This is a genomic window from Vibrio sp. MarTm2 (genome assembly GCF_027587055.1).
Taxonomy (GTDB): domain Bacteria; phylum Pseudomonadota; class Gammaproteobacteria; order Enterobacterales; family Vibrionaceae; genus Vibrio; species Vibrio sinaloensis_D.
Map to the genome: position 1 here is coordinate 57,672 of NZ_JAPPTK010000007.1, position 115,343 is coordinate 173,014.

Below are 115,343 nucleotides of genomic sequence, written 5' to 3' on the forward strand. Positions count from 1 at the left end.
CAAAGACTATCGTATCTCTGTTAAGCGTGAAGTGGGCGAGCACAAGGGCTTGGTGTCGAATCACATGCATGATGCTGTCAAAGTGGGTGATGTGGTTCGCTTATACGCACCAGCAGGCGACTTTTACTATCAAGAAAAGAACGTGCCTGTAGTGTTAATTTCGGCGGGTGTTGGGGCGACACCAATGCAGTCTATGCTTCATAGTCTCGCGGATGCCGGTAAGCAAGATGTGAGCTACTTGTACGCGTGTAATGGGGCCGAGCAGCATACGTTCAAGCAAGAAACGGCACAATTAATTGAGCAGCAAGGGTGGAAGCAGTTTGCGTGGTATCTAAACGCAGAAGCGGATTTCTCTGGCCAAATGGATCTTTGCCTTGTGAGTGAAGTACTGCCTATGACTGAGGCGGATTTTTATATTTGTGGTCCGGTGCTGTTTATGGAGAGCATTGTTAAGCAGCTTGCATCACTAGGCGTGTCACGCGATCGCATCCATTATGAGGTGTTTGGCCCACACACTTACCTGTAAATGGGGTGCGCATTTTATTGCAAAAGGCCTTCAATCGAAGGCCTTAATTTATGGTTTTGGACTAAACAGCTTAGTAATCAACGACCAGAACCAGTGTCGTTTTTGAACAAGTGGCGAGTGTTGATCGCCCAAATAAAAGCTTTCGAGAAACTCTGTGCGCAGGTCGTGGCTATCTCTCGGCGTAACCGCTGTGATAGTGAGCGCTGTTTGCTCGGCATGATCATTTGCCAGACTAAAGTCCATCTTTAAGTAACCCTGCAGGTATAACCACATATGGGTGACAAACTCGAGTTGCAGCAAGCTTTGGTTGTTAAACTTTTTGGCTTCCTCATCCCCTAAATGGCTAGACATGGTTTGCTGCATCGCTTGAATCGCCTGCTTGTGATTTTCGATGGTTGCTTGAGCCTCGATATGCGCTTTGGTCAAAATACCCAACAGGTGATGAGTAAAATCAACATCGGGTTTTTTCTTACTCACTTGCACAAATAAGCGCTCATGCTGTTCACAAAACAGTTGCCACTGCTGCTCTTGCTGCGGTGATTTTAACAGGACGTCAGCGTTAATCTCTCGCAGTGACTTATCAAGCTCACTCATTGCTGTATAGGGTCTCTAACTGTACTTCAAAAGAGCCTTGTGGGACGTCGACAAACAGACTATCGCCGGTAATCATCACCGAGATATCCATGCCTCGCTCGACAACTTCTGATAACGCTTCGATTGCATCCCAGTTAAAGCGGTAAAAGCTCGCGTTGTATTGATGCGCTTTGTTTTTGGTTTGTGCCCACCAGACATCAGATTTGCTGTTGAAGCTAAACACATCCACACGAGGTGACAATCGAGTCGCTTTTTTGATTCGATCTAATGAAGGCTCGCCAATTTCAACCCAGTACTGAATCTGATCATCAAGTGATTTTACCCATAGGTCTGGCTCTTCAATGGTGGACAAGCCTTTGGTAAACATCAAGTCCGGTTGGTACTTGGCACAAAAGGCAAGGACACGAGCCATCATTCTAGGGATGGTTTCAGATGGGTGTTGCGCGATCGTCAGTTGCGCTGAATCGTACACATCTCTATTCGTGTCAGAGAGCGAAAGACGGAATTTATAGATAGTGGGTTTGAGTGCCATAGTAATACTTAAAAAAATAGCCAGCGATAGTGCTGGCTATTGTATGCTGTAAGTGGTTGTGATTAAACCGCTTTGATGTTTTCTGCTTGAGGGCCTTTTTGACCTTGAGTAATTACGAACTCAACTTTTTGACCTTCAGCAAGAGTGCGGAAACCGTCACCTGTGATTGCTGAGAAGTGAGCGAAAACGTCTGGACCATTTTCTTGCTTAATAAAACCAAAACCCTTTGTTTCGTTAAACCATTTAACTGTACCAGTTACAGTGTTAGACATAGTGTATATCCTTGATAAATCTTGCAAAAGCCATGACGGCACCGATAGCGTGGAAAAGGAGATTGCTATTGAGCACGACGTTACGGCGGACAGTCATAAATCCAACGAAACGGCGGGGTAAACAAGAACCGTTTTCTAGCTGAAATCCAGTGTAGGCTGAAGTGCAACTAAGTCAATAAGATTTCGGGGCAAATCTCAGTTGTCACAGGCTTTTTCATTCAAAATTTGCGCTAGGTAAAAGATTTAAATTTATACAGTTTTGATTATTCTTGGTGTAACATTCGTCTGCTTTGGTTGCTGAGTAAATTCTCTTTAGTGACCAATGAAAACCCAAAATCAAAGGAGCTAGATATGGCCAAAAATAAACCTCAGAAGATGAGGAAAGAGCGCTCGTTGCAACACGAATTAGAAGTGGGACGCGGCGAGATCAAGAATAACGCTTTGAAAGCGGTTGTTACCAGTGAATTGTTTAAAGTGAGAGTGGAAAAAGCGAAAAAAGGCAAAGGCAGTTTCAGCCGCAAAATGAAACACAGAGGGAAAGAGCCCTATTCAAAAGCTGCTTAACAGCGTCTTTCGAATAGGGCTTTTGTTTACTTAACGCTCTATTTTCGGAGAGTAGATGGAGTACGCGGTGATTTGTCCTGCGACGATGGCTGAAAACATGAACAGAGCGGAAAGACCAATACTCGGGATCGGAAGAATGGATTGCTCAAACACTGATTGGCTCGCGCTAACCAATACACGGCTTCCCGGGACTAAAATGATGATACCTTGAACGATGTATATCGATCCGGTGAGGTCGAGTTTTTTAGCTACCCAAGTACCATAAAGCGTAATCAATACCGTTGTTACCCAAGTGCCAACCACCCAACCACTTTCAAAGCCTAGGTAAAATGGCCCCCACATCCCAAGCATCGCAACCGGCAGGCCGAGTAGAATATCCTTTGGTCTGGCGTTAAAGATAATGCCCAATGAAACTGAGATAAGGAATAGACCAAAAATGTGCAGGGCGATAGGGACTTCATTAATGTAGTTTAGTGGCTCCGCTTGCCCCCAAATAGACTCGCCAATGTTCAATCCCATAACAATGCCAACAAACAGTTTTATTAAGGCCAATGCACTTTGACCGAGCAAACTGGTCCCTGACACTAAGTCATTGAATGCAAGGCACTCCAAAGAGTTGGCGATGGAAAGTCCCGGAACAAACAGGACGATCGCAGCGATGCAGAGTGCCCAAACAGGGATCTCTGCGCCGGTACTGGCGAAGAATGCAACCAATATGCCCGTCAATAAGGCAGCAATGAACTCAACGGCGATCGAGCGCCTAGCTTTGCACACTTGTTGTGCTGACCACACCATAAACCCCAAGAACACAGAAAGATATATCGCGTCCATGGTTGAGCCCACCAACATTAGATAGGCCGGTGGGATCCCCATATTGGCGAGTGCAATAACCCATTTAGGATAACCAACCGGCTCTGGAACCGGCTCTTGGCTCGGTTGGTTAATGCGAATGATGGTGTTCGCCAACAAACTTAAGTTGATGGATGCAGGCTGGTGTCGCTTCATGATGACGGCATTATTGTCATCAGGGAACTGATAGTTGACGGTAGTCGGGGTCGCTTGAATCATCACATCGACACCATGTTTTCGTGCGTAAAACTGTGTGTATTTTTCCAGTTTGTAGGGCGCGCATCCACAACGGTGGAGAGTATCGCCTATCTCGACGATTTTACGGATTCTGTACTCTGAAGGCATGGTATGTAGTACGTAAAAATATGTGACGCAAAGGTACCAGAGCTCTGTTTGCTAAACGAGTCAAAGGCACGCGAACAGTGGCTAAGCTCACACTAAATAAATAGAACAATCAGTAAAGGAAGGGGGGAATTTGAAATCTTAGGTTTCATTGTGTCTTCTGGCGGATTTACCCTCCAACCATAGAAGGTTGTTTGTCACAAAAAACAAAAGTTTTAAAATGTTTCAAATGTTATCTAAATGTAACATTTGAAAGTTGAGCTCTGGGAAAAAATCGTAAAGTTAGAATTGGCAAAGGTTCTTATAAAACCGGACGTTAACAAAGGATTTACATTTGTTGTTTGGTTTAGTTTTGTACAAAAAAGATACAATTTGGCCCCTTGATCTTTTTCTGAGATGGGCGAAAATATACGCAAAATGAGTTTGCAAAAATGAAAGGAAGCTTTTTCTAGTTTAAAAGCGAGGTGTCGTATGAAGTTGTTTATCCTGTTTATCATTTCCGTGACTGCTGGTGTCGCATCTGCTGAACACCTTCATTCGTTTCTATTAGGCCTATACATTGCAACTCTTGCTGTTGGAGCATGTTACTGGTTCGCATTCAGAAGCAGCCGTTTTCCTCAGTTAGCACTTGTATTACTGATCTGTGGCTTTCTAGCCAAAATATCAATCACGGTTGGTGGTGTGGTTTGGGGCTTTAGCCAAGGTCTAGTAACGTCTCCGTTTGTGTTCTCGCTGTCGTACTTGTTCTTCTCAATTGTAGCGACTTACCTGTGGTTTAAAGTGAAAGACCGCGCAGTGAACAAGAGCTTGAAAGCAAAAACCGCTTAAACAGTTTGTTGTCAGTAGAATTGAAAGCCAGCGCTTAGGTCGCTGGCTTTTTTGTGCCCAAAATTGGGTTCGATTTCGCAATAATTTCGATAAATCGCGATTAAAGGTAACGATTGATTACAAAGCTGCTGCGTGCATGACCACGTTGTTTATACTCAAACCGTTCCCTAATTTCATTTGGACTATAGAGCGTCACTATGAGAAAAACGTTTTTCACTTCCACACTCGTCTCTTTGTTTTCTTTTAGCGTTGTAGCTGCTCCTACCATCATCCCCGATCCTCCAGTGATCGGCGCGAAGGGTTATATCTTATTGGACTATCACACCGGCGCCGTACTGGTTGAAAAAAATGCCGATGCTCAGCTTAACCCTGCGAGTCTCACTAAGTTGATGACGGCTTATGTTGCAGGGCAAGAAATTCGAAATGGCAATATTTCATTAGAAGACCAAGTCACGATCAGCCAACGCGCTTGGGCGAAAAACTTTCCTGATTCGTCAAAGATGTTTATTGAAGTCGGTACTGAAGTCTCGTTGCACGATTTGTATCGTGGTTTGATTGTTCAATCAGGGAACGATGCAAGTGTTGCCATCGCAGAGCATGTCGCTGGCAGCGAAGGGGCTTTTGTCAGCCTGATGAATAGCTGGGCGACTAAGCTAGGGCTTGCAAATACCTCGTTTTCAAACCCGCATGGCCTCGACAGTGATGAACTGTATTCCACGCCGCATGACATCGCTAAGCTAAGCCAAGCAATCATCCGAGATTTGCCATCGATTTACCCCCTCTACAGTGAGCGTGCCTTTACTTATAACAGCATTACCCAATACAACCGAAACGGCTTGCTCCGGGACCGCAGTTTGAACGTTGACGGAATGAAAACCGGATACACCAGTGGCGCAGGTTATAGCTTAGCGACTTCTGCGACGAGCGGTAATATGAGATTAATCAGTGTTGTTATGGGGTCAAACAGTACGAAAAGCCGAGAGTCGGAAAGTAAGCAGCTACTTAGCTATGGGTTCCGATTCTTTGATACCGTTTCTCCTGCAAAGGCGGGGGAATCATTAAGTGAAGTGAAAGTGTGGATGGGAGACAAAGACTCACTTAACGTGGGAGTGAGTCAGGACAGCTACTTGACGCTTAACAAAGCCGATGCGGCAAAGCTATCAGCAGAAATCGAAACTAACGGTGAGCTTACTGCTCCTATCTCACAAGGAGACAAAGTAGGTTATGTGATTTATAACGTCGAAGGGCAAGAAGTTGCGCGAGCGGACTTAGTGGCCTTAGAAGATGTTGAGCAAGGAAGCTTGTTTAAACGCTTCGTTGATTGGATTAAGCGAACGATTTCAAGCTGGTTTTAGGAACCCAATATAAAAAAGCGAGTGGAAACACTCGCTTTTCTGTTTGGCTTCGAAAATGTGAAACTATGGATTCAGTTTGTCCCAAGCCGACTCCCAATGTGAACCAACTCCCGGTTCATAGTGGTTGGCTGACGGCGACCACTGCACGCAGTATCCTGAGTACGGGAATGCTTTGCATTGATAGATGTTGCCATCATTCGCGAGTACTTTGGTTCCCGCCGTGTAGCTTTCTATGCCGTTAGGGAAAACATAGTTATATTCTCCTGATGGCGGTGGTGTTTGCTCTTCTACCAAATGGAAGTCTAAAGTCTCTTGCTCTACCAGTGTGCCTTTGTCATCTTTGGTCACAACAACAAGCATGTGATGGCCAGGCTCTGATTTCGATAACGCTAGTTCTGTTGACTGAGCCGCCCCGTCTTCTAACTTGCCCGAGTACGAAGCCAATGACTCTTTGTGATGGTTGTACACCGTCAGTTCAGCGTTGAGATCACCTGTCGCCAAGAGTTCAAGGTTAAGCACGGTGGCATCTTCGGTCACAGTGTACTCAGCTTGCAAGCCTTCAACACTCAAATCGAGCTCTGGTTCAGGCGTTACAATGTCATAGCCTATTTCAACACGCTCAAGTGAAGAGCCCGCTTTTAGGTAAATCGGGTTCGAACCATACACAGGGGCAAAAGCGCCATCTTCTTTGCGTTCACCGGAGCGGATGAGGTTTTGCTCTTGGTTGATTTTGTCTGCGAGGGCAAAAGACCACTGATTCGCTTTGCCTTGCTCTTCACTATCAATGACGATCTGCGTTCGGTAACTGATGTTTTCGCCACTTTGGTCAAATACGCGTGTAAAAACGGTATCTCCGACGTTCAGATCCATGGTTGGATTGATCTGTCCACCTTGGCGCCAATCAGGATCAACAGGCAAATCCCCATCAAATTTCACATCAATAACGTTGTAAAAAGAGGCCGCCGTATCACCAACATCCCACACCGCAAGAATTACGTGGTAACCCTCACGTGTTGGTACATCACATAGATGGCTGACACGTTTTGGTGGTTGCACCATATTGCCATCGACAACACAGAAAGGCTGTAAATCAAATGATTGACGAGCAAGCGGCTGATTTGGATTCCAATCTGCCTTGGTGATGTAGTATTTCCAGTCTTTTGTTACATGGTTGGCGGTAAACGTCCACTCAAAGAATTGTTGACCGGATTGAATAGGGCGCTTCACCCAGCGGCTGGCGGTTTGTTCATCTAATGCGGCGGCGAGAGAGGTTTCTGCGCTCGCAATTTTGCCATCACGGGGGCCAGCTTCTGGGAAGCCGTCAGGCCCTTCGACACTTTGTGGTTCATATTGAATGGCACCGCATTGCGCATTCTTTTCGTTGGTGTCGCTGGTTGGGAACTTACATAGTGCAGCGCGGCTTGCAGCTACGCCGTTTTCATATGCTGAAACATAGCCGTGGCCAATGGCCGTTCCACTGACAGTGACTAGACTCAAAGCAATGAGCGTTTTTTGAGGGAGTTGATTCATCATCTATCCTTATACATTCGCTGAATAAAAAGATGACACCTTGGCATGATGGCACCCGACTTGGGTGGCGGTCCCGCTATCATAGACTTGAGTGAGTCGACAGACCGGAGACTTTGCGTCCTAACTTTTCAGATAGTTTGCCAGAAGTGCAGTTGAGCACGCGAAATGTAGTGATAGTTTTGTTTAAAAGCGACGATCCGATTACGTTTGTGGAAGGGCAATCTCGATTTGAAATTTCTGACATGAATTAACTTGATTATTTTTCAATGATAAGCTGAATAAAATATTGATAATTAATGTTTTATTTCTCATTCATATTTGATTTGTGAATGGTTTTTTCGCTTTTATTCGCCGTGAACCCAAGCCTATTATCGTCAATATCAACCAAACCTTTAAGCTCCGTTAACGCTGACCTGACAACCCTTGTGATAAAAGTGCCGACAATTTATTGATGCTACCAATACAGGGAACAACAATGGAATTCACCGAACAAGACCGAGAAGCGCTTTACCAAACGTGGATGTCACAGAAATCGAAAATGCGCTTAACCCAAATGGAATTTGCCAAAAAACTGGGTATGAATCAGTTGACGTTCTCACAAGTTCTTCGTGGTGAGCGTCCGATGACGATGTCTTTTGTCAGCCATTTTTGTCGTCATCTGCATTTAGAGCCCAAACACACCTTTCCATCGCTAAAAGAGCACCGTGAAGCAGGCCCGAGAGTGGTTTACTTGAAAAGCAGAATGACCGTGGATGGCGAAATACAAAATGCCTACATCGAAGGTAATCAGGTTGTCGTGGAATACGCGCACACAGTGCATGATGCCTAGCCTGTGAAATAGGCTTTATCACGTCACACATTAGAGAGTGGCAGATGAACATGCTATGCTTGGCCAACTTAAATGAACCAGACTGTTTGTCATGCTCGAAAAAGAAAATTTGCTCAAATTAGCCAGAGTGCAAATGCCATTTGGTAAATACGCAGGGCGTGTCTTGATTGATTTGCCGGAAGAGTATTTGCTTTGGTTTGATAAGAAAGGCTTCCCTCAAGGGGAGCTTGGTGACCTCCTTAAGCTATGTCTAGCGCTAAAAATAGAAGGCTTAGATACCGTTGTTAAGCCTTTAAAGCGCATGTAACCTGCCAAAGAAACTCTCCACTTAGAACGACAATATTGACTATGAATTTTGACATCGATGCATTGAGGCATCACCAACTGGTTGAGGATGGCCAACTTGAGGGTTGTTATATACACCAGCCAGCACAAGGTAGCCAACAAGATGATAAAGCTGTGTTAGCAGAGCGCCACGTGTTGGAAAAAATGGGGTATAGGGTTGTGCAAGTTAAAGCGAAAGGCAAAACAACAACGTTCGCTGAAGCAATGCAAAAACTCGCTAAAAACAGTGGGCATCACTTAAAATAATCAACGCATGTAATTTGACTTAGCATCGTTACACACCCCAAGAACACTCCTATTAAAAAGAGTCAGACCGTTAAGGCTGACTCTTTTTTTCGCCAAATTAGCGGTTGAAATATCACATCAAACCTGCGAAAAATACCTAGCGTGAGGTGTCATATGGCCAACATTCACAAGAGGTTGGTTGTGAGCCCGTTGATTAATCAAGGAGAGGTGGATGTCAGAGTGTGAGCAGGTGATTCAGGCACTGAAAAAGCAATTAAAATCGCAGGGTGTGAATTACCAAGATGTCGCCAAAGCGCTGGATTTGAGTGAAGGTTCGGTGAAGCGCCTATTCTCTAACGGTGGCAGCATGAGCCTTGAGCGTTTGTCTGCGGTGTGCAGTTTGATTGATCTGGAAATGACGGCGCTGTTTAAACTTGCCGTAGAAGAGAGTCAAAACCTTTCTTCATTGACTTGGGAGCAGGAAAAACAGTTAGTGGCGGATAAGGCGCTACTGCTGGTTGCCGTTTGTATCACCAATGGTTATCGCTTTGAACAAATCCTAACTCAATACAATCTCAGTGAGCCTCAGTTGATTCAAAAACTGGCGCACCTTGATCGCCTCAAAGTGATTGAGTTGATGCCGGGTAATCGCGTTAAACTCAAGATCTCCTCCTCGTTTTCGTGGATCGCAGGGGGACCTATTCAGCAGTTCTTCCAGCATCAGGTCGTAAACACCTTCTTCCATACGCACTTTTCCAAAAATGACGAAAAACTGGTGATGGCGACAGGGTTGATGTCGTTACCTACCAATCACAAGCTCCAACAGCGGATTCAACGATTAGTGAAAGAGTTTTATGAATCGTGCAATAGCGACAACGAGTTGGCTATGGAGCAGCGACATGGCACCTCTATGGTGATTGCTATGCGTCGCTGGAGCTTCCCTTTGTTTGATGAGTTCGAAATAAAAGACGACATCGAGAAAAGTCGTATCGGATAACACCTGCGGTATTACTATTTGCTACTTTGCTCGCTGAGCTTTGTTGCTGCCTCGCCTTCGTGCAACCTACTGAACAGCCAGAGAAAGACTCTCTGATGACAGAAGATAACGGAGGCAACAATGTTGAACCGACTGAAAATGATTTCACAAACCGCCATCTGGAGCGTTTTGTTTATCGCTGTACTTATCGCTACGTTTTCATCAAAAGCGCTAGCTGCTGGATTACTCAAGCCCGTTGGCAGCCAATATAAAGATCTTCAGATCGAATCCCATCATGTTGATGTCGCAATTCAGGACGGATACGCAACCACGTCTATAGAACAAACCTTCTTCAATCCCAATGACTCTGAACTGGAAGCCTTGTACTCATTCCCTGTTCCGCAAAACGCCGTTGTGGGCGAGTTTATTTATTGGATCAATGGCTCACCAGTCATTGCCGAGGCGGTCCCTAAAGAAAAAGCCCGTAAGATTTACGATGACCAAAAAGCGCAAGGCAACGCCACAGCACTGACTGAAAAAGATGAATACAAAACCTTTGATATTCGAGTGTATCCAGTTCAGCCGCAGCAGAGCGTGAAGGTAAAACTCGTCTATATGCAAGATGCCTTGTTGGACCATGGCATCGGACGTTATGTCTACCCACTAGAAGAGGGCGGAGTGGATGTCGCTAAAAACAGCTTTTGGACCCGAAACGACAAAGTTGAGCAAGATTTTTCATTCAACGTGACATTACGTTCCGCTTATCCGGTGGATGATGTCAGGCTGCCAGCGCACCCTGCGGAAGTGATTTCTCAGCAAGCGGACGGCGAGCACACCACGTGGAAGGCAAACATCAGTAACCACATTGCCGATGTAGTGCAAGAGGGTGAGTCTATGCAAACCGCTCAGGCTTCAATGAGACTCGATCAGGACGTCGTTTTCTACTGGCGATTACAAGATGGCTTGCCGGGGCGAGTTGATATGGTGGCGTACCGTGACCCAGAGTCATCTAATCGCGGTACGGTCAAACTGACTTTTACTCCCGGTGATGATCTGACTCGCGTAACACAAGGACGCGACTGGGTGTTCGTGCTGGATAAGTCAGGTTCCATGTCTGGCAAGTACTCGACGCTTGTGGAAGGCGTGCGCCAAGGCTTGGGTAAGTTGCCTTCAGAAGACAGATTCCGCGTTGTGATGTTCGACAGTAATACTTATGACTTAACGGGTGGATTTGTTGCGGTCAATCAGTCCAATATCAGCAAAGCGCTGCAAGCTGTCGAGCAGGTAGAGCCGAGTAATGGTACCAACCTTTACGAAGGAATGGCTGCTGCGATTCGTAAACTCGATGATGATCGCCCTACTGGAATTGTCTTAGTGACCGATGGTGTCGCAAACGTGGGGGTAACCGAAAAACGCCGTTTCTTTGAATTGATGGAAAAACATGATGTGCGACTGTTTACTTTCATCATGGGTAACAGTGCCAACACGCCGCTCCTCGTGCCAATGACTAAGTTGTCGAACGGTGTTGCTACCTCCGTATCTAACGCGGACGACATTATCGGTCACCTGATGAGCATGACCAGCAAACTGACACATCAAGCATACCGAAACATCCAGCTTGATATCGATGGCGTGAAAATTAAAGACCTGACGCCAGAGCAGATCAGCAGTCTATACCGTGGTGAACAATTGACGGTGTTTGGCCACTACTTCCAAGGCGGAGAAGCGGACATTAAGTTGACTATGGATATTGGTGGGGAATCCCGTGAGTACCGTACTAAAGTGATGCTGCCGAATACCGCAACTGAACATCCTGAACTTGAAAGAATGTGGGCGCTTTCAGCGATTCGTGACCTGCAGGAGCAGATGGACTATTTGGAGCGAAAAGATCGCGACAAAGAGCAGGCAATTGAAGATATTGCCTTGGAATATGGACTGCTAACAGATTACACATCGCTGCTAGTGGTAGAAGAAGAGATGTTCCAGCAACTGGGTATGGAGCGCAAAAACCAAGCGAGAGTACTGAAAGAACAAAGTGCTCGTGAGGTTAAAAAGAACAATCCAGTGAAACCAACCCGCGCTGACGAGAATCAGCCGACATTTAATCAACCGACACCAAGCTACTCTGGCGGTGGTAGTGGCGGCGGTGGTGGCAGTATAAACCTTGTTGTATTGCTGAGCATGATATTGTTGGTGGCCGGCCGAGGGGTAATAGCTAAAAAGCCGCGCTAATAAATACAGTTCAAACCGGAAAGAGGCTGCGTAATTGCAGCCTCTTGCTTACAGCTTTTTGTTGTGAGACTACGCAATAAATTCGCGACTCTTAGGGTTGTGAGTAGTTTGAGCCTCTTGTCCCTGATGCATCTACTGAAGCCAATCTTTCACTAATTATTGACGTAACTTGTTACATATCGCTGTAGAAATGGGCTTATTTACGTATGGATTTAATGCGATTTATTGCGTAACTCACTGAATGAGAACAAATGTCATTCACCTAATGAGTGGTTACAATTGCGTGCTAGAAAAAAGCTACTTCCATTGGCTAATATTTAATCAACAAGGAGGTGTGTATGAGACGATTCGAGAACATACTTTTTGCCACACAGGGATTGCCGGGGCACAGCGAAGCATTGGGACAAGCGATCAGTATAGCCGCCAGTAATCGCGTTCCGGTTTCAGGACTGATCGCCTGTCCCGATTTTCCAAATACGCTTTCTCAGTATCAACTAAGCTATGAACACTCTCTGCACGAATCACTTCAGCAGAGCGTGAAAAATCTGCGAGAGCAGTACAATGTTTCACCAGAACAGGTGCCATTTCCATTGCGAGTGAAGGGCAGTGAACAACCAGCGGTTTGTATTATCCAAGAGGCGATTGCTCACCACCATGACCTGATCATCAAAGAGGCGGAACCACTCAGTGAAGGGGCTGAAGGTTTTAAAGCGATCGACATGACGCTACTGCGCAAGTGCCCTTGTCCGGTTTGGCTTCATCGCCCGGCATCTAAACCGAGAGATAAAAGGCGCATTGCCGTTGCGGTGGACCCGATGGCGATTGGTGATGAGCAACAAGCACTTTCGCATCGATTGCTGGAACTGTCTCGTTCGATTGCGGACACCTGTGATAGCCGATTACACATTATTTCTTGTTGGGAATATTATTTGGAGAATTACCTCGACAACCATGTTTGGATCCAAGTGGAAGATTCACAGTTGTCGGAAGAGATTTCAAAAGCAAAAACAAAGCACGAACAAGCATTAAAAAGGCTAATTGAGGATTCAGGTATTTCTGGTGAGTTGGTGATTCACCACTTGCATGGCAAACCAGATGATAAAATTCCAGAGTGTGTTAATGACACTGAAATCGATGTTTTGGTTATGGGGACCTTAGCCCGAACTGGTATTTCTGGCTTTGTGATCGGTAATACTGCCGAGAACATTCTTCAATCGATCAATTGCTCCCTAGTCGCCATGAAGCCAGAGGGCTTTGTCTCTCCCATTACGTAACCGAGAGTTCACTTTAGCTGAAAGAGCAACACCAAGGTAGACAGTAGCCCACGGGCTAATAATTATTTACTGGAGGATTGTATGAAGAAACTATGCCCTATTTGTAAAACTGAGATGCTTGAACGATCTAATATTCATGTGTGTCCGAGAAATGACATAGGTGACTGCTCCTATGACGCTCTTAATGCGCTGAATGAAGAGTCGACTTTCTTCTTTGATCAGACTAACACCCATGGCGACCTGCGTTCTTACGTCTCTCCTGACAGTAAGTAGGTCTATCCATTGCGAAATTTATATTGAAATGGATGATGGTGACTTGAGTTTTCAGCGGTCTGCTTCAAAGCCTTCGCATTTTAGGTAATCCGTTCACCTGTCTTGCTCGGATTGTCTTTCTAACACCCAAATCGACAATTGTGGTTGAAGCCTGAAGTATCAGGAGAGGGCGGTCTTTCCGTTGATTCTATGAGTCACCATCCAAGTGTGAACCTAACGAAATGGATGGCGATATTGAATAGCGTAATAGGGAATAAAAACACACAAGGCTCAAAAGATCGCTCGTTGGTTCTTATGATCTTTCCTTTGCTGCCAATGGTCATTTTCGTCTCGCTCATTAGTTGGTATGAGCCGGGAGGTGTAAGTTGGCAAGCGGCTTGGGTTCCGGGTTTAGATGTAAACCTGAGCTTCAAGTTGGATGGCTTGTCTTTCCTATTTGCGTGTTTGATCAGCGGTATCGGAGCGCTCATCCAGATTTATGCACTGGCTTACCTCAAGGGGCATTCGTCTCGATTCTCTTTCCACCTGTACTTAACGCTGTTCATGTTAGCCATGCTAGGTGTTGCCACGAGCGACAATATCCTACTTCTTTTTGTGTTCTGGGAACTCACTACCATCACATCGTATCTTTTGATTGGCTTTAATCATGAGAAAGACAAATCTCGTAAGAATGCATTGCAATCTCTCGTTATCACTGGCGCTGGTGGCTTAGCGTTATTAGCAGGTTTGATACTGCTGGGTGAAATGGCTGGTAGCTATGAGATAAGTACTATCATCGCGCAAAGTGCGCTGATTGCACAACATGAATGGTTTATACCTTCGCTGATTCTGATCTTACTCGGTGCGTTCACCAAATCGGCACAGTTTCCATTCCACTTCTGGTTACCTAATGCCATGGCAGCGCCAACGCCAGTAAGTGCCTATCTTCATTCTGCCACTATGGTGAAGGCTGGGGTGTACTTGCTTGCCCGTGTGTCACCTATCTATTCACACAGCGAGATTTGGTTTTACACGCTCGGTATTTTTGGCGGTTTTACCGCGATATGGTGCGCGCTGCTAGCACTTAAACAAATCGATCTGAAGCTAATGCTGGCATACAGCACCAACGTCGCCTTAGGTAAATTGGTGCTATTGATTGGCATGGGTACTGAGTTAGCAATGATGGCCGCGCTGCTGTTTATCTTGGCGCATTCGTTCTACAAAGCTGCGCTGTTTATGGTGGTGGGTAACATCGATAAAGCGACAGGAACGCGTGATATTCGAATGCTGCATGGTTTGAAAGCAGTCCTTGTACTCAGTGTTATAGCCGCAATGCTTGCCGCCTTGTCGAAATCAGGTGTACCACCGCTACTCGGCTTCTTAAGTAAGGAGTACATGTACAAATCCGGTCTGGAAGTGAGTGTCATCCTAACTACGATATTCCTTCTGGTTAACGTCACCATGGTGGCATTAGCGTTGGCGCTGATCGTTAAACCTTTCTTCGCGACGTATGAAGGTAATCCAACGCCAGCCAAGAAAGTGGAAGCCAGTAAAGGGTTATGGATGCCAGCAATGCTGCTTGCCATAGCCAGTGTGCTTGCGCCGTTATTTGGCTTAGGGTGGATCAACAACAATGTGGTTGTTCCGGGTGTTTTGTCGACCTTGTCTGACTCCGCACCACAAGCAGCCAAGCTTTGGCAGGGCGTGAATCTGCCATTGGCATTGAGCGCATTAACCTTATTACTCGGCTTTGTTTTGTATCGAGTCTACCCAAGGCTGCTAGTTGGCTGGCAGCGTAATGTACCCGTGTTGCCAACGGCAGAATCCGTTTTCGACAACATCATGGCAGGCATGATGCGTTTGGCGAAATGGCAAACGCAGTTATTGCAGCAAAAGCGCTTAAGCCATTATGTGTTGTTGTTCTTTATCGTGCTGGCTGGATTGCTGTTAAGCAGCCCGTTAGTGATCCCACAAGCTCGCTTTGCTGCATTAGCAGACATTAGCTTCTACGAAATCAGCATTGCACTGCTGCTCATTGGTGCTGCCTTAGTCTGCACTTTTACCACGTCTCGTTTGCTGGCGGTCTCTGCCCTTGGTGTGGTGGGTTTTATGACCACCTTAGTCTTTATGCTTTACAGCGCACCAGATGTCGCGAAAACCTTATTGTTGGTAGAAACCTTGATGGTTGTATTTGTGGTGCTCTTGATACGCCACATCCCAGGTCTATTGACGGTGCCGCAACATTCTGTACGTCGAAGATTACTTCACGGGGCGATAGCAGGTGTGATTGGTATGTCGGTGACTGCGTTGTTGATAAACATCACCGCACAACCTTTAGATTCCACTCTGGCTGATTTCTTCGCAGAGAACAGCGTTCCCGGCGGGCATGGGCGCAACATCGTCAATGTGATTTTGGTCGATTTCCGAGCCTTCGATACGTTAGGCGAGGTGATTGTGGTCGTGATGGCGGGTATCGCTGCGGTGAGTTTGTTGAAAACGCACTATCACAAACGCAACCGTATCCGTTCCCTTATCTTTGCGACTACCGCACACATTGTTGCAGCGCTGATGTTGGTGTTCTCACTTTACCTTTTATTACGAGGTCACAACGAACCGGGTGGTGGCTTTATTGGTGCGCTGATCGCTGTAATTGGTTTTGCGCTACTGATGTTTGCAGAATCGCCAAAGTATGTTCGTGACCGCTTGTATTACGCGCCATTTAGCATTGCTCTGTTTGGCATTTTCTTAAGCTTTGTGGCTGGCCTCATGAGCTTTGCCTTCAATTTGCCTTTCTTAACGGGTTTGTGGTGGAAAGACATTCTGCCACTTGGCACACCGCTGATATTCGATGTCGGCATCTATCTAGCCATTATTGGCGGTGTCATGGGGATGTTGTTGCGCGTGAATGAGGAGTTGGACTGATGGAAATACTATGGAGTCTCGTGGTCGGTGGGTTTGTCGCAGCTGGTGTCTATCTCATGCTTGAACGACACATCTTACGCTTACTATTTGGTCTGATCTTGTTGAGCAGTGCGGTGAACATCGCGATTTTCACTGCCGGACGTTTAACCCCCGGACTACCGCCATTGATTGAGGCGAATTCTGTGTTGCCACCGGAAGGTGCGGCAAACCCGCTTCCTCAAGCCTTAATTCTGACAGCGATTGTGATTGGCTTTGGCTTGTTGGTGTTCGCATTAATGCTGTTTTACCGTGCATATTCTGAAGCGGGCTCGGCAGATGTGGATGCGATGCGACGTTCTGAGGAGGATGAATGACAACGATTTGGTTGACGTTACCCGTAGTTGTTTCACTTCTTACCGCTGTCGCCATCTTTTGCGCGAAGCGCAACAAAGCGTTGGGGGATGCGATAAGTGGCACAAGTGCATTGGCAACCTTGGTGATTGCAACATTGTTGACGCACGATGTGATCAACGGCGGTCCACAAGCAGTAGCCTTTGGTCAATGGGCGGCACCATTTGGCATTGTTTTTGTGGCGGATTATCTCGCCGTCGCTATGGTGATGGTGACGGCCATTATTGGTGTCGTGAGCGTGTTCTACGCCATGGGCGATCTGCAAGAAAAGGCGTCTTACGGCACGTTTCATGCGCTAATGCATGTCTTACTGGCTGGCGTGTATGGTGCGTTTCTTACTGGCGACATTTTCAACCTCTACGTGTGGTTCGAGGTGATGTTGATAGCATCGTTTGGCTTGATGATCTTGGACGGGTCAAAGCAACAAGTGGATGGAGCAGTAAAGTATGTGATGCTCAATCTGATTTCGACCTTGGTCTTCTTGCTCGCGATTGGCTTGCTCTATGGTGCAACAGGGACTTTGAACCTCGCGGATTTACACGCCAAAGCCCCACTGATTCCGTCAGACACCAAAACCTTGCTCGCGGTACTGTTCCTATTCGCGTTTGCCATTAAAGCGGCGTTGTTCCCTGTTTTTGCTTGGCTTCCTGCTTCTTACCATACGTTGCCGAGCACGGTTGTCGCACTGTTTGCTGCGTTGCTCACCAAGGTTGGGGTGTACGCATTAATCCGTGTGTTCACCTTGATTTTCCCACTATCAGAAAGCGGTTGGCAGCCAACTTTGATGTGGGTGGCAGGGCTTACGATGTTAACTGGTGTATTGGGGGCAGCGAGTCAGTACGACATTAAAAAGATTCTCTCTTTCCATATCATCAGCCAGATTGGTTACATGATCATGGGATTGGCGATCTACACGCCGCTTGCCATTGCGGGTGCGATTTTCTACATCGTTCACCACATCATAGTGAAAGCAAATTTATTCCTGATTGGCGGCTTTATCGAGCGTAAGTATGGCTCGGGTAATCTGGGGCAATTAGGCGGCGTATACAAAGCCATGCCTTGGCTCGCTTTCTTGTTTCTCATTCCTGCATTCTCTTTAGCGGGGTTTCCACCTCTGTCGGGCTTCTGGGGCAAGTTCCTTGTCATCAAATCTAGCTTGCAAACCGAGTTGTATTGGCTTGCTGGGGCCGCGCTGTTAGTGGGTTTGTTAACGGTGTTCTCGATGACCAAGATCTGGAACGAGGTGTTTTGGAAAAAGCCTCCGCAAACACTCAAAGCGCAGCCAATGAACAAGTACACAAAAGGATTGTATTGCGTGCCAATAGCCACATTGACCACCTTAAGTCTGATTATTGGTTTGGCCGCTGAGCCGTTTTATCAATTTGCGGAACTCGCCGCAGAGCAGTTAATTGAGCCCCAAGCTTACGTAAAAGCGGTTCTAGGAGAGAGTGCGTTGGCTGACAGAGCAATAGTTGACAGCGAAATAGCTGAACGCGTGGCCTTAAATACCTCGGGAGTGAGCCAATGATTTATCTATTTTTGAACTTGTTTCTCGCTCTGGCTTGGATGCTGCTAAACGGCAACTACACCAGTATCGATTTCATTATCGGTTTTATCGTCGGCTTTTTCGCTCTACGTCTTAGCCAGCCGTTTGGGTTGAAGACTAGTTACTTCAGACGTTTTACTGCTTTGGTCGGCCTGTTCCTTTTCTTCTGTTACGAGATGATGATATCGGTAGCCAGAGTTGTTTGGGATGTGGTCACGCCAACCCATTTGAGTGACCCAGATATTGTTTATGTGCCGTTAGATGTCGAGTCAGATTTAGAGATCTCGTTGCTCGCCAACATGGTTTCACTTACGCCGGGAAGCTTGAGCTTAGATGTCACGGCAGATAAGAAGCACATGGTTGTACACGCGATGTTTGCACCCGAGCACGAAAAGGTAATTCGAGAAATCAAAGACGGTTTAGAAAAACGGATTTTGGAGGTGACGCGTGGCTGACGGGTTACAGGTAGGTAGTTGGTTACAGATGAGCATCACGTTCGCTTATATTGGTTTGTTGCTCAGTGTTGTGATGGCATTCATCCGTTTGCTTCTTGGTCCAACCTTAGCCGATAGAGTGATAGCACTTGATCTGATTTCATTCGTAACAGTGGGATTTATTGCCGTTTATACCTTAGATAGTGGGCAGCAATCCTTATTGGATATTGCTATCACGCTCGGCCTAGTGGCATTCCTCGGGACGATTGCGTTTGCAAGGTTGATCTTCAAAAGAAAAGGAGAGGTGTAATGGACATTATCGTAGGAGTTTTACTCTGTCTCGGAACTTTGTTTACGCTCATCGCTAGCCTTGGGATCTTGCGAATGCCTGATCTTTACACGCGAATGCACGCCGCAACCAAAGCAGGCACGGTGGGCTTAGCATCATTGTTATTAGCGGTGGCGATTGCGATACCGGATATCACGGTAATTTCTCGAGTGATTGGCACTATGTTATTTATCTTTATAACCGCCCCGGTAGCGGCACACTTGCTGGGTAAGGCGACGCAGGAAAGTGGTTATCAAATCTGGAGAAACAACAAGTAGCTAAGTAAGTTGGAGATGAGGCGCTCTTCTACGACTTATTAGACACTAGTGTGCTAGAACACGCATTGTCTCGATTCGTGACATTTAGAGTCATGTTAAGAGAGGCTGATTATTATCGCTAACATCCTTGGGCTAAATAGCATAATATACACGCCCTTTACCTAGCACTGAGCCACTTATCGCAATGACAGATAAAACACAGCAAGCGACCTTTGCCGACCTCGGCCTGATTCCAACCTTAGTCGAACGACTTGAGGAGTTGGAGTATCGTCAGCCAACCCCAATTCAATCTTACGCCATTCCTCACGTACTTGAGGGCAAGGATTTTGTTGGTGGCGCCAATACCGGTTCTGGTAAAACTGCTGCGTTTTCGTTGCCTATCCTACAAAAGATTCTCGAGCAAGGTGATTCAAACCGCTCTCGCGGTAACTTCGTTTCACACCTTATTCTTGTCCCAACTCGTGAGCTAGCGTCACAGGTTGCGTACAACGTGAAATCCTACTCGTACCACCTTAGAGATAAGGTAAAAACGGTGGCTGTATTTGGCGGTGTATCGGTGAATCCTCAAATGTTGGCCCTTCGTGGTGGGAGTGACATCATCGTCGCCACGCCAGGTCGATTGCTTGATTTGGTTTCGAGTAATGCCATCAAGTTGGACCAAGTGAAAACGCTTGTTCTCGATGAAGCCGATCGTATGTTGAGCCTTGGGTTTACCGATGAGCTTAACAAGATTCTAGCGCTGCTTCCTGAGAAGAAACAAACACTGTTATTTTCCGCGACCTTTCCTGAAAAGGTGACCACCTTGGCTCAACACTTGTTGAGTGATCCCGTTGAAGTTCAGCTGCAAAGTGCCGAAGCAAGTACCTTGGTACAGCGCGTATTCAGTGTGAACAAAGGTGAGAAAACGGCGGTATTGGCGCATCTAATCAAAAAGCATCAATGGCGACAGACTTTGATTTTCGTGAATGCGAAAAACGCCTGTAATCACTTGGCTCAAAAACTGTCAAAACGTGGGATCACCGCGGAAGTGTTCCACGGCGACAAAGGGCAAGGTGCTCGTACTCGTGTTCTTGATGGCTTTAAGTCGGGTGAGATTCAAGTACTGATTGCGACAGATATTGCAGCGCGCGGTCTCGACATCGAGAAGTTACCCGTGGTGATTAACTTTGATCTTCCGCGCAGTCCTGCTGACTATATGCATCGCATTGGACGAAGCGGTCGTGCAGGCGAAGTCGGTCTTGGTTTGTCTTTGATTGATTATGATGATTATCATCATTTCAAAGTGATCGAAAAGAAGAATAAGTTTCAGCTTGAGCGCGAGCAGGTTGAAGGGTTTGAGGTCGAAGACGATCAAAGTGAAGCTTACTTTCTGCCTATGAAGCCGCGTGCCAAGCCTGAAGGCACAGGCAAAAAGAAGAAGAAAAAGCGCACTGAATAGTTGTAATGTTAGGGAGGTGAGCCGAATTGGTGATTGCTCCCTAAACAGCAAAAGCGCCTTGCTTGATGTACAAGTAAGGCGCTTTTTTGTATCGCGTTATCGACGTGGAGGGCGTCCACGAGGTGAGCGTTTTTTAAATGCTGACGCCGCTTTGGCTTGCGACTTCAAAATGGAGTCTACCGTAAGGTGCATTGGCTCCTTAGGTTCGAGGCCATGAGGAAACGTACGCGCTCTCGGCGGTAAGTTATATTCCTCTGCACTTGCGCGTGGCATGCGTTTAAAACGGTAGAGGTAGAAGTTTTCTAACTTTTCTCGCGCCCAATCGGTTTTCTTCAAATACTTTACGCTGCTTGCAATGGAAGGCTTTGTGTTAAAGCAGTTGAAGCGCATTGCTGTATCTAGAATGTCCCAGCCATAAAAATCCACCAACTCTTGCAACATTGTTTCAAGTTTTAACCCATGCAGCGGGTTGTTTCGTTGCAGTTCGATTCGCTCTTCGTCAGTCATCATTTTTGGCGCCTTACTCATTAAAGGGCGGAGTTTAGCAGAGTCTACCGTTCAGAGGTATTGATAGTTGCTACTCAGTCCCCTGAAGCGAGTGGCATTTGCGTTTTTGGAGGCTCTCAAAAACTTATAGTATTGCCCTATTATGTCGTGCTTCGCTCAATGAGCTTCGCAGGCACCATCATTTTTACCAAGCTGCTGTTTTTGTTGTTGATTTGATCAACGATGATTTTTACGCATTCACGGGCTAAACGGCGGAAGTCTTGTCGGAAAGTCGTCAATTGATAGCTCAGCCATTCCGTTTGAGGGATATTATCGAAGCCAATGACTTTGAGATCTTGTGGAATGGTTAACCCGAATTCAACCCTTGCGATATCCATAACCGCCATTGCAAGGTTATCGGTTGCGCAAAAAACAGCTTGAGGGCGATTCTTGTCAGCCAGCATAGTTCGCACTTTATCAAGTGAACTTGCGTAGTCGTAGCTTGCTTCGATGATGTGCGGTGTTTTACCTGTTAAATCTTCAAACTCTGTGCAGAAGCCACTTTGACGTTCGTCGTTGGTAAAGGTTGGCACTTCACCAGTTAGGTAAACTGCGTTTTTTACCCCACTTTCGTGCAGCAATTGTGCGGCTTGTTGTCCTGCTTCGTAGTTGTCACTAATAACATAACTGCTCTTGGTACCCTCTACGACTCGCGCGTACTGAACAATAGGGATATTGAACTCTCCACACTCTTCGTACAAAGATTTATTAAACGTCGCAGAGGCGGCAATGACGCCATCAACACGATACTGGAAGATATTGGGAATCGAATGATTGTCTTCGTCATCCACTTGCCACGGAATCAATACCGCAGAGTAGCCCTGCTTTTGTAACTCGGTAGAAATGAGCTGGAGGGTTTTCATATGAATAGGGTAGTCGGCGTCGGGAAAGACCAAGCCGATAAGTTTCGATTCATTGGTTGTTAAGCTACGTGCAAATGCATTTGGGCGGTAATTGAGAGCTTTTGCCGCTTCAAATACCTTGGTCTTTGTCTTTTCAGAGACGCTGCTTCCCGGAACAAATACGCGTGACACAGTAGATTGAGAGACACCAGCCAACTTGGCGACGTCTTTGGAGGTGACAGTTTGTTTTTCAGCAGACATGTGTGCAGATTCATACGACGTTAAACTGCGCATAGATTACCATAAATAGGTACGTATTCATCTACATAAATAGTAATCTTTCAGTTAAATAAAGGCTGGAAAAGGTTTTGGTTTTGTCATTTGGGTTAACCCAAAAAGAGAGTAGTGGCCAAAAAACGTGTTTCAACCAAAAAGCCTTACCATAAAGTGAGGCTTGAATGGATGGCGTCTGCGATAAACGCATCAAACGGCGTTCCCGGAACTAGTAACGAATACCCGCGGCGAATTGATCGTCGCTGTTTACAAACTCACTGCCTTCAAACCAATTGGGAGCAAATCGCTTAAACCGAAAGGGCGATCTAAGCGATATTGAGGCGGGTTAACGGCCCGCCTTTCGGACTTACTATAGCGATGGGTTTAGAATGCTTGATGTGCGCTCGAACACATCTAGACCTTGCTGTTTTAGCCAGTATGGTAGGTCGATCAATACCCAGTTCTCAGAAAGCTTGTCACCGTCACGGTAGTAAACGTCAACGACTTGCATGTCTGCACGAACTTCACCGCCAGTCATACCTAGGAAACCACCGATTGGCGTGTTAGATAGGTTTGGCCAGCCGAAGAAACAAGAGAAGTTACCTTCCGCGAAGCGACATACGTGGCCGTTAAACTTCTTGTCTTTTAGGTTGTTGCGGAACGGCAATTGGTGCTGCTGTTGGTAGCGAGGAATAGTGTAAGACGCGCCGATACCACACGGGCCGTACCAGATCATGTCTTTAGACCAGCTCTTCTCTAGTACTTCTGGTGGGCAGCCCATTGCGCCGCTGTCGTTGAGTGCAGATAGGTCATCAACCATCTTGTTCACAAGTGCCAGTGTTGCTACGCCTTCTTCTGGTGCTGCGTCTTCAAACAGTAGGCCATCATGGTTACGAGGCCCAGGGTAGACGAAGTGCTTACCTGTTGACGGCGGTAATGGGTAACAACCCGCTTGATCCATCACACCTAGTAAATCCAGGAATAGGCCAGTCTTAGTGATCTTGCCGTTTTCAACACAGTTAAATTCTGCGTAGCGGATGTTCATGATCTTGCCTGTTGGGCGCATACCTAGGTATTCAGCGTCGAACAGACCCATGAAGTGACCCATGCTCATTACCCAGATTTCACCAGAAGTGACTTCGTTTTCGCCACCGATGAAGATGTCTTGGCGACGCTGCATACGTGTCATTGATTTCATCAGAGGAGACCAGAACACGTCAGCTGCTGCTTGAGCGCCTTCTTGCTCACGGAATGGATAAACACCGCGCCATAGGTAATCTTCAGACGTATGCGCTTTAAGAACTTCAGCTACGTTCTCGTGAGTCGCGTTTTCCATAGCGTCGAAGTAGTTGCGAACAATACGCTTAGCTTCTTGATATTTAGACATAATAAACTCTCTTTAAGTTGCCGAGTCAGCAAGTTTGGAACAGGACTCGAAGTTGTTTTGTATCGCCGACTGACCGTTCAGTCGGCTAAATTGGACTAATTAAGCAGTCGCTGATTGCACTTTCTTGTTCTTGTCGAACACGCCGCCTTTTAGCGTTTCTGGTAGAGATAGCCATAGTAGACCTGCAACGATCCAAACGATCGGAGAGCCCCACATTGCGGTTTGCAGGTCGGTACGTTCTTGAATGAAGATAAGTACCATTGGCGCGAACATGCCGATAATACGACCACCGTGGAATAGCGCGGCACCGAAGCTGCGTAGGTGTGGAGGGAATAGCTCTGAGAAGTAACCACCCCATACCGCAGAAGCCGATAGGCCAAAGTTGTAGATAAGACCAAGTAGAGCCAGCATGTTCAGGCTGCCGATCATCACGTCACTTGGTGCAACAAAGAAGATTGAAACCATGATGCCCGCAAGGATAAAGCCGAATGCGTTGACTTTACGGCCGAATTTATCTGCGATTGCGCCCCATACCCAAGCACCAAATAGCGAACCAAATGCCGAGATAGAGAAGATCAAACCGATAGTTGCGCCATCAAATTGGCGAACTTCTTTTAAGTAAGTGGTCACAAATCCGGAGAAGAATTGGTAACCGTAGAAGTTTAGACCAGCAAGCAATAGACACGTAATCGTGATCATACGGTAAGGCTTGCTAAGCATCTCGCCCCATGAACCCGTTTTCACTTCTTCAGATGAGGATTTCTCTTGCTCTTGCCCTTCTTCACCATAAGCGATCACTTTTTTGTCACTTGGAAGAATGAAAACCATAATGGCTGCAGCAGCAAGAGGCGGCACGCCACCTACCCACATTAGACTTTGCCATGGTGCATCAACACTTGAAATAAAGGCAGCGTAAGCCCCCATAGCCATAAGTGCAACAGAGAACATTGAAGAGGCGAAAGCGGTTAGTTTGCCGCGAACAGTTGGCTTAAATAGGCCGATCATCATACTTACTGCAACTGTGAAGTAACCACCTAATGAGGTACCCACGATGAATCGCATCGCAGCCCATGTTGCATAGTCAGTGAACATCATGTTGATGATGGTCGCGCCACCATTTAATGCTGTGATGACGATAAGTGTGTTCTTTTTACCAAACTTAGTGGCAAACCAAGCACAGGAAAGGGCACCGATAAGAGCACCTAGCGATTGCCAGGTGTAAAACTGGGCAGTGTCCGACAAGCTAATACCATCATATGCTTCAACTATGTATGGGCGTACGTAGTCAATAATTACAAAGTTATAACAATAGAAAAAGTATCCGACTAGTATCGCAAGATACGCAGCTACTCTTTGAATCATAGGAACTTCGCTCATGTGTCTTTTTGCAGTCATGACCGATAAACCTCTATTTATATTGGATTTTAAATGTATAAAGACTAAATAATACGGATCTTTTTTTGATCTAATTTCGTGTCTCTTCGGTGGTAATGATAATTTTATTCCTCGCTAATGATCCGTGATCAAAGTCAATTTTAAAATGAATGCGTACCCATTGTGGTGTTTTTGGTGATCAAGATCCCGATATCGTGGTGTTTGAGCTGATTTGAGCATAAATTTATCTATATTGGTGATAATAATCACAGTTACTGCGTTGTTTTGGAAATGAAAAGCCAGTTTTCAGTAGTATAAAGCCTGATTTAACGCGTCAAGAATAGATCGGAAATCCAAAAATGGTTACGTACTCAAGTTTGGTTGTCATTGCTGCGTATATAGCAATCACCATATTAATTAGCTACTTAGTGAATAAGCGATACCGCGTGGGTGGAGACTTTTCTACGGGTGGCAAGCAGTTTGGGTGGTTTACCGCAGGGGTTTCAATATTAGCAACTTACATTAGTGCGATGACATTTGTGGGCATGCCAGGTTGGGTATATAGCTCTGGTATGGAAGCGATGAGTGTTCATCTCAACTATCCGATTGTGATCTTTTTTACCGTTATCTTCTTTGTTCCGGTTTTCTATAAGTTAGGGTTAACGTCAATTTATGAATATCTTGAACATCGATTTGGCGTTTATGCCCGAACCATCAACTCTATTGTCTTTATCGTGGTGCAGTGTATTTCGGCGGGGGTGATCCTCTATGCGGTTGCGCTTATTTTGGTTCATGTACTGCCCATTAGCATTTCCGAAGCCATCATCTATATCACTATTTTTACAGCCTTCTATACCTATGCGGGTGGTATTTCCACGGTAATTTGGACCGACATGCTGCAGTCTGCGGTTTTAGTTGCTGGTAGCATCGCAATCTTTTTCATCCTATTACTCAATATTAATGCCGCTGAGCATTTGTCGCGTGATCACCTTGATATCATCAACCTAAATTTTGATTTAGGCGTGGATACTACACTCTGGGCTGGGGTGGTTGCGGTGAGTTTTTTACATTTAAGTGTGTATGGAACCAATCAGTTGATCATTCAACGCACGCTAGCAACCAAGTGCGAAAAAACCGCGCAAAAGTCGATGTTGCTGTGTGGTTATGGGGCTTTTTTCATCTACTTGTTTTTTGCCATGATAGGTGTGTTGTTAAGTGTTTTCTATCAAGATCAATCATTTGAAAACAGCAATGAAGTCATCATTGATTTTGTATTCAATCATACCAACCCTATCGTTGTTGGTTTGATCATCTCAGCGTTGGCCGCCGCCGCGATGTCGACACTTGATTCAACCTATAACTCGATGGCGACGGTTGCGACATTCGACTTATACAAACGTTTTGTTCGCAAGAAAGCCGATGCCCAACACTACGAAAATGTGGCGCGTAAAATGAGTTTGCTTGCTGCAGCGTTAGTGGTCGTCCCCGCATTGCTCGCGGTTTCCAATGAATCGGTACTCAAAACCATCGCCAGCTTAACCTCTATTTTTGTTGGTATTCGATTAGGCTCATTCGTGTTAGGTCTGTTTTGGCCGAAAGCAAATGAGAAAGGAGTGATTGCGGGCAGTATTGCAAGCGTCATAGTGGTCTTTATCGCAAGGTATTTGGATATTGCTTGGCCCTGGTTTGCACCCATTGGAACGATCGCATTTCTAGTGTTTGGCGTGCTTGTCAGTCGTCGATGGGGCTCGGTGAGCGCTGAACAACAAATCTTTATCAATAATCAAAAACACCTCTTTGCAAAGCCAACGGCGAGCCACTATGGGTTGTTGGCGTTCGCAGCCGCGACCATCGCAGCTTGTGCGGTTCTTCCTGATTGGCTTTATGCTGCACTGTCTTAATGGGTAAGTTTATGCTGTCTATCTTTAATATTTATAAGATCGGTGTGGGGCCTTCGAGTTCTCACACTAACGGACCAATGATTGCGGGATACCATTTCACGCGCTTAATTGAATCTAGCTTGGAAAAAGTGGCTCGTATTCAAGTGGATCTCTATGGCTCGCTTTCACTCACTGGAATTGGCCACCATACGGATCGTGCGACAATTCTGGGGTTGCTAGGTAATCAGCCAGATACGATCAAAATCGCGTCGGCTAACCGAGCGATGCGTAAAGCAGTTGATGAAAAGATATTGTCGGTCGATGGCCGCCATGACATCGAGTTCAACTACAAAACGGATATGCTCTTTCACCAAGACAACTTACCTCTGCATGAAAATGGTATGACGATTACCGCGTTCGATGCACAAGGTGAACAAATTGGATTTGAAACCTATTACTCGATTGGTGGTGGCTTCATCGCAACGGTGGATGAAATGCAAAATGGCAGTTCGACTGCTCCAGTAGAGGTTCAGTTCCCATTCTCTAGTGCAGACGCAATGCTGGCGCAAGCAGAGAAGAACGGCATGAGCTTAGGCGGCATGATCCTGCAAAACGAACTAGCGTTTCAGGATATGGATGCCATTAATCAACGTGCAGAACAGATCTGGTGTGTCATGACTCGCTGTATGGAGCGTGGTTTCGAGACAGAAGGGATTTTGGAAGGTGGCTTGAACGTGACCCGCCGCGCGCCAAACTTGCTGAAGAAGCTTGAAGCAAATGCAGCAATCGAAAACGATCCAATGGAAATCATGGATTGGATTAACCTGTTTGCTTTTGCGGTAAGTGAAGAAAATGCAGCGGGCGGACAAGTGGTTACGTCGCCAACCAATGGTGCGGCAGGTGTGATTCCTGCGGTATTGATGTACTACCATCGCTTCATCAAACCGCTTGATACTAAACAGCTCAAAGACTTCCTTGCTGTATCCGGTGCTATTGGCATTTTGTACAAAACTAATGCGTCTATCTCGGGGGCCGAAGTGGGTTGTCAGGGTGAAGTTGGTGTATCTTCCTCTATGGCAGCCGCTGGCTTGACCGCGCTACGTGGTGGTAGCAACGAGCAAATTTGTATTGCGGCTGAGATTGCCATGGAGCACTCACTGGGGATGACGTGCGATCCTATTGGTGGTTTGGTTCAAGTGCCGTGTATTGAGCGCAATGCCATGGGGGCAATGAAAGCGATCAATGCTTCTCGCATGGCATTAAAGCGTAATAGTAAATGTTTGATCTCGTTGGATAAGGTGATTGAAACCATGTACCAAACGGGCAAAGACATGAACAAGAAGTATCGGGAGACCTCATTGGGAGGGTTAGCGCTCATTCACCTTTCTCCGCCGTGTGAGTAGTCTTTCACTACTTTACGGGATTGGCTCGGTGCGCTTGAATTGTTTTAAACTAATTGGCTTCACATTTAACTTTAAGCTTATTTGGCGAAATATGATCCTTCTACCTACACTAAAGTACTAACAGTAAAGAAAAAGCAAATTACTCTATCGTTTCGTGCTAGTAGGAGAAAGTGTTGTGACAATGGAATCCAGCACCGCACTCGTCATTGATGATCAACCGGTAGTAAGACATACACTATCACTGTGCTTAAACAACTTGGGTATCGGCCAAGTCGTGCAAGCGCAAGATGGCCAAGAAGCGAAAAGCAAGTATGTAGACTATGAGTTTGACGTTATTTTTTGCGATCTAGACATGCCGGTCGAAGATGGTTTTGAAGTGCTCCGTTTTTTAGGTGAGCAAGAATATCAAGGTTCAGTGATTATCATCAGTAGTCAAGAGCAAGAGGTGTTAGCATCAACGTCGAATCTTGCCAGATTGTATGATCTTAACATTATAGGCTGCGTTGAAAAACCGATCACTTTTCCTACCGTCCAGTGCCTTTTCAATACTATTCAGAAACGCGCCTCAAAAAAAAGTACTACTAAGAATTTGCCTGTGTTGAGCGAAAGTGATCTCCAGGCTGCTCTTCAACATGGGCGTCTTGAAGCCTATTATCAGCCCCAACTTTCTCTTAGTAGTAAAAAAGTGAAAGGTCTAGAGATATTAGCTAGGCTGTTTGACCATGATGGAACCTTAATTTTCCCCGACCGATTTATTCCCACGGCAGAACAATCACACACGTTGATACTGACAATGACAAAGCAGATCATTGAGTCGGCGTTGCAAGAAATATCAAACCTGTTTGAACACCTTTCTACACTCACATTTGCGTTCAATATCTCCGGTAAAGTATTAGAAGATCGCGATTTTCCCAAGTGGTTGAATCGTATCGCAAGCCAATACCAAATTCCTCATGAACAGATTGTTTGTGAGTTAACAGAGACCGCAATCAGTACCGACCAGACCACCATAGACGCGCAAATGTTGAGATTGCGAATTATGCGATTCAAGCTCTCAATCGATGATTTTGGTACGGGTTACTCTTCGATCGCTAAGTTGCATACCATTCCTTTCAACGAGTTGAAAATAGATAAAAGCTTTGTCGTCGATTGTTTGTCTAACACCAAATCTGCTGCCATTGTCCAGCAGAGCATCAAAATGGCAAAGGCGATGGATATTGAAGTTGTCGCGGAAGGGGTAGAAACCGAAGACGTTGAAGCGTTTCTAATTGGTTCAGGCTGTGGGATTGGACAGGGTTACTTGTACGCCAAGCCGATGCCACTCGATTCTGTCATAGAGCTGATTAAGCAAGGCAGAAACCATAAAGAGAAAAGCGAATGAAGTTTTCCATCAAATTGCCACTGCTGTTTTTGAGTTTAAGTCTCGTTATGCTTGGCGTAGTGACGGTCGTTTCCCTAAAAGCGAGAGATCTTCAGCAAGATAAAATGTTGCTCAATATAGAGCGAGAGGCCACCTTGTTGATCAGACTAATAGAACGCAATTTGTTTGAGCGATACCACGACGTTCAAGCCTTTCGCTTGTCATTGGGAAGAGTTGACGAGGGAAAGCTCAAATTCATCACCTCAAGCCCTAAGTTTGCTTCTAGCCTCAACGACTTTGTCAGCAATTACAAAGTGTATCGACGCATTATGGTTTTCGATCTTGATGGAGAACTATTGGCATTTAGCACCAAGAATTCGTTTGGTAAAACGCTTTCTAGCTCTCAAGCTTCGGCCGAAAAAGTAGCCAATAGTGATTGGTTTCAAGAAGCCATTTCCGGCGTAACCTTAGCACCTGAACAACCTGATAGTAGCTACGTTATTGGTCCTAAGCGTTTCCTCATTGACGATAAACCAAACTCTTTTGATATGGTTTTTGCATCGCTGATTTTTGACCATCAAGGCCGTAAAGCTGGCTTGTGGGTCAACGTCGTTGATTTTTCAGCGGTCGAATCGATTGTCGCAGAAACGTATGAGCTGCTATCCAATCGAGGCTTTGTGAGCTCAGAGCTAACGATCTTAGACAAAGAAGGTCGCATCATTGTTGATTATGACCCAGTGGGGCAAAGTAAAGCGCGGTACTCGCGTGATTTTAATGTGCTCAGTCAGTTGAACTTGGCGACAAACGGTGTGGAAGGGGCGCGACTTGCGGTAGCGGGTCGAAGCGGGTCGAACATATCTATGCATTTTCGAAAGCAGATTGAGCAAGTGACAGGATATGCACATACCAGAGGTGCTTACGATTACCCAGGACTTGGTTGGTCTGCATTGATTCGAGTCTCGGTCGATGAAGCATTCGCTGAGTCCAATTTGTTATTCAAAACCACGCTATTTCTGTCAGTGATACTGCTGGCGTTGATTTTGTTAGTGTCATTCTATTTAGGGAGAAAGATTGCGCGTCCGCTCAGTGAGCTGTCATTGGCAATAAAGAGCCTGGCGAATGGAGAGAAAGACGTCGTTTTGCCGGCGGTAAAAGGTCAAGACGAAATCGCCGTTATGGTCTCGGAGCTTGATAACCTAAAAGATATCGTAATAGAGCGAGCGCAACTGAGCGTAGAGACTGACGAGCAGCGCTCTATGCTTGATATTCAAAATAAAGCCATCGACTCGACCACATCGGGTATTGTGGTGAGTGACGCAACTCAGCCGGACCTTCCCATCATTTTTGCCAACAAAGCGTTTGAAATGCAAACCGGGTACAGCCGACAAGAGGTGTTAGGGAAAAACTGTCGATTTTTGCAAAATGACGACCGAGACCAAAAAGGGATAGATCAACTGCGTGAAGCGATTGCAAATCAAACCTCCTGCTCGGTAGTTATTAGAAACTATCGTAAAGATGGCACCTTGTTCTATAACAACTTGAAGATTGACCCTGTTTTCAATGAACAAGGGGAGATGACCCACTTTATTGGTATCCAAACCGATGTTACTGAAATGAAGCGTCGTGAGGCAGAAAATACGACCAAGTTGGAGCAAGAGATAGCTCGCCGAACCGAAGAAGTGAGAGAGTCTGAGACTCGTCTCCGTACCGTGTTTGATACGGCATTGGACGGTACGGTTGTGATCGATGACAAAGGAATCATCATTGATGTAAACCGTTCGACAGAACTGATTTTTGGTCGTGATAGGGATGAGTTAATTGGTGAGAATGTTGCTATTTTGATGCCGGCGAAGTTTGCCAATAAGCATGACGAGTACATTCAAAGCTTCATGAGAACGGGTGACAAAAAGCTCATTGGTCAGCCAAGACAAGTTGAAGGGCTGCATAAGTCTGGCCGTGTATTCCCTATTGAAGTCTCCGTTGGCGAAGCGAAAGTAGGCGATACTCAAGTATTCGTCGGCGTCGTGAAAGATATTACGGTACAGGAAGAAACGAAAGCGAGGGAAACCCTACTTCAGAACGAGTTATTTGAGAGAGAACTGGTGTACCGAGCGGCGTTTAGCCAAGCAGCAGTCGGGATATGTCGGGTTGCGTTGGATGGTCGCTTTATCGAAGTGAATGACAAAATGTGTCAGATCTTTGGCTACAGCGAGGAAGCGCTGTTATCAATGCACTTTGGTGATGTCACTCATCCCGATGATATGACTCAGAGCCAACGAATGGTTGATGAATTAATTGAGGGAAGAAAACGCTCATTTACGATAGATAAGCGATACCTCAATAAATCGGGTGATACTTTTTGGGCAACGCTATCGGTATCTGCTGTGGTCAGCGAGGACGAGCAACCCAAGTATTTTGTCGCGGTCGTGGAGGACATTACTAAGCGTAAGAATATAGAAAAAGAGTTACGTTCAGCCAAGACTGCTAGAGATGGGTTACTCCGCGGAATGCGATTGGCTTCAGATGCTGGAGGAATCTGCAATTGGGCATTGAATGTGGATACTGGTGACCTGAAGTGGGACGACAGCATGTATACCTTATACGGCATTGAGCGCGATAAGCCCCTTCACTATGAAGACTGGGAACGATCACTGCACCCGGGTGACTTTTACTACGCGACAAATACCTTTAAGGAGTCGCTGGAAAGCAAAGAGGTGTTCAATGCAGAGTTTAGAATTATCAATCAAAAGACGAATCAAACTCGATGGGTTAAGGCGGCGGGTGATGTTGTCTTCGACAAGGAGACAGGCGATAAAATGGTGTTCGGTATTAACTTGGACATCACTGATGAAAAAGACTCACAAGCGGCGCTAGAACGCGAGACACTTTCAGCAAAACAAGCCAACGAAGCAAAATCTCGGTTCCTTGCCACTATGAGTCATGAAATTCGAACGCCAATGAATGGCGTCATTGGGATGGTTGACTTGCTCAGAGAAACCAACTTGAGTCGAGATCAAGTTAATATGGTGAGCACCATCCGAGACTCATCGTTCTCTTTACTCGAGATAATCAATGACATTCTCGACTTTTCGAAGATTGAATCGGGGCAAATGGAATTAGATTTAACGGATGTCAACATACTTAACTTAGTCGAAAAGACGCTGGAAGCACTTTGGGTGAATGCCCATCAAAAAGATGTCGGGCTTTACCTAGAGGTGGAGGATAATTTACCCGAATCGCTCATTCTAGATCCTGTCCGCACCCGCCAAGTGCTGCTTAATTTGCTCGGCAATGCCATTAAATTTACGGCCAGTCACGAGCAGCAAGGGTACGTGAAAGTGTTGGTCGGCTATGCAGAGGGAGAACTGCACATAGCGGTGGCAGACAATGGTGTCGGCATGACTCAAGATCAACTTGAGCGCCTGTTTAAGCCGTTTACTCAGGCTGATACCTCTACCACTCGTAAGTTTGGAGGTACCGGTTTAGGGCTGAGTATCAGCAAATCCTTTGTCGAGCTTATGGGCGGTGAAATTAGCGTCACGAGTGAGCATCATCGCGGTAGTCAGTTTGCCTTTACCATCCCAGCTGAAGTGTCGAACTCTGATTGTCAATTTGACCGTTTTGATTTGTCGGATTTTGCTATTGTACTCAATATCAGTGATAGGTACTTACGCGACTCAACCGAAAAGGTGCTTGCGCAGCTGAGTCCGAAGCAGATCATCGATTCGGTTGTAAACGATTCGATATTAACGTCTTCTAAAACCATTGTTGTCGGTGACGACCTTGTTCATGCCGAGATGAATGATAGATACCGATGCTTGGTTCTAGATGACAATCCAGCTTCCACAAAAGGGTATGCAGAGCCGAATAAGGTGGTTGTCGGCGCCCACCCTTTAAAACCAACCGAACTTATGTACGGCTTAGCGGTACTTTCTGGCAACGAAAGCCCCGACTTTGATTGGTCCGACAGTTTGTATGGTGATGTTGGTTCTCATCAATTTGAAGTCAACGAACCCGCAGAGGACATCGTGATATTGTGCGCGGAAGATCAACCAACAAACCGCTTGGTGCTGAGTCAGCAGTTGACCAAATTAGGTTATCAATTTGAGATGACGGAAAACGGTCAGCAGGCTTTAGAACGTTGGATTGACGGCGATTTCGCCATGTTGCTGACAGACTGCCATATGCCCGAAATGGATGGCTTCGAACTGACATCGGAAATACGTCGCATTGAGTCTGAAATGGGTTTAGATCGTACAACGATTGTAGCGATAACGGCAAATGCACTTGTTGGCGAAGCGGAGCACTGCTTGGAAGCTGGAATGGATGACTACATATCGAAGCCAGTAGAGATAGCTAAACTTAACAAGGTACTCTCACTTCGGCTTAGAGGGCGAGCACTGCGAGATAAGCAACAAAGCGGCGATGACACCCTGAGTAGTAGTTTCGCAGAGTCAAATGCCGATACAGCACTGATTGATTATGACCATCTCGCTAATGTGATTGGCAGTGAGGATATGGAGATGAAACGTGCTGTGTTGTCGATGTTTTGGAACAGTGTGAGTCAGGATGTCATAAAGCTAGAAGAGGCTATTGAAGCCAATGAGCTCGATGAGGTGAGAAGCCTTGCACACGGGGCGAAAGGCGCGTCCACATCGAGTGGAGCTAAAAAGCTTGGAGGCTTGTTCAGAGAAATTGAAAAAGGCTACAACAAGCGAGAAGACGCCCGTGAGCTTCTTGTCGAAGTGAAGACGATGATGGAAGAGATCGAAGCTCAGCTCAAAGCAGACAATATTATTTAATCCACGAATCTGGGCTTATTGAAAAAGAGTATCTAAAAGGATTGGTTGGCGGTAACTTGGAGAGGGAACAGGCATGAGCTTTAAACATACTAGCATCTATGTCTTTTATGAAGACATCGCCGTTTTGGATATCATTCAATCACTGATCACAAGTATGTTTGATGATGTCACACCGATTAACGTCAAATCTGACCAAAGCAAGTTTGTTCAGACGTTGTCAGGAGAGCATACGTGTATCATTTTTATATACGCGTTTGACTCAGCAACAGATGCAGAGCAGCTTTCTGATCTTCTTCACGGACATGATGCACTCAAAAACCAGTCACACATTCCTAGGTTCGAGATATTGTTGTGTGATAAATCGAGTCGTTTAGACGCGTATGACTTGTGTGAGAAAAATCAGTTTTACACCTACGAAATCATCAAGCCGATTTACGACACCAACCGTGTTAAGTTGACTTTAAAGCGCTTAGCGGAGCACCTGCAATCGGATGTTGAGCTGTTGAAGGTCGCAGAGGACAATGCGGAACTCTTCCAGACACTAAGCCAGAGTATTGATTCTATTGCCCAACTGCGAACCAAGGTGGATGTGCAAGCCGATCAACAAGTGGAAGAACTCAACGAAATTACCAAGCCCCTAGATGAGTTACTTGATAACGTTCCCGCAGTAGAATGGCAAAAAGCATTTTCTAGCATCATCAGCTCTCTACCTGAATCATTACAGAAAGCGTCAGAAAACAATTTTTCGATGCCGGAGTTTCGTGAAGATCTTGAGGCTTACAAAAACAAAAGTGTTGGCTCGCTGCAAGCATTCTCAACAATGTTAGAAACAGTTAAACCACATATGAAGTCAGAAAGACCGATAGTGATTGTTGCTGATGACCAACCCGTGATGCAAAAAATTATTGCCACTATTCTCGAACCCAGAGGCTTTAAAGTGGAACTGGCGAGTAACGGCGTTGAAGCGATCATGAAAGCAAAAGTCATGATTCCTAAGTTGATTTTGTTGGATATTGATATGCCCATCATGGATGGCTTGGCGACACTTCAGGCGATGAAACAGGTCGAAATGACAAAGAATATCCCAATTATTATGCTCACTAGCCACGCCGATAAAAGCATGATTCAAGCCAGCATAGACAATGGTGCTTCTGATTATGTGGTTAAGCCAACGCGCGCGGACCTATTGCTCAAGAAAATTGCCAAAGTGATCAATCAATAATAATGCGGTGATATACCAATATGGTCAGCGTTTTAAGTTGGCTGTTAGCCAACCTTTACCACATGTTGAACGCTAGTAGAGATTTTATGCACTTATACGGGGTTAATCAGCACGCCTTGCTGTCGATTCTTAGATTCCGCAGCAAGGATTTGTGAAGGCGCTAACAGAGTTGATAGAAATCCGCGAACTTGGCCTTTTTCTAAATTGGGAAATTACTCATTAATTCGCAATAAATCCCTTATTTATATCTTGGTGTGATAAGAAATAGTGGTTGTTTACGGATAATTAGTCTCGAATGATTAAATATCCAACCCTTGTATTACATGCTAGTGGAAATGGTTTTTGATTCTAGTCACATTTAGAATTTTATATTTAACTTAGTATTTTCTCACTTTCTGATTATAACCAATAACACCTACATAAGTGATTTTAATTGCTTAAAATAATATAAGGATAAACCTTAAATGAGTGACGTGATCATCAAATTATCGAGAAATACAGATAATGCACCTATTAGCGAATATTCAACGCAATCTGTCGCTTTTTCACACTACAATAATATTTCTGCGCAGCTTCCGATTGATGCAGCGACGGGGGAAATCGTCGTTGGTGGCGTGAAAGAGCAGGCTCACCAATGTTTAGTTAATATTAAAGCGATTGTTGAGAGCATTAGTCACGTCATGGAAGATGTGGTCAAAATTAACGTCTTTGTGAAAAACATCGCAGACGTTGAGGCAGTCGATGAAGCGTACCGTAGTTTCTTCCAAGATTACTTCCCTACAAGAACGGTGGTAGCTGTTGCTGCGCTACCTGATGCGGATGCACTGGTTCAGATGGATGCACTCATTTCGAATGGCGAAGGGACTTACCCGCAAGACCCATGTGAATTGATCAAATTGGCAAGAAACACCGAACGTGCGCCAACTCATGAGCTTTCTACACACACTGTTGCTTTCTCGCACTACAACAACATTTCTGCGCAGTTGCCTGTTGACCCTGCGACTGGCGCTCTTGTTGAAGGTGGTGTTAAAGAGCAGGCAGCACAATGCTTGAAGAACGTGAAAGCGATTCTAGAGAGCATCGATGTTCCGTTTGACGATATTGTCAAAGCGACCATCTATCTAACTGACCTAAATGATCTTGATGCTGTGAATGAAGTGTACTCTACGTTCTTCCCAGACTCGGCGATCGCTCGCGCTGTGGCGTATGTACCAGCACGCTCAGTAGTCTCTGTAGAAGCGCTACCATTAGATGCTCGCGTCCAAATTGATGTGGTGATTTCTCATGGTGACGGCACGCCTCCTCAAGAAGTTGAAGATCGTCATGGCATTGTGATTCGCGCACGTAACACAGATGCGGCACCTCTTAACGAGTTGTACACTCAAACTGTTGCGTTTTCTCACTACAACCATATCGCTGCCCAGTTGCCAATTGATTTGAACACTCAGTCTTTGGTATCGGGTGATGCAAAAGAGCAAGCGAAGCAGTGTCTAACACACATCCAATCTATTGTGGAAAGCATTGGTCATGTGATGGATGACGTCGTCAAAGTAAATATTCAACTTCGTGATATGGCTGATATTGATTTAATTAATGAAGTTTATCCTTCATTCTTTGAAAAAGAGCTACCAGCACGAACCGTTATTGGCGTGAAAGAAATAGCAATGGACGCAAAAGTTCAAATTGATGCTATTATTTCCAACGCGGAAGGTACACTGCCTTCTAAATAAAAATTAGGTTTTATTAAAGTGCATTCTATTTATATAGAGTGCACTTTTTGTTTTGTATTTGTAATTCAATAGTTGCAATTGGTTTCCTATCTGTTTATTTTGTAACGTTAATAAATTAGACGGAATTAAGTGCAGTGAAACCTAGCGAAGTTGGATTGGCGTACGATCAAATTACACATCGATGGCAGAGTGATTCCTTTGACCTCTCCAATGGTATCGACGCTCATAAAAAAGCACTCACTTTTCTTTCTCACTCTAGCACTGGGCTGGATGTTGGCTGCGGATGCACAGGCCGCATCATCGAGCTTATGCAAGCCTCAGGGCTTACCCCAGAAGGCCTCGATATTTCCAGCGAAATGATCCGACTTTCTCGGAGCAAATATCCTGCTGTTCAATTTCACCACGCCGATATCTGTCAATTCGATTTTACAAAGACGTATGATTTTATCTCTGCATGGGACAGTCTTTGGCACATTCCGTTGTCATCGCAACGCTACGTAATGACAAAACTCGTTAAGGCCTTAAGCCCAGGCGGTGTCCTTCTGTTTTCTTTTGGCGGCACGCAAGAGGCGGGCGAGCATGACAATAACGTCATGGGGCCAAAGATGTACTACTCAACCCTAGGCACGGATGGCTTTCTGCGTCTATTTATGGAGTTAGGGTGTATCATCCGCCATCTGGAGTTTGACCAGTATCCAGAGCAACATACTTTCCTTATCATTCAAAAAGCCGACAAGCCTGCTCCTTGACAGTCAGCATTTACGAATCCAGCCGTTTTTGACGCTAAGATTTATGAAAATGATTCAATTTCTGTATAATTTCTATCGCACACACTTAGCCTCTTGGAGCCCCGTTTAAACCCATGTTCAAAAAAGCAACCACTGCGTTACTTTTGATGTCACTGTCGTTACTCACTGTAGTGACACTTGAGACGTTTCTGTTTCGCCCTCAGAAACTCTCTACGACTGAAGCAACGGCACCGGTATTGGCTCCAGAAAAGCAACTGCTAGCGATTGATGCCGAGCACCCATTGCTCGCCATTCATCAGATGGCGGCTCGCTCCCCAGAAGAAGCGCTTGTTCGCCTAGAGCAGTGGCGAGCGGGGTTAACGCGCCCACCAGAGGTCATCGAACAAATCTTTTCACTGTGGGTCCGCCGGCTAGCGGCGAAAAACGAGTCGAGTGTTCTCGATTCGATAGATAGTGAACTGAACAAGATTGCCAAAGTACATCGATTAAGTTGGCTGCTGGCAAAGCTCGATATTGAAAGTGCTTACAAGGATTTTCGTCGAGGCTCCTACCCTGAAGGCATCACAAAAATCATGGATGCCATCAAGTTTGCAGAACATATCCGAGCGGATTTTTTATTACTGCAAGCGTATAACACCGCTGGTGCATTGTATAACTCCGACAATCAACTCAAGTTGTCGCAAAAGTACTTCATTAAAGGGGTAGAAGTCGGTAGAAAATACCCCGAGAGTGAGTACAACGTTCGATTTAATAACAACCTTGGGCTGTTGTACGTTCACTCAGAGCAATGGGAGCGAGCAATCGAATACCTAGCTCGAGCAGAGGTATTGGGCGAAACACTTGAGTCTATTGAACCTGAAACAAAGTTTATCGTTCTGATGAACCAATCTTTTGTCTACAACAAATTGGGCAAGGTAAACGAGTCACGCGAAGCGTTTGCAAAAGGAATTCGTTATATTGATGAGAACACTCCCGCTCTATACCGAATTATTCGCTTAAAGTCTGAAACGAGATTGTTACTGTTGGAAGGGCAGTCAGACAAAGCCCTGGGAGTGGCGATTGCGTGTATGAATGCTGAAGCGATTGATAAGTACCCAAGGCAGCTTGGTATTTGTCAAATGGAGCACGCAATGGCGTTGAAAGACCTTGGCAGATTTAACGAAGCTCGCGAGTTCATTGAGGCAAGTATCGCTTCATTTACAGAGATTGACCACAAGCGCTGGTTGATTCGCAGTCACTTGCTGAAGGCAAATATCCTTGAAAAGCAAGGCGAGCATGTGCAAGCGCTGCAAGTCTATCAAACCTATCACGAAAAAGAGCGCAGCCAGATCTTAAATGAGATTCATAATTTGGGGACAGCCTTTGAGATCCAAGAGTTAGAGCGCGAACGTGATTTACTTGATTTGCAAAATGAGCTCAAGGAGTTTGAACAGGGCCTGACGGAGCAACGGGTTCGACTTCTTTATATTTGGCTGGGTTTTGCTTTGTTGGTCGCGGTTTGGCTTGTGGCTCGTTGGGTCGCTGAACGCAAACGCAACCAGTATTTGCACGATCTCTCATTCAACGATCCTCTGACCGCAGTCGGAAACCGTCGTTTTTATCAACGTGAGTTAGAGACTCCTGTCGTGCTTGATCCTAAAGCCGTCTACCGAGTGACATTGGTTGATATCGATAGATTCAAACAGATCAATGATAACTTTGGCCATGAAGTGGGTGACGGTGTGCTGAAAGAAGTGACGGCTCGGATAAAAAGTGAGTTGCAAGATCATGAGGTTATCGTCCGCTGGGGCGGTGAAGAGTTTTTACTTGCGGTCAGTGATGGAGCCGATTACTGCGAACGTGCACAAAGCCTGATTGCCGCGGTAAACAAAAAACCTATTGTGGTTGGTGATTATCAACTCGAGGTCACAATTTCTATTGGTGCTAGCGAACCCTATACGCTAGAGGGTTTGAGAGTGTCGAAACGCGCATTTTCAATTGCAGATGAATGTTTGTATCAAGCGAAGGAACGTGGACGAAATCAGCTCGTCATGCCAGAAGAGTTATGATTTGTACGTAACTGAAACTTGTTTTTCGCTATTAGTATCAGTACCTTATGGTGGTTATTAGTCACGCTTTAAAGGAATAACCACCATGAACAAGGACCAACCCCCGTTATTCGCACCGCGCCTCAAGCTAGGAGATACGATCGGCTTTTTCTCTCCATCATCTCCTGCCACCGTGTTTGCCCCAAAACGATTCGAACGCGCAAAGGCATTTCTTACCAGTAAAGGGTTTCAGCTTAAAGCGGGCTCTCTAACAGGCGCTAGCGACCACTATCGCTCAGGAAGCATCAAAGAGCGTGCAGACGAACTGAACCAACTTATTCGAGACCCAAATGTTCGCTGCATTATGTCTGTGATTGGTGGCTATAACAGCAATGCACTGTTGCCCTATATCGATTACCAAGCACTTAAGCGAGACCCTAAAATCATCATTGGCTATTCCGATGTTACGGCGCTGCTAATGGGCATCTACGCACAAACAGGTTTAATTACCTACTATGGTCCGGCTTTGGTGGCCTCCTTTGGTGAATATCCACCGTTGGTTGAAGAAACGTTTCAATCTTTCGCTGATATCTTAGTTTGCCAGCCTCAAGCCGAAGCTTATCCGCCATATCTCTATCGTATGCCTTCGCATTGGACGGATACAATGATTGATTGGGAGAGCCAAACTGACGCAAAACCAGTGCAAAGTAATGAGTGGCAGTTCTTGGGTGAGGGGAGAGTTTCTGGCCGGATTATTGGAGGCAACCTAAATACAATGAGTGGTATCTGGGGAAGCCCATACATGCCAGAGATAAAACAAGGCGACATCTTGTTGCTGGAAGATTGTTTGAAAGGCGCACCTGATGTCGAGCGCTCGTTTAGCCATCTAAAAGCGTGCGGCGTTTTTGATAAAGTTTCCGCGATTATTCTCGGTAAGCATGAGTTGTTTGATGACAAAGGGACAGGTAGGCAGCCACTGGATATTTTACTGGAAGTATTGAATGGTCAAACGATGCCAATCGTAGCGGGTTTTGATAGCTGCCATACGCACCCTATGCTAGTGACGCCGCTAGGGGCTCAGGCCACTATTGATTTCGAGCAGTCACTCGTCAGCTTGGACGGTGACTGGATTGCAAACCCAACGCTCTAATTTAAATAAAATATAAACAAAAGGCTCGCACTGCGAGCCTTTTGTTATGCGCCAATTAGTGAGACTTTCGCGGCCCGTGGCGAACCATATCTTGGCCCGTTTTAAAAATCTCTTCTGTAACCCAATGACCTAACAGCAGCTGATGGTTGTCATCGAGGACGGCGACAAAGTGGCGGCCAGTTGAATTTTGTGTTGCCAGCGCTACACCCGCTACGTTTTGCAGCCCTAAAACGCCACTTTCAACGCTTAGCAAAAAGGTTTCTAGATCTTTAAGGTTATCAATTACTTTGTTGTCATCAATCATGGTCTGTGCTCTGAATCTGGCTTTGCGAAGCTTGTAATAATGGCCGCTACTTTAACGACCCTTTGTGATTAATTCTACCTGTTTTCCGCTTATCCGCTTAGACAATAACCGTTCACGCCGCATTATTGCCATTCACGCCCTCAATATACCGTTTGTCGCAATAGCAAAAATTACATATCACTTACCACTATTCTAAGATGGTCAAATCAAGGAATAGGGAATAACTCGATGAAAAAATTCACAATGGCTTTGCTCGCAACCGCTCTTATCAGTGTAAATGCTTTTGCAGCACCTAACGAAGAGGTGATCGCGCAGTACAACCAAGCGGCAGACGGCGATGAAAATGCAGTCGAGGTCGTCTTCGAGACTTTGCAACGTGCGATTGAAAACCAAGGCGCGGATCCGTTGAGCTTGGTCTACCTAGGCAGTACCGAGACGCTAAAAGGAAGAGATGCGTTTATGCCGTGGAATAAGATGAAGTACACCGAGCAAGGGTTAGCGACTATCTCAAAAGGGCTCGACTTACTGCAAAGCGAAACGGTTCCTCTTCAGGAGCAAGCGATCCGTCAAGGGTTACCAGAATCTTTACTTGCCCAAGCTATCGCGGCAGCAACATTTACCTCTCTGCCAGATATGTTTAACCACTTTGAGCGTGGGTACGACATTTACCTCGATTTGCTTGCCGATGAGCAGTTCCAACAACAGCATTACGATGCAACGTCTTGGATCTATTTATACGCGATTCGTGCTGCACTTCGTGCCGAGCAGCCAGAGCAGGCGCAGCTGTGGCTAAAAGTGATGGAACAAAAAAACAGCCAACATCCTCTTACCCTACAAGCGCAAGCCATTATCGAAAAAGCGGCTTAAGGAGGCGTTATGCTTGAATTTACGGACATTTTTAAGCAGTACCAACTGGGTCAACAGCGTGTTGACGCCCTAAAAGGGGTGAGCGGGCGCATCAATCAAGGTGAAATGGTGGCTCTTTGCGGCCCGTCAGGTTCTGGGAAAAGTACCTTGCTCAATGTGCTCGGACTACTCGAAATGGATTATCAGGGCAAGATTGAACTGGCAGGAAAAGCCTACCCCAGAGACCCAATGGCTGCCGCCCAATATCGGCGTACTCGCTTAGGGTTTGTGTTCCAGCGCTTCAACTTGATTCCCGTTATGTCGGCGTGGGAAAACGTCGCTTACCCACTGATGCTAAACGGGTTGTCTCTCGCGGAGCAGAAGCGAAAATCCCTCGATATTCTCGACAGAGTTGGGTTAGCGGAGTTTGTCGATCATAGACCGGATAATTTATCTGGTGGCCAGCAGCAGCGTGTGGCTATCGCCAGAGCTCTCGTCCATCAACCAGAAATGGTGATTGCCGATGAGCCAACCGCGAGCCTAGATAGCCAAACCGCAGCCTTGGTGGTGGAAATGATGAAGTCACTTGGTCACGAAATGGGCACCACCTTTGTCGTCGCGACGCATGATGCGCGAATGGCGATGCACTGCGACCGAACCATTGACCTAGTGGATGGTGCAATCAGTACGGAGGCAATGCAATGGGCAAGTTGATTCCTTTATCTATCCGTGTGGCGTTTTTGAATCTACAGCGCAATCGTCGCAGAAGTGTGCTTTCCATATTAATTATCGCCATCGCTGTATTTGCCTTAACTGCAGCGGGTGGCTTTGGCTTGTACACCTATGAGTCTTTGAAAGAATCGACCGCGAGAGAGACTGGCCACATCACCATCAGCCAGCCCAACTATTTTGAAATGGACGAGGAAATGCCGCTCGAAAATGGTTTGGCTGACAGCGCAACGATTTCAAAAGCGTTAATTGCCAATAAAGCGATTCGAGGGATTCAGCCACGAATCGAGTTTAATGGTTTGATCTCCAATGGCAGTAAGTCGACCATTTTTGTTGGCTCAGGTGTGAATGACCGTGAATTTGATATGAAGGGACCATTTCTGGATATTCGCCAAGGGAAGACATTATCTAATGTGAATTCGCCGCGCTACGATGAAAGCGAACCTGAAGTGATGCTTGGTGTGGATTTGGCTAAGAACCTGAAAGTGTCGGTTGGCGATTGGGTGACACTGCTGGCCACCACCAGTGACGGTGCGCTCAATGCGTTTGATTTTAAAGTTCGAGGCATTTTCTCAACAGGTGTTCCAGAGTTGGATAAGCGCCAGCTTTACTTACATATCCTCTCTGCGCAAGATCTCTTGGCTTCAGACAGAGTGAGCACGTTATCGGTGTTTTTGTTTGATACCCAGAAAACCCAAATCGTGCAGAACTGGGTCGATACCACGCTGAGTAACATCGATTTGGCGCAAGAAGTTGAGCTGACCCCTTGGCAAGATAGAGCCTTTTTCTACAGCAAAGTAAAAGATTTGTACGATCGCATTTTTGGCATCATGGGCGCGGTTATGGCGCTGGTGGTTTTTGTTGCCTTGTTTAACACCATGACCATGTCGGTCACTGAGCGTACTCGTGAGATTGGGACTCTGTCAGCGCTGGGCACCTACCCGAGTGAAATCGTCTCAGGTTTTGTTAAAGAAGCAGGTCTTTTGGCGTTAATCGGCTCGGTGGTCGGTGGCTTATTGAGCGCTCTTGCGGCGCTGCTGCTGATGGTGGTTGATGTCCAAATGCCGCCACCGCCAGGCAGAACGGACGGTTACCCACTGACTATTTATTTCTCTCTTGAGCTTGTCCTCGCATGTACCTTGGGTGTGGCTCTAATTTGTACGGTAGCCGCTTGGTTATCGGCGCGTAAAGGCGTGAACAAACCTATCACGGAGGCTCTTACTTATGTTTAAGCTCATCAATCGATTCAGTGCAGTCAGTTTACTGCTGGTTAGCCAGGCGTTAAGTGCTCAATCTGCGCCTATGGATGTCGATACCATGGTGCGCAATGCAGATAGCTTCCGCCAAGGCTATGAGTCAGCCAAAGTGGTTTCAGAGGTGGCGCTATACGAAAACGACACGCTTGATAAAACACGTGAGTACCATGTCTACACTCGTGAAAACCGAGAGTCATTGGTGGTGTTTAAATCTCAGGTTGAGCAAGGGCAAAAGATGCTCATGCTAGGTGATAACTACTGGTTAGTGATGCCAAAGAGCCGTCGACCTATTCGAATCACGCCCATGCAAAAGCTACTGGGTGAAGCGTCGGTTGGTGACATCTCTACTCTGACTTGGAGCGAGGATTACAACGCGACGTTTGTCTCGCAAGATCAACTCGATGTGGCTGGCAAGACAGTCTCGACCCATCAGCTACGTTTACGCTCAACCACCAAGGGCGCCAGTTATCATCGTATTGATCTATGGCTAGATGCAGGCAACGACTTCCCGGTCAAAGCCGATTTATATTTACGTTCAGGCAAACTCGCCAAACAAGCGTACTTTGAAGGTGGGGATCTCGATGGCGAAAACCGAGTGGTCTCTATGACGCTACTCGACAAGATACAGCCAGCGAAGAAAACCGTCATTACGTACCAGCAAATTACGCCCTTATCACTTGAAGATAAATACTATAACCCGGCGTACTTAACTCGCAACGCGGTGACGGAGCTCTAGATGAAAACAGTTGTGATAGGGCTTGTCGCAAGCTTGTTAGTCGCGCCGAGCTATGCTGACGAGGTGAATTTAGAGTGGGATTGGACCTTGAGTGGCAGCTCTACCACTCATCAAGACTCCCTACTACTTGGTGACCGTGAACAAACATCGACTCGGGCACTGGATGCATTGATTGACGTAGAGCTGCGCGCCTATCAATGGACAGGCTTGTTTGCAGCCAAAGGCAGTGATGTGCTTTCCAATTCGGACAGCAGTCAATACAAGGGTGAGCTCATCATTCAAGAGCTGTTCTGGCAAGGTGGGCTATCACTGATGGAGACGTCTATCGATGTAACTTTGGGAAAAATGCGCCTCGATTGGGGAGTGGGGTATGGTTATCGCCCGTTGGATGTGTTTAAACCCTATCGACGAAACCCAGTGGGCATTCAAGTAGAAGAGGGAACGCTCACGGCGATGGCCTCCTATTTTGACGACCAAGGTGATTGGAGCCTTGTCTATTCAAACTCTAAGCACACCCAGCAAGCGGGCAGTGAGCTGGAAGAAGAATCTCAGCAGCATGGCATTGGTTTACGTCGTTACGCGTTTGTGGGTGATAGCGAATATCAATGGTTAGCCTACTACGATGATGTTCGCCACGGTCTTGTGGGAGGCTCGTTTGTTACCGTTCTTGATGCCTCATGGGCGATGCACGCGTCTGCCGTTTATCAGCGTAACTACTTAGCCTATCAGCAAGGTCAGCTTTTGGACGCGGTGAGCTTAGATAAACAGTCGAACGGGTATCAGGCTTTAGTTGGAGCGAACTGGGCGAACGAGGTAGGCAACAATATCATCGTCGAATATTGGCATGATAGCCGCAGTTGGGACAAATCTGATTGGCAGCAAGCATTAGATCGTGTTGACCGTTTAAGCGGTTCCGACCTGACCGCGCCATTAGCATTGTCTTATGCTCAGGGGCTCTACCACGCCAACTTAATGGCTCATAACGTGATGGTCCACTGGAGCTTGGACTCGAGTGCGTGGAGTCAATGGCAATGGTCGCAGGATTACTTGTGGCTGAATAACCTCACCCCAACGGCAGACTTTCTGTACTCGCCGCAAGATGGCGGTTTGATCGCAACGCAATGGCTAGATTATCAAGCGTACGATTCTGGTGATATGTCACTAAATATTGAGACCGCGCTCCGCTTTATGACCGGAGACCGTGACTCGGTATATGCAAACTTGTCCGATAAGCGTATGGTTTTTATCAATATTAAGGGAAGGTTCTAATGAACGAAACATTAAAGCATCATGGCAAAGACAGCATTCGCAGCCTGATCTTAACCTCGCTCTTTTGTATGGTCATTGCTTTTGTCACCCAATCGATTTGGCCGAGCAGTTACATGGAGCACTTGTTGATTAGCATTGGCTACGGGTACAGCGCTGTGGGTACATCTCACCTTGTTGCTCAGTTCATTCCTTCATTGTCATCGCGTCAAGTTACCTCGATTGGCTTGGCTGGAGCGATGACCATAGGCACTGCTAATGCTTACTTTGTACTTCAAAAATATGACGAGTTCGCTCAGATTAGCGATTTAAAGCCCGTCGTTATTTTAGGGCTCGTGTTTACTTGCACCTGCTTTGTGTTTTTCTATGCGCACGAACAGCGTTTGATCGCGCAAAAAGAAGCCGAGATTGCCAAGCGCAAACAAAGTGAGCTCGAAAAAGCGATGTTGCTTAGCCAGTTAAAACAGCTTCAAAGCCAGATAGAGCCGCACTTCTTGTTTAACACCTTGGCTAACGTGAGCGTATTGATCGGACAAGACCCGAAGCAAGCGCAGTTGATGCTGGAACGTCTGACTGATTTGTTACGCGGCACGCTCAAATCGAGCCGCCAAGAATACTCATCTTTACAGACCGAATTGGAGATGGTGGACGCGTACTTGGCGATACAACAGATCCGCTTGGGTAATCGCTTAAGTTACTCGATTGATAACCCGATTCAGCAAGAAGTGAACCTCCCCCCTTTGGTTATTCAGCCTTTGGTAGAAAATGCGATTCAACACGGCATTGAGCCAAAAGTCGATGGCGGAAGCGTGCACATTTCGGTACAACAGAGTGATTGTGACTTAATCATTGAAGTTGCCGATTCTGGCGTGGGAATGAACAGTGGACTGGGGCAGGCGGGTCATGGCGTTGGTCTGCAAAACACCAGACAGCGTTTAAAAACCTTGTTTGGTGAGCATGCCAACTTATCGCTTTTGGAATCTCAATCTGGAGGCGTCAAAGCCAAAGTGTCGATTCCGCTAAACGCACTGCCAAGTTAATTAATAAATGGAGTATCTGCTATGAGCCAAACACCGCTCACTGCCATTATTGCTGACGATGAACCTTTGCTTCGTTTTCATTTGGATAAAGCCTTAGCCGATGTTTGGCCTGAACTAGAAATAAAAGGCTTAGCGGAAAATGGCGAGCAGGCACTTGAGTTAATTGAGGCTCACCAACCGACCATCGCATTTTTGGATATCCGCATGCCGAAATGCGATGGGATGCAGACGGCGAAGCGTTTGATGGAAAATAACAGTGCGACAACGGTTGTGTTTGTGACTGCTTACGATGAGTACGCGGTGCAAGCCTTTGAAAACAATGCTGCGGATTATTTGCTCAAGCCGTTGTCAGAAACGAGACTGGAGCAGTGTGTCACTCGGCTTAAACAAAAATTGAGTGTTGATGCAACGGCTCAAGCGCCCGATATGCAGGCGCTGTTTCAACAGATGCAGCAACTTGCTGAGCAAAAGACACCCAACTACCTGAGTTGGATTCGAGCCAGCAAAGGGGAGGACATTCACCTTATTTCGGTTTCAGAAGTGCTCTATTTTAAAGCCGAAGATAAGTATGTGTCTTTGTTCCAGCAGGAGCAAAACAAAACCGTCGAGTACGTTTTGCGAACCTCCCTCAAAGAGTTACTGACTCAGTTAGACCCAGACCAGTTCTGGCAGATTCATCGTTCAACTATTGTCAATGTGTCGGCCATTGAGCGAGTTAAAAAGGAATTTACCGGCAAGATGGTAGTGATAGTGGGCGGTGAAAAGCTACCTGTCAGTCGGGCGATGCAAGCCAAGTTTAACACTTGTTGGTAGCACAAAAGGGGGGGAAAGGCAGGATATAAGCACGCGGCTTATATCCTGTTTTTTTATTTCTATAGTTTGACAGCGATTGACTCGTAAGGGGTCAACGAATAGCGTGCTGGCAATCTGTTTAAGTGTTGATGGTTGCTGATTAGCGTTTCACACTCTTGCTCAACCAAATGGGCAGGCAAATTGAGTTCAACCGTTTGGTTGCTGAAATTGTTAATCACCACGATGTGTTGATGGCTGTCTTTTCGCTCATACGCAAACACCTGAGGATCGTTTTCAAGCAGAGGAATGAAGTCACCGTACACAATCACCGGGTGCGATTTACGCAGCGCAATGAGCTGTTTGTAATGGTAGAAAATGGACTCTTTATCTTCAAGCGCATCAGCGACATTGATCTCTGGATAGTTCGGGTTGAGTTCTATCCAAGGCGTACCCGTGGTGAAGCCAGCGTGGTTGTCGCTATTCCAATGCATCGGCGTGCGGGCGTTATCACGGCCATTCTCATGGATTGCCTGCATCATATGCTCGTGACTCACACCTGACTCAGTTTTAACTTTGTAGAAGTTGAGCGTCTCAATGTCTTTGTATTGCTCGAGTGAGTCAAAGGCGACATTGGTCATACCGATCTCTTCACCTTGATAGATGTAAGGCGTTCCTTTCATAAAGTGCAACGTAGTCGCGAGCATTTTCGCCGACTTCACGCGGTACTCCTTCTCGCACCCGTATTTAGACACGACACGCGGCAGATCGTGGTTGTTCCAAAACAGCGAGTTCCAGCCTTCGTTTTTCAACTCAACTTGCCACTTGGTGAGCACCTGCTTGAACTCGACCAAATCCAGCGGCTTAGGTTGCCATTTATCCCCATCTTGCCAAGTAAGCGTAATGTGTTCGAATTGGAACACCATCGAGAGTTCATTGCGCTCAGGGTTGCTGTACAGCTTGGCGATTTCGGGTGTGGCTCCCCATGTTTCGCCGACGGTTAAAAGATCTTTATCGCCGAATGTGGCTTGGTTCATCTGCTTCAATAGCGGGTGCAATCTGTCCCCGTTGCCAGTGATGCCTTTGTCGACTTCTTTGCCAATCAGGTCAATTACATCCAAACGGAACCCACCAATACCTTGGTCAATCCACCAGTTCATCATGTCAAAGACTTTGTTATGTACGGCAGGGTTTTCCCAGTTAAGGTCTGGCTGGCGCTTAGAAAAAAGATGGAAATAGTACTGCTGATTCTCTTCGTCCCATTGCCATGCGCTACCACCAAAAATGGAGCCAATGTCGCTCGGGGCGCTGCCATCAGGGTTTGCATCACGCCAGATGTAGAAATCACGATAGTCGCTGTCTGGGTTCGCTTTGGCTTCCACAAACCAAGGGTGCTCGTCTGAGGTGTGGTTAACCACCAAATCCATCACGATACGAATCCCGCGCTGCTTAGCTTGATCAAGCAGTGCTCGCATGTCGTCCATGGTACCAAATTCGGGTGCGATGGCTTGGTAATCGGAAATGTCGTAACCATTGTCATCCATGGGGGATTGATACACTGGTGAGAGCCAGACAACGTCGACACCCAACTGCTCTAAATAGTCGAGTTTGCTGATGATGCCTTGTAGGTCGCCAATGCCATCTCCGTTGGAGTCACAAAAGCTACGTGGATAAATTTGATAGACGACACTGTTATGCCACCAACGTTGTTCCATTGCTCTATACCTTTTCAATCAAATAGAAACGGATGATGACTATAGCCGACATTTTGCGACAAAAATAATTGAATCTTTGAATCTGGTTATAGAAAAAATCAATACCAAACGTTAACCTTAGCCCGATAATATGTGTGGTGATATAGAATATGGATAAGCAATACCGCTATTTTTATGAAGTTGCTCGCCAAGGCAGTATTAAAGCTGCTGCGGACAAGCTGTTTATTAGCCAACCTTCGCTAACCACGGCGATTAAAAAGTTAGAGCAGCAGCTTGGTGCCGACTTATTTATTCGGCGCTCCAAGGGGGTAGAGTTGACCGAATACGGCTGGGTTTACTTTCGTTATGTGCAAGAGGTGCAAGAAAAGCATAATCAGATGATTCACCAACTGGCAGACATGCGAATGCGCAGTGGCGGAAAAGTGAAACTGGGCGTTGGTGAGGCTTGGTGGAACTGTTTTGCGGCAGACGCGATGCAGGCATTCTGTCAGCAATATCCAGCGAGCTCGATGCACATTGAGTTTGGCAATGGATTGTCGATGCTGCACCACCTAGTTAACGATGATATCGATCTTTTTGTTGGTCATGAGATCAACGGCATCAATAGCCGCTATAGAGTCAGATTTATCCCGTTGTTTCAAGAGCATGAAGCATGGTATGTGCGACCTGACCATCCGTTGCTCGAAGTCAAAGAGGTTGAAGAGCACGCGCACCACTACCCGTTACTTAAAGTGACACCTGATCACGCTCGTCATGGCGATGTGTTAACGGAAGAAGGGGCAGAGCTCTTTACCGTGGCGGCTCAAGAGACGCGGGTGATTTATGAGATGGACTCACTTTCAGCCAGCATCGATATGGTGAAAATGAGCGATGCGATCATGCCATACACCTCCAAGATTGCCGAAGAGTTAGCCGAACAAGGACTGGTGCAGCTTTGGCTCAACAAAGACCTGTTGGGGCAAGTCGGCATCTACACCAAAGTGGGAACATTAACAGAGCCAACCACCGCTTTGATTGAATTGATTACAAAAAAAGCCGGAGCATAAACTCCGGCAAGGTATTGAACAAAAGGACATTCCGCCCTCAGCGCTGTAATGCGCTGAGTTTGGTTTCAATGAAAAACAGTATTGGTGTACGAATTAGTTAACGATCTGCTTAGCGGCGGTATCGAGTGCTTCTTTTACCGTCTGTTTACCTTGCATTGCGTTGTCGATGGCCGCTCCTTCTGCGAACCAGTAAGCCGTCATTTGCGGAATGTTAGGCATGATCTCGCCATTTTCGGCGTTGGTCATGGTCGCTTTAATTCGGTCATCTTTCTCTAAAATGGCTTGGAAAGACTTCAGTGTCACCGCGCCCAGTGGTTTGTCATCATTCATGGTTTTCAATGCGTCATCGACAAACAGGTAGTTCTCCAAAAACTCTACCGCTAGGTCGCCATTCGGGCTTGCCGCGTTGATGCCTGCGCTCAATACACCGACAAATGGGTTCCCTTTACCACCGTTTAATGTCGGTAGAACGGCAACGCCGTAGTTCACGCCCATCTTGTCTAAATTACCCCAAGACCAAGGGCCGTTAATGGTCATCGCAGCTTCGCCTTTGCTAAATGCCGCTTCAGAAACCGAGTAATCCATGTCTGGGTTGACGACGCCTTGGTTGACCATATCAACAAGGAACTGCAAGCCTTTGACACCCGCGTCGTTGTTTACGCCTGTTTTCGCACCGTTGTAGCCGCCATCGACTTTTTCAAATGCGTATGCGCCGCCCGATGAGATCATTGGCCAAGTGAAGTAGGCGTTTTTCACATCCCACATAATGGCGGTTTTGTTTTGTGCTTGCATCTTGTTGTGGATGTCTGCCAATTCTTCCCATGTTTTCGGTGGCTCTGGAAGTAGGTCTTTGTTGTAGATAAGCGATGGTGCTTCAATCGCCATCGGGTAGCCCATCAACTTACCATTCACAGTGACGGCATCCCAGCTAAAGTCGACCAGCTTATCTTTGAACTCTTTACTCGGATTGATTTCTTTCAAAAGGCCAGCTTCTGCATAGCCCCCGAAGCGATCGTGCGCCCAAAAGATGATGTCTGGGCCCATGCCTTTTGCCGCCACTTTTTCGAAACGAGCTTCCAGTGATTCTGGGTGCTGAACGATCACTTTTACGCCAGTATCTTCTTCGAACTGTTTACCGATTTTGGCTAGGCCTTCGTAGCTTTTGTCACCATTGATCCAGATAGTGATTTCACCTTCGGTCATGGCAGCAACAGGGCTCGCCGCCATAACAGCAAGAGCGACGAGAGAAAGAGGTTTCACGAACTTTTTCATTATTATCAATCCTTGTTTAGGTTTGCAGATAATCTAAACCCAATGCATATAAAACAAAAATAGATAATCGATAGTCAGTTATAGGAAAAATCTATATCAAGGAGGGCTTGAGATCATATATACAACAAAAACGGCGCACTGATTAGGTTGCGCCGTTTATATCAATACCGATTTATGTGAACTCTAACTACCTCGTTGCAAAGTCAACAGATCGCCAGACATGGGTGAAAGGGTAAGGGGGAGTTGACCGTTGCAAGCCGATGTTTTTTGCCCTGAGAGCGGAGAGATAAACTCACCGTCGGTTACAGCGGTTTTCCATACGCCTATCGAGAGTGTCTTTGGTGTGTCAGAAAGGTTAAAGCCGTTGATTACCATGTTGTCGCCAAGCTGGCGGGCAAAAACAAAACTCTCGTTGTCTTGATAGAGCGGAATATAGTCACCTTTTTGCAATGCCGGATTTGATAGACGCAGCGCAATCAGTTGCTTGAAAAAAGCAAGGTAAGAGTTATTTTCAACGGTGTCCCAAGGCATGCAGCGTCGGTTGTCCGGATCATGGCTGCCCATCATACCAAGCTCTGTCCCGTAGTAGAGGCAAGGCGTGCCCACGTAACCAAACAGTAGGGTAGCCGCCAATTTGAAGCGGCGTGGATCGTCTTTCACGAGCTCAAGGAATCGAGCGGTGTCGTGGCTATCAAGTTGATTGAGCTGCGACAGTTGGTTGTGCCACGGGATCTTGGCACGAGCTTCGGCTTGCCAATCAAGGAAATCGCCGACCGAGAGTTGAATCGGATCAAACGAGATATCAAGCTGAGCCAACAGCGCTCGAACGGGGTGGGCGAATCCATAGTAGTTCATGGCGCCGTCTTCTTGATCGCCTTGCAGCCATTGGGTCGCTTCAAAAAAGTGCTCGCCCAAGACATAACAATCGGGGTTTACGTCTTTCGCGGATTGTCGGAAGGCTTTGACATAATGCGCGTTGTTTTTTGCGCCTTCACCTTCGCCTAGCATGTGTATTACGTCAAATCGCCAACCGTCAATGCAGTAAGGTGGTTTGAGCCAATGCTTGATGACAGCCTCTTCCCCTTGGTAGATATAATCGCGCACTTCGGGATGTTCAAAGTTCAACACGGGTAGAGAGCGTATGCCTTTCCAGCCAATGTAGTTTTGGCTCTCTCCATCAAAGAAGTAGTAGTGACGGTAAGGAGAGTCAACGCTTTGGTATGCGCCTGTCGTCGGGCTAAGTCCTTGCAAGTTAAACCAAGGATGCTCAGTCGATGTGTGATTGAACACCGCATCCAGCATGATTTTCATATCTCGTTGGTGGAGTTTTTCACACAAGCTGGCGAAATGTTCGTTGGTGCCAAGATGAGGGTCGACTTGCGTGTAATCTGACGTGTCGTACTTGTGATTGCTTGGCGCCGTAAAGATAGGATTAAGGTACAAGGCGCTGACGCCAAGCGCTTGTAGGTAATCGAGTTTTTGCTCAACACCATACAAGTCACCGCCGTAAAACTCGCATCCACCGTAGCCATTTTCTGTGTCGACAGGCGAGCCCCACGCTTTTGAGGTGACCGACTTATGACCGCCAGAGACAAGGTACTCGCCATCTTTCACGCTGATATCAGGATTGCCATTGCAAAAGCGATCGGGAAATATCTGATAGAAAACCTGCTCACTTACCCATTCTGGTGGTTGATGTTCGGCGTTGAATTTAAAGTGAGTTTCCTTACTCGGGACACGTTGGCTCACTCCTTTGCCATCCAACCAGTATTGATGGTTGTCTGCGACCAGCTTAAACACATAGTGAGTTATGGCTCGGTCACTATTGAGCTCAAATGTTGCTGTCCAGTAGTTGAGATGTTCTGTTTCGCCGCTAAGCGTCATCTCGACGAGGTATTCTTCGTTGTCTGGTTCATGGCGGACAACAATTTTGTTGAATGCCGCGGTTTTTTCGACCGCAAGTCTGACGGTCAGCTTCTGGTCATGTCGTCTTACCCAGTCTGAAGATTGACCATGAAAAATAAAAGGTTGCGTCATGCTGGGCACTCCTCGCTAGGTGAAACGTTAATTTCTAGAAACAGGCTCGCCAAAGGGGGCAACTCAGCCTCGATCGCACCCTTACCACCGGTGACTTTTAAGGTGTATTGAGTGTCACTGAGGCGGTCAATGCAGTTGTAGTCTCCATCGCAAAGCTGCCAAGAGCTGATAACCTCCGGTGGCAGTATCAGAGAAAGTGAACGCCCATTTTGGTCACAGAAGTTGGCGGCTAGCACCAGTTTTTGTTCAGCAGAGGAGCGCGCAAAGGTGTACAGCTTGTCTTGCATCGGGGCGAAATTGTCATAGTTGGCCGCGTACAAGTCATGGTAATCGCCACACAGTGCAGGGCTTTGATGAGCAAGATTGAGCAGTGTTTGATAGAAGTGTCGCAGCTCTCGTTCACTTGCGTTCAACTGGCCACCATCAAAGGCGCCATTATTCACCCAACGCTGGTGGTGTGGTACGCCGATGTAATCAAAGATTGAAGTACGTGAGGGCTGGCCAAATCCAGCCAGTTCAGCCCCAGGTTCGCCCACTTCTTGGCCAAAATAGATCATGGTCGGTGAACTCGACAGACAAGCGGAAACGAGCATCGCAGGTTTGCCTTTGTCTGCATTTCCGGCAAATTCTGGAGAGGCGACTCTCTGCTCATCATGGTTGTCGAGAAAATGCAGCATATGGTGTTCAATATCGCGCAGCTCATGCTGGATACGGCCAATCTCTCCCGTGGAGCCATGACCTTGCATGACGGCTTTCAACGAGTCATACAGGTCAACTTTGTCGTAAAGGTAATCCATTTTACCGAGTTGAATGTAATCTCGATATAGATCGGGCTGATATACTTCTGCCATCAGAAACGCTTCTGGATTACGATGTTTAATCCAGGCGTTCATGTAACTCCAAAACTCCACAGGCACCATCTCTGCCATGTCGTAACGAAATCCATCGACGCCTTTCTCGGTCCAAAACAGCGCGATATCGCGGAATTTTTTCCATGAATCAGGCACGTCCTTATCTTGCCAGAGTGCAAAATGGGCAGCGTGGTCTTTGTGGCGGTAGTCGTCCGGCAGCGTGTCGAACTCTTTTGTGCCATCTGGTCGAACGCCATAGTTTACTTTGACTGTTTCATACCAGTCATCGAAATTTGGCTGAGCAAGACGAGAGCCGTTGCCTGTCCACTTGGCCGGGTACTCGGTATAGGGCGTTTCATTACTCGGGTGTGACTCGCCGCCAAGGGGAGGCTCTGCCGCGAGTTGTTTTGGCACCTTAAAAGCTTGCTCTGGCAGATAGTAGAAGTTGTTGTCGCGGCGGTAGGAGACAGAGGTATCATCACTCGCGCCAAAATCTTCTACTCCTTCAGGGTTGTTCAGGCCTTGATACGCGCGCGCGACATGATTTGGCACGATATCGACAATCACTTTCATGCCTGCACGGTGGGTGCGCTCAATCAGGTCATAAAACTCTTGATTGCGACGGCTTGGATCATCCGCCAAGTCTGGGTTGACGGAGTAATAGTCTTTAACAGCATAGGGTGAGCCTGCACGACCTTTGACTATCGAAGGGTGATCATCGGTGATGCCAAACTTGCGATAGTCGTTGATAAGCGCATGGTGCATGACACCTGTGTACCATATATGCGTGATCCCCAGTTTGTGAATTTCACTTAATGCGCGGTCTGAGAAATGGCTAAACTTGCCGACACCATTCTCTTCGATGGTTCCCCACGGCTTATTGTTGGTATTGGTGTTGCCAAAGAGGCGGGTAAAGACTTGGTAGATGTTGGCTTTTTTCATTTGAGATGCATCTTCCTCGTTTTAACGTTATTCGCAGGCTAAAACAAGGCTGCTTTTCTCTACTCATCCCTTTGCATCTATTTGGGGGCGTAGAAAACGAAAGTGTGACTTGAGTAGTAATTATAAGCACTGTGGTTGTGTCTATGTTATCCAGACAAAAAGCGTGCAGTGCAAAGGTAAGTAATTGAGGAAATGAATAGTGGATTCAAGCTCACAATTTGGATAATTGGATAGATGGGACTTAGCTTGATTTCAGAAGAATTAAACCAATAAATTCATGTAATTAAATCGTTCAGGTTTCTCTGAATACTACTTTCGTTGGTTTTGACATCAAAGCGTTCTTTTCTAACCTTAATTGGGAACAACGTCAGAAGAAAAGGAGAACATGAATGGCGACATTAAAACAGGACATTCCAAATCGCGTCACGGTCTACCACGATGATCTTGAACAAGAAAATACGCTAAAAAATGCGATGCTTCCTGAAAAACCGAGATACTTTAACGGCGCTCCAACCTACCAAGCGAGCAGTATTGATGAGTTCAAATCTAAGCTCAGTCAAATTGGTTTGTCGATAGACGCTTAACCAAACATTGTTAAAAAACTCGCCACACACGTGGCGAGTTTTTTATTCTACGACGATCTGATTTCTGCCACTCTGTTTGGCTTTGTAGAGCAGTCTATCTGCATGGGCGAGGATCTGCGTGAATGGTTTTTCTTTGGACCAACTGACCAACCCCATACTGACGGTTACAGGGAGGGTGTGGCTAGAACAGAGCTTCTCCGCGAGATCGCGTTCAACCCGGACGCGTATTCTCTCAGCGATTTGTGCCGCCTCGCGCAGTGTGGTGTTTGGCAACAGCAGGGCGAACTCTTCTCCGCCAAGTCGGCCAAACATATCCGATTCTCGAGTTTCCTGGGCGACCGCGTCACAAAATGCGACCAGTACATCGTCACCCACAGAGTGGCCACACTGGTCATTAATTTGTTTGAAGTGGTCTAAATCCATCATACAGATGTAACAAGAGCTGGCGAGGCGGCGTATCTCTTCGGCTCCGTCAACCAGCGCTCGTCGATTGAGTATGCCTGTGAGTGGGTCTTCACGAGCTAACCGAGTAAGCTGCATTTCTTTTTGTTTTATCTTGGACGCCATATCCGAGAATGCTTGAAACAAATCACCGATCTCATCGTCGCGATTGCTGAACTTTGTGTCGGCTTTCCCCATACGCGATAGCGTTGAAATTCGTCTTCGAAGATCAGTAATTGGTGAGGCGATATAGTGAGACAGATAGCTGATGAGCCCAACAAATAACAGTGCGGCTAATGCTAAATAGAGTGAGATTTCACGAATCAGCGTTTGGTTTTGTTTATCAATTTCTTGCTTGGAGACAAAGACGACGAGAGTGACGGAGTATTTGCCGTTTTTGTGGTTGATATTGTCATGAAAGACAAGGTGTTGCTTGATATTGATTCCAATCGGCTGGTTGATCATGATGCCCCCCAGATCTTCTCGAAATACGGGCTGTATAACCTCATTCAGTCCGTTTCGTTTGAGTTGATCTAAGCGCATGTAGTTAGAGCGTGACAGAGAGGCCAGGCTATCATTTCGCACCATAAAGACATCAACATATTCTAGTCCACTCTCGGTGAGTGAGCGTTTAATGTCGAAAAGTTGGTCTTCGATAAGCGTTCGATCCAGAACAGCCGTGTAATAACCGACAAGTTCATTGTTGCAGTCGATTAAAGGTCTTGAGAAAAAGTAGGTTTCATTGTCGAAGATCAGACCAAGGCGAGACACCACTTCTGTTGAGGCGAGGTTGACGACTTGTTTGGGAAGATTTCGTTTCTCTCGCAATCTGCTCAGTTGATTGCTTAGGTCTCGATTCGCTTGAGAGTTAGCTTCACCATGTTCTTGCAGTTCGTTGAGTTTCTTCAATGTACTTTGTTCTAGTGCGATATTCCTTGGGTAATTAACTTGCCACTCTTCATAGGCGCCATTGAGCAATTCAATGGTTTCCGCAGGTAATACTCGAGCATTTCTGAGGTCCTGCCTCAATATATAGCGATTACTCTTATTGGAAGAGAGATGAAGGTTTTGCACCCTTCCTGATAGGTCTGAAATCATCAGTGCCGAAAAACCGCGACTAAAGCTAAGCGCATTGGAAGAGACTTCTGCCCAAGATATTGATGGGTCTTGGCAAAGTGATATGGCTGAACTTAGGCGATCAAACTCGGTGAATCTGCCCTCGATGTAGTGGCTGATCTCATTGGCACCCAACAGCGCGGAAAGCTGACTAGAGCGGAATATATGATCGATGGTTAACGCTTCTCGCGATTGATAATACGCGTAACCAAAACCGAGTATGCTCGCTGCCAGTGGGAGAAGAATGAAAAAGACTTTGGTCCGCAGTTTATTCATTAGCACTCTTACTTCGCTGATCGCCGGGTCGGATGATGCCAAGGTTTTTAATCACTGATAGAGATCCATCACGAAACTGCGCCAGATACATAGGGAGATCGACGTGGTGGTCTTCTCTCACTCTAAGCTCTGAATCACCAAGGTACAGGGTAGTATTGGGCAAGGTATCGATCAGCTTTTCTTTGTCGACTTCTCCTACCTCTTCGAGTGAAGCAGCCATCAGATAGATCAGATCGTAATGCGCTTTACTGGAATAGGTAACCACCGACTCTTGGCCAAAGTGTTTTTGATAGTTGGTGACAAAAGATTGAGCGGCGGTTGTCTCTAAGCTACTGAAAAAGTGCAATGCAGTGAGCACGCCGTCGAGCGCAGAGGAGGAAAGGTTAGTTAAATAGGTTTCGTCTGCAGCAAAGGCCACGACTTGTATCTCGCGTTCAAAATCGAATGATGCCATTTGATTTAGGAAGTTGAAGCCGTCTTGACCGGGCAAAATCAGCATGAGATTGTTTGCTTGTGATTGCTTAATTCGCTCAAAAACTGGTGTGTAGTCTCCGACACCAAAGGCCGTGAACTCGGTATTCGATACCTTGCCGTTGTGCTTTTCTACCGACTCAATAATGCGTTCTGACATACGGTGTGGCCATATGTAGTCGTAGCCGAAAATGTAAAAGTTGTCGCCGACATTGTTAGCTAGGTAAGGAACAATTGGCTCAATGTAGTGTTCAGGAATGGTACTGTAGCAAATGAGGTAACGGCTAAAATGGCGTCCTTCATAATCAATACCATAAAAAAGAGGGGTTTGGAACTCCTCTGCGACTTCCGTCATGGCGTAGCGTGAAGCACTACTAACTGGGCCGAGGAGCGAGAATACCTGGTACTGTTGAATCAGCTCTCGGCTAAATTTAACACTTTTTGCTGGGTTAGTTTGATTGTCGCGGACAATCAGCTCAAGTGGACGTCCTAAAACGCCCCCGTTAGCATTGATTTCATCAACCGCAAGTTGCGCACCCTTTAAGGCTTGTTCACCATAGATTGCAAAGGTGCCAGTTAGCGGCAATACAGCCCCGAGTTTGATGCTGCTTTTCTCAGGAGAGCAGCTGGTGTTGAGCAGTGCAAGCAGAGATAAAAGAAAGCTTTGAATCTTCATAATATTGGTTATTTCTTATAGTTTTTAACGCCATAGTTATAGTCTAGGCTAAGACATCGAGAAGGTAATAGATGGAGAGAAAACGGGTGTAACCCCTTTAAATTCGTTTGAGCCAACACTCTGTCTTCTCTCGCCTCTAACATTGCTGAGACATAGCCGCGTACATACAAAGTGATCGATCTAGTGGCAAAAGAGCGTTGGCTTATTGTTGGTTACCTGCCTGATGCCAGTCGACTAATTGGCGGGGTCATAAGTGTCGATAAAATCGAGTATTTCAATTTTGGTGAGTGTATGTAAGCTCGACACTTGAATTACGATCTCTGCCATTAAGTCATCTTCACAATAGAAATAGGCAACAGGTGCATTAAGCACTTCAGAAATACGCTTTATGGTGGCGTAATCTGGAGCATGTTTTCCTGTTTCGTATTGACTGATTCGTGCACTTGCGCCTGCCGGCTCCATCCCTAGTTTATTTCCCAGCTCTTCCTGGGTTATTCCTTGTTGTTTTCTAATAGATCTTAGCCGTCTAGGTAATGGGCTAGTCATTCAGTTGGCACCTCCATATTAGTAGCATGGTTATATTAACCTTATAGCATTAGATAAATTACTAAGGAATTTTTAGATCTGATGTCTTTGGTGGATTATTTTGATTGTAAAGGAGCGGGGTAACTATATGTAATAGATCTAGCTTAGATTTAATTATATAGCCAAACTTTTTACTGTTAGTTTTATCATGTTGAGATCAAAGTATTTGAAAATTAATGCTTTAGTACTAGGTTAATTCTACGAATAACGTCGACAATAGACATTGTCAATATTGGAATGGTTATTTCGTTTAGATATATAAAACTGATCTTCGCGTTTTTTTAAATATAAATTGTTTTTGTTGGCTATTACGAGTTGGATCGAAATGGTTGATGGTTAAATATCGATCAAATAGTTTGACTTATTTTATTCCACAAACTTTCTATTTGATCCTCACAAAGCGTGATAATACTTCCAGTAAAATTCCGGCGTTCTGGAATTCGTTGGCTGATCGATATATGGCGAATTAAGCTGAGGACTCGGTAGATCTCTATTTCTCTCTCTGCGTCACTGTGTCCGCAAAGGAGAAGATAACGTGTTACAAACTGGTTGATATTGTGTTGAGCAAAGAGAGGATCGTCATACACGCGCAGGCATTGTTCTTGTGTATGGGCGATGAAGTTTCCTAGATCTAGGTATGGAGAGCCCAGACACATTAGGTCGAAATCAAGCAAGTGCAGTTTGTGTCCATCCCACAGCACTTGGTCGTGGTAGAAATCTCGATGAATGGGTTTCAACTCAGATGCTGAAAGCTGTTCACTCAGGGTGATGCTTTGCTGGATAAGTGCACGCAGTCGACTTTCTAAGCTCGGCAACTGCTCCGCTACTTTGTGCAAACCGTCATGTAAGATCGTCAACTCTTTAGCTGTCGTGTGTTCTTTTGTAAGAGTTAACTCGGTATTGTGAAGTTTGTATAGCGCAAGCGCCAATTGATGAGTAAGTGCTGGTTCGACGTTTTCGCAAAATGGTTTAAACACGTTGTCCCCCGCGACTTTCTTTTGAAACCACATGTTCAGTTCTCGCATCGCAAATAGTGGCTCGGGGACATGAATATTATCTGAGGCTTTGTTTCCGAACTCCCCTTGGAACAGAGTGGATTGAGTTTTCCAGCTGTGTTTATCTAATCCTTTGGCTCGAATTTTCCCGATAATCACCTCCGGGCTGTCAGCGGCGGTCGAGTATTCGACGATGGCTCGTTTATCGTCTTTGAATCTCACCAAGGTTGCGTGTTCAATTGATAAGGGCGTTGTCGTTTGAGCATTGATTTGCTGCTCTACGATGCGTGTGTCCAGACAGCGTGCCACCAAATGGCGGAACGAGTCTTGGGTATCTAGAGATTGCGTTAAGTAAGCAAAGGTCGCTGTGAGTAATCGTTGGCAAGCGAACTGCCAATCAGCGAGCCCAAATCTTAGCGGATGATAGATAAGTTGGAATACGCCAATTGCAACAAACAGATCGATTTGGCGTCGATCTGCGTTTCGTTTTTGCAAATACCCATCAAGAAAGATATGCGCGATTTTGGCGTAATTGTTTTTTGAGATTAAACCTATCTCCGACTTATAACGTAAATGAGAGAGAAAGTTACCCAAGTCGAATGCACTAAACCAAGTCGTGAGGTTATCAAAGTCGATAAACTCGATACGTTCTGATGTGACGAGTACCTGATCGGCGTAAAAATCGCCGTGAATAAAACACTTCTCGTCTTCAATTGATGTGACTTGTTGAGCGAGTTGATCGGCAAGCCATAAGGTGAGTGAACTCTGTTGCGGAAGTATTTGGGTGATAGACTGGGCATGGTTTTGAATCAGGTTGGCAAAGTGGTGGGTATCCACAGCCCGTATTTTTTTCGATACCGTCCGATGATGGAATTCCGCTAGGCGCTCTCCACACAGATAATAATGTTTAAGCTGGTCCGTGGTCATGGGATCTTCTTGATTGAGCGGCGAGCCTTCAACCCATTCATAAATGAGCATGCAGTGTTTGTCGCTTTTACCTACGATGTTGCCAAACGGACTGTTTTGACGCTTTAAATAACTCACACTTAGCGTTTTGTATCGCTCAGGAGTATAGAGTTTGACCACCAAAGGCGTTCCATCCTGCAAGGTCAATTTGGCGACAAAACGTCTTTCTGGCTTGTACTGTAATGGCGTGAGCAGAGTATTGTCTGCATCGGTAGCGTTGAAAAAAGCGCGTTGCAGTAAATCACGGCGCCTTGTGATATCGACAAGTCGCTCTAGCGCGGGCAAGCGCGTGTCATAGGGATATCGATTGAAGACAAGGTTACCCGTTTCGATGACATGGCTATGCGTTTCGGCAAAAAGGCTGCCAGATTGGGCTTTTTGCTGCGCTTTATTGACCTTAACTTTGTCCGAATACGCTTTTAGATAAAATAGAAAGTGTCTTTCGTTGTGTTTTATCTGGTAGAGGCATAGGCAACTGCTGCTTGGTTTGTATCTGAGGTATTCGCGTCTGAGCTCGGTCACGTTCGACCAACCGAGCACCTTTTTGACTAGGGCGATCACTTGTTCTTCAGCAAAAAGAGTATCGATGCCAGGAATTTGGTTGTCTTTTGGAACTAACTGCAAAGGCACCGTTAACTGTCTTCCAATAAGTAGGGTATGGGAAATCGGTGTGTTGGCTTAACCATCTCATATGGCAAATACATACATTTCTCCTTAATCTTGGTCTTTTACCCAATCCCTCCGTGTTTGAACTCATCGGCGTAGGCTTTGTCTTCTCGCATGATATGTTGAACCAACCAGTTTTTGAGAAACTGCATTAACTCATCGCCGACTTCTTCCCCTTTCTCAACGCGACGTTGGAACTCAAGCACTTCTTTGACCAGCTTTTTGTGCTTCTCTTTATGCTGCTGGTTTTGGCTGTATTCAACTTGATCGAATAGGGTTTCTTCATAGGTGAAATGATTGGCGGTGTAGTCAATAAGCCCTTGAACAACGCGTTTGATCGAAGCCAAACCATAGTTGTTATGGAGGAGGTGATGGAGTTCATTGACCAAATGTAGCAGTGTTTGATGCTGACGATTTATCTCTTCAATGCCGACATCCAGATTGTCGCTCCAGTCCATCAATCGATCCCGACGCCCATCTTCTTGCTCAACCTGATGAGGATTAATGGCAAAGCGGTGCAACAATGAATCAATTTCGCCTGACAGGTTTCGCACTGTGATACTGGCGATCAAGGTTTCTTGTGTTGATTTGACGTTGTTTTCCGATTCAGACGCAATCAGATCCAGACACTGGCTGAGCTCATTGGTTTGCGCTGTTTGCTGCTCGGAAGAGGCGGCAATTTGTTTACCAAGGGACTGGATTTCCTCAATCTGCTCATTCAGAGCTTTGAAGGTATTTTCTGCGTTTGAGGCAATCTCGAGAGAATGAAGCATGCTTGACTTATTCTCTTGCATGGTTTGCATGACATCATCGGTTTTGTTTTGCAGATTGGTTATCTTAGTACGTATCTCTTCTGTCGCTTCTTGAGTGCGCATGGCGAGATTACGAACTTCGTCGGCCACGACAGCAAATCCTCGTCCTTGTTCTCCCGCACGCGCACTCTCTATTGCGGCATTGAGTGCAAGAAGGTTGGTTTGTTCGGCGATACCGCTGATGGTTTCCATGACTTGACTGATTTGCGCCGTTTCTGCCATCAAGGATTCAAAATGTGTGTTCGAGTTGTCGATGTGTTGATTGGCACTGTCTAAGGCGTTTTCGAGATCTATCATGTCGCGCGTGCCTTGATCCGCTTGTCGTTTTGCTTGGTTGGCGACCGTTGCGGTCGTTTCGCAGTGATCGGACACTTGATGGGTGATGTCGGACAGTTCATGAATGATGACTTCCGCTTTATCGACGTCTTGTTTTTGTCCAATCGCGCCTGATTTGGACTCCTGAGAGTCCTGTTGCACAGTGTCCGCCACGTCTAATAGGTGTTTAGTCGATTTGCCTAGGGCATGAATTGTCCGCGAAATATCAGAACCGATTCGATTGATGGTGTGGTAAATCGGTGGAGTCACGCCCGGCTGGTGGGCAATTCTTTGGGTTAAGTCCCCTTCAGAAAGGTGCGTCGCGGCGGCTTTCACCTGAAGCAGAATCTGAGTAATTGAGCTTAAGATAATGGCCAAGCAGAGACAGTAAATAAGAACAAGAAGGAGCGCCAACCACGCGTTTGTAACCGCGAGATAAAGCGTCACAGGTAATGCCAGCACGAGACAAAAAACAACGATTTGCAGCGCCGATAAATGGGTGAGTTTGTCGATCAAGCGGTGGTACATGTTTACCTCTCTATCGATTAGATGGCGTTCATAGACAAGTCCGTAGACAGTTGATAGCACTGCTCCAGATGAGCCTCTAAGCAATGATAGACATCTTTATCTAGCTCATTGCGCTTTACCATCGGGTACATGATTTCGACGATCTCTTCTTTTGATAGTCGGCTACGGTAGGGGCGGTCTTGCGACAATGCTTGAAACACATCCACGATTGCGATAATGCGTGAGGGGAGGTCAAGCTCGTATCCTTGTTTATTGTTGGGGTAACCGCTGCCATCAATGCGCTCATGGTGGTTGGTTGCCCACTCACCAATTTTCGAACCGGGGAACACCATTTTTAGTGCGATTTCTGTGTCTATGGTGTGCCTGCGTATGCGAGTGTACTCTTCCTTGGTTAAGCTCCCTTGCTTATGAAGGATTTCGTCTGGCGTTCGCAGTTTTCCAATGTCGTGGACAAGGCCGGCAACGTACAACTGTTCTGTCGTTTTGGCCGGCAGCTTCAATCTTGTGGCGAGAAACTTACACAGTTCGGCCACTTTGATTGAATGTTGGTAGGTGAAGGGGCTTTTCGCGTCCACAATACCAGCGATAAAGGTGCCGAGCTCGACAAGGTTATCAATGGTTAAATCTTGTTGGAGCCAATCAAGATGAGTGAAACTCAAAGGAATGGCTTCGATGTTTTCTGGCTCCATTGAGAACCAAAAACCGTCTCTGTTGGTCAGTTCAGACATGGCTTCAATGTAATCCGGACGAAAAAGCGTCCCTTTATATTGGCGCAGTTGTTCGGCGATACTGCGTTTTTTGAGAGTTATGAGATCGCTATGCTCGTTGTCTAGATGTCGGGCGCGTAGTACGTCGAGTCGATCGGCAATAAAGATAAGTGCCGCAATATCTTTTTCGAAAGGCGATAAGTGAATGCCTTCCAAGATATCCCAAGCCGTATGGTGGTGGCGGACAATATTCGCAAACTGCGCAAGGATGTTGCATTTTCTCAGTGCATGGTAGCCGTGAATGCAGTGGATGCTGGGATCGTCGGGTTTGAATTTACTCACCAGCTTGGTGTGCTCTTCCGTTTGAGAGACGCCACAGTCGTGAATGAGACCCGCTAAAAAGCAAAACTCTTGCTTCTTAACGTCCCAGTTAAGAAGTTTGGCGCATTCATAGCTGATATATCCAACTCGATGATTGTGGTGAATGTCATCAACGCCCACACAATCTAGCGCCCTCGCCACCCAGATGAGAGCGTGTTTTAAGTCTACTGAAAAGCTCTCATTGTTGATGTTTCCAATGGCATCCATATTCGCCTTCCTGACTATTCTTTTATTCTTACTTTAGTTTAGGAAATTCTCAATGATTCACGGTAATTTTTGGCCTAAGGCTAAAGCGCACTGTCGGTTTTTCAACAGCTTGGCGAAAATGTAGGGTACGTAGAAAGTGCGATCCCTGATCTAGGCGTAGTGGTATACCTAAAGTAAACTTGAGGAATAAATGGATTTGTTAAGGAGTTCGGATATGGATATGAGTGTTGGCGAGGTAGCGAAACGGGCGGGAGTTAAGGTCTCGACATTGCACTTTTACGAGCAGAAAGGGCTAATCAGTAGTTGGCGGAATCAAGGTAACCAACGAAGATATCACCGTAGTGTCCTTCGCCGTGTCGCGGTGATCAAAGCGGCTCAAGAGGTTGGGCTGACTTTAGAGGAAATTGCTCAATCACTTGCCTATTTACCAAAGCATCAAGCACCGAGCAAAGAGCAATGGGAAGAGATGGCGTCTGAGTGGAAGGCGATGTTAGAACACCGAATTCTCCAGTTGAAAGCCTTGCAAGATGATCTCGGTAGTTGTATTGGTTGCGGCTGCTTATCGATGAAATCTTGTGCGATATACAATCCACAAGACATTCGCGCAGAAGCGTATCAAGGAAAAACCATGCTGACTAACCCAGAAGAGTGGTCATAGCGAGAGTGCAAACGTCAGCAGTATCGGCAAGGTTAAAATACTGAAAAAGTTGCTGAATAAGACCATAGAGGCCACATTGACGGGCTCGATACTAAAACGCTCAGCAAACAGATAGTTCATCACCGCGGGTGGGAGCATGGAGAACAGCACCATCATCTGCAACTCCAACTTCGGCAGCGGGACAAACGTATAGATGGTGGCAAACGCGATGCCACCAGTTATCAGCGATTGTAAGGTACAGAGCAAGCCGACCTTTAAGCCACTTAATCTCATGTTGCACATTTGCGCGCCGAGTGAAAGCAACATGACAGGAACCGCTGCTTGACCGAGCAGAGCCGTTGCCTCATAGAGGGGAGCCCACACACCCATCCCCAGCAAGTTGATCGTGAGCGCCAATGCCGCGGCGAGAAAAATAGGCATTCTTATGATTTGCTTAAATGGGTTGCCTTCGCTGAGTAAGGCTAGCCCAAGGCTAATATGGATACATGCTGATACAACAAACAGCAAAACCGCAGGGGCAAGTGCGGTATCACCAAACGTATAAGTAAAGAGTGGGATCGCCAGATTGCCGCTGTTTCTGAACATATGCGGCGGAGCCCATGCTTTAAAGTTCAGTCCTGACACTCGGCACCAAAACAGCATAATAACGCCGGGTAACAGTACCGCGATGAGTGATGCCGAAAGTAGAGGAAGCTGCTGGGTATCTAGTGGCATCGACACGAGGGATGAAAACACTAACGCCGGCGTGAAGGTATCCATGTTGATTCGATTAATGGGGCGAAAGTCAGGTTTAAGCCAACGGCCGACGGAAAAGCCCACCGCAATCAAAGCAAACACGGGGAATAGGATACCAATAACTTGTTGCAGCATAGGGGTTAAGCTCCGCTTTTACGCGACATCGGCGTGTCTCTTTTTATAATTGGGTGACTAGTTTTCTCGGTATTTGTGCAGCAAATCGATCGGGATATGGCAGTAGTCATTCGGGAAACGAGACAGCCTATCTTGGTGTTCATCGTTACTTTTGACGTAGTTTGTCAGTGGTTTTATCTCTACCACAATACGATCGCTGTCTTCTCGCTGCTCAATATGGCGCTTCGCCGCTGACAAATGTGCGGGATCGTCACTGTAAATGCCAGTTCGATATTTTTCTCCGACGTCGTTGCCTTGTTGATTGAGACTGTATGGATCGATGATCTCAAATAAATAGTCAACCAGCTCGACAACACTCACTTGGATGGGATCGAATTCAACCCGAACACATTCAGCGTATCCGTCATAGGGGTCATTAGTTGTTGAGCTTGTCCCGTTCGCTCTTCCTGCTTGGGTCGATATTACGCCCGGTAGATGCCTTAAAAATTCTTGAACACCCCAAAGGCAGCCACCTGCGAGATAGATTGTTTGCATTGTGTTTTTATCGTTATTAAACAGTGAATCAATTAGAGCAAAATCTTGATAATAGGCAAGTCTGTAACGGTTATTTGTTTGTTGATGTCGATAAATTCTTCGGGTGATGTGTGATCGTTTTAACACTTTTTAAAGATGCAGAAAATAAATGAGTGATACACGCATATCAAAAAACAAAAACAGAGGGCTTAGCGTGCGTATTTGGTGCCTTAAATTGGCGATTTGAGCGATTTTTATTGCTATGTTTTTCATGCACTTATGAAGCTGGCTTAAAAGGTGAGGGAGATGCTAGGTTGTCGACTCTTAAACGGAGGGAATATGATCCAACACAAACAGACATACATAAACCAAGACTTTTCAAAACAAGAGCTTCACTCAGCCGTATTTGAAGCGTGTAAGTTTTACAACTGCAGTTTCGAGTATGCCGACTTAAGAGAGGCTCAATTTGTTGACTGCCGCTTTATTGAGTCAGGTGCGATTGAAGGGTGCAGCTTTAACCATGCCAATCTAAGGGACGCCAGTTTTAAAGGGTGTCAGTTGGCGATGAGCCAATTTGTCTCAGCGGAATGTTTTGGTATCGAAATGCGAGACTGCGATTTGAAAGGTGCCAACTTTGTTCGGGCGAATTTCACCAACCGAATCAGCCACAAAGCCTATTTTTGCTCGGCTTACATAACACGATGCAATCTTTCGTACACAAACTTTGAGCGTGCAGTGTTAGAAAAGTGCGAACTATTTGAGAATCGCTGGAATGGCGCGCACCTATTTGGTGTTAACTTCAAAGGCGCCGATCTATCTAGTGGTGAGTTCAGCTCTGAGCAGTGGGAGAGCGCCAACTTTGAGGAGTGCAACCTAGCCCACGTCGACCTTGAAGGCGTTGATGTCCGGAGAGTGTCGTTGTTCGGCGCCAAGATCTGCGATTGGCAGCAAGAGCAACTTCTGTCCCAACTTGGGATTATTCTTCTTTGATGAGTCAAAATTACCTGTATCAAATTCTATAACCATGTCGTTAATTTCCAACCTTTTGTGACGGAATACACGTTTAAAGCAATTGTGTAGCAAGAATTCTTCATTACGATGTGATTTTTGATGTGCAACTCAAATCATAGGCTAATGTAATAAAAGTTTCGGTTGCATAAAAATAAATATGGAGAACATGCTGCTTTTACAACGCAAGAGCTTTTGGCTAGGTTCAGTGTGTCTATTTTTAATAGGAGCGACAGGGTACTTTCTTCTTTCAAAGCAGAAAGGGGAAATGTCGACGGTTCGGGTTGGAGTCTCCTTGACTCCGACCGCGTCTCCTTTTCTTATTGCTGAAAGGCTCAAACTGTTCGAGAAATACTCTCTCGACGTTAGCCTCTTTCCTTGCGTTTCTGGCAGTGCGTGCACACAACTGATGCTTGACCACAACGTAGATTATGCCACCGCCTCAGAATCGGTAGTGATGTTTCAAAGTCACGAACACAATGAACTTGCTTTGTTGGTTTCGTTTGTTGAGTCAGACAATGATCTCAAGTTACTCACCCTGGGGCCAAACAATATCCGTAATGTTGCTCAACTTAAAGGTAAGCGAGTCGGCCTTATAAAAGGAACCGCGAGCGAGTTTTACTTTGATTCCATTCTGCTGGCTAACGATTTAAAAGGGTTGGATGTGGAGAAAGTCTACTTAGACGCCAATGATCTCGTTCCTGCTTTGCTTTCTTACCGTGTTGAAGCGATTTCTGCTTGGGAGCCGATGGGGTATCAAGCCAACCTTCACTCTGCTGCTGAAGTGATTAATTTAGGTACTCGCGGGGTGTATCAACTCTCGTTTAATCTTCTTTCTACTACGCCTTACCTTGAGTTTGTTGGAGACGAGCCAACTCGGTTACTTAGCGCGCTAAATGAGGCGATTCAATGGATCAATATCAATCCAGAGCAAGCACGCATTTTAGTCGCGGAGCGGCTTAACATTCCGGTTAATCAAGTGGAATGGTCTTGGCAAGATTACGTGTTTCGACTCTCGTTAGGCAATTCATTGTTGTCCAATTTACAGTTTCAAGCCCGCTGGGCAAATGAAGCGGGACTTGTCATGGGACCCAACCCTGATTTTCGTGACGTTTTCTATTCTCGTCCTTACCAACAGGCCACTTTGCAGAGATATTAGCGATGATCAGTTCACTGTTTAAAAAACTGTTTCTGCTGTCGACAACCACCATGTTGTTGACGCTACTGATTGTGGCGTCGTTTGCCAAGATTAACAGCGAACAAAATCAGACCAAATCTGAGCTTGATACCATCATTGACCTTCAACTAAGAGTCGACCTACTTCGCAGCCAGCTATGGGTATTTCTGCAATTTGGCGACCAATCCAGTCTTAAGCAGGTAGAGTATGCCCAAGCTGAGCTTGCCACGCAGCTCACAGCGTATGGCGAACAGGGCGCTCGATTCGACAATTTGCAAAGGATGAACCAAAGCTTACAAGCCTTATTGACCCAAGAAAAGCAGCTCTATGACCGAGACGTGGCAAGCGAGGAGGGGATCAACGCGTTTGGCTTACTTCACTCGCGTTACAACATGATTGTACAGAATATGACCGAAGAGTTGGCGCATGTTCACCAAGTGGTGGTCGACCGAAGCGCGAGCAACCTTTCTAATGTCATGAAATCCGCCGCGGCATGGTTGATCGTCTGTTCACTGCTGGTCAGTTTTATTGCGTGGCTCATTTTGCTTCGTTTCAAGTCCGATACCGAGTCAGTCAAAGAAGCCATTGTTGCGTTGGCCAAAGGCAATCTCGAAGCAAAAGTGGACACCGTTTCTATGGACTCTGAATTTAAAGGCATCGCGTTTTTCTTCAACCAAATGACTATCTCGCTGCGTGAATCAACCGTGACCAAACATGAGTTAGAAGAAGAGGTGAAACGCCAAACCATGCAGTTGGAGAAAAAGCACGAGCAACTGATTTTCCTTTCAGAGCATGATCCGCTAACGGGTTTATACAATCGCCGAGCATTCGATAAATCGCTCGAAAATGCGATCGTGAAAGCCAATCGAACCAAGTGCAAATTGGCGATTCTATTTATTGATCTTGATGACTTTAAGGTGGTCAACGACACATACGGGCATGATGCGGGAGACGCCATTTTAGTCAATGTGGCAAACAGATTGAGCAACGCGATTCGTCAGTCAGATTTTGTGGGGCGACTAGGGGGCGATGAGTTTGTGATTTGTCTCGATTTGCTGAACAATTTTGACATTCTACCGCAAAAGCTCGAGCAAATTATGCAAGCCATATGTGAGCCGATTGGTTTCAATGGACGAGAGCTGTCGATCAGCGCCAGTATTGGCGTGAGCCACTTCCCCGACAGCACGAGAAACAAAGAAGTGTTGCTTAGCATGGCAGACGAAGCCATGTATCGTTCCAAGCATGTAAAAGGACCTTGCTGTTACGATGGCGAAACCATGCAGTGTCAATCCTCCACAAGTGATGTTGTGGAGCTCGCTCAGGTTAGAAAACACCCCAGCTGAATCAACCGCTAAGTATCCTGACAACCTAGGTGTAAATAAATTTTAACATCTTTTATAAATGCTTTATGGCCTTAGTCACTCGACTTTAGTTCCAATAATAGACATCTTATCCCTGTTTTGGCTTATGTCTGCTTTTTAAGCCAGTTATACAGGGATAGTACATTATGGATAATGAACACAGCTTACGAGAAAATTTACTTGCACTCACTTTAGGTAGTGCATTGGTGTCACTTGGAGTCATCTTTTTTAGTCAAGTAGGGCTACTTACTGGTGGAACCGCAGGTTTAGCAATATTTTTGACGAAAGTGACCGACTTTAGCTTCGGGCAAGTCTTCTTTGCCTTGAACCTACCTTTCTATTTATTGTCCGTGATGCGGATGGGATGGCGCTTTACGATTAACACCTTTATTGCGGTTTCCATCGTTTCTGTAGCCGTGGACCATTTGCACAACGTGATTGAAATTGCGCGAATCGACCCCTTGTACGCAGCCTTGATTGGTGGCGGTCTAATCGGCATTGGTATGTTAGTCATCTTCCGCCACAAAATGAGCTTAGGTGGATTTAACATCCTTGCGCTTTTCCTCCAAGAGCGTTTCGGCATTCGCGCTGGCAAGGTTCAAATGGCGCTAGACTGTTCGATTGTAGTGATGTCGTTGTTCATTGTTGATGTGTCGCTGATAGCGCTGTCTATACTAGGTGCTGTTGCGACCAACCTCATCTTAGCGATGAATCACAAGCCTGGCCGATATCAGCCTCAACCGAGCAACGCCTAAAGTATAATAAACGGCTTAGCATGATGCTAAGCCGTTTTGTTAATGAGCGCGTCTAAAGAGTGAATCTGTGGAATTGCGTCTGACACCTTCCTGTTTTCTCGGTTTAGATAGATTGCTTGGCACCCCGCGGCTAATGCGGGAACAATATCTTTCTCGAGCGTATCACCGACCATGACAAGCTGATTGCAGCGCACATTAAGTTTTTCAGCAATGCGTGAGTAATAAGCAGAATCATTTTTATCAATCCCTAGATTGGCTTTGCAGAAATAACCACTGATGTACTGATCCAGCTCTACGCGTTGAAATGCCTGCTGTATTTCTGATTCGTTTGAGTCTTGAGCGTTGGTGGCAACATAGATGGCGTGGGAAGCGCAAAGGTGCTTTAGCGTTTCTTTTGCTCCCGGCATTGCCAAGATGGTTGGCCAATGTAACATTTTGCCATGTTGGGTTGGGTCATCGAACATCAAGGTGTTGCCCCAATCAAATAAGTAGATTACATCCAAGTTTTTCATCGTGATTCCTTTGCTGTACTTAACCGTTAAGTCTATGAATACAAAATCTTATCCTAACGACAAAATACCCGATTAGTACATGAGGCGCAGTTCATATTAAATACGCACCTAGATTTTCATCGTCTTTCTTTAAGGTGTTTAATATGTTTTCTATTGATGATGTAGTAGTAGCTACACAAGGTATCGATCTAGGCCAAATGGTCGTTGTTGGTATTAGCAGTGGCGGCGCGTACATTCGCGTTAGCGTTGACGGCATGACTCTGACTTACCCAGTGAAAAGCCTAAAAAAAGCTTAATCGATTCCTAAATTCTTTGGAAATCCAAGCATTCTAGAAGGAGCCTCTTACAGGCTCCTTTTTCATTTCAGCTGTTTGTACTCTGCATCCTTTTTCATTTCAGCTGTTTGTACTCTGCATCCTTCTTTCCTGCTGAGCTCTCACCAATATGCCGAACTCGATACTGGTGAAAAATACCCAAACTGCTTTATATTCGCCATACCTATAGTTTAAGTGAGATATTTCATACTATAAGTGATTGATTATTATAAATTCATCTAGTGGCATGTACTTTGCTGTATAGCTGGAAGTTCTGAGCGGCTAAATCAATATTAATGAGTTCTATAAATACTCTCATTCTTATGGATAGTTTTGATTCTATTGATGTCGAAGCATGAGTCTGAACGTATAAAAATTATAATTCTCATTCTTAGCGCTCGCTCAGCGTCAGAGAATGCTAAGCACCATCCCTAGATAAGGAATAGTCATGATATCTAAGTCGTTACGTTGGTTACTGCCATGTGTCATTTTAGCCGGGGCATACGGAGGCTACAGTGCGATTGCGTCAACCGAACCAGAGCCTGATTCGGCTAAACCAAACAAGAGCTTGCCAGTTGTTACCGTTTCACCGATTCGTTCAAGCAACTATAACGTTGTTATCTCAAGCCACGGAGAGCTACAACCTGTTGAGGTAACCCAACTTTCTGCACAGGTTTCCGGTGAAGTGATCAGTTGGCACCGTAATTTTGTTGTCGGTGGCGTTGTCAAACGTGGAGAAGTGTTGTTTGAGATCGAAAGCGACAACTACCAAGCGGCGGTTCTTCAAGCTCAAGCGCAATTGGCGAGTGCTCAGGCAATGCTGATCGAAGAGAAAGCAAAGGCCGAAGTCGCTAAGCGCCAAGCCAAAAATCTTCCTCAAAAGCAGGTCACAGATCTCTATCTACGCAAACCTCAGGTGTTGAGTGCGACCGCACAAGTTAAATCAGCACAAGCGGCATTGAAACGCGCCAAGCGAGACCTAGACAACTGTAAAGTGGTCGCTCCTTATGATGCCTTGGTCGTCGCTCGAGATATTGGTGTTGGTCAGTTCATTACCGCAGGGGCGCATGTCGCGACACTTAATAACGTTGAAGCGGGGGAAATCCACATTCCGATTGCAGGGTTTGATAGCGCGTTCTTACCTGAAAGCTATGCCGGTCTCCCAGCGAAAGTGTTGTTACGAGGATTAAACACGATTGAACGTGAAGGCGCGATTGAGCGCGATCTTGGTGTGGTAGATACCAGTACCCGAATGATCAATGTTGTCGTAAGAGTGGAAGATCCTTATGGGATCGCCTCTGACAAGACGCCAGTTAAATTTGGTTCTTATGTCGAGGTTCAGTTTGTTGGCAAAGAGCTAGAGCAAATCTATCGCTTGCCACAAGAGTTGGTCAACAATCAGCAGGTTTGGGTGGTTAACGAGAACAACGAACTAGAGCCAAGAACGGTCAACGTAGTGAGAGCAGAAAAAGAGTTTATGTTGATTGCGGGAGGTCTCTCAGATGATGACCAAATCGTGCTGACTGTTCCGGAGTATCCGCAAAAAGGTCTGCTTGTTGATGTTAACGTGTCAGACGAAGCGAATATTTTCTAGGAGCGTCACATGGAAGAGACTAAGCAAAAGGGCTTAATTGCTTATTTCGCCAACAATTCGGTGGCGGCGAACTTATTGATGGTGTTCATTCTGATTGTAGGAACCGCGAGCTTTTTCTTCATTCAGAGGCAGATGTTCCCCAATATTGAAGTGAACTACATCAACGTTAGTGCGCAGTACCCAGGTGCGTCGCCGCAAGAAATCGAAGAGAGTATCTTAATCAAGGTCGAAGAGTCGCTTAAAGATGTTACGGGCATCAAGAAAGCGATCTCAACCGCGAGTCGTGGTCAAGGTTCCATTGAGCTTGAGATCGATGTGGATGAGGAGATCGAAGACGTTCTCGACAAAGTGAAGCAAAAAGTCGATTCTATCGCCAACTTCCCCGCAGGAATGGAGCCGGTACAGGTCTACCAATTCGAATTTCGACAAGACGTGATTGAAATGGCGATTGTTGGTAATCGCTCGCTGCTTGAACTAAAACCGATTGCCAAGCAAATTGAAGATGAACTGCTGCAACTCAACAATGTCGCATTGGTGGAGTTGGGCGCGCCTGAATATGAGATCGCAATCGAGATCGAACCACGCATCCTGCAAAAATACAGCTTAACACTGAATGATGTTAGTAAGGCGATTCAACGTTATTCGGCTAACTATTCTGCGGGTGAAGTGCGCACGAACGCTGGGATGATCTCCGTGCGTATTGAAAACCAATACTACAGCGGCGAAGAGTTTCGCCAAATCCCAGTCAAAATAGGCGCCAATGGGGGCAAGGTTTTACTTCAAGATATTGCTACCATCAAGGATGGATTTACCGAAGACGATCGATACTTTAAGTATTCCGGTGAAAATGCCATTTATCTCTCAGTGAAAGCGACCAAAGATCAAAATATGGTGGCAGTTGCGGAGTCGGTGAAGAGTTACATCGAAGAGAAAAACAAAACGTTGCCATCGGATCTGACCATCAAAACCTTGGTCGACATGACTTACTACCTTAATGCGCGTCTCGACATGATGCTGAAGAATTTACTTCAAGGCGCGGTGTTGGTCGCATTGATGTTGAGTATATTCTTACGCTTCAAACTGGCGATGTGGGTGATGGTTGGCTTACCGGTTTGTTTCTTGGGTGCGGTTATGTTGATGCCAGCGATTGGCGTTAGTATCAACATTGTGTCCTTGTTTGCCTTCATCATGGTGCTCGGTATCGTGGTTGATGACGCCATTGTCATTGGTGAGAGTGCATACACCGAAATTGAGAAAAACGGCGGCGGAGTCGACAATGTCGTTCGTGGTGTAAGACGTGTTGCAACCCCTGCGACATTCGGCGTGCTTACCACGATTGCGGTGTTTGCCCCGTTCTTGATGTCCAAAGGGATTGAGCGTGCCTTCTTCTTCGGCATCGCCTCAATTGTGATCTTGTGTCTGTTATTCAGCCTGATCGAATCAAAACTGATTTTGCCGTCTCACTTGGCGCACTCGAAGTTCAAGCCGATTAAGAAGGGGAGTTGGCGCGATCGATTCAATACTCGCTTCTTTAGCGTTGTTAATGGTCCGTACAAACGATTTGTCACGCTATGTACGCACTGGCGTTGGAGCGTGTTTAGTGGCTTTGTCGCTTTGCTGGTCATCAGTATTGCAATGGTGATGGCGAACTATGTACGTATCGTGCCTTCGCCTAAAGTGCCTCATGATTTTCCCAGCATTAAGCTGGTAATGAATGACAATGTGTCGAGTGAGCAAACTATCTCAGCGTTAAAACAGATTGAGAGCACGGTGCTTTCAATTGATGACGTGATCGCCGAAGAAACAGGTCAGAAGATGATCAAGGATATCTTGACCTTCAACGAAGGGCGTAAACAAGGGCGCTTGGTGATTCCGTTAGTGGATGAAGAGCTAAGACCGTTTAACACCTTTGAGCTCGCCAGACGTTGGCGTGAGCAAATGCCAGCAATTGCCGGTCTCAAGACTTTGACTATCTCTGACAATGTCAACGATGACGGCAAAGGGGATGAGTTTGGATTCTTGCTATTTGGCTCTGACATCGACACATTGAATGAAGCAGGGCGAGAGCTGATCGTAACGCTTAAGCAACAAGAAGGCTTGTTTGATATTTCCTCTTCTATTGATGCCGGAAGCCAAGAGGTATTGCTGTCTCTTGCGCCAGTGGCGTACGACTTAGGCTTGGATTTGTTTGATATCGCCAGTCAGGTTGGCGGAAGCTTCTACGGAGGTGAAGCGCAACGAGTTCTTCGTGATGGTGAAGAGATTAAAGTGATGGTTCGTTATCCTAAGCTGACTCGCGAAGCGTTCTCGTCATTGCGTTACGCCATCATTACAACTCCGGAAGGCAAAAAAGTCATGCTTGGGGATGTCGTCGAAATCACTCAGAAACCCGGCGTAAGTACCATTCGCCGTGAAGGAGGCTTCCGAAGCGTTTATGTGTACGGTTCAATTGATGAGGAACTGGTCGAACCCGGTGCGGTGGTGGAGCAAGTGAATGGCGAGATCATTCCTCAGATCCTTGCTAAATACCCGGGCGTGAAGAGTGAGCTTGGCGGCACCATTGAAGAGCAGCAAGCCCAACAAGATGAGCAGAAAATCTTCTTTGTCGCAGGCATGATTATTGTTTATATGCTGTTGGCCATTCCACTCAAGAGCTACACCCAGCCACTGATTATTATGTCGGTGATTCCATTTAGCCTTACTGGTGCAATATGGGGACACTACTGGTTTGGTCTTGACCTGAGCATGATGTCCACCTTTGGCTTGATTGCCGCGGCGGGGGTAGTGGTTAACGACTCGTTGGTGATGACCGATTATGTCAACAAGGTGAGAAGCGAAGGCGTGGCGATTAAGCAAGCCGCGATTGAAGCTGGATGTGCTCGCTTTAGGGCGATTACACTCACGTCCATTACCACTTTTGTTGGGGTATTGCCTATCATGTTTGAATCCAGCTTGCAAGCCAAGTTCGTGATTCCTATGGCGGTGGCACTGGGCTTTGCCGTTCTGTTTGCTACCTTGCTTACCCTGATACTGGTGCCTTGTCTCTATTTGATGCTGGAAGACATTAAAAATGTTTTTCGTCGCATCAAACGGTTGTTCAGCCGTAAGCAACCGGCACTAACCAACTAGGGTCTGTTGACCTTTCGCGGTTAAATTTTGTTCGAGATAAAATCGTTTTAGGCGCGGCAAGGGGTGTGTAGCCTAGTCATTCTAAGTAAATACCCCTTAACAAAGCATAAAACGATTTTAGCCGAACCCTTCGGGCAGCGTTTGTGGTTCATTTCTACTGCGTTATCGGCTTTTCATGTAGGCTAGCTACACTTCAAAGCCTCTGTCTTGTATAAATTCCCCAAAAACTGCTGCAAAAATCAGCTCGAAAGAGCAACAGACCCTAATATCAAAGGCGGAGTTGTTCTCCGCCTTTTTTCTCAATTCGACTATTTCCCCGCCTCGACCATTTCGATGATTTTATGTGCTTTTTCAAAATGATCGAGTTTGTGGGTTTGAATCCACCAAGTAGCGGCTTCCATTAGCAACTCTGGGTCATCATTCTTGTTAGCAAAAAATGCATAGAATGAGACGCCGACATTATCGCCTTTCTGCGCGATTTTCTTGTTGCAGACTGTAATGACCTTTTCCCTAAGTGATGTTCGCATGAGGTTTCCTAGCTGGTGAGTGTGGTTAGAGATTAATGAGCTGTGGCTAGAGGTCAACAGATTAACTGTCTAATTTTTTGAAAAACAAGAAAAAAGCGGCTTGATAGCCGCTTTCATCATTTAGGTAGAGAAGCTATATCTCCTCATGTTTATGAACGAGCCCGAAGTCAGCCAAAATCGCATAGGCTGCTGGGATCATAAATAGGACGAGGAGTGTCGAGGCGAAGATACCAAAGACAATGGAGATCACCAGAGGCTGAATCACCTGAGCCTGTAAACTTGTCTCTGTTAGCAAAGGTAATAGCCCGGCCGCTGTGGTCATCGAGGTTAAAAATACCGCTCTAAACCGTTCTCTACTGGCTTTAACCACAGAGTCATGAACGCTGTCCCCTTCATCAACGTGATGCCTTATATATTGCACCAATAATATGGAGTCGTTGACCACGATACCAGCCAGAGACACAAATCCCATCATGCTTGGCATACTCAGTGAGTGGCCAAGAAGGATGTGCCCCCAGACCACGCCAATAAAGGCGAGAGGAATGGCCAGCATCACAACAAAAGGTTCAAGATAGCTGCGGAATTGGTAGCTAAGAATGGCAAATACGCCGAACAGTCCCAATGCAAAACCTTTACCCATGGATGCGCCCGTTTCCGCGGTGTCTTTAGCCTCACCTTCAAAGTCGAAACGTAAGCCGGGATACTTCTTCAGTAGCTTAGGGGCTTCTTCTTGCTGGAATTGGCGAATGATAGCGGTCGAGTTGGCTTTTGTATTGTCGGTATCGCCAAACACGCTGATAGTACGTAGGCCATCGATACGTTGAATACGCACATAGTTACGCTGAAAATCGAGCGTTGCAATCGACGCCAGAGGAATTTGGCTACCATCTGGCATTATGATTGGGAAGTTTGCCAACTGTTGTAAGTCACCAGCTTGTACTTTATCCAAACGAACTTCGATGGAAATGTTCTCAACGCCAACTTGGATTTCATCCGCGGTTTGGCCAAAGAAGGCGGCTCTGAGCTGGCTCGCGATGAGCTGACCATTGACACCATAGGTTTCTGCGCCCGGTCTCAATTTGACCAAGACTTCTTCTTTGCCCATGCGCATGTCATCGAGCACGCCATGAACACCATCAAACTCGTTCAAATACTGCTGAATATCAATCGAGGCTGCTTTCAATGCTTCAAGATCGTCATGCTTGGCTCGAATCTCAATGGCGCGACCACCGGGGCCCATCGTGGGCTGCTTAAACACCAAAGAAATCGGCTGCGCTAGCTCTCCGACATCTGCTCGCCATGCGGAGATAAACTCGTCGATAAGGGTGTTTCTACTTTCCGCACCCAGCAGGTCTAGCCTAACTGTTGCGATGTGAGGCCCAGATTCATTAGCATCGGCATTGGCGTTGAACTGGCTAGTGATGTGCTCGACCAAAGGCGTGCCGTTTTCTTTTTCTATACTCCATTGTTTGCCGAGCTTCTCCGCCGATGCAACGATCTTTTCTACCACGTATTCGGTTTGTGAGAGCGAAGAGCCTGGAGGCAAAATGATGCGCGCCTCTGCAATGTCGCCGTCGAGTTCTGGGAACGGCTGAAACTTGAGTATCCCGCCGACTATCGTTGCCACCGAAATCAGTAACAGGGTAATCACGCCACCAATAAAGGCGTAGCGATACTCGACCACTTTATCCACCGCTGACACCAGTTTGGTATTACGAAAATTCTCAAAGCCATCGAGCAGCTTCTTTTTGAATTTAGCGGGTGATTTTTCTCGCTTCTCTTTGTGAAGTGAATGAGAAAGGTGGTTTGGCAGAATCAAAAAGGCTTCGACAAGGCTGAGAGTGAGCACCAAAATGAGAACTTGAGGCACCGCCTTGAGTACTGCGCCCATCTCACCTTGTAAAAAGAGTAAGCTGCCGAAGATGCACACCGTCGTTAAGAAAGATGAAATAACGCCCGGGAGTACTTTTTTAACACCTTTGATAACCGCATTATCTATTTCTTCTCCTCTGTCTAGGTGGGCAGCTATCGATTCGGCAATCACGATGGCGTCATCCATCATGATACCAATCGCCATGAGCAACCCGACTAAAGACATGATGTTAATCGACAGTCCTAGTTGCGCCATTAGGAACAAGCCACCTAAAAAGGCAACTGGCAATCCTGCTGCCACCCAAAAAGAGTAGCGTAGGCTAAAGAAGAGCCACATGGTCGCAAACACCAAGACAATACCTTGCCAGCCGTTGCTGACCATCATGGTGAGACGATCCCAAAGGACAGAGGATAGGTCATTGGTCAGTTCTAACGTGACACCATCGGGAGCGATGGCCTGTTGGTCGAGAACAAACTGGGAGACTCGCTCTTTGATTCGCAGCGCGTCATCTTCTTTATTTTTACTGATTTTCAGCAGGGCGGACGGATGACCATCAAACAGCACCTTTTGTTCATCAAGCTCAAAGCGGTCTGTAATGGTGGCAATGTCTTTGAGGCGAATGAGAGAGCCATTTGGGCCCGAACCAACAACAATGGTTTCTAGCGCTTCAGGTGTTATACGACGTTCATCAAATCGAATCAGAAAGTGCTTATCGGGCGTTTCAATATTACCGCTGGGTAATTTGACATTTTGACGGCCAATTTGCTCAGCAATATCACCGACGCTTAACCCGAGCTGACGAATTGCCTGAGTGTCGAGTTCGACTCGATATTGATGGTCAGAAAAGCCTGCTACATCGACCAAGGAGACATCGTAATCGAGCTTTAACGTTCGCTTAAGCTGCTCTGCGTACGCTTTGAGTTCCGGCCAAGTGGTGTCTGCGGTAATCGCGACGTCAACAACCGGTTCGTTCCAATCTAACTCTTGTACAACGGGCGACTCAATTTCTTGAGGGAAGTCGTTGATGGCGTTAATCTGCGTTTGGACATCGACGAGCATCCGGCTGATATCGGCTTTTTCATTGAGCTTCAGTATTAATCGAGCTGAGCCCTCGACCGCTTCACATTGGGTCTCTTCAATATTGGCTAGCCCATCAACGGCGTCTTCCATACGCACACAGATGCTCTCTTCAACCTCTAGTGGGGAGGCTCCCGGGTAGACGACTCCCGCCATGATGTACGGAGGATCAAACTCGGGGAAGGTTTCGCGTTTGATATTGGGCAATGAGGTAATACCAAGAAGCAGCAAAGTCAGCATCAGCAAGTTGGCTGCCGTTGGGTGTTTGGCAAAGAAGCGAATCATACATTTGGCTCCTCTGCGGTGGCTTCTTTCAGTTGCATCCCTTCAATTGCGGGAAGCAAATCATTCAGAATCAATTTTTCGCCTTGTTCGAAATCGCCATCAATGATCACTTGGTTATCGCGGCGATACAGCACTTCCACCGGGCGGATATCCAGCTGATTAAGATTATTCAATAGATAGACTTTGTTGCCATGCAGTGCGCGCTCAGGTATCACCCAGTTCGGGTTGGCTTGTCCTTCGATATAGGCACGCACAAACATGCCGTTAACCAGTGGTGGAGCAGAGGCTGGGTTGAGATCGCGGTAGTCTTGAGTGATCTCTAAAATCACGCCCGCAGTCGCCTGATTTGGATCGACGGTTTCACTGATACGCGAGACTTTCGCAGGCCAAGTGGCGGTAACGTTGCCGCTATTTAGCTCAATACGCGCATTGATGAAGGAGGTATCAGGTTTGGGAACGCCTGACGTGTCACGTTCGAACTCGCCTAGGCTGGACGCGAGCGTATGCATGTCGTGAATGGACAATTGCGCCTCCACCTCCATGGTGTTGATGCCGTGGGCGACAATCATAGTTTGCTGTTGATTGACCACTTGGTCTTGCTCGATGTCTACTTCTGCAATACGCAGGTCGTAGGGCAAAGTGATGATGGTTTTTTCTAGTGAGCGCTGCGCCTCTTCGACTTTAGAACCGTTCACTTTCACCAAAGCTTGAGCCACTCTTTTCTCATCGGGCATGAGACCAATTTGATTTTCAATATCCAGCACGATCTTACGTTGCGACAACGCACTTTGGGTTTGCTGGTCAACATCAGATTGAGAAGTCAGCCCTTTTTTGCGCAGGTTTTGCTTGCGCTCCAACTCTTTATTGGCAATCGCGAGGCGGTTTTTTTCAATTTTTAGCGTTTGCTTTAGGTTGGCTTCTTCTTGGCTTAGCTTAGCTAAAGAGGTTTGGGCAGATTTGAGATCAGCTTGAGCTTGAACCAGTTTGAGCTCGTAGTCGAGCGGGTCGATACGAATGACTTCAGTACCGGCTTGGAGTACTTGACCTTTTTGTAGCATCGGATTTCTGTATACGACTCTTCCCGACACTTCGGCGATCGCTTTCCATTCCACTTTAGGCTCAACTTTTCCAAAGCCAATCGCGAGTGGGGCGCTAGCACGCAGCTCAAGTGGTATGGTCTCAACGATTCGTGCGCGATCGCCAGCGGGTTTGACTGGCAATTGAGGTTTCATTTTTATCGCTGTGACCAGTGCGATAACTCCCACAGCAAGGGCGGGAAAGAACAGAAGTTTCTTATTGATTTTCATCGGCGATACCTTGCGTATTGAGAAATCCAAATTTCATCATTTCAATATTGTGTTCGAGTAATTTGTCGAGGAATTCTTGATTGAGTTCGATCCCGTGGATGGCAAGCATCGCGGGGGGAGCGATAAACGGAAAGACCATCAAGCTAATGTAAGAAACTTTGCATAGCTTTGGATCCGCGCCGGGTTTGAGAATTCCGCCCCCAGTCATTTTCTCAAACATCAGATGCTGCATGGGCTGGGTGACATCCATGAACACTTTTTCAAGCAGTTTCCTTTGTGTCTCAGATGGTGACATGTTCATGACTTGCATCACCAAGCGAGGAAACTGTGGCACTTTGATCATTTCACGGTAATAGGTACGCATAATATCCAAGAAATTGGCTTGAGAACCGTTGGCGAGTAACTTGGCCATTTGTTCTTGCATCGGCGCCATCGTCTCGCGAAGCATTGCCTCGAACAATCCTTCTTTACTGCCAAAGTAGTAGCGAATCATGGCGACATTGACGCCAGCACGCTGGGCGATCAAGCGCGTTGACACTTTTTCGTAAGGCATCACGGTAAACAGCTCTCGAGATTGCGTGATCAAGCTTTCTCGTGCTTGCGTCTTTTCGCTTGGCCTGCCGACTTTTCGATGAACGGGGGTCATGTGATTCGCTCTCATAATTAAACAGATGATTAATTATAGGGCGTTGCACGTGAGTTAACAGGTGATTAATTCAACACTATTTAATCAATTGATTAATTTATGCCAATTGGTTGAAGAGGAAGTCGCGCTCATAAGAAAAAAGCCCGCGTAGCAAAGACTAGGCGGGCAAAAGGGAACAATTAGTCAATTGTTTAGTTGGAAATGTTTGGTTTTACATCCATATACTCGCCGTTAAAAAAGATTAAGCGCTTGAGCGTGATTTTAAAACGGTGTAACCAATGAGAGATAAAGTAACACTTTTGTTATTATGCGTTAAACGCCAAATGTGCAAAGATAATTTCCAAAAATGAAAATCAAAAAAGGCGTATGGGGAGTGATATCGATCGCGACATGTTGCGTGGTATAGTGGCCGGATAACCATAATCGAGGAGTATAAATGCCGATATTTCGATCTTTTTTTAAACGCAGAATCTTACGTAAGATGATTGCAAAGATGTCACCTGAATTGATCAAAGGCTATGGTTCAAGAGAATTTTACTCTTGCGGACAGGTTATTCAGACTTCGAAACGAGTGAATGCCTCTAAACGTTACCTACACTACAATGTTGCGCTTTTCTGCAATGAGCTTGACGAGCAAGCAAGTGAGAAACTCGACTTGAGTCAGGCTGAGTTTGATAAGCTACGAGTTGAACTGGCGAACAAGATTTTCTCAGGAGAAGAGTACACGGCAATGGACATACTCAAACTTGTTGCCCCATCCCAATGGAAAGGTGGGGCAATGGAAGACGACTTCTCCAATCGTTATGGAATGAACAGTCGATACTGACTTTGGCTAAGTAAGGGCTACTATCGCAGTAGCCCTTGTGATTTAGCCATTTTATTTGCGAGTGTTGGAGCAGCCCAAAGACTCGGTAAAAGAATAAATGATACGGGAACTGCGGTAATCACGATAAACGATTGCAAAGCAGAGATTCCGCCAGAACCGACCGAAATCAACGCGATCGCGACGATCCCCATCATGACTCCCCAAAAGCTGCGCATTAGGCCGTTTGGTTCCGTTGAGCCAGAAATCACAACAGAGATGGTGTAAGTCATCGAATCACCTGTTGTCACAATAAAGGTGGTGGTGAGTACCAAAAATAGCAGGGAAACCCCTGTAGCAAATGGCAGTTGCTCGGTAATTGCCAACAAGGCTGCGGGCAAGTTAAACCCTTCAAACGCTTGTGAGATTAGCCCAGGCGATTCGAGCTCGAACGCTAAGCCACTTCCCCCAACAACACTGAACCAAAAGCATGTGATCAGTGGGGCGGCGATGCTAATGGACAAAATCATTTGACGCAGAGTGCGGCCTCGTGAAATCCGAGCGATGAAAATGGCCATCATTGGGCCGTAACCAATGAACCATCCCCAGAAGAAGACCGTCCACCAACTCAGCCATTCGCTGTCATTTCGATACAGTGCCATTGGGAAAAAGTTGTCCACCATGCGTCCAATTCCCTGCACATAGCCGTCAATGATGAAACGAGTAGGGCCAAAGACCAAGAGGTATCCAACCAGAAGCACTGCCAAAATGACGTTGTAACGGCTGACTATTTGAATACCTTTGCTAAGTCCACTCAGTGCCGATAGCGTATACGCTAGAATGGCAAAGAGTATCACGATGCTTTGAGTGGCAAAGGTATCGGGAACGGCGAAAAGCGAATTGAGCGCGTAGCTAATTTGCAGACCAAGAAACCCGATAGGTCCAATGGTTCCCGCTGCGACAGCGACAATACAACAGGCATCCGCAATGTGGCCAAGGATGCCGTGGATGCGATCACCAAAAACGGGATAGAGTAAGGTTCTTGGCTTTAGTGGCAAACCTTTCTCGTAATGTAGGTGCATTAGTACAATGGACGACAAGCCGCCAAGTATTGCCCAAGCCAAAAAGCCCCAGTGCATAAACGACTGAGCCAGGGCGTTGATAGCCATATTCTGTGGCGAGGCGCCGTGTGAAAACAGAGGTGGCTGAGAAACGTAATGGGCGATAGGCTCTGCAGCCGCCCAAAATACGCCGCCCCCTGCGAGCAGTGTGCACAGCACAATCGCAAGCCACTTGCTGTTGGCGATTTCAGGGGCAGATAGAGCGCCTAGTCGGACGTCCCCTAAACGGCTCAATGCCATAAATAAGCCAATCAGAAAGTTAGCAAGCAGCAGTACTTGCCAGAACGCACCAAAGTATCGAGTTGACAGAGAGAAACCTTGGTTTACGAGCCCTGTCAGACTTTCTGCATCAAACAGTGCTAACAAGACAAAGGCGGTGAGGAACGTACCACTTAACCAAAATACTGGGTTATGCAGTTCGAGTTTGTAGAAGAACGCGTTGTGTTGAGTGTGCGAGCGGTTAGCAGCGGCACTGGTGGCGTTGATACTGTCACCATCCATTGGCTGCGTTAAATTAGACATTAATAAGTTCGCTATTTGTTGGTCAGTCGTTATGAATGACCTATGCATGTATCCTCACATGAAATAAACAATAACTGTGAGGTGCGTCAAAAAGCGTGTGATACTAACATGTTTATTAATAGATTCGCAGCGAATTACCAACAAGTGGTGAATGATTCATCTATTTAGCTCCGCTTGCGTAATTCTTCGCCAGTAAATCGGCAGATAGCGGTCTCTCGATAAAGTAGCCTTGTAACAAATCACAGCCATATTCTATTAGCCTGTCTTTTTGTGCTTGCGTTTCGACGCCCTCGGCAACGACTCGCATCTCCGAAGACTGAGCAATTGCCAAAATTGCTTTGACTAGCGAGTTACTTTGTTCGGAGTTGAGCATCTTGTCTATAAACACTCGGTCGATCTTCAATTCATCGAGTGGCAAGTTACTCAAATAGCTGAGGGAAGAATAACCAGTACCAAAATCATCGAGCGAAATGGTAAAGCCCAGCTCTTTAAGTTGATTGATGATCGGTGTCACCTTGGGTAAGTCATTGATGAGTACGTTTTCGGTAATCTCTAAAGTGATGCGATTAGGTGGCATCGCGTGTTTTGCACTCGCCGAGAGCAGTTGAGTTACGAAGGACTCATTGACTAGCTGCATGGGGGAAATGTTGACAGAGAGTGCCAAGTCACTGTCGGGGAATATTTTATTGATCTCTTCGCATGAACGTTCAAGGACAAATTCGCCAAGCTCGCTGATCAGGCCGATCTCCTCTGCCAGAGTGATAAACTCCAGAGGGGAAACATGGCCAAGCTGAGGGTTGTGCCAACGCAAAAGGCTCTCGACACCGTAAATCTTGCCCGTCTTGGCGTTGATTTGCGGTTGGTAAACAACAGAAAGCTCACCACGTTCAATGGCGCCGCGAAGTTCTCGCTCTAACAGGAAGTCATACTGAACTTGTTGGTTGATGGTACTGTCGAAAAACAACACATCGCCTTTTTGTCTCGCTTTAGATTTGTACAAAACAATGTCTGCTTTTGAGATCAAATCCTCTGGTTCGTCACCATCGGTTGGGAACATAGAGACACCGATCGAACAACTTGCGTATAAGACTTTGTTATCAATAACAAACTGTTGCTTGAACACGTCTTTGATTAACTCGACTTTCTTCTCTGTTTCAGCCAAGTTATCGAGCTCAGGAAAACAGAAAATAAACTCATCTCCGCCGAATCGAGCGACAAACTCAGCGGGTTGTAAAAAGGCTTCAAACTTCTTACCAATTTCGCTTAATAAGCGATCGCCTGCCGTGTGGCCATATAGGTCGTTTACTTTTTTGAAATCGTCTAAGTCGACGAACATTACCGCAAGCTGTTGGCATTGGCCTCTCGAGCGCTCTATGCCTGCACTGATGTGTTCGTGCAGCAGAGAGCGATTAGGCAAACCGGTCAACTCGTCGTGCAGTGCCATGTGTTCCAGTTTGTCTTTGGTTTGCTGAAGTTGGCTAAAGTCACTGTTGATCTTGCTTTGAAATCGTTCGAACCGAGAAGCGATCAGTTTACTCATCATAAGCGAGAACAGGGCCACAATAAGCGTCGTAATCACGCCGATAGTGATCATCTGAGCGACGGCTTTTTGCTGTTCTTCTTCCGTTTGTTGCTGTCTTTCTAGGATGAAACGTTGACTATTTTCATCGTAAATCCCAGAGCCGATGCGCCACTCCCATTTAGGCTCTTTCAGGATGTAACTGCTTTTGGCGAAGTCAGACACACCGGGTGGGGCGTAAATGGCTTGGTGATGGACAAACAGCTGGTCTGATTGAAGAATGTCTCGCACCCCTTCGATGTTAACTTCATTGCCAAGCGTGAGCGCGTTCTTGCCAATCAATTCGGGATCAATGTGCGATAAAATGGTGCCGTCCGCGTCTAACACGAAAACATAGCCAAACTCACCAAATCTTAGGTTTTTAATCCATGCTAAGACGGTTTGTTTAATGTCGTCTTCTACGTCAACAACATAGTCTCCAGTACCAATGAACCAATCGTAGGGCTCGAAATACTTACCGAAGCCGATTTTCTCAAACTCTTTGTTTTTGTTGTCAGGTTTGACGAACCACCAACGATAGAAGGCTTCGCCATTTGCTTTCACTTGTTCGCCCATTTCTCGAACAATATAACTGCCGCGAACGTCCTTAAAGTCCCAAAGAGAGGTGCCTTCCACGCGAGGAAGCAACGGGTGCATCACGTTGAGCCCTTCGGTTTTGTAGATAAAAAAGTAGCCGCGTCCATTGTTGAAGCGGATTTCGCGAAGGGCATCGGTAATGATTTTGGTTACTTCGGCTTCTGGCAGGTGCTTGTTGCTTTCGTAGAGTCGCGTTGCGATGTTGTGCGCTTCATAGATACGCGACTGAATGGTGTCTTCAAGTTGTTGCTCTGTTTGCTCACGGGCAAACTTTACTTGTTGAGCAACGTATTCGACTTGTTTGGTTAAAAGTTGGTTTTCGCGTTGCTGGTACTCCTCTTTGAGTGCAAGAAGTTTTTCTTGGGAGCCCATCAGCACGTCAGTGACAGCAAGCACAACCCAAAGCAACGTGAACGCACCGACGATGCTGGCAGGAGCATAAGTGATTAACTTAATTAGTTTTTTATCGGTAATCTCAGCCATGAAGTAGGGGCGGTCCTTGCTACGTAATTGTTATAAAGGATAACAAATATATTTCAAATTATTTCAATCATATCGGGCTCGCCAAAATCTGCAATGTTAAAAATCACAATTAAGTGGTTATACAGAGTGCATAACCCGAAAGTTTGTTCATACTTGAGTGAGTTACTAAGGTCAACAGACCCTAACAACTTAGGAGTGATTCAACTGAGGTGGATGATATGGATCGGCGTGTTTGCTCCCTCTTTAGTTTGGGTCACGCTGACGTTTTATGAGGTGACTTGGTGGGCGGAAAATGTTGTCACGTTTCCTAGCCTGTTTTTTATCACCTATCTTTTTGTTGCCTGTGTGCTTTTATTTTGCCAACGATGGGTGTGGTCGCTCATTAGTTGCTGTTTCGCTACCATTTTTTGGCTGCTTAGCCCGGTGAGTGTGCAGAAAGTATCCCATGAATGCGCTAATTCGATTGCAGTGGCGCAGTACAACTTGCTTTATGACAACGAAAATCTGAATGAAGTGCTCAGTTATCTTCACAATCACGCATTTGATTTGGTTGTTTTGCAAGAAGTCTCGCCGCCTGTTGGGGAAAAAATCCAATTGCTGGACGATATTTATCCTTATATGTATGGGGGACAAGAGGGCGTTGGTTATCCTTCTGGGCAGATGATACTCAGCCAAACGGAACTCAGTGGTTTGTCGGTATATTGGACGTCCGATCGACAGGCTATTATTCAAGGAACATGGCGACCAAACAAACAGCAAGCCTTTCAGTTGATGACGGCTCATCCTCCTTCACCGAGGTCATTAGAGCTCTGGCAACGGCGTAATGCGTTAATGAGTGAAGTGGGTTCTTTGTTGTCCAATCATTCGAATGATGAGGTTTTGATCGTCGGTGATTTTAATCTGTCGGCGATTAGTTTGCGATTCGCGCGTCTTTTCCCCAGTTTCCAGACCGCGCCAGTGGCAAGTTGGCCTAATCGAGTAAAGCAGTGGTATGTGCCAGCAAGCTTTATGATAGCGATTGATCACTTATGGCTAAAATCCACGAATGAAGGACGGAGAATTTGCCAGCGAGACAGCAAGCAAAGCCCAAGTGGATCGGATCACCGTTTGATTGTGACTGAAATCGGGTATTAGAGACGCAAACCGCCACTCGGGGAGTGGCGGTTTGGTTAATCAGCGCAGATTAGCTGTGGTTGCTTTCTCTGTGTTTGTACTGGTAGTCGACATCGACAACGGCTTTATACTCAATCTTGCCGTCAATCGTTCCAAACTCTTTCACCGCGACGTTCATATCGTTGACGATAATACTCTGGTAAATCGCGTCATTTGGCCCAGTCACGAGTTTATTTTCTAGTTCATTTTGTGACATCTGTTTGAACTCCTCCACGAGGCCAAAACCCGCTTGATACGCTTGCTCTTTTGATGCGTAACTATCTGTTGTAAACGTGCGCTCTGACTGTACCGTTGACGTTGCTGCAAATACCGATGTGCTCAAAACCAGTGATGCTAATAGAATGATTTTTTTCATACGGGTTTCTCCTCTTGGCTAACCGTTGAGAACCATACTATCTTCAGTTACGTAAGAGGTCAGTCAAGGTATGTAAAGATAATCCTAGGTTTCGTAAAGGATTTATTGATTATGATTACGTGCCGATTGCTCGATCCTGACATTGGTGTTTTTCTTTCGTTTCTTGTCAGAGAGACGACATAGTGACATCAGAGTATGGGATATTTGATACTGATATTGGGCGTTAACGATGCTCTGCAACCATAAAAAGCAAGGATGAATGATGAGAGCTGGGTTGGTAACACTGATGTGTTGTTTGCTGTTGGTAGGGTGTGGAACCAAGTTTGTCTACAACAACATGGACTGGTTGTTGATCGAGTACTTGGAAGACTATGTCGACCTAAACAGTGACCAAGAGTCGCTGATTGAGCAGAGGGTGGCGCTACTGAGTGAGTGGCACCGGAGTGAAGAAATACCTAACTATGTTGAGCATCTGGACGAGCTGATGACGCTTGACCTTAAAAATCTGACCGCCGCTCAGTTAAACGTGCAGGAGGAGAAGCTGCGTGCGCATACCGATCGCATCGTCAAACGGGTTGCGCCTGATCTTGCCCAGTTGATACATAAACTGTCTGACGAGCAAGTAGATGAGTTAATGGATAACATTCGAGTCAGGCACAGCAAATACAAAGCGAAATACAGCCAACTTAACGAGGAAGAAGTTCGCCAAGTGTACGCTGAGAGAATCGCAGAAAGTATGGAAAACTGGCTAGGCAGATTAACAGAGGATCAAGAACGCTTGGTTGAACAGTGGTCAAACGATTTGCAGATTACGACCTCGGATTGGAGCGACCACCAAACCAACTTACGTATCAGAATCAGCCAACTGCTGAACCAGCGGTCAGATTTGAACGGGACAGAGCGAGAAATGAACACCTTACTTGTTGAGTCTGAGAGTCTGTATTCGCCTAAGCTACGAAGCAAAATTGAACACAATCGTGATGTTGCGACTCGCTATATTGTCGAAATCGCCACTCAAGCCTCGGATAAACAAATCGAACACTACCGAAAAGAATTGAGCGACTGGAAGGAGATAGCTTTGGCGATACAGTGAGTTTGAGCTCAGTGTTGTCGATAGGTTGTTTACCGCCAAGGGTGGGTGCAGTACATTAAATCATCAACAACCAGTTTCGCAACAATACTATGGAATGGATTCTGTTATTTGTCGCGGGCGTGTTGGGGGGCGTTTTAAATAGCGTGGCAGGCGGAGGCAGTTTTATCACCTTTCCGACGCTGCTTTTCGTTGGCGTCCCTCCCATTTCCGCGAACGCTACCAATACCTTTGCTGTGTGTGCCGGCTACATCAGCGGCGCTTATGGCTTTAAACAAGAAATCTCACAGACTAAGCAGATTGGTTCGATCATACTCTGGAGTCTGGTCGGCGGGGGGCTAGGCGCTTATTTTCTGCTGACGATTGATGAGAGCGCATTCCTCGAGTCGATTCCTTGGCTATTGCTGTTCGCCACGTCTCTATTTCTTTGTGGGCAACATATCAATCAATTTTTCGTCCGTCTCGCCAGTCGTTCGACGATTTCGCCGATTTGGGCCAAATTGTCGCTGGCGATTTGTCTTGTGCTTGTTTGCGCTTACGGTGGCTTTTTCAATGCGGGGCTGGGTGTTGTTATTCTCAGCTACCTAGTACTCGCCGGATACAGCAACATCAATCAAATGAATGGCATCAAGTTGCTTGTTTCATCGTGCGTCTCGATTATCGCAATTGTGCTTTTTGTTGCGAATGGAGCGGTCGACTGGCAGCGAGGTTTTATCGTAATGCTTGGCACACTAGCAGGGGGCTATGCGGCGGCTCGGGTATCAAGAAACATCGCGCAGCACCACATCAAAAATTTTGTCGCACTGTCTAGCATTGGCATGACGTGTTATTTTTTCTGGGCGACGTACGCATAGGCGATCATGTGTTAGTCATCACATTGCGATAGTTTTTGAGGTTCTTTTAGAGTTATTTTTGTTCAATTGTCAGATACTTAATGCGAGAAAAAGCGGTTTAATCATCTCGCAAGATGGGAGGATGTATGAACAGAAAGCTCGGTCGTGTTATGTCCAACAGCCGAATGGTTAGCTTCGTTGCATTTTTGGCTGCTGTGTTCGCGTGGGTGCTCAAAATGCCTGCGCTGTTGACGGTCTCTATTGTTGCTTTGTTCTTTAGCGCTGCGCTCTATCTCTACGATAAGTACAAAAGCAACGACTCTTCTTCAGGTTCTTCCAAGCAAAAAAAGAGCGCTTAACGCGCTCTTATCACTCGTTTCGCTCAACGTTAGAAGAACCCTAAAGGATTGACATCGTAACTGATCAGCAAGTTTTTGGTGTTTTGGTAGTGATCCAGCATCATCTTGTGGGTTTCACGTCCGATACCTGATTTTTTGTATCCACCGAACGCCGCGTGTGCTGGATAGGCGTGGTAACAGTTTATCCAGATTCGGCCAGCTTCAATGTTGCGCCCCATTCGGTAGGCGAGGTTTTGGTCACGTGTCCACACACCAGCGCCCAAGCCATATTCAGTGTCGTTAGCTATCGCCAGTGCTTCTGCTTCGTCTTTAAACGTAGTCACAGCAATGACCGGACCAAAGATCTCTTCTTGGAACACGCGCATTTTGTTGTGACCTTGAAGCAGCGTTGGTTGAATGTAGTAGCCTGACGCCAAATCATCCTGTTGCTTGGCAATATCGCCACCAAACACCACTTTCGCCCCTTCTTGTCGTCCAATCTCCAAGTAGCTCAGTATCTTGTCAAACTGCTCTTGGGAGGCCTGCGCCCCCACTTGTGTATCGGTATCTAATGGATTGCCTTGTTGAATCGATTTCGCTCGTTCGGCAACTTTAGCGACAAATTTGTCGTAGATAGATTCATGGACCAGAACGCGCGACGGACAGGTACACACCTCGCCTTGGTTAAAGAAGGCGAGCAGAGTTCCCTCAATACACTTGTCTAGGTACTCGTCTTCGTGATCAAACACATCAGGGAAGTAGATATTTGGTGATTTACCCCCTAGCTCCACAGTCGATGGAATCAAGTTTTCAGCGGCGCATTTTAGGATATGGTTACCGACCTCCGTTGAGCCAGTAAATGCGAGCTTGGCAATGCGGTTGCTAGTGGCCAATGCTTGTCCCGCTTCGCTACCAAAACCGTTGACGACGTTGACAACGCCCGCAGGGATGAGGTCGCCGATTTTTTCCATTAACAACAAGATTGATGTCGGGGTTTGCTCTGCTGGTTTAAGGACGACACAACAGCCAGCAGCTAATGCAGGCGCTAGTTTCCAAGCCGCCATGAGCATTGGGAAGTTCCATGGAATGATCTGGCCAACCACGCCGATCGGCTCTGGGAAGTGGTAACTTGCGGTGTTTACGTCCAATTCCGCTGCGCTACCTTCTTGGGCGCGAATACAGCCTGCAAAATAACGGAAATGGTCAACAACGAGTGGCAGATCTGCCGCGAGCGTTTCGCGAACAGGCTTTCCGTTTTCCCAAGTTTCAGCCACTGCGAGCTCCTCGAGATTTGCTTCAATTCGGTCAGCTATTTTGAGGAGGATATTGGCTCTTTCAGTGACACTGGTTTGCGCCCAGGTCGCGCGGACATTGTGAGCGGCATCCAGTGCCAATTCGATGTCCTCTTCAGTTGAGCGTGCTACTTTACAGTAAGGCTGACCGTTGATAGGAGAGGTGTTGTCAAAGTATTCACCACGGGTTGGCTTAACCCATTCTCCACCGATGAAGTTGTCATAGTGAGTTTTGAAGGTAACAACAGAGTCCGGACTGCCAGGTTGTGCGTAAATCATAAAATATCCTTATACATTTCTCGTTTGGTTTGATGAGCACTCGTTGTTGCTCATTTATTGTTTCTCATCAGATAACGCAAATCACAGACCAGATGTTAAAAACTTGTTGTAAAAAGTTTGTCGCGCTAGAGTTGTCAGGGCGTAGAGAGTGTTGTTTAAAACGCAGATGTGGCGAACAGGTGTTAACAAAATGTTCACCTGTTCCAAAATGGAACACTTTAATTGTTCACAAATGGAACAGCTATGGATATACAAACGCGTCAGTTAGAGTCTTGGCTTGCTTCTTCTTGGGAGCGAAGCTCAAATGCAGGATTGAAACAGGTTAAAAAGCCGGACGATATCAATGTAACGGGTGCACTCCTAAAAGAGCGTATGCACAATTCAAGCTCGGTAATAGAAGCGGTGGAGCAGTGCGCTTTGCCACTTTTTAATCAGGTCCTGGCGAGAACAGACAGTCGTTTGATTTTGACCGACGCAGAAGGGGTGATCCTAGCGAGTTGGGGACAAGAGCGGTTTCGAGAGCGTTTGATGTCGATTGCGTTGGAGTCAGGCACCTGCTGGCAAGAGAGACTTAAAGGCACGAATGCGATAGGGACGGCGCTTTACGAGAAAAAAGCCGTCTCCATTATTGGCGAGCAACACTTTATTAAACAGCATCGCTTTATTAGCTGCTCGGCCAGTCCGTTGTTTGATTATCAAGGAGAGTTGGTCGGGATACTCGATATCACAAGTGAGCAAAGCAAGCACGATGTGACGACCCAACTGTTGGTACAAAACATGGTCCAACTGGTCGAGAACCAATTACTCACAAGTGCGCCCGGCGGGGTAACGCAGATCAATTTGGCGCAAAATGAATCGGTTCTGAACAGTGGTTGGCAAGGCATCGTGATTGCCGATGAATATGGCCAGATCGTGGCGCACAATCAAGTTGCTAGCCAGCTTATGCCTGATTTCCCTTTGCTTGGTGAGTCGTTTGAAACTGTTGTAAAACAGCCCGACCACAACGCCGATCTCGTGTTTGAAAAGCGATCATTGAACAAACAGCGCAGCCGAAAATCTCCCTTGTCTGCTTCTTGTGAGCTTCATTATGGGGATCACTACGTGGAGCAAGCGTGGCAGCAGGCACTTAAAGTGATAGGAAAAGACATTAGCCTTTTGATTCTTGGAGAAACCGGGGTCGGTAAAGGGGAGTTCGTTAAAGCACTGCATAAACAGAGCACGAGACGCAGCCAGCCTTTGGTTACCGTCAATTGTGGTGCGCTGCCCAAGGAGTTAATAGAGTCTGAGTTGTTTGGTCATGCTGCGGGAGCTTTTACGGGAGCGAGTAAGCAAGGTTACCTAGGTCGTATTAGACAAGCGGATAAAGGCATTCTTTTTCTCGATGAGATTGGAGAAATGCCGCTAGATGCACAATGTCGATTGTTGTCGGTACTCCAAGATAAGGTTGTTATGCCTGTTGGTTCAACGCAGTCTCATCAAGTTGATATTCAGGTGATTGCTGCAACGCATCAAGATCTTCCCAAACTGGTTTCAGAAGGGCGATTTCGTGAGGATTTGTACTATCGACTTAATGGTTTGATGGTGAAGTTGCCAACTCTAAATGATCGCCAAGACAAAGCGGCGGTGATTGAGGCGATCCATGCGAAACATCGCGAAAATCGGCAAACCATCTCAAGCAGCCTTATACAGTTGTTGACCAACTACCATTGGCCCGGCAATTTTAGAGAGTTAGATAACTTAATCAAAGTCTCGTCGGTGATCGCTAGCGATGAGCCAGAGTTGCGTTTGGAGCATATTCCATCCCACTTGTCGCAGTTGTTACAGCGCCAACCAATCAAAGAAGCGAGCAGAGAGGGCGGTGATTTGCAGTCTACGCTCAATACAACGCTAATCGAAACCTATCAAGCGCATAACGGCAATGTCAGTAAAGTATCGCGGATACTTGGTGTGAGCCGAAACACGGTGTATCGCAAGTTAAAGGCGCTGGGTTTAATTTCCGGTTGAGGCTACTATGTTGAACAAATAAAAAGAGGAGCATTTATGCTCCTCTTTGTTTTGAAACCTAGCCGATTACAAGCCGCCTTGCTGCTGCGCTTGTTTTACTAAAGCCTGACGTTGAGCTTCCTTATCTGTTACCACTTTGTTGTCCTTTGAAGTGTTGTGTTCCTCAGCCTGTGGAACGAATACAAAGTACTTATTAATAGTCATCTTAAGAACCTCAATTAAATGTTTTTTAACCATCCAGGTTAGAGTAGCCACCGATAGCCGGCACAAACGTGCGCGGTTCCTTGTATAGGTTTCAAAAAATAGAGGATGCTAACTCAGTTAACATCCTCCATGAATCGATAATTATAGTATGAGTCTTAGGGTTGAATAAACACTAAACTCATCCTTTTGTTTAAACGTCGTAAGTTGTCGACGCTGTATCGCCGCCTGTACCAGTCCAGTTAGTGTGGAAGAACTCACCACGTGGACGGTCAGTACGCTCGTAAGTGTGAGCACCGAAGTAGTCACGTTGAGCTTGAAGCAGGTTCGCAGGTAGACGAGCCGTTGTGTAACCGTCTAGGAAAGATAGCGCAGAAATCGTACATGGCATTGGGATACCAGACTCTAGAGATTTCGCTGCTACTTTACGCCATGCTGCTAGGCTGCCTTGTAGGATGTTTTTGAAGTACTCATCAGAACCAAGGAATGCGATGTCTGGGTTCGCTTCGTACGCATCACGGATGTTGCCTAGGAACGCAGAACGGATGATACAACCACCACGCCACATTAGGGCTACGTTACCGTAGTTTAGGTCCCAACCGTTCTCGTTAGACGCTTCACGCATTAGCATAAAGCCTTGAGCGTAAGAGATGATCTTCGAAGCTAGTAGCGCTTGACGCAGTGCATCAACCCACTCTTGCTTGTCGCCTTCAACTGGTGTGATTGTCTTGCCGAATAGAGACTCAGCTTCAACGCGTTGGTCTTTTAGTGCAGATAGGCAGCGAGAGAATACAGACTCAGAGATAAGCGTTAGTGGAATACCTAGGTCTAGTGCGTTGATACCTGTCCATTTACCAGTACCTTTTTGGCCTGCAGTGTCTAGGATCTTTTCTACTAGCGGCTCGCCGTCTTCATCTTTATAGCCAAGGATGTCAGCCGTGATTTCAACAAGGTAGCTGTCTAGCTCAGTCTTGTTCCAATCCGCGAATACTGCTTGCATCTCGTCTGCAGACATACCAAGACCGTCTTTCATGAACTGGTATGCTTCAGTGATTAGCTGCATGTCGCCGTATTCAATGCCGTTGTGTACCATCTTAACGAAGTGACCCGCACCGTCGTTACCAACCCAATCACAGCAAGGCTCACCAGCGTCAGTTTTTGCCGAGATACCTTGGAAAATAGGCTTAACCGCTTCCCAAGCTTCCGCTGCGCCGCCAGGCATGATTGAAGGACCGAAACGTGCGCCTTCTTCACCACCAGAGACACCAGTACCGATGAAGTGAATGCCTTTCTCACGGCAGTGCGCTACGCGGCGGTTTGTGTCTGGGTAGTTAGTATTACCACCGTCGATGATGATGTCGCCTTCGTCTAGAAGTGGGATTAGGTTGTCGATGAACGCGTCGACAACGTCACCTGCGCGAACCATGAGCATCACTTTACGAGGCGTTTCTAGCTTCTCAACGAGTTCTTCTAGTGAGTATGCGCCAACGATGTTGGTGCCTTTTGCTGGACCTTCTAGGAACTCATCTACTTTCGCAGCAGTACGGTTGTGAGCCACGACTTTAAAGCCATGGTCGTTCATGTTTAGGATAAGGTTTTGACCCATAACTGCTAGGCCAATTACACCGATATCACCTTTCATTGTTTCTCTCCAATTTTCCTATTTGGACGCTCGCATTACGCGATTTTTGCTGCTGCGTCAGAATCTAAGTACCACTCCGTTTCTCCAGTCTTAGACTGAATCTTCGCTGCTGGGTAAGGCAGTTCGTTTGCTGGAGTAGTATGAATTTCGTTTACGATGTCAACTTTGCCTGAACCAAGTACTAGGTAGCTGATTCGTTTAGCGGCTTCCAAAACTTTTGCTGTTTTAGACACACGGATTTGGCCAGACTCAGGGTGAGAAGCCAGTACCGACAAGTTCGCATCTTGGTAGTCTGTTTGACCTGGGAATAGCGACGCGGTATGTCCGTCTGCACCAACGCCAAGCAAGATCCAATCGAAAACAGGCGTGCCATTTTCAGTTGGAATTACTTCCGCCATTTCTTTTGCGAAACGCTCTGCCTCCGCTTTTGGCTCATCTTCACCGCGGATACGGTGGATGTTCTCAGCAGGTAGATTTACTTGAGAGAAGAGCAGCGCATTTGCTTCACCGTAGTTACTTTCCGCGTCATCAGGCGCTACGCATCGCTCATCACCCCACCAGAAATGTAGGTTTTGCCACTGAATAGAAGTTGCGTACGCCTCGGTTGCCAATAGCTTGAACAGCATTTTTGGTGTGCTACCGCCAGAGAGCGAGATATGAACTGGGCGACCAAGCTCGCTGTACGCTTTCATATCGTTCGCTAGGCTTTCAACAACCTGTTCGGCTGTTTGGAGGATCTTATGGTTGATCATAATTCACAGTAATCCGTATCGGTTAGGTTTTTACACGGGAAGCGCCAAGCGCGGCCATCTCGTTGAAGCAGATCATCCGCTTCTTTTGGTCCCCATGTACCACAAGCGTAGCCAAAGAGCGCTTGAGGATCTTGTTTGAAATCTAGAATAGGTTGCACGTATTTCCAACATGCTTCAACCGCATCACTACGTGCAAATAAGGTAGCATCGCCGTTTAACGCATCAAGAAGTAGGCGCTCATAAGCTGTCAGCATTTGGGTTTCTTGCAGGTCAGCATAGTGGAAGTTCATTTTCACCTCCTTCGCTTTAAAGCCTGCGCCCGGCTCTTTCAGGCCAAAGCTCATTTGGATGCCTTCATCTGGCTGAATACGAATAATCAGCTTGTTCTCAGGGGCATTTTGACCAAACACTGGATGTGGCGTTTGTTTGAAGTGAATAACGACTTCAGTCACACGAGTTGGGAGACGTTTGCCTGTACGCACGTAAAATGGCACGCCGTTCCAACGCCAGTTGTTGATGTGCGCTTTCAAACCAATGTAGGTCTCTGTTCGAGAGTCGTCAGCTACACCGTTTTCTTCACGGTAACCAAGTAAATGCTGGCCACGCACATCAGAGGCGGTGTATTGACCTAAAACTAAATCGTTGCGTAGGTCTTCTTCTTCAAGCGGTTTTAGGCATTGAAGGACTTTGACCACTTCGTCGCGCATAGAGTCTGCGTTGATCTGCGCTGGGGGTTCCATACCAACCATAGCCAAAACCTGTAGTAGGTGGTTTTGGAACATGTCGCGCACCGCACCAGAGCCATCGTAGTAGCCGCCTCGCTCTTCTACGCCTAAGAATTCTGCGCCTGTGATTTCCACGTAATCAATGAAGTTTCGGTTCCAAAGCGGCTCAAACATCGCATTTGAGAAGCGGAAAACCAACAGGTTTTGCACCGTTTCTTTACCTAGATAATGGTCGATACGGTAGATTTGATGCTCTTGGAAATGCTCGTGAATTTCCTTATCGAGCTTTTGCGCCGATTCTAAATCGTAGCCGAATGGCTTTTCAATGATCAAACGCTTCCAACCATCTTGCTCGCCGTTTAAGCCATGCGCTGCGAGGCTTGCAGGAATAACACTGTAAAGGCTAGGAGGTGTGGCAAGGTAGAAAAGGGTATTGCGCTGCTCAAAACCATATTGGTCAGACAGTTGATCAAGACGGGTAACCAGTTTGCTGTAGTCTGCGGTATCGGAGGTATTGATCGCTTGGTAGTGCAAATGATTGATGAATGCGTCAAGCGTAGCAGGCTCTGTTTTTTCCATTTCCTGAAGTGATTTCTTCAGCTTGTCGCGGTAAGAGTCATCACTGTACTCTGTGCGGCTGACACCAAGAATAGCGAAGTTTTCTGGAAGCTGCTTACTCGCGTAAAGGTGGTATAACGCGGGGATCAACTTTCGATACGTCAAATCACCCGAAGCACCAAAAATAACGATGCTGCTGTTTTCTGGTATTACCATCATCTTTCCCTTAAAAACGAGGTAGTTATTCTGTGACCATTGAGGGCCGCTTACATGCAGCCAAACCTAACAGTGGTAATAAGTTTTTGATAATTGGTCTTACCTATTGCTCTGATAGGTAAAACCGACAGTGCATCTTGGCACGACCTGTTGAGCAAGGTAATGCCTATGCAAAGCGAGTTCACTCTCGATTCGGCAGCGTATTGTCTACGACTATTTGATATACATCAACCTTTGAGAAGGCAATCGATTAAATTATGACTGGTTTTTTTGTAATGGATTGATTTTAAGGGTGAAGTTATTTGTTGGTTACTTATTCCTATTTAGAGTTAAAACTCTATCTAAGGGCAAGTAGCACGATGTCAAAATCTGTCTTTTAGATGCGCTTTGACTTTGTAGATATGCGCGCTCCTGTCAAAGTCCGTGATTTGATCCTCGTGAAGGAAGAGTGATGCGTACTCTTGGTCGAGCGATTGCTCCAAGACCAGCAAGTAGAGTTTTGGGTCGATATGCCCAGACGTTGCCATATCGGTCATGATGTTGATTGACTCAGTGAGTGTTTTTGCCTTTTTGTAAGGTCTGTCACTTGAGGTCAAGGCTTCAAAAACATCGGCGATCGCCATGACTCGAGCGGGAATAGAAAGCTGATGCTCCGCTAGTCCTTTCGGGTAGCCTTTACCGTCGATCCTTTCATGGTGGCCACAAGCGATTTCGGGTACTTGTTTCAGATGTTCAGGATAGGGCAAGCGATTGAGCATCGTGATGGTTTGAATAATATGGTCATTGATAATGAATCGCTCTTCGTCATTCAATGTGCCACGTTTGATGGATAGATTGTACAGCTCGCCCCGGTTGTATTTGAGCTCTCCAGGTTGTAAAACAAAAGCTTCTTGCCAAACATCTTTAGGGTTCACGTTATCTGGCCACGGGACATGATGAACGGGTTTATCGAACAGCAACGGCTCCATTACCGGTAAAGTTTGCGGTTGTCCTGCGCGTTGTTTTTCAATCCAAGAGACGCCGAGCTGATCATCCAATGTGCGCTTCCATTGATACTGGCTGATCTGTTCTAGTCTTTGAATCGAGTCATCGTCCATACTTTCGCCGCCGATATTACACTGAGCGACAAACGCGAAGTCTTCATCTAATTGTTGGTGCGTGGCGTTGAGCTCGGCGATCCGTTGCTCCTCACTGCCTTGGTCATTTGCTCGTGCTTGCCAATAGTCGATTTCCGCTTGCGCTTTTAGAAGTTCGAAGCGCATTCGGACTTCATGAATGCGATCGTAGATTGTTTCTAGTTTGGTCGCTTTGTCGATTACGTATTCAGGTGTGGTTACTTTGCCACAGTCATGAAGCCAAGCAGCCAAATGTAGCGCTTCCCATTCGCTGTCATTCATCGAGAAGCTTGAAAAGTACTGTTTGTCGGCACATGCCGCTTGAGTGAGCATTTTGGACAGCTTAGGCACACGTTGGCAGTGGCTGCCGGTGTAGGGGGATTTGGTGTCAATGGCCGAGGCGATAAGCTCAACAAAGGCATTGAGCATCTCTTTTTGTTCGCGGATTTTATCGATGTTTTCTTTCGCGAGTTGAGCAAAGCTGAGCAGCTCACGTAAAAAAGCGTGCTTATCGCTTTGCTCTTGAGTGATAGCTCGTTCATATCCAAGTAACAGGATACCGACCAGCTCATTGTTTCGGTTAATCAACGGGAACAAATAAAAGTCGGAGTTGTAGAGGTTGTCTTTGTACTTGGCGACCGTGTTGTCCGCACGGTTAAAGTGGAGCACGTCGCCTTTTGATAAATCCTTGAGTATCCAAGCGGTCGATTTTAGAAATGCGTTGATGTCGATTTTAAACGGGATAATCGCGTGGTTGGCTGCGACATCAAATGGGCTATCGGCGGACTCTTTGGTATAGAGCACAATGGTTTCGGCTCGGGTAACCAAGTAGCTTTGATGGGTAATGGTCTTTGCCAATACAGAGAAATCTTGGTTGCTTGCGGTCTCACGCAGTAGGCGGAGAAGATCGTGCAGCGTGTGTTCCATCAGTTCGATAGATGTGGTCAAGTTGGCTACTTCTTTGATCACACTCTTTGAGTATCGTGTTTTCTTGAAATCAAAACGGGCAATGCTATCTGTCTGATACATCAAATTTTGTAACGGGGTTGCAAGCCTTTGTGCCACAAACCAAACAACGACGAAACTCATCGCCATCAGTGAGAACGCAACGGTAATCTGTTTGTCTCGTAGCGACAATAAGTTAGAGAGTAAATCATCTTGAGGCGTCGCTTCAGCTAAAAGGATGCGAGTGTGTCGATTCAAATTGACGGGCGTGAGAGTAATGGACCAATCGATACCCTCCGCGGTGGCTTTTTCATACAGTATTTGACTCGAAACACGATCGAGTATGCCAGCGAAAAGGCTCTTCTCTAACATTTCCCTTGCGACTTGGTCATCGCCGCCGAGCTCAACGCCACTTCTGTGCTGAGCCAGAACACGGAACTGGTTATCAAAAAGAATCAGCTTGCTTGACTGTGAGTGACCGAGTTGGGCGATTTGTTCAGAGAGAGAATCCAGTGTGAAATCTGCACCGACGACAGAGTTGCCATCGGGACTGCGCCTGGAAAACGTCATCCCATTGGTTTTTAAAAAGTAGAAAAAGTAGGGCTCGGTCAGGCGAATATTGCCATCTTGCTTGGCGTTTTGAAACCAAGGTCTACTGCGAGGATCGAACTGGTTGTCATTGGTTTTCCTTGTCTCAATCGTGGCGTAATTCTCATCGAGAAAGAAGAACACATTGGTTCCGTCTACGGCGGTTTGGTTGATCATAAATGTCGCGTCATCCGGAGCTTTAAATCGGTCGCGGTCTTGATTTGAGCGTAAAGATCGAAAGAGTGTTAGGTGGCCTTGTTCATTGGCGGAATATAAGGCGACCAAGCCAGGGCTACGTTGAAAAATGAGGTTGATGGAGGTTAGGAGTCGGCGCTCTTTTTCTGGTTTGACGTTTTCTTCAACAATAGTACTGAATGCCATGAAATCGAGTGTCGTCAGAATGGGACCCGTTTTTAGCTGAAACGTGGATTCAAGCTGTCGACTGTTTTCCTCACTCAGAGCTTTGGCGCTGCCAGCTAACAGTTCTTGGGCATGGCGGTAGCTAATCGCAATCAGTACCGATCCTACTAATGTGGTGAGGATCAAAAATAAGCTCGTGATGTGAATGCTGAGTGAGTATTTGCGTTTTCTCATGGTTCACCTTTAGTGATTAACTTACTAAGTATTAGCCGAAAGTGATGGGAGTGCATAAAATCACTACGATATTCGTCCATAAAGGAGGAATGGGAGAAACTGAAATAAAACCTTGTTACCATGAAGCTTCTTTGATTCAAGGGCGTGAATACAGAATGAAACTACAGATCGATACTCATACTCATACCTATGCAAGTGGTCATGCATACAGCACACTCGTAGAGAATGCGAAGGCGGCGAAAGCAAAAGGCTTAACCCTGTTTTGTACCACGGACCACGCGGAGTCCATGCCGGGTGCACCACACTATTGGTTTTTTACCAATCAACGTGTTCTGCCCAGATTTATAGAGGGTGTTGGTGTTATCCGAGGTGTAGAATCGAATATTCTAAATTCAAATGGTGATGTGGATATCCATCCCACGACTGATCGTCATCTTGATTGGGCGATCGCCAGTTTCCATGAAGCAGTGTTTAAACCGGATAGCAAGACAGCACATACCGAAGCTTTGATCAATGTGATTCAAGGTGGCCGTGTTGACGCTCTTGGCCATTTAGGCAATCCCAACTACGACTTTGATTTTGAGGCAGTGCTAACCTGTGCTAAAGCCCACAATGTGGCTATCGAAATCAACAATACGACCTTGCGCGGAAACAGCCGTGTGGGCAGCGTCGAGCGGTGCTATGACATCGCCACATTAGGCAAAGAGATCGGCGTCTTTTTTACCACAGGCAGTGATGCTCATTTCTGCCAAGACATTGGCAACCTGGATTTGGTTTCAGACTTGCTCGAAAAAGTCGCGGTGCCGAAGGAGCAAGTGATTACCCATAGTGCGCGTCAGTTTTTAGACTTTTTAGCACGTCGCGGACGAGCTCCAATTGAGGAGTTCGAGCATTTATAAGTCGAAACAAAATTCGTTACACAGAGACTTTGCTTTTCAGTACACTGCAACTCCCTAAATAGCTAATAAGAAAAACGAGATGAGAAAGTTATTACCAGCCCTAGCTCTGATGTTGTCTGCGAATGTTTATGCGTCAGACTTTGATCTGAAAGCAACAATGAAGCAGATGAAAGTGGAATTTAAACAGGCTGCAGAAGCAACCGAGATCGTACGTATGCAAGCCGCTGTCGACAATCTCTCTGATTTGGTCGAGCAATCAAAACGCGGTGATTACCCACCAGAAAAATTTGATCTCTATTTCGAGGGCTTCACAAAGTTATCTCAAGCGCTCGACGCAGTGGACGCTAAATTAGAACAGGGTGATCTGGACGCGGCGAAGCAAGAACTCCGACAGGTTGATGCTTTGCGTGAGGAATACCACGACAAACGTAACCCAAGTATTTGGAGCAAGCTGTTCGGTTAAACCGCCATCTACAGTTGACTGCTTTGAGTGGGCACGTTTCTTTATTGAAAATCTTATGACAGCGAACGAGTTTTAATCGCTCTATTCGGGCTTTTATTGCTCGTTCGTTATATAGTGGCCTTCTAATTGCTGAGGGCTGTCATGAGACACATCGCCAAGTTCCAGAAAATCATGTTAGCGGCAAGTGCTCTAAGTTGGGTACTGGTCACTCTGATGCCTGTGATCAATGCGCACGGCTCTTCGGCGGGCGTATGGGCGACGCTCTGTACCATTAACGGTTTCGTTGTTGTTCAAGTTGAAGAGGGCAGTTCGACCACTCAGCACAGCAAACCTTGTCCATTTAGTCACTTTTCGACCTTCCATCAGGATTCGCTTCCAACACCACTCTACTTAACCAACCATCGCTTGGCTAAGGTTCATGCGTATGCTTATTTGGCTCTAAGCCTGCGTTATGAGTTAGCCGTCCCGAGAGCGCCACCGCACACCGCTAATTCTTAACGTTACTCTGTTCCACTGTTATTCCCGTTATCAAACAGGCGGCCTCTCAACTCTTCTGTCACGTAGTCGATGAAGGCTCGCAATCTAGCAGGCATATATTTGGTTTGCGCATATTGCATCGCGACTCCCCCGTGATAGTTGCTTTTTATCGTCCAATCGTCCAATACTTGTATCACTTCGCCTCGTTTGAGCGCATCTGCAATCACGAAGTCGTGAAAAATCCCGATTCCTAGATCGTTCTTAACGCCAGTTAAACGCATTTGCGAGTGGTTGACGGCGTATCGCCCTTTGACTGCGATGGAATGGTATTCGTCGTCTTTGAAAAAGTCCCAGATATGATCGCGATCGTTTTCCGCTAGATACAAACAATCATGATGGGAGAGTTCGGTTGGGTGCATGGGGGTAGTGCGCTGAGCAAGGTATTCTGGGCTCGCGCAAAGAACCAGATTCGTACTGCCAATCTCTTTGAGTACCAGATTTTCATCCGGTTTGTCGGTGAGTTTAAATGCGACGTCGATATTGTGGCGAATAATGTCGATTTCACCATCGGCAGCGCGCAGTTTGAGTTGGATGTCAGGGTACTTTTTGAGGAAGGGCACAACAAAAGGCTGTAGGACAGAGTTGAGGAAGGCTTCCGGAGCGGCAACGGTCAGCGCTCCACGCATTTCAGTGTGATCGGAGGTCGACAGTTCCACGGCTTGCTTTGCTGCATTCACCATGATGATCGCTTGGTCATACACTTGTTGCCCAGATTGCGTGATGATCAGTTTACGCGTTGTTCTCTCAAAAAGTTTCACCGACAGTGAGTGTTCTAGCCTTGTGACCATTTTACTCAACGCGGATGGCGTGACATCGAGCTTTTTCGCAGCTGCGGTAAAACTGCCTTCTTCAACGATTAAAATGAAGCTTGCTAAATCAGGGAGAAGGGCAATGAGCTTGGTGTTATTCATATATCTTCACATATTAAAATGTTTATAAATAAGGATTTTTTGAGAGAATGATCGGGTTTTACTCTGCCTGCGTAAGGTATTTTACTAGCCATTGACCTATGGAGGTAATCCCATGCAGCAGGCATATTATTTACTCGATCTTTGGGCAATGCTTGAAAACATTCTACTGGCTGCCCTGGTTGTCTTTTTCCTTTTCGGCGTCACAATTGCTTTAGACCGCCGCTAGTACACCTCATTTGTGCCTCAAATTCAACAATCACACTTGACCGAGAGGTGAAGTGTGATGATTGTTGTTGATCACTTGGAAGAACACCAGTTTGGATGATTCTGTATCCACACGACGTCATGTCGCCACTTTCTCTGTTTTATATTTACTACCCAAATGTGCAGTATCAATTAAATGTTTGGTGTATGCATTTAAATTAGACGCAAATTACTATAGCCAATGACAATGCATAAATTGCAGAAGTTAATATCAAGCAATACGAGTAGTTAAATATAAATTTAAGTGCAGGGTAGGGGTTATTTATAAAATTAACGCAACTGACGTGTTGGTTAATTATTTAACGATGGCTTTGCGTTTATCGATGTCATTTATTTAATTTTCATAAAGCTGCTTATTATATCAGCGCCATTGGTGATTGTTGGAACTAACCTCACTTAATAGCCGTTGAAAATATAAACTATAGAACTATTCAGTGATAATCTGCGCTTAGCAAGTGAGTGGTAATTAATAATAAAATGATATGGCTAAACTTCCGACAAGGATTAAAACATGAGCGACAAGGAATCTAATCAAACCAATCGTAGCCGCCGTAGTTTTTTGAAAGGTGCAACGGGTGCCGTTGTGGCTGGCGTCAGTGCTTCGGCTTTTTCTGGTGTAGTTCAAGCGCAGCAACCCCGAATTGATTGGAATCAACAGCGTCAACGAAACAGTCGACGTTTTTGGCGAAAAGTGAAAAAGCAGTTCGTTTTGGATAGACGAACGACATACATGAACATTGGTACCACAGGCTCCATGCCGAAACATGTGCTTGAAGGTTACGAAGATAACAATAAGCTGGTGGCGAAATATCCTTGGGATATGAAGAACAAATTTGGCTCTTGGCCTTATGTCGCTGAGATGGTCGCTGATGTCGCCCCAGGGTTTGGTGCCAACCCAGATGAAATTATTCTCAGCAGAAACACTACTGATGGTCTCTGCTCTATTATTAACGGTCTCCATTTTGAGCCGGGTGACGTCATCCTCACCACCCACCATGAACACATTGCGGCAACGTCGCCATTAAACGTTGTTAAGCACCGATTTGGTGTGGAAGTGGTCGAGATCCAGCTTCCAGTTTTTACTGGTACAGAAGAGGTGACACAACAAGACTATATTGAAGCGTTTCGAGAAGCGATTGAAGCGCACCAGAACGTTCGTTTAATCGTGTTTTCACATATCACATACAAAACCGGAACGGCTCTACCAGCAAAAGAGATCTGCTCCCTAGCTAAACAACATCAAATTCCTACACTGGTTGACGGCGCTCATACCGTGGGTATGTTTGATTTGGATTTTCATGATATGGATTGTGATTTCTATGCTGGCTCTGGACACAAATGGCAATGTGGCCCAGGCGCAACGGGAATCTTGTATGTACGTGACAACGGCAACCGCCTCAATGAGTATTGGAGTGATCGAGACAATCCATTGTGGTTGATTAACTCCTCACTATCCCATGCTGACCACTTAGGTAAGCAGTTGCAAATGCAATACATTGGTAATGACAACTACCCAGCAAAGCAAGCGCTTGTTGAGAGTTGCAAGATGTGGGATGAGATCGGCCGTGATCGAATCGAAGCGCGCATTCTTGAGCTTAGCCAGCAATGTAAAACCCAACTGAGTTATGCGCTGCCTGATGCCAAAATGTACTCACCTAACGTAGAAGGGCTAATGAGTGGCCTAACCACCTTTAACCCACTCAGTGATGTGACAGACAAAGAGCGCTTAACCCTGTTCCGTGACCGATTACGTGAAGAGTATGGCTACATTATTCGCACAACGAGCTTCAAGGTGCATAAAGACGATGCGCACCAGACCCACGCTCTGCGAATTTCGACTCATCTATTCCACGATGAAAGAGACGTTGATGGATTGGTTGAAGCGATCGTCGACCTATATTACTCATTCTAATAAAGATAAATGAAAGCGCCCGATGTAGGGCGCTTTGTCAAAGAGAGGAAATCTCACCATGTCAGTGAAACGCTGGACACGAAAGATAACGGCGCTTGTTGTTGGTTTAACTTCTCTGCTATCACAATCTGCATTAGCCAGTGATCTGGAGAGAATTAAGGAGAGCGGAGTGCTGCGCCATATTGGGGTTCCGTACGCAAACTTTGTTTCTTATATTGACCAAGGAGAGGTTCAAACGCTAACGGGGCTGGATGTTGAGATCATTAAAGGGTTTGCACGTTCTTTAAACGTTCGCTATGAATACGTTCCAGGCAAGTGGAACAACGCTGTGGGTAAGTTGATTGGCCAGAAAGTGGAGTATAAAAATGCTCAATTGGTCGTTGGTGATGACACGCCCATCGAAGGTGACTTAATCGCTAATGGTGTGACCATTCTTGATTGGCGAAAAGAAGTTCTAGATTTCTCGGATGACTACTTTCCTTCCGCAGTCTGGTTGGTTGCTCGCAGTGATTCCACATTGAAACCCATTAAACCCACTGGTTCAATCCAACAAGATATCGCGATGGTCAAATCGCTTATCTCAGGTAGAGACGTGATGGCGATGGAGCACTCATGCTTAGATCCAAATCTCTACAATTTGTACGATACCGGTGCCAACGTTATCTTACCTAGTGTCCAACGAAGATTGAATGAAATGGTGCCTGCCATCATGAAAAACGACGCGGAGAGCACCTTGCTTGATGTTGCCGATACATTGATTGCACTGGAAAAATGGCCTGGAGAAATCAAAGTGATCGGTCCTATCTCTGAGCATCAGCGCATGGCGGTGGCATTTCGTAAAAACTCTCCAGAATTAAAAGCGGCTTTCAATCAATATTTACAATCAATTAAACAAGATGGTACGTACCAAGCATTGGTCGAAAAATACTACCCGTCGATTTACTACTTTTACAATGATTACTTCTTAGAAGACAGTAAGAAAAGTATATGAAGCAGTCTGCAAGAAAAATATCAAGCCAGAAGATCATTTCCGTTTGCGCAATATTAGTGTCGCTTTATTTGGCGATGATTATTACGGTCACTAGTTTGGGTCAAGATAAACTCAAAGCGGCCCAATACAGAGAACTTGACCTTAAAGTTAAAAGTTACGCGAGCACATTGGACAATTTGTTTACGCTAGCGAGTGAAGATATTGACCATTTATCGACCGATAGAACGGTACAAACGTTTTTCGCCAATCTCGCATCGGGTATGTCCATGGAGTATGGCCTTGGCGCCAGCTTAATTAATCTGAAACGTAAGCTCGTGGAGAAGTCGAGCAGTAAAGCGGTCAACAATCAAATAATTTACCGACAGATAACCTTGACCGCACTCGATGGCTCTACCATCGCCAGTACTGAAAAAAGCGCTCGTTCCTTTATCGATACTTCCCGTTTTATAGACGTAGAGTCAAGGTCTAATGGGGTGACTGCGTTTCAAAGTGCGTCCGGCGTTGTCATTCAAGTCGTCAAACCCGTTATGTTTTCTGGTAAAGCGGTCGGCTATCTGATCGCGGATATCAACAAAGCAGTGGTCATTGCCCAGCTAACCAATCAAGAACATGAAGACAGCTATAGCCGACTGGTTCTGCAAATTAACGACGCAGAGATGAAAGTTTGGGATTCTATCAGCCGGACTCTAGATATTGACGCCACATCCACCGAGGCACTGGATGCAGCACTCGCGGAGAAGATCTACTTTGAAGTGCCCGTCGACCACCACCATTTTAAGTTAATGGCATGGTTTGAATCGTTGAGCGAGCGCGACCTATATACCTCACAAGCCTTTATTACCGGGCTAAGTGTGCTAGCCATAATGATTGTGGTCGGCCTACTTTACGCGTTTAATCTCAATAACACGCGTGTCGGGCTTAAAATAAAGCTAGAAGAAGAGAAAAAGCGCAAAGAGTTTTTGTCTGAGCAAAATCAGCGTTTGGCGAGTGAAGTCGAACGCCGAAAAGCGTCTGAAGAAGAACTCGCATTTCAAGCGAAACATGACTCGCTAACAGGTCTACCAAATCGCGTTTATGGTTCAGAGCGTTTGGCTTTGGAACTGTCACGCGCCGAGCGAGTGGGTTCAAACGTATTGGTCATGTTCATCGACCTCGACCACTTCAAACAAATCAATGACTCCATGGGACACTTTGTTGGAGACGAAGTGTTGAAACTGGCGGCAGAACGTCTACAAAATGCAGTACGTAAGACCGATTTGCTCGCGCGTATTGGCGGGGATGAGTTCCTCTTGGTTATCCCTGATTTACAAGATGCTGACAGCGCAAAACGTTTTGCAACAACTGTCCTGTCTGTGTTCAATGAACCGTTCGTTTGGCAAAACCATGAGTTCTTCCTATCGGCAAGTGTCGGAATGTCGATGTATCCTCAGGATGGAAGCAATGTGGAACAGCTTCTTGCCTGTGCCGACATGGCAATGTACCGCGTGAAGCAAGATGGTCGCAATGCATTCTGCTTCTATGATCACAACATGAACCAAGACTTACAGCGCTTCTTAGAACTAGAAAGTCGCCTTCGTCATGCAATATCTCATAATCTTCTTGAGCTTTACTATCAGCCAATCATTGAACTTGATAGCGGTAAGATTGTTGGTGCCGAAGCCTTGATGCGTTGGAACGACGATAAGTTCGGTTTTGTTAACCCTGAAGAATTTATCGCGATAGCTGAGAAGAACGGTTTGATTCATCAGCTAGGGGATTTTGCGATTCGCCAAGCGTGCCAACAGGCGGCTCACTGGCAATCTGTTGCACCTCTGTTTGTGTCGGTAAACTTCTCAAGTGTGCAGTTTAGATACTGTGAGCGCCTCTTTGACCAGATCAAACAGCACCTCGAAGAGTCGGCACTGCCTGCTGAAATGTTCGATGTGGAAGTTACGGAAAGCTTGCTCTTCAATCACAGTGGCGACCTGATGGAAATGTTACACAACCTACGATCACTTGGCGCGAAACTCACTATCGATGATTTTGGTACTGGGTATTCCGCATTAAGTTACTTGCAAAAGTTTCCGTTTGATCGCCTTAAGATCGACCGCAGCTTCTTGCAGAACATGTTTGAAAATGAGTCCGACCGTGAACTTGTGAACGTGATTATTGCGATGGCGAAAGCGCTCAATCTTAAGATCGTCGCAGAGGGCATAGAAGAACAGCGTCATGTGGATTACCTGAAAAACCTAAACTGTGAGTTCGGACAAGGTTTCCACTATAGCCGACCATTGCCTGCTAAGGGCTTTGAAGCTCTTTTAGCGAAGCCGACTTGGCTATAACTCCTTTCATTACAACCTAATAGAAAAGCATTAACTGGATTCGTGCCTCGGATTCATTAATGCTTTTCCACCTTGAGGGATAATCGTTTTTCCTTCCTTGAATTACACTACACTTAATTGATAAGTAAGTGCCTGTGATGCCCGTCACGTAAAGGTTCAACCTAATTCTAATCGAGTGAATACTCGACACTATAAACAGGAAGGAATTGCGAATGTCTTCTGCATTTTACCAACAGATTCAGCAGCAAATTGAAGAAGTGAAGGCGGAAGGCCTTTACAAAGCAGAGCGTATCATCACGTCTCAACAGCAAGCGGCTGTTAAAATCTCTACTGGTGAAGAAGTACTAAACTTCTGTGCGAACAACTACCTTGGTCTTGCTAACCACCCAGCACTTATCGAAGCGGGTAAAGCAGGCATGGACGAGCACGGTTTTGGTATGGCTTCAGTACGTTTCATCTGTGGTACTCAAGACATCCACAAAGAGCTTGAGCAGAAGCTTTCTAAGTTCTTGGGTAAAGAAGACACGATTCTTTACACATCATGTTTCGACGCAAACGCGGGCCTATTTGAAACTATTCTAGGCAAAGAAGACGCAATCATCTCTGACGCGCTAAACCACGCGTCAATCATCGATGGTGTTCGTCTATGTAAAGCGATGCGTTTCCGTTACTCAAACAACAATATGGAAGAGCTAGAGCAACAACTGATCGCAGCGAAAGAAGCAGGCGCACGCCACATTCTTATCGTAACGGACGGTGTGTTCTCAATGGACGGCGTAGTAGCAAACCTTCCAGCTATCTGTGACCTAGCAGAGAAGTACGGCGCATTGACTATGGTTGATGACTCTCACGCTGTTGGCTTCATGGGTAAAACAGGTGCAGGTACGCACGAACACCACAACGTGGTTGACCGTATCGACATCATTACTGGTACGCTAGGTAAAGCAATGGGCGGCGCTTCAGGCGGTTACACATCTGGTAAAGCGGAAGTGATTGACTGGCTACGTCAGCGTTCTCGTCCATACCTATTCTCTAACTCTGTTGCACCAGCAATCGTAAGCGCTTCTATCCGCGTTCTAGACCTACTAGAAGAGAGCGGTGACCTACGTGACCGCCTATGGGAAAACGCAGCACACTTCCGTACTCGCATGGAAGACGCAGGCTTCACAATGGGTGGTGCTGATCACGCGATCATTCCAATCATGCTTGGCGACGCAAAAGTCGCAGCAGAATTTGCAGAGCGCGCTCTAGAGAAAGGCATTTACGTAATCGGTTTCTCATTCCCTGTGGTACCAAAAGGTCAAGCGCGTATCCGTACTCAAATGTCTGCAGCGCACTCTCGTGAGCAACTAGACCGTGCAATCGATGCGTTTATCCAAGTTGGTAAGGACATGGGCATCATCTAAGTCTGACTCAAGTCGAATCTAGATAACCACTATTTTTGATTCTCGCCCGAATGCTGGGCGAGATGAATTAGGTAACAATATGAAAATCAAAGCTCTTTCTAAGCTAAAGCCTGAAGAAGGCATCTGGATGACCGAGGTTGATAAACCTGAAGTTGGCCATAACGACATTCTGATCAAAATTAAGAAAACCGCTATCTGTGGTACAGATGTACACATCTACAACTGGGACGAATGGTCACAAAAGACCATTCCAGTACCTATGGTTGTTGGTCACGAGTACGTGGGCGAGGTGGTTGAAATTGGTCAGGAAGTGCGTGGCTTTGAAATCGGTGACCGCGTATCTGGCGAAGGTCACATCACGTGTGGTCACTGTCGTAACTGTCGTGGCGGCCGTACTCACCTATGTCGTAACACGATTGGTGTGGGCGTTAACCGCGAAGGTGCATTCGCAGAATACCTAGTGATTCCAGCGTTCAACGCGTTCAAGATCCCTGAAGGTATCTCTGACGATCTAGCGTCTATCTTTGACCCGTTTGGTAACGCAGTACATACAGCGCTTTCTTTCGATCTAGTAGGCGAAGATGTGCTTATCACAGGTGCAGGCCCAATCGGTATCATGGCTGCAGCAGTAGCGAAGCACGTTGGTGCTCGCCACGTAGTGATCACAGACGTAAACGAATATCGCTTAGACCTTGCTCGCAAGATGGGCGTAACGCGCGCAGTAAACGTTGCTGAAGAGAAGCTAGAAGATGTTATGGCTGAGTTAGGCATGACAGAAGGCTTTGATGTGGGTCTTGAAATGTCAGGTGTTCAAGCGGCTTTCAGCTCTATGCTTGCAACAATGAACCACGGCGGCCGCATTGCGCTGCTAGGTATTCCACCATCAGACATGGGTATCGACTGGAACCAAGTTATCTTCAAAGGCTTGGTGATCAAAGGTATCTACGGACGCGAAATGTTCGAGACGTGGTACAAGATGGCTAGCTTGATCCAATCAGGCTTAGATCTAACGCCAATCATCACTCATCACTACAAGATTGATGACTTCCAAAAAGGCTTTGACGCTATGCGTAGCGGGCTTTCTGGCAAAGTTATCCTTGATTGGGAGTAGGGGGTTCGACTCTGGTCCTCAGGAGGGGGTGAGACTCCAAAATTGGCTTAGTACTCGTTAAAAAGGCAGTCAAAGCCCTATTTGACCTTACAAAACGTCCCAAAATGAAAACAAAACGTCCCTATAGATTCTTGGGACGTTTTTGACTCTAACTCAATGATAATTATAGCTTAATGGCCATAGAACTTGGCGGTGATGGAGCATGTTTGCTTCATGTTTTCTTAGTTATCATTGTCCACCTCGTTAGTGATTGTACTCACTTAACGCAGCGTCCAAAACTGATTGTTCGGATCAGGTACCACTTGTGATGGTTAGAAAAGTCGTGAAGTAGCTAAAGCGAATTTATATTCTAACTAGAGATTGATAATCCATTGGTGTGACACTGACCAACTTTTTAAATTCTCGTTGGAAGTGAGCTTGATCGCTGAATCCCAAATCAAATGCAAGCTCAGACAGCGGTGCGTGATTACTGTGGCTGATCTTATACACTGCTGACTGACAGCGAATCGCGCGGCTGAACGCTTTTGGCGTCAGGCCAGTATCATTACGAAAGGTGCGTTGCAAAGTTCTGGCAGAGTAACCCGTTTCGTTGACTAAATCCTGTATCTGAATATTGCCGCTTGCTTTGGTGACTCTTGCGATCACTTCCATAGTCAAATGAGAGCAAGTTCGGCTATCAAATTGACTGACAAAATCATTTACCGCGCGCGCTTTGCCTAAGAAATCATCCGCTTTGCAGACCTGCTCAAGAATCCTCTCGGCACCATAAACTAAATCACCTAAATCCAATCGGTTCGAAATTACTTCTTCTACGTCTAAGTTAAGCAAGTCCGGTATCACGCCCGGCCGAAAACGCACGCCGAAGTAATAGTGATCCTGCGTAAAATCCGCTTTTTTCGCTTCAAGGGGCGTACCACAAATGTAGGCTTTTGGATTATCGGGATTACAGTCGAAGAGGAGGTCGATGCATCCATCTGG

At 46.2% G+C, this 115,343-nt stretch carries 96 protein-coding genes and 1 riboswitch (2 of these 97 cut by a window edge); of the genes, 58 read left to right on the plus strand and 38 right to left on the minus strand.

What is annotated here, in order from left to right; all coding sequences use genetic code 11:
* A protein-coding gene (hmpA, locus tag OH458_RS14315) for an NO-inducible flavohemoprotein (RefSeq protein WP_269978809.1) crosses the window boundary here: on the plus strand, positions 1–526 show its end. Its footprint begins 647 nt before the window's first position; the window shows 526 of its 1,173 coding nt (coding positions 648–1,173); its start codon lies beyond the left edge, outside the window; its stop codon occupies positions 524–526.
* Between the two features lie 48 nt (positions 527–574).
* On the opposite strand, the gene OH458_RS14320 is transcribed toward hmpA, so the two are convergent.
* The 3 genes from OH458_RS14320 to OH458_RS14330 form a co-directional block, all read right to left on the minus strand.
* On the minus strand, positions 575–1,120 hold the full coding sequence (locus tag OH458_RS14320; RefSeq protein ID WP_269978810.1) for a hypothetical protein: 546 nt from the start codon (positions 1,118–1,120) through the stop codon (positions 575–577).
* A complete protein-coding gene (locus tag OH458_RS14325) occupies positions 1,113–1,652 on the minus strand; it encodes a YaeQ family protein (RefSeq protein WP_269978811.1) in 540 nt (179 codons plus the stop codon). Before OH458_RS14325 ends, OH458_RS14320 begins: the two co-directional genes overlap by 8 nt.
* A gap of 62 nt (positions 1,653–1,714) precedes the next feature.
* Positions 1,715–1,924 carry a cold-shock protein gene (locus OH458_RS14330; protein ID WP_005470115.1) on the minus strand — a complete coding sequence of 70 codons (210 nt, stop codon included), beginning with the start codon at positions 1,922–1,924 and terminating at the stop codon, positions 1,715–1,717.
* A gap of 351 nt (positions 1,925–2,275) precedes the next feature.
* On the opposite strand from OH458_RS14330, the gene arfA reads away from it, so the two are divergent.
* Positions 2,276–2,488, plus strand: coding sequence for an alternative ribosome rescue factor ArfA (arfA, locus tag OH458_RS14335; RefSeq protein WP_443088523.1), 213 nt, complete (start codon positions 2,276–2,278; stop codon positions 2,486–2,488).
* A 30-nt stretch (positions 2,489–2,518) separates the two neighbouring features.
* Here the strand turns inward: arfA and OH458_RS14340 are convergent, their stop codons facing one another.
* Positions 2,519–3,682 (minus strand): threonine/serine exporter family protein, encoded by a 1,164-nt coding sequence (locus OH458_RS14340; protein ID WP_269978812.1) that lies wholly within the window; start codon positions 3,680–3,682, stop codon positions 2,519–2,521.
* Positions 3,683–4,150: 468 nt separating this feature from the next.
* Here OH458_RS14340 and OH458_RS14345 point away from each other — a divergent pair, with 468 nt between their 5' ends.
* Positions 4,151–4,507: an NADH:ubiquinone oxidoreductase gene (locus OH458_RS14345; protein WP_269978813.1), complete on the plus strand. Its 357-nt coding sequence runs from the start codon at positions 4,151–4,153 to the stop codon at positions 4,505–4,507.
* A gap of 197 nt (positions 4,508–4,704) precedes the next feature.
* Positions 4,705–5,862, plus strand: coding sequence for a D-alanyl-D-alanine carboxypeptidase family protein (locus OH458_RS14350; protein ID WP_269978814.1), 1,158 nt, complete (start codon positions 4,705–4,707; stop codon positions 5,860–5,862).
* Positions 5,863–5,925: 63 nt separating this feature from the next.
* Here the strand turns inward: OH458_RS14350 and gbpA are convergent, their stop codons facing one another.
* Entirely contained in the window at positions 5,926–7,392 is a 1,467-nt protein-coding gene (gene gbpA, locus OH458_RS14355; RefSeq protein ID WP_269978815.1) for an N-acetylglucosamine-binding protein GbpA, read from the minus strand.
* A gap of 63 nt (positions 7,393–7,455) precedes the next feature.
* Positions 7,456–7,544: riboswitch (cyclic di-GMP riboswitch) on the minus strand.
* Between the two features lie 323 nt (positions 7,545–7,867).
* On the opposite strand from gbpA, the gene OH458_RS14360 reads away from it, so the two are divergent.
* The 14 genes from OH458_RS14360 (at position 7,868) to OH458_RS14425 (ending at position 20,861) form a co-directional block, all read left to right on the plus strand.
* Positions 7,868–8,221 carry a helix-turn-helix domain-containing protein gene (locus OH458_RS14360; protein WP_005474660.1) on the plus strand — a complete coding sequence of 118 codons (354 nt, stop codon included), beginning with the start codon at positions 7,868–7,870 and terminating at the stop codon, positions 8,219–8,221.
* A gap of 91 nt (positions 8,222–8,312) precedes the next feature.
* Positions 8,313–8,528 (plus strand): DUF3820 family protein, encoded by a 216-nt coding sequence (locus OH458_RS14365; RefSeq protein ID WP_038188569.1) that lies wholly within the window; start codon positions 8,313–8,315, stop codon positions 8,526–8,528.
* A 41-nt stretch (positions 8,529–8,569) separates the two neighbouring features.
* Positions 8,570–8,812 carry a hypothetical protein gene (locus OH458_RS14370; RefSeq protein WP_269978816.1) on the plus strand — a complete coding sequence of 81 codons (243 nt, stop codon included), beginning with the start codon at positions 8,570–8,572 and terminating at the stop codon, positions 8,810–8,812.
* A 211-nt stretch (positions 8,813–9,023) separates the two neighbouring features.
* On the plus strand, positions 9,024–9,788 hold the full coding sequence (locus OH458_RS14375) for a helix-turn-helix domain-containing protein (protein WP_269978817.1): 765 nt from the start codon (positions 9,024–9,026) through the stop codon (positions 9,786–9,788).
* Between the two features lie 120 nt (positions 9,789–9,908).
* On the plus strand, positions 9,909–11,999 hold the full coding sequence (locus tag OH458_RS14380) for a VIT and vWA domain-containing protein (RefSeq protein WP_269978818.1): 2,091 nt from the start codon (positions 9,909–9,911) through the stop codon (positions 11,997–11,999).
* Between the two features lie 338 nt (positions 12,000–12,337).
* A complete protein-coding gene (locus OH458_RS14385) occupies positions 12,338–13,273 on the plus strand; it encodes a universal stress protein (RefSeq protein ID WP_269978819.1) in 936 nt (311 codons plus the stop codon).
* 81 nt (positions 13,274–13,354) lie between these two features.
* The gene (locus OH458_RS14390; protein ID WP_269978820.1) at positions 13,355–13,546 is read left to right on the plus strand and encodes a hypothetical protein; all 192 of its coding nucleotides are present in this window, start codon (positions 13,355–13,357) and stop codon (positions 13,544–13,546) included.
* Positions 13,547–13,840: 294 nt separating this feature from the next.
* Positions 13,841–16,447 carry a hydrogen gas-evolving membrane-bound hydrogenase subunit E gene (gene mbhE, locus OH458_RS14395; protein WP_269978899.1) on the plus strand — a complete coding sequence of 869 codons (2,607 nt, stop codon included), beginning with the start codon at positions 13,841–13,843 and terminating at the stop codon, positions 16,445–16,447.
* Entirely contained in the window at positions 16,447–16,800 is a 354-nt protein-coding gene (locus tag OH458_RS14400) for a Na+/H+ antiporter subunit C (RefSeq protein WP_269978821.1), read from the plus strand. The genes mbhE and OH458_RS14400 overlap by 1 nt, the downstream gene beginning before the upstream one ends.
* Positions 16,797–18,365 (plus strand): proton-conducting transporter transmembrane domain-containing protein, encoded by a 1,569-nt coding sequence (locus tag OH458_RS14405; protein WP_269978822.1) that lies wholly within the window; start codon positions 16,797–16,799, stop codon positions 18,363–18,365. The genes OH458_RS14400 and OH458_RS14405 overlap by 4 nt, the downstream gene beginning before the upstream one ends.
* A complete protein-coding gene (locus tag OH458_RS14410) occupies positions 18,362–18,838 on the plus strand; it encodes a Na+/H+ antiporter subunit E (protein WP_269978823.1) in 477 nt (158 codons plus the stop codon). Before OH458_RS14405 ends, OH458_RS14410 begins: the two co-directional genes overlap by 4 nt.
* A gap of 28 nt (positions 18,839–18,866) precedes the next feature.
* Positions 18,867–19,127: a cation:proton antiporter gene (locus OH458_RS14415; protein ID WP_269978900.1), complete on the plus strand. Its 261-nt coding sequence runs from the start codon at positions 18,867–18,869 to the stop codon at positions 19,125–19,127.
* Complete coding sequence (gene mnhG, locus OH458_RS14420) at positions 19,127–19,423, plus strand: monovalent cation/H(+) antiporter subunit G (RefSeq protein ID WP_043887229.1); 297 nt, start codon at positions 19,127–19,129, stop codon at positions 19,421–19,423. The genes OH458_RS14415 and mnhG overlap by 1 nt, the downstream gene beginning before the upstream one ends.
* 184 nt (positions 19,424–19,607) lie before the next feature.
* The gene (locus OH458_RS14425; protein WP_269978824.1) at positions 19,608–20,861 is read left to right on the plus strand and encodes a DEAD/DEAH box helicase; all 1,254 of its coding nucleotides are present in this window, start codon (positions 19,608–19,610) and stop codon (positions 20,859–20,861) included.
* Positions 20,862–20,957: 96 nt separating this feature from the next.
* On the opposite strand, the gene OH458_RS14430 is transcribed toward OH458_RS14425, so the two are convergent.
* From OH458_RS14430 to OH458_RS14445, 4 genes are all read right to left on the minus strand, one after another.
* Positions 20,958–21,371 (minus strand): VF530 family DNA-binding protein, encoded by a 414-nt coding sequence (locus OH458_RS14430; RefSeq protein WP_038136300.1) that lies wholly within the window; start codon positions 21,369–21,371, stop codon positions 20,958–20,960.
* Between the two features lie 137 nt (positions 21,372–21,508).
* A complete protein-coding gene (locus OH458_RS14435) occupies positions 21,509–22,510 on the minus strand; it encodes a LacI family DNA-binding transcriptional regulator (protein ID WP_269978901.1) in 1,002 nt (333 codons plus the stop codon).
* A gap of 382 nt (positions 22,511–22,892) precedes the next feature.
* Positions 22,893–23,909: a nuclear transport factor 2 family protein gene (locus tag OH458_RS14440; RefSeq protein ID WP_005474666.1), complete on the minus strand. Its 1,017-nt coding sequence runs from the start codon at positions 23,907–23,909 to the stop codon at positions 22,893–22,895.
* Between the two features lie 99 nt (positions 23,910–24,008).
* Complete coding sequence (locus OH458_RS14445; protein ID WP_269978825.1) at positions 24,009–25,304, minus strand: MFS transporter; 1,296 nt, start codon at positions 25,302–25,304, stop codon at positions 24,009–24,011.
* 338 nt (positions 25,305–25,642) lie between these two features.
* Between OH458_RS14445 and OH458_RS14450 the strand changes: the two genes are divergently transcribed.
* The 9 genes from OH458_RS14450 to OH458_RS14490 all read left to right on the plus strand — a co-directional run bounded on the left by OH458_RS14450 (position 25,643) and on the right by OH458_RS14490 (position 41,606).
* Positions 25,643–27,184 (plus strand): sodium:solute symporter, encoded by a 1,542-nt coding sequence (locus tag OH458_RS14450; RefSeq protein ID WP_269978826.1) that lies wholly within the window; start codon positions 25,643–25,645, stop codon positions 27,182–27,184.
* Positions 27,185–27,195: 11 nt separating this feature from the next.
* Positions 27,196–28,566: an L-serine ammonia-lyase gene (locus OH458_RS14455; protein ID WP_269978827.1), complete on the plus strand. Its 1,371-nt coding sequence runs from the start codon at positions 27,196–27,198 to the stop codon at positions 28,564–28,566.
* Between the two features lie 181 nt (positions 28,567–28,747).
* The gene (locus OH458_RS14460) at positions 28,748–29,947 is read left to right on the plus strand and encodes an EAL domain-containing response regulator (RefSeq protein WP_269978902.1); all 1,200 of its coding nucleotides are present in this window, start codon (positions 28,748–28,750) and stop codon (positions 29,945–29,947) included.
* The gene (locus tag OH458_RS14465) at positions 29,944–34,728 is read left to right on the plus strand and encodes a PAS domain S-box protein (RefSeq protein WP_269978828.1); all 4,785 of its coding nucleotides are present in this window, start codon (positions 29,944–29,946) and stop codon (positions 34,726–34,728) included. The genes OH458_RS14460 and OH458_RS14465 overlap by 4 nt, the downstream gene beginning before the upstream one ends.
* A 73-nt stretch (positions 34,729–34,801) precedes the next feature.
* Positions 34,802–35,950 carry a response regulator gene (locus tag OH458_RS14470; RefSeq protein WP_269978829.1) on the plus strand — a complete coding sequence of 383 codons (1,149 nt, stop codon included), beginning with the start codon at positions 34,802–34,804 and terminating at the stop codon, positions 35,948–35,950.
* Between the two features lie 464 nt (positions 35,951–36,414).
* Positions 36,415–37,680 carry a RidA family protein gene (locus OH458_RS14475; protein WP_269978830.1) on the plus strand — a complete coding sequence of 422 codons (1,266 nt, stop codon included), beginning with the start codon at positions 36,415–36,417 and terminating at the stop codon, positions 37,678–37,680.
* 134 nt (positions 37,681–37,814) lie between these two features.
* Positions 37,815–38,429, plus strand: coding sequence for a class I SAM-dependent methyltransferase (locus OH458_RS14480; RefSeq protein ID WP_269978831.1), 615 nt, complete (start codon positions 37,815–37,817; stop codon positions 38,427–38,429).
* Between the two features lie 113 nt (positions 38,430–38,542).
* A complete protein-coding gene (locus tag OH458_RS14485) occupies positions 38,543–40,477 on the plus strand; it encodes a tetratricopeptide repeat-containing diguanylate cyclase (protein ID WP_269978832.1) in 1,935 nt (644 codons plus the stop codon).
* 85 nt (positions 40,478–40,562) lie between these two features.
* Positions 40,563–41,606: a S66 family peptidase gene (locus OH458_RS14490; protein ID WP_269978833.1), complete on the plus strand. Its 1,044-nt coding sequence runs from the start codon at positions 40,563–40,565 to the stop codon at positions 41,604–41,606.
* Positions 41,607–41,661: 55 nt separating this feature from the next.
* Here the strand turns inward: OH458_RS14490 and OH458_RS14495 are convergent, their stop codons facing one another.
* The gene (locus tag OH458_RS14495) at positions 41,662–41,910 is read right to left on the minus strand and encodes a hypothetical protein (protein ID WP_005474639.1); all 249 of its coding nucleotides are present in this window, start codon (positions 41,908–41,910) and stop codon (positions 41,662–41,664) included.
* A gap of 228 nt (positions 41,911–42,138) precedes the next feature.
* Between OH458_RS14495 and OH458_RS14500 the strand changes: the two genes are divergently transcribed.
* From OH458_RS14500 to OH458_RS14530, 7 genes are read left to right on the plus strand one after another with little or no spacing between them, the layout of a single operon-like run.
* Positions 42,139–42,777, plus strand: coding sequence for a hypothetical protein (locus OH458_RS14500; protein WP_269978834.1), 639 nt, complete (start codon positions 42,139–42,141; stop codon positions 42,775–42,777).
* Between the two features lie 9 nt (positions 42,778–42,786).
* Positions 42,787–43,470, plus strand: coding sequence for an ABC transporter ATP-binding protein (locus tag OH458_RS14505; RefSeq protein WP_269978835.1), 684 nt, complete (start codon positions 42,787–42,789; stop codon positions 43,468–43,470).
* On the plus strand, positions 43,458–44,717 hold the full coding sequence (locus tag OH458_RS14510; protein ID WP_269978836.1) for an ABC transporter permease: 1,260 nt from the start codon (positions 43,458–43,460) through the stop codon (positions 44,715–44,717). The genes OH458_RS14505 and OH458_RS14510 overlap by 13 nt, the downstream gene beginning before the upstream one ends.
* Entirely contained in the window at positions 44,710–45,477 is a 768-nt protein-coding gene (locus OH458_RS14515; RefSeq protein WP_443088524.1) for an outer membrane lipoprotein-sorting protein, read from the plus strand. Before OH458_RS14510 ends, OH458_RS14515 begins: the two co-directional genes overlap by 8 nt.
* Positions 45,478–46,746 carry a hypothetical protein gene (locus OH458_RS14520; protein ID WP_269978837.1) on the plus strand — a complete coding sequence of 423 codons (1,269 nt, stop codon included), beginning with the start codon at positions 45,478–45,480 and terminating at the stop codon, positions 46,744–46,746.
* Positions 46,746–47,783: a sensor histidine kinase gene (locus tag OH458_RS14525; protein WP_269978838.1), complete on the plus strand. Its 1,038-nt coding sequence runs from the start codon at positions 46,746–46,748 to the stop codon at positions 47,781–47,783. Before OH458_RS14520 ends, OH458_RS14525 begins: the two co-directional genes overlap by 1 nt.
* Before the next feature lie 21 nt (positions 47,784–47,804).
* The gene (locus OH458_RS14530) at positions 47,805–48,596 is read left to right on the plus strand and encodes a LytR/AlgR family response regulator transcription factor (RefSeq protein WP_269978839.1); all 792 of its coding nucleotides are present in this window, start codon (positions 47,805–47,807) and stop codon (positions 48,594–48,596) included.
* Positions 48,597–48,655: 59 nt separating this feature from the next.
* Here the strand turns inward: OH458_RS14530 and OH458_RS14535 are convergent, their stop codons facing one another.
* Positions 48,656–50,287 carry a glycoside hydrolase family 13 protein gene (locus OH458_RS14535; RefSeq protein ID WP_269978840.1) on the minus strand — a complete coding sequence of 544 codons (1,632 nt, stop codon included), beginning with the start codon at positions 50,285–50,287 and terminating at the stop codon, positions 48,656–48,658.
* A 149-nt stretch (positions 50,288–50,436) separates the two neighbouring features.
* Here OH458_RS14535 and OH458_RS14540 point away from each other — a divergent pair, with 149 nt between their 5' ends.
* Entirely contained in the window at positions 50,437–51,333 is an 897-nt protein-coding gene (locus OH458_RS14540; RefSeq protein ID WP_269978841.1) for a LysR family transcriptional regulator, read from the plus strand.
* A 93-nt stretch (positions 51,334–51,426) separates the two neighbouring features.
* Here OH458_RS14540 and malE read toward each other — a convergent pair whose 3' ends face one another.
* The 3 genes from malE to OH458_RS14555 all read right to left on the minus strand — a co-directional run bounded on the left by malE (position 51,427) and on the right by OH458_RS14555 (position 56,435).
* Positions 51,427–52,605, minus strand: a complete 1,179-nt coding sequence (gene malE / locus OH458_RS14545) for a maltose/maltodextrin ABC transporter substrate-binding protein MalE (RefSeq protein ID WP_269978842.1) — start codon at positions 52,603–52,605, stop codon at positions 51,427–51,429.
* 183 nt (positions 52,606–52,788) lie between these two features.
* Complete coding sequence (gene malZ, locus OH458_RS14550) at positions 52,789–54,642, minus strand: maltodextrin glucosidase (protein WP_269978843.1); 1,854 nt, start codon at positions 54,640–54,642, stop codon at positions 52,789–52,791.
* Positions 54,639–56,435, minus strand: a complete 1,797-nt coding sequence (locus OH458_RS14555; protein ID WP_269978844.1) for an alpha-amylase family protein — start codon at positions 56,433–56,435, stop codon at positions 54,639–54,641. The genes malZ and OH458_RS14555 overlap by 4 nt, the downstream gene beginning before the upstream one ends.
* Positions 56,436–56,824: 389 nt before the next feature.
* On the opposite strand from OH458_RS14555, the gene OH458_RS14560 reads away from it, so the two are divergent.
* Positions 56,825–57,019 carry a hypothetical protein gene (locus tag OH458_RS14560; protein ID WP_038188631.1) on the plus strand — a complete coding sequence of 65 codons (195 nt, stop codon included), beginning with the start codon at positions 56,825–56,827 and terminating at the stop codon, positions 57,017–57,019.
* 42 nt (positions 57,020–57,061) lie between these two features.
* Here OH458_RS14560 and OH458_RS14565 read toward each other — a convergent pair whose 3' ends face one another.
* From OH458_RS14565 to OH458_RS14590, 6 genes are all read right to left on the minus strand, one after another.
* Positions 57,062–58,852 carry a GGDEF domain-containing protein gene (locus tag OH458_RS14565; protein WP_269978845.1) on the minus strand — a complete coding sequence of 597 codons (1,791 nt, stop codon included), beginning with the start codon at positions 58,850–58,852 and terminating at the stop codon, positions 57,062–57,064.
* The gene (locus OH458_RS14570; RefSeq protein WP_443088525.1) at positions 58,845–59,999 is read right to left on the minus strand and encodes a substrate-binding protein; all 1,155 of its coding nucleotides are present in this window, start codon (positions 59,997–59,999) and stop codon (positions 58,845–58,847) included. Before OH458_RS14570 ends, OH458_RS14565 begins: the two co-directional genes overlap by 8 nt.
* Positions 60,000–60,233: 234 nt before the next feature.
* Complete coding sequence (locus OH458_RS14575) at positions 60,234–60,545, minus strand: helix-turn-helix domain-containing protein (RefSeq protein ID WP_038136351.1); 312 nt, start codon at positions 60,543–60,545, stop codon at positions 60,234–60,236.
* Between the two features lie 386 nt (positions 60,546–60,931).
* Positions 60,932–63,169 carry a phosphotransferase gene (locus OH458_RS14580; protein WP_269978846.1) on the minus strand — a complete coding sequence of 746 codons (2,238 nt, stop codon included), beginning with the start codon at positions 63,167–63,169 and terminating at the stop codon, positions 60,932–60,934.
* Positions 63,170–63,273: 104 nt separating this feature from the next.
* Positions 63,274–64,866, minus strand: a complete 1,593-nt coding sequence (locus OH458_RS14585; protein WP_269978847.1) for a bacteriohemerythrin — start codon at positions 64,864–64,866, stop codon at positions 63,274–63,276.
* 17 nt (positions 64,867–64,883) lie between these two features.
* Positions 64,884–66,161, minus strand: coding sequence for an HD domain-containing phosphohydrolase (locus tag OH458_RS14590; RefSeq protein ID WP_269978848.1), 1,278 nt, complete (start codon positions 66,159–66,161; stop codon positions 64,884–64,886).
* A gap of 214 nt (positions 66,162–66,375) precedes the next feature.
* Here OH458_RS14590 and soxR point away from each other — a divergent pair, with 214 nt between their 5' ends.
* Positions 66,376–66,819, plus strand: a complete 444-nt coding sequence (gene soxR / locus OH458_RS14595) for a redox-sensitive transcriptional activator SoxR (protein WP_038136366.1) — start codon at positions 66,376–66,378, stop codon at positions 66,817–66,819.
* Here soxR and OH458_RS14600 read toward each other — a convergent pair.
* Positions 66,814–67,689 carry an AEC family transporter gene (locus OH458_RS14600; protein WP_039473662.1) on the minus strand — a complete coding sequence of 292 codons (876 nt, stop codon included), beginning with the start codon at positions 67,687–67,689 and terminating at the stop codon, positions 66,814–66,816. The two genes, soxR and OH458_RS14600, sit on opposite strands and share 6 nt — an antisense overlap.
* Before the next feature lie 57 nt (positions 67,690–67,746).
* Positions 67,747–68,223, minus strand: a complete 477-nt coding sequence (locus OH458_RS14605) for a peptide-methionine (S)-S-oxide reductase (protein WP_269978849.1) — start codon at positions 68,221–68,223, stop codon at positions 67,747–67,749.
* 318 nt (positions 68,224–68,541) lie between these two features.
* On the opposite strand from OH458_RS14605, the gene OH458_RS14610 reads away from it, so the two are divergent.
* From OH458_RS14610 to OH458_RS14625, 4 genes are all read left to right on the plus strand, one after another.
* The gene (locus OH458_RS14610) at positions 68,542–69,192 is read left to right on the plus strand and encodes a Qnr family pentapeptide repeat protein (protein WP_038136368.1); all 651 of its coding nucleotides are present in this window, start codon (positions 68,542–68,544) and stop codon (positions 69,190–69,192) included.
* A gap of 178 nt (positions 69,193–69,370) precedes the next feature.
* The gene (locus OH458_RS14615; protein WP_443088526.1) at positions 69,371–70,369 is read left to right on the plus strand and encodes an ABC transporter substrate-binding protein; all 999 of its coding nucleotides are present in this window, start codon (positions 69,371–69,373) and stop codon (positions 70,367–70,369) included.
* 2 nt (positions 70,370–70,371) lie between these two features.
* Positions 70,372–71,730, plus strand: coding sequence for a GGDEF domain-containing protein (locus OH458_RS14620; RefSeq protein WP_269978851.1), 1,359 nt, complete (start codon positions 70,372–70,374; stop codon positions 71,728–71,730).
* A 164-nt stretch (positions 71,731–71,894) separates the two neighbouring features.
* On the plus strand, positions 71,895–72,503 hold the full coding sequence (locus tag OH458_RS14625; protein ID WP_005476081.1) for a YitT family protein: 609 nt from the start codon (positions 71,895–71,897) through the stop codon (positions 72,501–72,503).
* A 26-nt stretch (positions 72,504–72,529) separates the two neighbouring features.
* Here OH458_RS14625 and OH458_RS14630 read toward each other — a convergent pair whose 3' ends face one another.
* Entirely contained in the window at positions 72,530–73,015 is a 486-nt protein-coding gene (locus OH458_RS14630) for an HAD family hydrolase (RefSeq protein ID WP_005476089.1), read from the minus strand.
* Between the two features lie 143 nt (positions 73,016–73,158).
* Here OH458_RS14630 and OH458_RS14635 point away from each other — a divergent pair, with 143 nt between their 5' ends.
* The 3 genes from OH458_RS14635 (at position 73,159) to OH458_RS14645 (ending at position 78,052) form a co-directional block, all read left to right on the plus strand.
* The gene (locus OH458_RS14635; protein WP_005476051.1) at positions 73,159–73,311 is read left to right on the plus strand and encodes a hypothetical protein; all 153 of its coding nucleotides are present in this window, start codon (positions 73,159–73,161) and stop codon (positions 73,309–73,311) included.
* A 466-nt stretch (positions 73,312–73,777) separates the two neighbouring features.
* On the plus strand, positions 73,778–74,923 hold the full coding sequence (locus OH458_RS14640; RefSeq protein ID WP_269978852.1) for an efflux RND transporter periplasmic adaptor subunit: 1,146 nt from the start codon (positions 73,778–73,780) through the stop codon (positions 74,921–74,923).
* Between the two features lie 9 nt (positions 74,924–74,932).
* A complete protein-coding gene (locus tag OH458_RS14645; protein WP_269978853.1) occupies positions 74,933–78,052 on the plus strand; it encodes an efflux RND transporter permease subunit in 3,120 nt (1,039 codons plus the stop codon).
* Positions 78,053–78,360: 308 nt separating this feature from the next.
* On the opposite strand, the gene OH458_RS14650 is transcribed toward OH458_RS14645, so the two are convergent.
* The 4 genes from OH458_RS14650 to OH458_RS14665 form a co-directional block, all read right to left on the minus strand.
* A complete protein-coding gene (locus tag OH458_RS14650) occupies positions 78,361–78,579 on the minus strand; it encodes a DUF6500 family protein (protein WP_269978854.1) in 219 nt (72 codons plus the stop codon).
* Between the two features lie 133 nt (positions 78,580–78,712).
* Complete coding sequence (locus tag OH458_RS14655; protein ID WP_038136384.1) at positions 78,713–81,814, minus strand: efflux RND transporter permease subunit; 3,102 nt, start codon at positions 81,812–81,814, stop codon at positions 78,713–78,715.
* Positions 81,811–83,121 (minus strand): efflux RND transporter periplasmic adaptor subunit, encoded by a 1,311-nt coding sequence (locus OH458_RS14660; protein WP_269978855.1) that lies wholly within the window; start codon positions 83,119–83,121, stop codon positions 81,811–81,813. Before OH458_RS14660 ends, OH458_RS14655 begins: the two co-directional genes overlap by 4 nt.
* Entirely contained in the window at positions 83,108–83,767 is a 660-nt protein-coding gene (locus tag OH458_RS14665) for a TetR/AcrR family transcriptional regulator (RefSeq protein WP_269978856.1), read from the minus strand. Before OH458_RS14665 ends, OH458_RS14660 begins: the two co-directional genes overlap by 14 nt.
* A gap of 436 nt (positions 83,768–84,203) precedes the next feature.
* On the opposite strand from OH458_RS14665, the gene OH458_RS14670 reads away from it, so the two are divergent.
* Positions 84,204–84,593 (plus strand): DUF6559 family protein, encoded by a 390-nt coding sequence (locus OH458_RS14670; RefSeq protein ID WP_269978857.1) that lies wholly within the window; start codon positions 84,204–84,206, stop codon positions 84,591–84,593.
* 20 nt (positions 84,594–84,613) lie between these two features.
* Here the strand turns inward: OH458_RS14670 and OH458_RS14675 are convergent, their stop codons facing one another.
* Together OH458_RS14675 and OH458_RS14680 are read right to left on the minus strand one after the other, a co-directional pair.
* Positions 84,614–86,212, minus strand: coding sequence for a BCCT family transporter (locus OH458_RS14675; protein ID WP_269978858.1), 1,599 nt, complete (start codon positions 86,210–86,212; stop codon positions 84,614–84,616).
* Between the two features lie 160 nt (positions 86,213–86,372).
* Entirely contained in the window at positions 86,373–88,850 is a 2,478-nt protein-coding gene (locus OH458_RS14680; RefSeq protein WP_269978859.1) for a bifunctional diguanylate cyclase/phosphodiesterase, read from the minus strand.
* Between the two features lie 213 nt (positions 88,851–89,063).
* On the opposite strand from OH458_RS14680, the gene OH458_RS14685 reads away from it, so the two are divergent.
* Complete coding sequence (locus OH458_RS14685; RefSeq protein WP_269978860.1) at positions 89,064–89,984, plus strand: endonuclease/exonuclease/phosphatase family protein; 921 nt, start codon at positions 89,064–89,066, stop codon at positions 89,982–89,984.
* A gap of 49 nt (positions 89,985–90,033) precedes the next feature.
* Here the strand turns inward: OH458_RS14685 and OH458_RS14690 are convergent, their stop codons facing one another.
* Positions 90,034–90,378, minus strand: coding sequence for a DUF3316 domain-containing protein (locus tag OH458_RS14690; RefSeq protein ID WP_038136396.1), 345 nt, complete (start codon positions 90,376–90,378; stop codon positions 90,034–90,036).
* A gap of 262 nt (positions 90,379–90,640) precedes the next feature.
* Between OH458_RS14690 and OH458_RS14695 the strand changes: the two genes are divergently transcribed.
* From OH458_RS14695 to OH458_RS14705, 3 genes are all read left to right on the plus strand, one after another.
* Entirely contained in the window at positions 90,641–91,471 is an 831-nt protein-coding gene (locus OH458_RS14695) for a DUF6279 family lipoprotein (protein WP_269978861.1), read from the plus strand.
* A gap of 89 nt (positions 91,472–91,560) precedes the next feature.
* Positions 91,561–92,322, plus strand: coding sequence for a sulfite exporter TauE/SafE family protein (locus OH458_RS14700; RefSeq protein ID WP_269978862.1), 762 nt, complete (start codon positions 91,561–91,563; stop codon positions 92,320–92,322).
* 125 nt (positions 92,323–92,447) lie between these two features.
* Positions 92,448–92,660: a hypothetical protein gene (locus tag OH458_RS14705; protein ID WP_269978863.1), complete on the plus strand. Its 213-nt coding sequence runs from the start codon at positions 92,448–92,450 to the stop codon at positions 92,658–92,660.
* Positions 92,661–92,689: 29 nt separating this feature from the next.
* Here the strand turns inward: OH458_RS14705 and exaC are convergent, their stop codons facing one another.
* Entirely contained in the window at positions 92,690–94,210 is a 1,521-nt protein-coding gene (gene exaC / locus OH458_RS14710; RefSeq protein WP_005473641.1) for an acetaldehyde dehydrogenase ExaC, read from the minus strand.
* A gap of 243 nt (positions 94,211–94,453) precedes the next feature.
* On the opposite strand from exaC, the gene OH458_RS14715 reads away from it, so the two are divergent.
* Positions 94,454–96,214: a sigma-54-dependent Fis family transcriptional regulator gene (locus tag OH458_RS14715; RefSeq protein ID WP_269978864.1), complete on the plus strand. Its 1,761-nt coding sequence runs from the start codon at positions 94,454–94,456 to the stop codon at positions 96,212–96,214.
* Between the two features lie 66 nt (positions 96,215–96,280).
* On the opposite strand, the gene OH458_RS14720 is transcribed toward OH458_RS14715, so the two are convergent.
* The 5 genes from OH458_RS14720 to OH458_RS14740 all read right to left on the minus strand — a co-directional run bounded on the left by OH458_RS14720 (position 96,281) and on the right by OH458_RS14740 (position 103,550).
* Entirely contained in the window at positions 96,281–96,418 is a 138-nt protein-coding gene (locus tag OH458_RS14720) for a hypothetical protein (protein ID WP_005473628.1), read from the minus strand.
* 190 nt (positions 96,419–96,608) lie between these two features.
* The gene (gnd, locus tag OH458_RS14725) at positions 96,609–98,057 is read right to left on the minus strand and encodes a decarboxylating NADP(+)-dependent phosphogluconate dehydrogenase (protein ID WP_038136410.1); all 1,449 of its coding nucleotides are present in this window, start codon (positions 98,055–98,057) and stop codon (positions 96,609–96,611) included.
* 35 nt (positions 98,058–98,092) lie between these two features.
* On the minus strand, positions 98,093–98,809 hold the full coding sequence (gene pgl / locus OH458_RS14730; RefSeq protein WP_269978865.1) for a 6-phosphogluconolactonase: 717 nt from the start codon (positions 98,807–98,809) through the stop codon (positions 98,093–98,095).
* On the minus strand, positions 98,806–100,308 hold the full coding sequence (gene zwf / locus OH458_RS14735; protein ID WP_038136413.1) for a glucose-6-phosphate dehydrogenase: 1,503 nt from the start codon (positions 100,306–100,308) through the stop codon (positions 98,806–98,808). Before zwf ends, pgl begins: the two co-directional genes overlap by 4 nt.
* Positions 100,309–100,670: 362 nt before the next feature.
* Positions 100,671–103,550, minus strand: coding sequence for an HD domain-containing phosphohydrolase (locus OH458_RS14740; protein ID WP_269978866.1), 2,880 nt, complete (start codon positions 103,548–103,550; stop codon positions 100,671–100,673).
* Positions 103,551–103,705: 155 nt separating this feature from the next.
* On the opposite strand from OH458_RS14740, the gene OH458_RS14745 reads away from it, so the two are divergent.
* The 3 genes from OH458_RS14745 (at position 103,706) to OH458_RS14755 (ending at position 105,410) form a co-directional block, all read left to right on the plus strand.
* Positions 103,706–104,449, plus strand: coding sequence for a phosphatase (locus OH458_RS14745; protein ID WP_269978867.1), 744 nt, complete (start codon positions 103,706–103,708; stop codon positions 104,447–104,449).
* Positions 104,450–104,528: 79 nt separating this feature from the next.
* Positions 104,529–104,912: a cytochrome b562 gene (locus OH458_RS14750; RefSeq protein WP_038136418.1), complete on the plus strand. Its 384-nt coding sequence runs from the start codon at positions 104,529–104,531 to the stop codon at positions 104,910–104,912.
* 141 nt (positions 104,913–105,053) lie between these two features.
* Entirely contained in the window at positions 105,054–105,410 is a 357-nt protein-coding gene (locus tag OH458_RS14755; protein WP_269978868.1) for a hypothetical protein, read from the plus strand.
* Between the two features lie 2 nt (positions 105,411–105,412).
* Here the strand turns inward: OH458_RS14755 and OH458_RS14760 are convergent, their stop codons facing one another.
* Complete coding sequence (locus OH458_RS14760; RefSeq protein WP_269978869.1) at positions 105,413–106,360, minus strand: LysR family transcriptional regulator; 948 nt, start codon at positions 106,358–106,360, stop codon at positions 105,413–105,415.
* Positions 106,361–107,135: 775 nt separating this feature from the next.
* On the opposite strand from OH458_RS14760, the gene OH458_RS14765 reads away from it, so the two are divergent.
* The 5 genes from OH458_RS14765 (at position 107,136) to tdh (ending at position 114,365) form a co-directional block, all read left to right on the plus strand.
* Positions 107,136–108,536 (plus strand): aminotransferase class V-fold PLP-dependent enzyme, encoded by a 1,401-nt coding sequence (locus OH458_RS14765; protein WP_269978870.1) that lies wholly within the window; start codon positions 107,136–107,138, stop codon positions 108,534–108,536.
* Positions 108,537–108,594: 58 nt separating this feature from the next.
* Positions 108,595–109,527, plus strand: coding sequence for a transporter substrate-binding domain-containing protein (locus tag OH458_RS14770; protein WP_269978871.1), 933 nt, complete (start codon positions 108,595–108,597; stop codon positions 109,525–109,527).
* Complete coding sequence (locus OH458_RS14775; protein ID WP_269978872.1) at positions 109,524–111,848, plus strand: putative bifunctional diguanylate cyclase/phosphodiesterase; 2,325 nt, start codon at positions 109,524–109,526, stop codon at positions 111,846–111,848. Before OH458_RS14770 ends, OH458_RS14775 begins: the two co-directional genes overlap by 4 nt.
* Before the next feature lie 212 nt (positions 111,849–112,060).
* Positions 112,061–113,254 carry a glycine C-acetyltransferase gene (locus OH458_RS14780; RefSeq protein ID WP_269978873.1) on the plus strand — a complete coding sequence of 398 codons (1,194 nt, stop codon included), beginning with the start codon at positions 112,061–112,063 and terminating at the stop codon, positions 113,252–113,254.
* Between the two features lie 79 nt (positions 113,255–113,333).
* Complete coding sequence (gene tdh, locus OH458_RS14785; protein ID WP_269978874.1) at positions 113,334–114,365, plus strand: L-threonine 3-dehydrogenase; 1,032 nt, start codon at positions 113,334–113,336, stop codon at positions 114,363–114,365.
* 342 nt (positions 114,366–114,707) lie between these two features.
* Here tdh and OH458_RS14790 read toward each other — a convergent pair whose 3' ends face one another.
* Positions 114,708–115,343, minus strand: partial view of a helix-turn-helix domain-containing protein gene (locus OH458_RS14790; RefSeq protein WP_269978875.1) — the 3' portion only. It continues 168 nt past the right edge of the window; 636 of the gene's 804 nt are visible here — the last part of the coding sequence; the start codon falls outside the window, past its right edge; the stop codon is at positions 114,708–114,710.

What these genes read in the sequence shown, in the direction of transcription:
- OH458_RS14320 (WP_269978810.1), bottom strand. Translation starts at nt 1,120, where the DNA reads ATGAGTGAGCTTGATAAGTCACTGCGAGAGATTAACGCTGACGTCCTG.
- OH458_RS14325 (WP_269978811.1), bottom strand. Translation starts at nt 1,652, where the DNA reads ATGGCACTCAAACCCACTATCTATAAATTCCGTCTTTCGCTCTCTGAC.
- OH458_RS14330 (WP_005470115.1), bottom strand. Translation starts at nt 1,924, where the DNA reads ATGTCTAACACTGTAACTGGTACAGTTAAATGGTTTAACGAAACAAAG.
- arfA (WP_443088523.1), top strand. Translation starts at nt 2,276, where the DNA reads ATGGCCAAAAATAAACCTCAGAAGATGAGGAAAGAGCGCTCGTTGCAA.
- OH458_RS14340 (WP_269978812.1), bottom strand. Translation starts at nt 3,682, where the DNA reads ATGCCTTCAGAGTACAGAATCCGTAAAATCGTCGAGATAGGCGATACT.
- OH458_RS14345 (WP_269978813.1), top strand. Translation starts at nt 4,151, where the DNA reads ATGAAGTTGTTTATCCTGTTTATCATTTCCGTGACTGCTGGTGTCGCA.
- OH458_RS14350 (WP_269978814.1), top strand. Translation starts at nt 4,705, where the DNA reads ATGAGAAAAACGTTTTTCACTTCCACACTCGTCTCTTTGTTTTCTTTT.
- gbpA (WP_269978815.1), bottom strand. Translation starts at nt 7,392, where the DNA reads ATGAATCAACTCCCTCAAAAAACGCTCATTGCTTTGAGTCTAGTCACT.
- OH458_RS14360 (WP_005474660.1), top strand. Translation starts at nt 7,868, where the DNA reads ATGGAATTCACCGAACAAGACCGAGAAGCGCTTTACCAAACGTGGATG.
- OH458_RS14365 (WP_038188569.1), top strand. Translation starts at nt 8,313, where the DNA reads ATGCTCGAAAAAGAAAATTTGCTCAAATTAGCCAGAGTGCAAATGCCA.
- OH458_RS14370 (WP_269978816.1), top strand. Translation starts at nt 8,570, where the DNA reads ATGAATTTTGACATCGATGCATTGAGGCATCACCAACTGGTTGAGGAT.
- OH458_RS14375 (WP_269978817.1), top strand. Translation starts at nt 9,024, where the DNA reads ATGTCAGAGTGTGAGCAGGTGATTCAGGCACTGAAAAAGCAATTAAAA.
- OH458_RS14380 (WP_269978818.1), top strand. Translation starts at nt 9,909, where the DNA reads ATGTTGAACCGACTGAAAATGATTTCACAAACCGCCATCTGGAGCGTT.
- OH458_RS14385 (WP_269978819.1), top strand. Translation starts at nt 12,338, where the DNA reads ATGAGACGATTCGAGAACATACTTTTTGCCACACAGGGATTGCCGGGG.
- OH458_RS14390 (WP_269978820.1), top strand. Translation starts at nt 13,355, where the DNA reads ATGAAGAAACTATGCCCTATTTGTAAAACTGAGATGCTTGAACGATCT.
- mbhE (WP_269978899.1), top strand. Translation starts at nt 13,841, where the DNA reads ATGATCTTTCCTTTGCTGCCAATGGTCATTTTCGTCTCGCTCATTAGT.
- OH458_RS14400 (WP_269978821.1), top strand. Translation starts at nt 16,447, where the DNA reads ATGGAAATACTATGGAGTCTCGTGGTCGGTGGGTTTGTCGCAGCTGGT.
- OH458_RS14405 (WP_269978822.1), top strand. Translation starts at nt 16,797, where the DNA reads ATGACAACGATTTGGTTGACGTTACCCGTAGTTGTTTCACTTCTTACC.
- OH458_RS14410 (WP_269978823.1), top strand. Translation starts at nt 18,362, where the DNA reads ATGATTTATCTATTTTTGAACTTGTTTCTCGCTCTGGCTTGGATGCTG.
- OH458_RS14415 (WP_269978900.1), top strand. Translation starts at nt 18,867, where the DNA reads ATGAGCATCACGTTCGCTTATATTGGTTTGTTGCTCAGTGTTGTGATG.
- mnhG (WP_043887229.1), top strand. Translation starts at nt 19,127, where the DNA reads ATGGACATTATCGTAGGAGTTTTACTCTGTCTCGGAACTTTGTTTACG.
- OH458_RS14425 (WP_269978824.1), top strand. Translation starts at nt 19,608, where the DNA reads ATGACAGATAAAACACAGCAAGCGACCTTTGCCGACCTCGGCCTGATT.
- OH458_RS14430 (WP_038136300.1), bottom strand. Translation starts at nt 21,371, where the DNA reads ATGATGACTGACGAAGAGCGAATCGAACTGCAACGAAACAACCCGCTG.
- OH458_RS14435 (WP_269978901.1), bottom strand. Translation starts at nt 22,510, where the DNA reads ATGTCTGCTGAAAAACAAACTGTCACCTCCAAAGACGTCGCCAAGTTG.
- OH458_RS14440 (WP_005474666.1), bottom strand. Translation starts at nt 23,909, where the DNA reads ATGTCTAAATATCAAGAAGCTAAGCGTATTGTTCGCAACTACTTCGAC.
- OH458_RS14445 (WP_269978825.1), bottom strand. Translation starts at nt 25,304, where the DNA reads ATGACTGCAAAAAGACACATGAGCGAAGTTCCTATGATTCAAAGAGTA.
- OH458_RS14450 (WP_269978826.1), top strand. Translation starts at nt 25,643, where the DNA reads ATGGTTACGTACTCAAGTTTGGTTGTCATTGCTGCGTATATAGCAATC.
- OH458_RS14455 (WP_269978827.1), top strand. Translation starts at nt 27,196, where the DNA reads ATGCTGTCTATCTTTAATATTTATAAGATCGGTGTGGGGCCTTCGAGT.
- OH458_RS14460 (WP_269978902.1), top strand. Translation starts at nt 28,748, where the DNA reads ATGGAATCCAGCACCGCACTCGTCATTGATGATCAACCGGTAGTAAGA.
- OH458_RS14465 (WP_269978828.1), top strand. Translation starts at nt 29,944, where the DNA reads ATGAAGTTTTCCATCAAATTGCCACTGCTGTTTTTGAGTTTAAGTCTC.
- OH458_RS14470 (WP_269978829.1), top strand. Translation starts at nt 34,802, where the DNA reads ATGAGCTTTAAACATACTAGCATCTATGTCTTTTATGAAGACATCGCC.
- OH458_RS14475 (WP_269978830.1), top strand. Translation starts at nt 36,415, where the DNA reads ATGAGTGACGTGATCATCAAATTATCGAGAAATACAGATAATGCACCT.
- OH458_RS14485 (WP_269978832.1), top strand. Translation starts at nt 38,543, where the DNA reads ATGTTCAAAAAAGCAACCACTGCGTTACTTTTGATGTCACTGTCGTTA.
- OH458_RS14490 (WP_269978833.1), top strand. Translation starts at nt 40,563, where the DNA reads ATGAACAAGGACCAACCCCCGTTATTCGCACCGCGCCTCAAGCTAGGA.
- OH458_RS14495 (WP_005474639.1), bottom strand. Translation starts at nt 41,910, where the DNA reads ATGATTGATGACAACAAAGTAATTGATAACCTTAAAGATCTAGAAACC.
- OH458_RS14500 (WP_269978834.1), top strand. Translation starts at nt 42,139, where the DNA reads ATGAAAAAATTCACAATGGCTTTGCTCGCAACCGCTCTTATCAGTGTA.
- OH458_RS14505 (WP_269978835.1), top strand. Translation starts at nt 42,787, where the DNA reads ATGCTTGAATTTACGGACATTTTTAAGCAGTACCAACTGGGTCAACAG.
- OH458_RS14510 (WP_269978836.1), top strand. Translation starts at nt 43,458, where the DNA reads ATGGGCAAGTTGATTCCTTTATCTATCCGTGTGGCGTTTTTGAATCTA.
- OH458_RS14515 (WP_443088524.1), top strand. Translation starts at nt 44,710, where the DNA reads ATGTTTAAGCTCATCAATCGATTCAGTGCAGTCAGTTTACTGCTGGTT.
- OH458_RS14520 (WP_269978837.1), top strand. Translation starts at nt 45,478, where the DNA reads ATGAAAACAGTTGTGATAGGGCTTGTCGCAAGCTTGTTAGTCGCGCCG.
- OH458_RS14525 (WP_269978838.1), top strand. Translation starts at nt 46,746, where the DNA reads ATGAACGAAACATTAAAGCATCATGGCAAAGACAGCATTCGCAGCCTG.
- OH458_RS14530 (WP_269978839.1), top strand. Translation starts at nt 47,805, where the DNA reads ATGAGCCAAACACCGCTCACTGCCATTATTGCTGACGATGAACCTTTG.
- OH458_RS14535 (WP_269978840.1), bottom strand. Translation starts at nt 50,287, where the DNA reads ATGGAACAACGTTGGTGGCATAACAGTGTCGTCTATCAAATTTATCCA.
- OH458_RS14540 (WP_269978841.1), top strand. Translation starts at nt 50,437, where the DNA reads ATGGATAAGCAATACCGCTATTTTTATGAAGTTGCTCGCCAAGGCAGT.
- malE (WP_269978842.1), bottom strand. Translation starts at nt 52,605, where the DNA reads ATGAAAAAGTTCGTGAAACCTCTTTCTCTCGTCGCTCTTGCTGTTATG.
- malZ (WP_269978843.1), bottom strand. Translation starts at nt 54,642, where the DNA reads ATGACGCAACCTTTTATTTTTCATGGTCAATCTTCAGACTGGGTAAGA.
- OH458_RS14555 (WP_269978844.1), bottom strand. Translation starts at nt 56,435, where the DNA reads ATGAAAAAAGCCAACATCTACCAAGTCTTTACCCGCCTCTTTGGCAAC.
- OH458_RS14560 (WP_038188631.1), top strand. Translation starts at nt 56,825, where the DNA reads ATGGCGACATTAAAACAGGACATTCCAAATCGCGTCACGGTCTACCAC.
- OH458_RS14565 (WP_269978845.1), bottom strand. Translation starts at nt 58,852, where the DNA reads ATGAATAAACTGCGGACCAAAGTCTTTTTCATTCTTCTCCCACTGGCA.
- OH458_RS14570 (WP_443088525.1), bottom strand. Translation starts at nt 59,999, where the DNA reads ATGAAGATTCAAAGCTTTCTTTTATCTCTGCTTGCACTGCTCAACACC.
- OH458_RS14575 (WP_038136351.1), bottom strand. Translation starts at nt 60,545, where the DNA reads ATGACTAGCCCATTACCTAGACGGCTAAGATCTATTAGAAAACAACAA.
- OH458_RS14585 (WP_269978847.1), bottom strand. Translation starts at nt 64,866, where the DNA reads ATGTACCACCGCTTGATCGACAAACTCACCCATTTATCGGCGCTGCAA.
- OH458_RS14590 (WP_269978848.1), bottom strand. Translation starts at nt 66,161, where the DNA reads ATGGATGCCATTGGAAACATCAACAATGAGAGCTTTTCAGTAGACTTA.
- soxR (WP_038136366.1), top strand. Translation starts at nt 66,376, where the DNA reads ATGGATATGAGTGTTGGCGAGGTAGCGAAACGGGCGGGAGTTAAGGTC.
- OH458_RS14600 (WP_039473662.1), bottom strand. Translation starts at nt 67,689, where the DNA reads ATGCTGCAACAAGTTATTGGTATCCTATTCCCCGTGTTTGCTTTGATT.
- OH458_RS14605 (WP_269978849.1), bottom strand. Translation starts at nt 68,223, where the DNA reads ATGCAAACAATCTATCTCGCAGGTGGCTGCCTTTGGGGTGTTCAAGAA.
- OH458_RS14610 (WP_038136368.1), top strand. Translation starts at nt 68,542, where the DNA reads ATGATCCAACACAAACAGACATACATAAACCAAGACTTTTCAAAACAA.
- OH458_RS14615 (WP_443088526.1), top strand. Translation starts at nt 69,371, where the DNA reads ATGGAGAACATGCTGCTTTTACAACGCAAGAGCTTTTGGCTAGGTTCA.
- OH458_RS14620 (WP_269978851.1), top strand. Translation starts at nt 70,372, where the DNA reads ATGATCAGTTCACTGTTTAAAAAACTGTTTCTGCTGTCGACAACCACC.
- OH458_RS14625 (WP_005476081.1), top strand. Translation starts at nt 71,895, where the DNA reads ATGGATAATGAACACAGCTTACGAGAAAATTTACTTGCACTCACTTTA.
- OH458_RS14630 (WP_005476089.1), bottom strand. Translation starts at nt 73,015, where the DNA reads ATGAAAAACTTGGATGTAATCTACTTATTTGATTGGGGCAACACCTTG.
- OH458_RS14635 (WP_005476051.1), top strand. Translation starts at nt 73,159, where the DNA reads ATGTTTTCTATTGATGATGTAGTAGTAGCTACACAAGGTATCGATCTA.
- OH458_RS14640 (WP_269978852.1), top strand. Translation starts at nt 73,778, where the DNA reads ATGATATCTAAGTCGTTACGTTGGTTACTGCCATGTGTCATTTTAGCC.
- OH458_RS14645 (WP_269978853.1), top strand. Translation starts at nt 74,933, where the DNA reads ATGGAAGAGACTAAGCAAAAGGGCTTAATTGCTTATTTCGCCAACAAT.
- OH458_RS14650 (WP_269978854.1), bottom strand. Translation starts at nt 78,579, where the DNA reads ATGCGAACATCACTTAGGGAAAAGGTCATTACAGTCTGCAACAAGAAA.
- OH458_RS14655 (WP_038136384.1), bottom strand. Translation starts at nt 81,814, where the DNA reads ATGATTCGCTTCTTTGCCAAACACCCAACGGCAGCCAACTTGCTGATG.
- OH458_RS14660 (WP_269978855.1), bottom strand. Translation starts at nt 83,121, where the DNA reads ATGAAAATCAATAAGAAACTTCTGTTCTTTCCCGCCCTTGCTGTGGGA.
- OH458_RS14665 (WP_269978856.1), bottom strand. Translation starts at nt 83,767, where the DNA reads ATGACCCCCGTTCATCGAAAAGTCGGCAGGCCAAGCGAAAAGACGCAA.
- OH458_RS14670 (WP_269978857.1), top strand. Translation starts at nt 84,204, where the DNA reads ATGCCGATATTTCGATCTTTTTTTAAACGCAGAATCTTACGTAAGATG.
- OH458_RS14675 (WP_269978858.1), bottom strand. Translation starts at nt 86,212, where the DNA reads ATGTCTAATTTAACGCAGCCAATGGATGGTGACAGTATCAACGCCACC.
- OH458_RS14680 (WP_269978859.1), bottom strand. Translation starts at nt 88,850, where the DNA reads ATGGCTGAGATTACCGATAAAAAACTAATTAAGTTAATCACTTATGCT.
- OH458_RS14685 (WP_269978860.1), top strand. Translation starts at nt 89,064, where the DNA reads ATGATATGGATCGGCGTGTTTGCTCCCTCTTTAGTTTGGGTCACGCTG.
- OH458_RS14690 (WP_038136396.1), bottom strand. Translation starts at nt 90,378, where the DNA reads ATGAAAAAAATCATTCTATTAGCATCACTGGTTTTGAGCACATCGGTA.
- OH458_RS14695 (WP_269978861.1), top strand. Translation starts at nt 90,641, where the DNA reads ATGAGAGCTGGGTTGGTAACACTGATGTGTTGTTTGCTGTTGGTAGGG.
- OH458_RS14700 (WP_269978862.1), top strand. Translation starts at nt 91,561, where the DNA reads ATGGAATGGATTCTGTTATTTGTCGCGGGCGTGTTGGGGGGCGTTTTA.
- OH458_RS14705 (WP_269978863.1), top strand. Translation starts at nt 92,448, where the DNA reads ATGAACAGAAAGCTCGGTCGTGTTATGTCCAACAGCCGAATGGTTAGC.
- exaC (WP_005473641.1), bottom strand. Translation starts at nt 94,210, where the DNA reads ATGATTTACGCACAACCTGGCAGTCCGGACTCTGTTGTTACCTTCAAA.
- OH458_RS14715 (WP_269978864.1), top strand. Translation starts at nt 94,454, where the DNA reads ATGGATATACAAACGCGTCAGTTAGAGTCTTGGCTTGCTTCTTCTTGG.
- OH458_RS14720 (WP_005473628.1), bottom strand. Translation starts at nt 96,418, where the DNA reads ATGACTATTAATAAGTACTTTGTATTCGTTCCACAGGCTGAGGAACAC.
- gnd (WP_038136410.1), bottom strand. Translation starts at nt 98,057, where the DNA reads ATGAAAGGTGATATCGGTGTAATTGGCCTAGCAGTTATGGGTCAAAAC.
- pgl (WP_269978865.1), bottom strand. Translation starts at nt 98,809, where the DNA reads ATGATCAACCATAAGATCCTCCAAACAGCCGAACAGGTTGTTGAAAGC.
- zwf (WP_038136413.1), bottom strand. Translation starts at nt 100,308, where the DNA reads ATGGTAATACCAGAAAACAGCAGCATCGTTATTTTTGGTGCTTCGGGT.
- OH458_RS14740 (WP_269978866.1), bottom strand. Translation starts at nt 103,550, where the DNA reads ATGAGAAAACGCAAATACTCACTCAGCATTCACATCACGAGCTTATTT.
- OH458_RS14745 (WP_269978867.1), top strand. Translation starts at nt 103,706, where the DNA reads ATGAAACTACAGATCGATACTCATACTCATACCTATGCAAGTGGTCAT.
- OH458_RS14750 (WP_038136418.1), top strand. Translation starts at nt 104,529, where the DNA reads ATGAGAAAGTTATTACCAGCCCTAGCTCTGATGTTGTCTGCGAATGTT.
- OH458_RS14755 (WP_269978868.1), top strand. Translation starts at nt 105,054, where the DNA reads ATGAGACACATCGCCAAGTTCCAGAAAATCATGTTAGCGGCAAGTGCT.
- OH458_RS14760 (WP_269978869.1), bottom strand. Translation starts at nt 106,360, where the DNA reads ATGAATAACACCAAGCTCATTGCCCTTCTCCCTGATTTAGCAAGCTTC.
- OH458_RS14765 (WP_269978870.1), top strand. Translation starts at nt 107,136, where the DNA reads ATGAGCGACAAGGAATCTAATCAAACCAATCGTAGCCGCCGTAGTTTT.
- OH458_RS14770 (WP_269978871.1), top strand. Translation starts at nt 108,595, where the DNA reads ATGTCAGTGAAACGCTGGACACGAAAGATAACGGCGCTTGTTGTTGGT.
- OH458_RS14775 (WP_269978872.1), top strand. Translation starts at nt 109,524, where the DNA reads ATGAAGCAGTCTGCAAGAAAAATATCAAGCCAGAAGATCATTTCCGTT.
- OH458_RS14780 (WP_269978873.1), top strand. Translation starts at nt 112,061, where the DNA reads ATGTCTTCTGCATTTTACCAACAGATTCAGCAGCAAATTGAAGAAGTG.
- tdh (WP_269978874.1), top strand. Translation starts at nt 113,334, where the DNA reads ATGAAAATCAAAGCTCTTTCTAAGCTAAAGCCTGAAGAAGGCATCTGG.